This window comes from Lactobacillus paragasseri, from assembly GCF_003584685.1.
Lineage (GTDB): Bacteria > Bacillota > Bacilli > Lactobacillales > Lactobacillaceae > Lactobacillus > Lactobacillus paragasseri.
Genome location: NZ_AP018549.1, coordinates 1,845,041 through 1,937,632 on the forward strand (window position 1 = coordinate 1,845,041; position 92,592 = coordinate 1,937,632).

Genomic DNA, 92,592 nt, shown 5'->3' on the forward strand with positions numbered 1-92,592 from the left:
ATTAGAAAGTTGATTTACTGTTTCTTGCATAGTGAAAAAGTGGGTTAATGATTGACTTCCCGGTCCTCCCAATAAGAAAGGTCGATAATTTCTCTTATATTTATAAGCTAAAACACTTGGGTGCAAAGCATCCATTCTTGATAATTCACTAGAGCCATAAAATGGAACATAGTTTTTTTCAAAAGCGGCTTGCTTAATTGATTGTCCCTTAAAAACAGTCTGAGATTGTGAAACTGAAGCTTTAAATAAAGCATTATCTGACTTTTCACCATTTTGCCATGGAATCAAAAATAAGATCACTAGCAAAATGAAAGCACAAAGAACTGGGCCAAAAATCTGCCACAGTTTGCGTTTATTACTCATTTCTTAAGCTTTCTACCTTTGCAATGATTTTATTTGGAGTGTCCCAATCTTCACGGTGAAATTCTGAAACTGGTGCAGTAACACCACATTTATCTTGTAATTCAAGTAACATTTGAACAGTTGCCATGGAATCTAACAAACCATTTTCAAAAATGTTTTCATCCATTTGATCACTTAAATCTTCACCAGTTAATTCATTTAAAATATCTAAAACAGCTTGCTTTGTATCCATAATTAAGAAAATCCTTTCAAAAATAATAAATTACTTCCAGCCAAACCATAATGTACTCAAGAAACCTGAGAAAATTAGGAAACTGAAACAAACAACATTAAATGTTAAGAAGATCGCAAACCACTTAGTAAACTTATTATGTGGAATCTGCTTACGGTGCTTGCGCTTAAATCTTAGCCAAATATCGTTGATGATAATTGCCAAAGCATGGTAAATACCATATACGATATAGTACCACGTTAAGCCATGCCAAAAGCCCATAATTAAGAAATCTACTAAATATGCGAGTTGCGATAATCTAATTCTATTCTTTACCAATTTATGCTTCATTGCAAAGAATGTAAAACGCATAAAGATAAAGTCACGGAACCAGAAAGATAGAGTCATATGCCATCTATTCCAGAAATCTTTAATATTTTGAGAAATAAATGGTTTATTAAAGTTCATCGGAGTTCTAATTCCCATGAAATATGAAGTACCTACAGCAAATAAAGAATATCCTGCAAAGTCAAAGAAGAGATACATACTGTAGCAATACATATAACCAAGAAGAGCCCAAGATAAACGTAGACCACCATTGGCTTGACCATAAAATAGTGCATCTCTAGCTAATTGCGGCAACCACAAAGTACCAAAGACATAACCAATAATAAATTTATACAAGAAACCTTGGAAAATATATCTTGTCCCAAATTTTAGGTTTTCAATATATTTGTCTCTCTCTGGCGCCTTATCATAGTCTTCCTTAAATCTCCGATAACGATCAATAGGACCTGAGGAAATAGTTGGGAAGAAGAGGAGGAATCTTGCATACGTAATTGGATCAACTTTTTTGATAGTTTTATCGCGAAGTTCCATAATAACTTGCACTGTCTTAAAAGTTAAATATGAAATTCCGAAGAATCCAATTAAATCAGCAGTCTTATTGTGTGCTAATGGTGCGATCTTTACCGCTGCTAAAGGCAAAATTGCTAAGATAACGGCTAAACAAAAAACAGAGGTCTTATTCTTTCCAGAATTAACATACTTTTGATAAGCAAAAGTAATTAAAAATTGGAAAATAATATATCCAATCAGTTGGACTCCCTGTATCCAGTCCTTACCATTAAACATCAAAAACAAGAATAGTAATGAAACGAAAGCTTCATAAGTCTTAAAGCGCCGACCATGATATAAACCAATAATTAATGGCAAAAGCGCAATAAAAAGAATGACGAAGTAACGCGGATTACTATATGGCTGAATGTTGATCACGCGTTATTTACCTCCTTAATTACTTGTTTAATATCTACCTTACCGTTTTGAGAAATTGGCATTTCATCACGATAGATAAAGCGTTGAGGAAGCATATATGGCATAATATCTTGACTTAAAGACTCACGTAGCTTTTTAGTCAATTCAGCATCATCGTACTTTTCTCGCACTCCATCAGCTAATTCAACTACAGCAACTAGTTGTTGAACCTTGTGGTCTTTATTGTACTTAGGAGCAACAACGCCATAACGCACTAATGGGTTCTTGGCAAGATAGAAGTTAATTTCTTCTAGTTCAATACGATAGCCATTGAACTTAACTTGGAAATCTATTCTTCCGCGATAAAAGAGCATATCGCCATCTAAAAATCCTAAATCTCCAGTACGGTAGCTTGAATGCTCTCCGTCTTTAAAGAAAGCAGCCTTAGTCTTTTCTGGGTTATTTAAATAGCCTTTTGAAACACTAGGTCCCTCAATAATAACTTCGCCTTGATCCTTTTCTTCACCTTTTGAAGTATCAATTGAGATTTTAGTATCTTCTTTAGAAACACCAATTGGTAAGCGATCATACTTGCTCAAAATATCATCAGTAATTTCTACTTGAGTAACAGCAACAGTTGTTTCTGTAGGGCCGTAAGTGTTGAAAATATGACTATCTGGGAATTTCATCTTAAGCATTTTTGCTGTTTTATGACTTAATTCTTCACCGCAGAATAAAAAATGAGTTAATTCTGGGTGGTGCTTCGCGTCAAAAGTTGGATCTAAAAAGCTCATCTCTACAAATGATGGTGTTGAAACCCAGACATTAAATTTTAATTGTGGCAAAGTCTTAAATAACTGACCTAAGTTCTCAGTTACATCATGAGGTAACACTACTAACTTGCCACCTGCAGTTAAAGCAGGATATAAGCTCATGACAGATAAGTCAAAAGAGTATGGAGCTTGTGCTAAGAAACTAGGTTGATCTGGAAGTGAAAAGTCATTTAACTCCCAATTTACAAAGCTCAGCAAGTTATCATGGCTAATTTGCACACCCTTAGGTTTACCGGTAGTACCTGAAGTAAAGATAATATAGAAGTTATCATCCCCACTTACAAATTTACTTTGCTCAATCTCTGCGTGATTGTCAGAAACTTCCTCAGGAGTTAAAACTTTGATATTATCCATTTCAATTGGAAGCTTATCAATTGCAATTACCAAAGGTGATTCAGAAACTTCCTGAATCATTAATAAACGTTCACTATTAGAATAACTAGCAATTGGAATATAAGCATGTCCCGCTTTTACAGCACCAAGAAAACTGGCGATCATTTCAAAGGTTTGACCACCCCAAATCATTACTGGGGCTTTTTCGGGAAGATCTAATTCGCTAATCTTAGCTGCATATGCATCTGAGCGAGCTTTCAAGTCTCCATAAGTATTAGTTTCGCCAAGATAATCATAGGCGATCCGCTTTGGATCTTCAGTAGCAATTTGATCGATTGTCTTGATTACATCTTTAATCATTTAATGCGACCCTTTCAGTTCTAGAAATCTTTATAAATAAATTTTGCAGCCCCAATGCCGCTATATGAGTACAAGTAAACTAGCACTACAAGCACTGCAAAGTAAAAGAGAGTTTTGGCAATGAATAGGCCGATCTCTTTTTTCTTTGTATTATTTTGCTTATCTTTATTTTCTGCCATGCTTACACCTCGTAATCTTTTTTCTAAATTTTACAACATTGTTATAAAACAGGTTAACATTTTTACTATTTCTTAGAAAAATAGCATGAACAGAAGTAATTATACCAAAAATAGCCTTAGTTATGGATAGTTCACTATTATTGATTACGTTTTCTTTCAATAAAATAACCAATTCCTAAGAAAATAGTCGGTAAAATCGAAACAAACACTAACACTACTAAGATTACCTTTAAAAGCCAATCAGGATTTTCCCACTTTTTATCATTGGCAGTTGCTAAAGCATAGGCCGAGAATAAAACAATTGTAATAAGGTTTATTAAAAACAAGCTGCTATGCGAATATTGATACAGCATTAAAACACTACTTCCTGATATCAAGCCACTCCAGCCTGCTAATCGTACCCAAAAAGCTATCTTCTTAACCATTTTAACCCCCTAATAAGGCATTAATATTTGCTGATAAAATTCGATCGACAATCATAATTTGATCACGTGCATAAGCCTTTGCACCAGATTCAAATAACATTAATAGCTGACCATTTTGAACATAAATTTGTTCTAAATATGGCGGCATAACTACAACTTTTTCTGCATTTCCTTCATCTAGATAGTTTAAAGCTGAAATTGGGAAAAAGTATAACTTAGAATCCTTGCTTCCATAAGACTGACTCAAAATAATCCAATTTTGATAAAAGGCAATTCCTTGAATCTGTCGATCCATTGAGGCACTTCCAGAACCTAAGGCCCAAGATACTTGACCAGTTACTGCCTTAATTTGGTCACTAGTGATTGTTCCCTTAAAGTTCCCTGAACGCGCAATCGGATAACTAGCAATTTGTCCTTGACCATCTGTATTAAAAAAGCCAACAAACAATTGATTATCATAATAAGTTACACAAGATGCTCTTTCAATCGTTGGCAAAGCAATGACATTGTCATATTGAATAGGTTGCTTTTTCTTATTATAACTGTATTTCTCTAGTTTCTTTAATGAAAAAGACATTAGGGCCGAAGAATCATCTTGACTACCTGTTACCCAAATATTTTTAGCAGTTGGATCATAAGCAATACCACCTAAATGCGGAGATCCAGAAACCTGAATAGTCTTCAAATATTTACCAGTTTTTTTATCTAAACAGTAAATAACTGAGCGATGATTATGTGTTGAATCGTAAGCTGTAATTAATAAGTACTTCCCCGCTACAGTTAGTCCTTGAGGAGTCATCGAATCTGTATCTGTAATTTTCTTTTTATTGAAATCATAGCTTGGCGTTACAACTTGTCCTGGGATTACGACACTGTTACCAATTTTACTAGCACGTGGCGTTTCATATGCTGCACTATAGACATCAGGATACTTTTCATTCAATAACTTCTTAAAGTAAGCCAAATTATGATGACCTGGGCTAATGCTTGTGCCATCCTTTGCCTTTTCTACATCAGGTCTAGAAGTAAACGTTGCTTTTGCCTGTTCTCGCTTTTGATATTGCTGATAGCCATAGTAACCGCCATAACTAGCCCCAGCAATAATTGCCAAAATTAAGATTAGTTTAAACAGAATCTTTAAAAATCTTTTCATTAGCTTTCCCTACCTAGTAAACAACTTCCTTAATTCGATATTATACCTGAACAGTCCATTTACTATATGAAAATAAAAAATTAAGCAAGTATATTATATTTGGTTCTAGTTTGTACTATAATATATTAATTGTAGTAGTGGATTAATAATAATTCACTGCTATTAGCATTAACATCCAACTTTTTATTTTCATTCTTACTCCTCCAAGTAGATTGAATAATAACAAGATCAGCTTAAAGGCTGATTATCTATCTTTGAAACGACTTATGCACTTCCCAGCATAGGTCGTTTTCTTTTTAGCGCATTAAAAAAGAGAATCCTGATTATGGATTCTCTTTTCTTGTACTGATGATTATTAAGGAAATGGAATGAAATTAAGTAAGTTACCGTCTTTAGTATATCTTTGATAGGTGGCATCTCTTAACTTATTCCAAACCTTACTTTGAAAAGTATTCAAATTTAAGTCATTAAACGCCATTAAATTTTCAACTAAACTAACAACATCAAATAATTGCGATGTTAAAGCGACAGCGTGATATTTCCCTGTTTTCAAATTAGCAATTGTTTCATTTATCTGATCAACTATTTGAACAACGTTAGGATCATTTTCAGTCGTCAAACTTAATCTGAACGCTTCAAGCAAGCTGATATATTCTTGATACTCCATTTTGACAATACCAACTTTCTAGCCTAGTAAAAAATATTATGTTTTGATCATGATAAAAGCGATTTCATTTATATATAAATTATATCATACCAATTTTTAGAATAATGATTTTCCACTGGCAATATTATGCCAAAATACATAGCATATTTAGCAATGAATCGACTTAAGCTTTCTTCTTAATAAGAAGCATACCAATCCCATTTTTTATTAAAAATAATTGCATAAAGTTTCCTTCAGATGAAAAAAATGATTTATAAAGCACAATTATTACTATAGCTGGGGCGCAAGTTTATAATTTATCCCAACTTTTTTAACAAATTTAACTTTTTTAATAAAAAACGTCACAATTTGTTCACATTTTCCCTCTAATATATAAACCATAGCAACGGGGGAAAACAAAAACCCCATCGCTATTAGCATTAACATCCAACTTTTTATTTTCATTCTTACTCCTCCAAGTAGATTGAATACATTTATCAGTCTTTGACTGATCCTATACTTATATATCTGAAATCCGCGTCTTTCCCAGCGCGGATTTTTTTGTGGGCTTATTTCCAAGACTTTCCTATAATAGAAGTGAAAGGGAATACAAATTTTAAAAATTAGTTATTTAAGCATAGGAAGGATTAATATGTTCTCACCATCAATTCGATCCTTGATTGAAGAAAAAGCAGGCTCATTTATCATCCCTGCCTCTAGAATTGCATTCGTAGAAGATGAAAATCCACTCTACCATGCATTTTTAATTCTTACTAAAATGAAATACTCAAAAATTCCAGTTTTAGATAAGAATCAAAAAGTAGTTGGTTTAATCAGCTTATCAATGATTACAGATAAGATGCTAACGCCTGATAATATCGTTATCGAACCTTTATCAGACTTGAAAGTCAAAGACGTAATGCAAACAGACTTTGAAACGATCAACTTTGCCCATACTAATCTTGAAACGCAGCTGCATCTTTTAGTCGATAATCCTTTTATTCCAGTTGTAAATGACAACAATATTTTTCAAGGATTACTTACAAGAAGAGAATGGATTAAGGCGTTTAATTACGTAACTCATTCAATTGATGATAAATATGACATTACTAAAAAGAGCGATCCGAGCGAAGCAAGCTAAATTGCTTAAATTTAATCTATTAAGTGGTATAGTAATAATGTTTTAGTATTATTGTTAATTTAGTTGGAGGTAAAGCTAATGAGACATCAATGGAAATTTTTCACAATTCTCGGAATTGGTGTCATTGCAGCGATTTTAGACTTTCTGTGTGGAGCTCCTAAAATTGGTACATGGCCAATCTCAGGTATCTTAATTGATATCTTCGGAATTTTTATGGCAATTACAATGCTCCGTGAAATGATTCATACGCTTGAATCAGGACGCTGGGGTGTAGATATCTTAGCAATTATTGCCGTGGTTTCAACAATGATTGTTGGCGACTATTGGGCAGCTTGGATGATTTTAATCATGCTTACCGGTGGTGACTCACTTGAAGATTACGCTACCAGTCAAGCAGACAAGGAACTACGTTCTTTATTACAAAACTCACCAAGAATTGCTGATAAGTTAGTCAATGGCAAGATTGAAGAAGTTAAAGTTGACGATTTAAAGATTGGCGACATTGTCTTAATTAAGCCAGGTAGTCAAGTTCCTGTTGATGGAGAAATCATTAAAGGTAATTCTAGTTTTGACCAATCTTCATTAACTGGTGAATCAGTTCCAGTAGATAAAAAAGTCGGCGATGACTTAATGTCAGGATCAATTAATGGGGATGCAGCAGTAGAAATGAAAGTTACTAAAGCTGCTAAAGATTCTGAATATCAATCAATCGTTGCCTTAGTTAAGTCTTCAGAAGCAAAACCTGCTAAATTCGTTAAAATGGCTGACCGCTACGCTGTACCATTTACCATTATTTCTTTAATTATTGGTATTGCAGCTATGATTACTTCTGCTGTAACTAATCCAGCACTAGGTTGGCAAGGTCACTTCTTACGTTTTGCGCAAGTTATGGTTGTTGCTTCGCCTTGTCCATTGTTAATTGCTGCGCCAGTTGCAATGGTTTCAGGCATGAGTTCAATGTCGCGTAGCCACATTATTGTAAAGTCTGGTACTACGCTTGAAAAGTTATCTCGTACCCTAACTTTTGCTTTTGATAAAACCGGTACTTTAACCGAAAACCAACTAGTTATTGACCAAGTCGTTTTAGCAAAAGATAGCTCAATTTCAAAAGAAGAATTACAAGGTTTGGCAGCTAGCGTTGAACAACAATCAAGTCACGTTATCGCAACTTCATTAGTAAAAAGCACAGATAAAAACTTAATTAAACCAGTTACCAACTTAAAAGAGGCTACTGCTAAGGGTGTTAGCGGTGAAGTAGACGGTAAACTAGTAAAAGTTGGTAAACTTGCCTACGTTGATCCTGATCAAGAAAAAATCACAGTTCAATCAACAGCTGTCTTTGTTTCAATTGACAATAAATTTGCTGGATATATTACTTTCCAAGACCAAATCAGAAAAAACACCCCAGAAACAATCGCTCGTCTTCGCCGTCAAGGTATCAAGCAAATTATGATGCTGACTGGTGACCGTAGATCTGTAGCCGACAAAGTTGCTACAGAAGCCGGAATTAGAGAAAGCGAAGTTCACGCTGATTTGCTTCCTGCTCAAAAGATTCAGGCTATTAGAGATGTTAAACCTAATCTCAGACCAGTTGCCATGGTTGGAGATGGTGTTAATGACGCACCTAGTTTAATGGCTGCTGATGTTGGTATCGCTATGGGTGCTAAAGGTGCAACCGCTGCTAGCGAAAGTGCCGATGCAGTTATTATGGTTAATGATATTTCTAAAGTTAACGATGCTGTCGCAATTTCTAAACATACGATGAAAGTTGCCCACGTTGATATTATTACCGCAATTTGTATCGTTATCTTAATTGAATTGATTGCCTTTACCGGTATCATTCCAGCATTCTGGGGTGCAATTTTACAAGAAGTAGTCGACTTAATTACTATCTTGCTTGCTCTTCTTGCTAAAACTAAGCCAACCAATCCTAAACAAACAGGATTAGAGAAATAAAAAAACTAGTTTGCAACCAAGAAATTTTTTAGCTAAACTAAAATTTAGTTAAATATTTTTCATTAGTGGTTGGGTTTTATTTAAAACTTTCAAGATTTGCTTATTTGGGTCAATAAGCGCTTGAAAGTTTTTTATTTTGCCACAAAGTTATAGAAAGTTGAAAGAAATGCACTTTTTAGGAGAATTAATTTTAATTCTGCTGGCTACTACATTATTAGGACAACTTTTTTCTCGTCTTAATATGCCAGCAGTTATTGGTCAATTATTATCAGGAATCTTATTAGGACCAGCCATTTTAGGTCTAGTTAAGCCAAACGAAATCATTTCGCTCTTTTCAGAGTTTGGTGTAATTCTGTTGATGTTCTTAGCTGGGCTAGAAAGTAACTTAGAATTATTGAAGAAATATTTCAATCTAAGTTTCACTGTTGCTGGAATTGGCGTTATCCTACCAGTTTTCTTCATGGGAATTGCAAGCTACTTATTTGGAATGAACTTCCTTGAAGCCCTATTTATCGGAATTGTATTTGCGGCTACTAGTGTTTCAATTTCAGTTGTCGTGTTGCAAGAAGCTAATCAAATTCATACCCGAGCTGGTACAGCTATTCTAGGAGCAGCTGTGGTTGATGATATCTTAGCAGTAATTGTGCTTAGTTTATTTACTACCTTTAGTCATGAAGGCGGTAAAAGTGGTTTAACTAATAATTTCTTTCTTAATTTATTAATTGAAGTAATCTATTTTGTTGTAGTCTGGATTATCTTCAAATTCATCGCACCATATTTTATGAAATTAGCAGAAAAAATTGAAGTCGATTATGCTGTAGTTATTGGATCACTTGTACTTGCCTTATCAATGGCTTGGGCAGCTGACTTTGTAGGTTTAAGTGCGGTTGTAGGGGCCTTTTTTGGCGGTCTTGCAATCAGACAAACTCCGCAATATAAAGAAGTTCAATCTTCAGTTAGTGCAATTGGATATTCAATTTTTATCCCAGTATTTTTTGTAAATATTGGTCTTTCAATGACATTTGCTAGTTTTATTAAAGATATTTGGTTCATTATTGTAATGACAATTTTAGCTGTCGTATCTAAGTTCTGGGCTGGTAAATATTCAAGTGAATTATTTGGCTTTACCAAAAATGAGGGAAACATCGTTGGTGCTGGGATGGTATCACGTGGTGAAGTAGCCTTGATTGTTGCTCAAATCGGAATTACGCACCACCTCTTCCCAGAGGATATTTATTCAAGTTTAATCCTGGTAATTATTATCACCACTGTCCTCTCACCATTTATCTTGAACTACTACATTAAACGTGGCATAAAAAATCACTAAAATAAAAACGAATTAGCCGTTGATTTAATCAACAAATAGCTAATTCGTTTTTTTATATTCTAATTTACTGAAATACTACCCAAAGAAGTGTCTGCTTCTAAAACATTCCTAGAGTCACTATTCTTTTCAAAGGAATCACCATGTTTTTTACCACTAATTGTAATTTTCCCAAGAGAAGTATCTAGATCATAACCAGTCGCATTACTGCTCTCAACTCTAATATTTCCTCTTGAAGTATCAAAACTAATTCCATCTTTAGTCTTCAAATCTTTAATATCGATATTGCCGTTTGATAAATCAATATCGCCTATTTTCACTGCTAAATAATCAGCACTAAAATTACCATTTGAATTATCAACATTTAAACTTTCTAATTGTTCTTTCGGCATTTCAATGACGATTTTAGAATTTAATTGCTTAAAGTTAAATAAACGAATGTGGGTAATTTGATTCTTAAAACTAATTTTTAATTTACTATCTTTAACCTCAACTTTAGGGACATTTTTTTCTAATCCAGAGTAACTAACATGATATTTATTTCCTGCTTTTAAAACTACATCTCCTGTTGGAATATCTATCTCTACTTTAGTAAATTTAGAAAGTGAATAATCCTGATTAACAACTTTTTGATTAGCTACATTAAACATTGTCAATCCTCCAACTAATATAATTACAATAATGCCAATACTAAATAATGTTTTCTTCCAATTCATCTAAATATGTTCCTTCAAGTCAAGTATTTCGTCATATTGCTTCAATTCATCTTTCTCATAGTGGTGAATCACTTCAATAAAAGTTAACTTTGAAGCTAATAAATATTTATGAATTATATCAGAAGTTTTCTTATCAAGGGAAGCATTAATTTCATCAAGTAATAACACTGGGCGCTTCATTAAAATTGCTCTTGCTAACTCAATCCGTGCTAGTTGTCCACCTGATAATTTATCGGCTGCTTCTCCTAATTGATAGTCAAAGCCTTTTTCTTTAACTAATTCGCTCAAGTCCAAGTTATCGCAAACTTCCTCTACCTTTTCCCGGGAAATGTTTTTTCCTAAAGTCAAATTAAACAATAGACTATCCGCAAAAATAACCGGTGCTTGGCTTGCATATGAGAATAAGTCTGGAAATGTACCAGCTTTTACTCTTTTATCATTTAATCTAATCGCCTCTGCTTTTCCATATTTTCCATATAGTAAGAACTGCAATAAAGTCGATTTTCCTGCTCCAGATGGTCCAATGACAGCAATTTTCTTACCTAGGTTGACATTTAAGTCAATCCCAGTAGCTAATTGCTTACCATCTCTCTTTAAGATCAAATCTTCTACTTGTAAATCCTGTAAACTTACAACTTTTCTATTTTCTGCATCTTTTTCTTTATCTAAAAAGTCATTAACCTTCTCAACAATCTTCTTAGTAGTAGACAATTTACTTCTATCATCTAAGATAAATAAAATTGGATTTATAAATGAATTGGCTAATTGCACAATTGCAAATAAAGCTCCTAAACTTGTTTGTCCTTTTACAACTAAATAAATTCCAAATAGAAATGGCATCAAAAATGTAACAATATTTCCAACAAAATTAATCCATGAGTTCGTATCAAGGTTTAAGAGATTCATATTACTCAATGCTTGTTCTAGCTTAGAAATTGTTTGTTTATTTTTAGCAACCGCCTGATTTTGACCATCATATAAATGTAGCGTTTCAACACCTGCTAAGAAGTTTTTAGTCTGATTAACATACTTACTATTAGCACTAGTCCACTTTTCAGAAGATTCTTGAATAGGCTTTTGAAAAACATTAGAAACAACCATTGGAATAAAAGATCCAACTAGGAATAGTAATGTAAGTAGCCAATTAACTGCTAAAGCATAGCCTAGTGCTAATACTAACGAAAAAATCTGCATAATAATTTCAATTTGAGCATTAAAACGATTAGTTTCAAGTAGTTTAAAATCATTAGTTAAAAATCCTAAACTATCATTATTTTCGTCTTTTGACTCTTCTAGCATTCCACCCAAAATATGTGTTCTTAAATAAGTGTTAGTTTCCTTAATTGTATTAGTTTTCAATCTGTTAAATACTAGGCTTGCAATTAAGGTAACAACTAATGCTGCAATGATAATAATCAAAAATTGTGTAATTTTGCCCCAGTTCTTATTAGTAGCAATATTAGTTAGTGTTTGCACAACATTGGCCATAATAATATTTTGAAAACTAGCAATTAAACCAAAGATAATCATCAATATGAATCTAAATTTATTTGAATACTTAAACAGCATCTTCTTCATCCCCTCATCGATTTAAACTTGTTGATAAGAGTATATGATGAGATTATACTTAAAAATAAATCTCTTGCAGATCTGCAAGTTAGTTTTTGGAGAATGAAAAAATGTATGGTCATGAATTCAAAGAATTACGCTTAGAACAAGGTATTACGCAAAAAGAGGCTTGCAGCGGAATCTGTTCTGAATCAAAACTATCACGCTGGGAAAATGATCAAGTCGAGGTTGAATTTAGTACGGCAATGAAATTACTAAATAGAATTCACATTACTAGTCATGAATTTATGGGTTGGTCCAAATTTTCACCACGACCCGAAATAGATCCTGAGCTTTCTGAAGCTACTGAAAAAGAAAATATTCCGTTTCTCAAACGAGTTACACAAAAACAACTAACTAAGTATCATAAAAATCATAATAAGTTTGACTTATTTATGGCTGCTAATCTATGTAATCAACTTTTTATCATCGAACATAAAAATTACTTGCCTCCTATTGACCAAAAAAAGCTTTTTGCAATTTTTTCAAAAGTCAATTTATGGAGTCAATACTATATTTCAGCGTTTGGTGCATCAATTTTTCTATTCAATCCTAAGCAAATTTATGGTAGTTCAATGCAAATCATTCGTAATATTGACCGTCTTAAAGAAGCTGAAACTAGTTTTAACTTAGAAATCATTATGGGAAGTTTATCAGATGGCATTTTACGGCTGATTTCACTTAATGAATTGTCTTATGCTCAGAAATTAGTCAAAGAACTTAAAAAAATCGAATTACCACAATATTTAATGTTTTTTACTCTAACCTTGACTTATTTGCAAAAGGCAATTGATTACATGAAAAATGGTGATGACAAACCAATACTTACATTAATTTCAGAAGTTTTAGATTTAGGGTGCAGTGTGCAAGCCACCACCTACCTAGATATGTTTAAGTATTTAAAAGCTCAGCGAAAAAAATACAATTTTTAACATAGCGTCTACATTCATTTTTTAAACAATCCCAATATATAGTCACGATCACTTAACAGGCATAATAAAAAACGCAGTTTAAAACTGCGTTCTTTGTACGATCAAATCATAGCGGCAACAATCCAGACTATATTCGTAGCTCTTCCCCATACTCAGGCATACCTACAAGACAAAAACTTTTTATTATAGCATCGCAATATTGCAACGCAGACTTATCTTGATTCTTTTTATATTGAATGAAATAAGTAAAAAAGGTCATCGCACTTTTATAAAAGAAAAGATCAGGATTAGTTGGAACCTTATTAGCAAAATCACTATAAAAATCAATATTCTCAAATTTATTTTCTTCGATAGAAAGGACTAAAACATTAATAGCTAAAGAAAGTAGAGATTTTTTAACAAGCATAGATTCACGCACTTGATACTTTTCAATTATCTTTCTAACAATTGCTTCGTTATCAGCCAAACTATAGAAACGCATAGAATTGCAATACAGCATAAACTTAGTACTATTGAAATTTGGAATTTCAAAAATTTTCTTCTTAATCTCATCTCTAATTTTTTGATTAGGTTTATCCGGATTTAGTAATTCTAAAAGTCCATCAGCAATCAAATTTTGAATTTCTTTATCTTTTTCAGATAATTTACTTTCTGTAATCATTAATTTAACCTTTTTTAGTTTATCTTTATCTACTTGATAATATGCTTCTTCCATTATCTTTTTTTGAATTTGAATCTGACTTTGATAGTTTTCATAATTTGGGTCTAAAGTTTCAATAAATTCTATAGCATCAATTTGATTATATCTAAGCAGATTAATTAAGTTTTCCGCTGAAATTTGATGTATATTTCTTTCTACTTTTCCGTAGTAAGATCGATCAATTATATTACCCGCAAATTCTTGCAAAGTTTTATTTTGGTTAATACGGTATTGCCTAAGCAGATCTCCTATTGTCATTTTTACCTTCACCCCTAATCAAAAATTTTTATCACTATTTTAATGAGATGGACAGAACCAAACAAGTACAAAATTTTGGATTCCGATTAAAACGTATGTCGTTAATAACGTAGTCATCACTGATGCAGTACCATAAGGATCGTATTAATCAAGCCAATTCCTGAGGCTAAAATTTTCTGAGCAATTGCATTAACTAACCATTGCTGCATTTTAAGTGAAGCAGTACTTACAACTGCAGCCAATAAAAAGTAAAACGATAAGATTATAAAAACAACAAAGAAAAAGGCCAAACACCTTACGTGCTTGACCTTACTTAAAAGAGGCTACCTTAGCCTCTTTTCATGATCTTAATAAAAAGTAATGATATAAATACCAAGTTTCAACTATAAACACAATTACTAGATAACCATACCAATCGAAATTTGTATCATGATTACCAAATTGTGTTAAACATACAAAACTAGAAACAATAATTCCAATTAAGCAATAAGCAAATGGAAAACCATATTTAATAATATGCTGCCTAACTAGTAAGCATAGAATGAATCCAATAATCGCTAAACTTAGAAACATCCAAAACATACAATAAATCACCTACGCTTTAGTGATTTGCGCCTTCAATTGCTTCAATATCGCCCTTACCATCACGTTCAACAATAGCGCTAAGAGCTGCAGTTAATCCTTTAACAATGTCATCAAGCGCCATGGATGGAGTATTAGGACGGTTTACAACTTGCTCAGGTAAGAATGGAATATGAATAAATCCTGCCTTAATGTTAGGAAATTCTTTATCTCTCATATATTGAACTTGATACATAATATGATTACATACATAAGTACCAGCAGTATTTGAAACGCTAGCTGGTAAGCCTGCATCCCTAATTGCCTTCGCCTCTGCCTTAATTGGCAATTGTGTAAAGTAGGCAGTTTCTCCATCTTTATGAATTGGTTCACCAAGTGGTTGGTAGCCTTCATTATCTGGAATTCGTCCATCATTGATATTAATTGCTACTCGCTCTGGTGTTAAGCCGAAGCGTCCGCCAGCTTGACCAACATTTAAGACATAATCAGGATTTTCTTTTTTTATTGCTTCTTTTACAACTTCAGCTGACTTATTAAAGACAGTTGGAATTTCTAACTTAACAACTTCTGCACCTTTAATTTCATCAGGCAGTCTTTTAACTGCTTCAATTGCTGGATTAATTTTATCTCCCCCAAAGGGATCAAAACCTGTTACTAAAATTTTCATAATATTATCCTTTCAAGACTAAAATGCCAAAAAGTACATCAAACCAATTTGAACAATCAATAATATAACTGCGATTGGGGCCTGTTGTTTAATAACGCCCATCTGATCTTTCATTTCTAACAGGGCAACGGGTAAGGTGTTAAAGTTAGCAGCCATTGGCGTTACCAACGTTCCGCAGTATCCTGATGTCATTCCAATTGCCGCAACAACTACTGGATTGGCTCCTTGAGCAATTACAAATGGAATACCAATTGCTGCTGTAATTACAGCAAAGGCAGCAAAGGCATTACCCATGATATAAGTAAAGAGCGCCATCGCAATACAGTATAACGCCACTCCTAAGAAATGATTTCCAGCTGGAAAAACATGACTAATCATATTAGCAGTTAGCTTACCAACACCGCAAGTGGTAAAGACTACTCCAAGCATAGCTAATAGTTGCGGTAAAACGCCAGGTGCACCAACGCTTCGTACCATTCTTTGTGAGTCTTTAAAGACTTGCTTAGTCGGAGCCTTAGTTAAAATAATTGCTAAGATCAATGAAACAACAGCACCAATACCGATTCCAACTTGACCACCCAGCGGTGTAAACTGCGCAATCAAAATAGAAGTTAATGCTAAAACTATACTTGGTAAAAATACTTTAGCTCCTAAACGCTTCGCACCCTCTTGCGCGGTTTTGGGATCTAGCTTAGGCAAGCTACCAACTTGAATTTGCTTAAACAAAGCTAAAATTCCAATTACTAAAACCATCGCACCCGATACAACAGCTGGAATCCAATCTCCAAAGGCAAAAATAATTGCCAAGAAGAACCAAAAAACGGCAGTTCCAATTCTCGCCTTATTTGCCTTATCTCTTAAAGTTTCAATTCCAGCAACCGCCATACATAAACCAATCAGGGCATAAAGGATGGCGAGTAAAAAGTTAATCGTATTTTGCATTTTATTGACCCTCCCATTTCTTCATCTGACGGTCAAAGTAAAGATTATAAGCAAAGACTAAAACAAAAGTAATAATCGCAATTGGAATCGTATTAAGCACAATTCCAACCGGATCAACCTTATAGCCAAGCGACTTCATTGTTGAAGAAATTAAAAGCACACCACCTGAAGCCACAAACAAGTTTTGAGCAAAGAAGTTACCAAAGTTATCAACTGCTGCACTACGACCCTTAATTAAGTCAATCTCTGACTCAGTTAATTTCTTCTTATCTTGGTCTTCAGCAGCAGCAATTACCATTGGCGCAATTAATGGACGAACGAATTGAACTTGTCCTTGAAGAGAAATTCCAAAGACACCAGCTAATTCACGAATTAAAAGATAGATATTTAAAATCTTTCCAGCAGTTAATTTCTTCAACTTTTTAATCGCATTAACTGCATAATCTCTTAACCCATGAGATTCAACTAGTCCAATCATTGGTAAAGTTAAGAAGAACAAACTTACCATTCGGTTGTCTACAAAACTCTTTCCAATTACTTCCAGCAACTTAACAAAATCCATTCCTGAGAATAGTCCCGTTACAATTGCTGCGATAACTACAACTGCGGTTGTGTCCCACTTTAGGACAAAGCCGACCACAATTATTAATATTCCTAACAGCTTTAAATATTCCATACTACCCCTTCCTTAAATAAAAAATAGAAAAATACTATAAAAGTATTATACAAAATATAATAAAAAAATACGAAGATTAACCTGCTCTTAGCATTAAGTAACTTGCTTGACCCCCCCATCTGGATATACTTATGTTATTAGTTACAAGGGATGATCACCATTGATGAATACTATTAATTTTTTCTTTAATTCTTTTGGTACAACGATAGTTATACCAACAACAATTTTTATCATCGCTTTATTCGTAGGGTATGATCCTAAGAAAAGCTTGCTTTATGGTCTTTATGCAGGAATTGGTTTGACTGGTTTTTCATGGATTATCAATCAATTTACTCCAATAGTTATCAAAATTGTTTATAAAATGGTCAACAACACTGGAATTAAAAGCCCCATCGTTGACATAGGCTGGGAGGCTGGAGCAGTTGCCAGTTTTGGATCAGCTATTGGTTTAACATTTTTTATATTTGGACTATTGGTAGAAATAATCTTATTTGCTACAAGAATTACAAAAGTCTTCATGCCATCCAACTTATGGAATAACTTTGTTTTTATGCTCTGGGGAAGTCTGGCATTCTACGTTACTCATGATTGGTGGCTTTCCTTAGGGCTTTCATTCTTCATGCTTCTCTACACGCTACTTTTTGCCGAAATTCAAGCAGACCGTTGGTCAACTTACTATAAAAGCAAAAACATTACTGTTTGCTCCGCACAAAATATAGTTCAAACAATTCCCGCTATTTTACTTGATCCGCTTTGGAATCGACTAGGTTTTAATCGAACTACTCTCACACCAACCACCTTAAAGCATAAGCTAGGAATATTTGGTGAATCTCCAATTCTAGGAGCTGCTTTAGGACTATTTATCAGCCTAATTGCAAATATCAAAGAGCTCAACCAAGTCAGTGCTTGGGAGCAAATCTTTCAATTTACTATTCAATTATCAGCTGTAATTACCATTTTTCCTCTGATTGCAACAGTCTTTAATATGGCCTTTACTCCTTTGGCTGAACAAATAGATAAAAGTCGTAAGCAAAAGCAAAAATCCAATTCTGGCATTGAAATAAATCCAATTCATGATAAAAAAAGATGGTTTCTGGCAGTTGACGATAGCGTAGGATATGGTGAATCGGCTACTATAATTTCAGGAATAGTTTTAATTCCAATTATGCTTATCTTAGCTTTCCTTTTGCCTGGCAACAAAACTTTGCCAATCGTTGATTTGGTTTTACTTCCATTTATGGTGGAATCAATCGTGGCAATAACAAATGGTAATATTCTAAAAGTTATCGCAACTAGTATAGTCTGGTTTAGTTTAGGACTTTATACAGCTAGCTGGTTAGGGCCAATCTATACTCATGCTATTGCTCATTATGGCGTAACAATTCCCTCTGGCATTATTCTAGTCACTAGCTTTAGTTTGATGGCTCAACCTTTTAATGCATTGATCTTTACTGCCTTTATTTCTCGCAATCCTTTTTGGATTAGCTTATGTATTATCATTTATTTAATTTTATTATTTATTCTTAGACGATATCGTTCACAAATTTGGATTTACTTAAACAAGATGGCTGCTAAAAATATCCAGATAAAGCATAAGTCATCTTTTCAAAAATAAAATAATTTAAACTTACTAGCACACTGATATACATAATTCTAATTATTAGCCTTCTTTTTTCTTCTTTTCTATACTAAGATTGGATGCTTGAGATGGAAAGAAAAGAGGCAAACTAATGCTAAACAATATTCATACTTTTTTTAATGCCTTCGGTGCCACAGTGATTGTTCCTGTTATGATCTTTATCATTGCCTTATTTTTAAAAGTAAAACCTAAAAAAGCAATGATGTGCGCACTCTATGCAGGAGTTGGCTTAACTGGATTTTCTTGGATCATTAATGAGTTTACTCCTGTAGTGACAAAGATTGTCCGGCAAATGGTTGATAATACTGGAATTAAATTGCCTATTGTCGATATTGGCTGGCAGGCTGGTTCTCTTGCAAGTTTTGGATCTCCAGTTGGTTTAACCTTTTTTGTCTTTGGACTAATTGCAGAATTTATTTTGTTTGCTGTTGGCGTTACTAAAGTTTTTATGCCCTCAAATCTTTGGAACAATTTTGGTTTCATGATTTGGGGTACATTAGCTTTTTATGTAACTCATAATTGGTGGATCTCCCTTGGATTATCCTTTTTCATGCTGCTTTATACCTTATTGTTAGCTGAAATCCAAGCGGACCGTTGGTCAAGATACTACAAGATTGAAAATACTACTGTTTGTGCTGCTCAAAATATCGTCCAAACAGTTCCAGCTATTCTGCTTGATCCGCTTTGGAATATGCTTGGCTTCAATAAGGCAAATCTAACCCCAGCAGCCTTTAAAAACAAATTTGGCGTCTTCGGTGAGCCAACCACATTAGGAGCTATCCTAGGAATAGTAATTGGTATCTTAGGCAATCTTAAAGATTTAGCTACCATCAAAGCTTGGGGGCAAATTTTCCAATTTGCCATTCAATTATCAGCTGTGATGACCATCTTTCCTTTAGTTACTAATGTCTTCAGTAAAGCTTTTACTCCGCTAGCCAAGCAGATTGATCAAACAAGAAAGCAAAATGCTAATCAGCAGCCAGAAGTAGATCCAGTTCATGATAAAAAGCGCTGGTTCTTAGCAGTTGATGACGGTGTAGGATATGGTGAATCAGCTACGATTATTTCTGGCATAATCTTAATCCCAATCATGGTTGTTATTGCTTTTCTTTTACCTGGAAACAAAACGCTTCCTGTAGTTGATTTAATCTCACTACCGTTTATGGTTGAATCAATTGTTGCTATTACTGACGGCAATATCTTAAAAGTTATTGCAAACGGCGTTATCTGGTTTAGCTTAGGTTTATATGCTGCTAGTTGGCTTGGTTCAATTTATACGGGTGCTATTTCTCAGTATGGCGCTGCTATCCCAGCCGGAATTGTCTTAGTAACTAGTTTTAATTTGATGGCTCGGCCTCTTAACGCTTTAGTCTTTGCCGCCTTTATTTCACAAAATCCGCTCTGGATCAGTTTATGCATCATTGTTTATTTAGTCCTGTTATATATTTTAAGAAAATATCGTTCACAAATTTGGATCTACTTAAACAAGATGGCTGCTAAAAATGTTCATGCAAAGGAAGACCTTAAATCATCCCCTAAGGACTGAATTTGTTACAATAAGAACAAAGGACCTACAAAAGGACGTGAAGATAATGTCAAAATTTAGTTGGAAAAATGTATTAATTGCAGGTACTGCTGCTGGTGTTATTTCTGGATTAGTTAAGTTAGGCTGGGAAAATATTCTCCCTCCAAGAACACCAGAGAGAAATAAAACCAATCCACCACAAAAATTACTTGAACAAATGGGTGTACCCGCTAAATTAACTCACGCAACTTACACTTATTCTGGTGAAAAATTACCATGGGTAAGCTATCTAGTTCACTTTGGATTTTCTATTTCCTTTGCAACAACCTATGCTGCCTTGCTCGAAAAGAAGGTTAAGTGGCTAACTGTTGATCAAGGAGTTCCATTTGGTTTAGCAGTTTGGATTGCTTTTCACTTAGTAATCATGCCATTAATGAAGACTGTTCCTTCTCCTAAAGACCAGCCACTAGAAGAACATGTCTCAGAAGCACTAGGCCATATTGCTTGGATGTGGACTAATAATGAAATTGCAGAAGTTGTCTTAGAACAATTAAGACATAATAAAAAGGAGCATTAGTGCTCCTTTTCTTTTACTATAAAATTGAGAGGATATTATTTAGCATATGCGTTAAGATCGAATATCTAATATCCTTTGTTTCCACATATGTCCATGCAAGGATCATTCCCATTACCCAGTAGAGATAAATAAATTTACTAAACATTGGATCATGACCATAAGCAAAAACAAAACCACTTGCTACAACGCCAACCCACTTATTAAGGTTGTTATCTGCTGGGAAGAAAGTATTAAAGAATAGCGCTCTAAAAATGAATTCTTCACAAATTGGAGCTACTACAACAAGCAAAATATTAAACATCGGCGATGCTACTTTCCTAACCTCGTCAAGTTCTGCTTGGTTCTGAGAAACAGTATTTCCGCCAATCAATCTAATATAAGCTACTTGAAAAATTACCAGAGCAAAAAAGGCAGCTACTGCGATAATAATTCTCTTCACATCCCAGTGCGGTTTAGCATTAAAGAACCAATCATTTTCCTGCTTAAGCTCTCTTTTATAAATCCAATACATCCAGTAAATCACCGCTACCGTTAAAACGGCTAGAATAATTGCAAATAATAAGTTCACCTTTTTTTGTGCGTATCCTAATTGCAAAACTGTATAAAACACAAAGGCAATAATAATTACTGCTAAATTACCTAAAAAGCGTAAAAAAGTCTTCATTCGAACACTTCCCCTAATTGAAATTACCTACTTTTTTTTCTTTATAATTATTTATCAAAAAGACATAAGGACATTTAATCATGCAATCACAACTCATGCAATCTTTACATCAATTTCTTAATTTTACCATGCATCATAGAGTAACAATTACTACTTTATTGATGTTTATGTTTTTATTACTATTTTTATTTTCCTGGCTAATTGAGCCGCGTCGCTTAATTAATGGATTAATCTTTACAGCATTTGGGCTTACATTTTTGACTTGGGCAGCAATATTGATCTTTTCACAGCATAATGTTATCTTCACCTCTTCATTTTCATTTATAGCCTTGGCTTTCTTGTTTGGGATTTTTTTCCTAGTTACATTCTCATGGATTTTCTTTCTATGGAATGCTTATTTTGTCTGGAAATATGAAAGTCACTCGCTTCCAAACCTTTTAACTCTCATCATTGGATTGTTCTTAGTAGGATTATGGACGTTATATCGTTTAGGCGTCTTTCATAAGCTACCAAGCTGGCTTCACTCTTTAGTTGCCGGCGCAGCTTTAATTGCTTTTTATTTATTGTTTGTAATGTACAATTTCTTACTTAACCTAGTCTTATATCAGATTGTTCCGCGACGCTACAAACAAGACTACTTAATCGTTTTAGGCGCAGGTCTTATTAATGGTAAAAAAGTTTCACGACTTCTTGGCTCAAGAATTGACCGTGCAATTGCCTTTTCTAATAAACAATATGATAAAGGCCACAAGCGCCCTAAATTGATCATGTCTGGTGGACAAGGTAAAGACGAAGATTTGTCAGAAGCAGAAGCAATGAAAGATTATGCAGTTAAACGCGGTTATGACCCTGATTTAATCTTACTTGAAGACAAATCAACCAATACTTATCAAAATATGGTCTACTCTAAAGCTGTTGCTATCAAAGATTATGGCAATGAAAAGTTCAAGGTAAAATTTTTTACTAATAACTATCATCTTTTTAGAGCCGGATTGTATGCGAAAATGGCGCATTTAAAGGCTAACGGTATCGGCGCAACAACTAGATTTTATTTCTTGCCTAATGCTACTATCCGTGAATTCGCTGGTGTCTTTATCATGCATAAGAAGCGCCACTTTGTTATTATTGGGTTAATTGCAATTCTATTTATAATTCAAGCAATATTCGCTCTATTAGGTTGGAGCAAATACATAATTGCTTAGAAGGGAATAAACATGCTACAGCTTTTACATTTAAAAAAGACATATCATGTCGGAGACACTGTTACACATGCTCTTAATGACGTTACAATCAACTTTCGTAACAGCGAATTTGTAGCCATTCTAGGTCCAAGTGGCTCTGGAAAAACAACACTTTTAAACGTAATCGGTGGCTTAGACCATTACGATTCTGGTGACATCATCATTAACGGTAAGTCTACCAAGAACTTTTCTCAAACTGACTGGGATGCTTACCGTAACAATTCTGTTGGCTTTATCTTTCAAAGCTACAATTTAATTTCTCATCTTTCAATCATTGAAAATGTTGAACTTGGGATGACGCTTTCTGGCGTAAGTAGCAATGAACGCCATGAAAAAGCGGTTGCTGCTTTAAAGCGTGTTGGCCTTGGCGATCATTTAAAAAAGCGTCCTAACCAATTATCGGGTGGACAAATGCAACGTGTCGCTATTGCCCGGGCAATAGCTAATGATCCGGATATTCTTTTGTGTGACGAACCAACTGGTGCTTTAGATACTAAGACTAGCGAAAGTATCATGAAGTTAATTAAAGAATTGAGCCATGATAAGTTAGTCATCATGGTAACTCACAACCCAGAATTAGCCGAAGAATATGCTAGCCGAATTGTTCATTTTCAAGATGGTAAAATTCTCAGCGATTCAAATCCTTTTGAACCAAAGAAAAAAGTAGCAGACACCTTTAAACTCAAAAAAACGAAGATGTCTTACTGGAATGCACTAAAGTTAAGTTTTACTAACATTATGACTAAAAAAGGCAGGACCTTTTTAACTGCCTTTGCTTCCAGTATCGGAATCATTGGAATTGCAATTGTCTTAGCCTTGTCTCATGGTTTTCAAAAGCAAATTAACGACACAAAGAGCAAAACGTTAGCCAAGTTTCCGATTTCTATTTCACAAACAGCAACCGATATGAATGCTGCTACAAGTCGAAACGAATCAGATAAAAACGTCAAAAATAAGGGCTATTTAGTTGCGTCTAAGCCTGACAATGAAAAGAATACGCACGAAAACAAAATCACCCAGTCTTACATTAATTACGTCAAAAAGATTGATCCTGATTATGCTAACAATATTTCCTTCATCCGTGGCACTCAGCTTAATCTTTTAACTAATGATAATGGAAAAATTAAACACGTAGAGTTTTCTAATGTTAATAATTCCGGTTCAGCTATTGCAAGTGCACAGCTACAGGGAATGAACAGCGTTGGGATTAATACCAGCGTCTTTCCAAAAACACTCGATTCAAAGCAAGGAACATTTTTAAAAGATAATTACCAAATCCTTGCTGGATCATGGCCTAAGTCAAACAATGATGTAGTTCTCGTTTTAAATAATAAAAATCAAGCCAACATTAACGCACTTAAGAATTTAGGTATTTCAATTAAAGATGGTCAAAAGTTAGAACTTAATAAAATTGTTGGTCGAACTTTTAAAGTGATCAATAATAACGATTACTACCAAGAACTACCTACTGGCAACTTTGTTCCGCAAAAAGCTTCTAAGTCAATGTATGATTCAAGCAATTTAACTCTAAAGTTAACTGCTGTCATTCGCGGTAAAAATAATAGTCAAATGGCTCTTTTAGATAACGGAATTGCTTACAGCGATGGTTTGACGCAAGAAATCATTAAACAAAATGAAAATTCAAACATTGTTAAAGCTCAAAAAAATAGCTCAACTAACGTCATGACTAATCAGCCAATGAACAAAAATCAAAAAGAGCAATTCATTGCTTCTCTAGGTGGCTCTAGCATCCCTAGCGGTATTCTTATTTATCCAAATTCCTTTAAGTCAAAAGATAAAGTACTTGATTACTTAGACAAATACAATAAAGGAAAGGCGAAAAAGAACCAGATTATTTATACTGATATGTCAGGTACAGTAACTAAATTAACTGGTGGTTTGCTTGATGGTATCACCGATGTTTTAGTTGCCTTTGCTGGAATTTCATTAGTAACCTCTATGATTATGATCGGTATTTTAACCTACACTTCTGTCTTAGAACGAACTAAGGAAATCGGTGTGTTAAAGGCTCTTGGAGCTAGAAAGCGCGACATTACTCGTGTCTTTGATGCAGAAACATTTATTTTAGGACTCTTTTCTGGTATTTTAGGTATTTTCATTGCTTACCTATGTACCTTCCCAATTAATGCTGTTTTATACGCAATTACTAATATGAGCAACGTGGCTCAGCTTGATCCAACGCAAGCTTTAATCTTAGTAATTATCAGTACTATTTTAACTATGCTTGGTGGACACATTCCTGCTAGAATGGCAGCTAAGAAAGATGCCGCAATTGCATTAAGAAGTGAATAAAAAAACAGGACTTCAACTTTGAAGCCCTGTTTTTTTATTCTATTTTTAAGCAAGCTAAAATTTATAAACTTATTCTTATATATTATTGAAAACGTCATCAAGAAAGTATATGCTTAAGGTAACAGATGTTATATATGTGGATATAGAAATAGGTGAATGAAAATGTTATCGGGTGTAACAATGTTAGATCTTGCCCGCTTCCAATTCGCAATGACTACAGTATTCCACTTCTTCTTTGTTCCCTTCTCTATCGGGATGGGATTCATTGTATCAATCATGGAAACACTCTATGTCGTTAAAAAGGACGAAGTATATAAAAAGATGGCTCAGTTCTGGGGAAAAATTTATCTCTTGAGCTTTGCTGTCGGGGTAGTTACAGGTATTATTCAGGAATTCCAGTTTGGAATGAACTGGTCTGACTACTCTCGTTTTATGGGAGATATTTTTGGTGCTCCATTAGCTATTGAAGCCTTACTTGCTTTCTTTATGGAATCTACTTTCATTGGCTTATGGATGTTTACTTGGGATAAGTTTAAGCCAGGTCTTCACTGTGCTTTAGTTTGGATTTCCTTTATTGGTTCTATGTTAAGTGCAATTTGGATTTTAACGGCTAATGCCTTTATGCAGCACCCTGTTGGTTATGTCATTAAAAATGGTAAAGCACAGATGGCTAGTTTCTGGGCTTTAATTGCAAACGAACAACTTTGGGCTAGTTTTCCACACGTAGTAATCGGTGCGATCGTTACTGCCTCATTTGTAGTAATTGGTATGGCTGCCTTTGGTTTACTTAGAAAACGCGATGTCAACTTCCACAAGAAGTCAATGCGTGTTGCCTTGTGGATTGCTTTATTTGCCTCAATTGCTGAAATTGGTGCTGGTGACTACCAAACTCAAGTTGAAATTCATGAACAACCAATGAAGTTTGCTGCAACTGAAGGTGTTTACGAAACTACTGGTGATCATGCACCTTGGGATATCGTAGCTAACTTAAATACTAAAGAACATAAAAATGAAGGTGCAATTTCTATTCCTGATGTTTTAACTATTCTTACTTACCATAAGACTAGCGGTTCTATTAAAGGAATGAACCAAATTAATAAGGAATTACATGCTAAATATGACAAGAAATTTGGCAAGGACATGAGCTATTATGTTCCTGTTAAGACCTTGTTCTACAGCTTCAGAATTATGGCAGGCTTTGGTGCCTTATTCGCATTACTTTCAATCCTAGGTTTAATTTGGACTCGTCCAAAGAAGAACACAATTGAAAATAAGCGTTGGTTCTTATGGATTTTAGGTATTTCTACCTTCCTTCCATTTGTTGCGAATACTTGTGGTTGGTTCATTACAGAACTTGGTCGTTTCCCATGGACTGTTTATGGACTCTTCACAATTGCAGACTCAATTTCTGCAAGTACAACAACCGGCGAGCTTTGGTTCACGAATATTATGTACTTCCTAATCTTCTCAACTCTTGGCGGAGTAATGATCTATTACTGCAAACGTCAACTTGACATGGGTGTAGCTGGTGCACTTGAAAGGGGTGCATACTAATGATCGACGGAATTGATTTTTTACAGTTGCTTTGGTTCTTATTAATCGGCCTCTTATTCATGATCTTCTACTTCACTGAAGGTTTTGATTATGGTGTAGGAATGGCAACTAAGTTTTTAGCAAGAAATGATCAAGAAAAGCATCTCATGATGGAAACCATCGGACCTCACTGGGATGGAAATGAAGTATGGTTAATCACTGCTGGTGGTGCTATGTTTGCTTCATTTTCTGACTGGTACGCAAGTCTATTTAGTGGCTATTACATTTTGCTATTCTTTACTTTATTTGCTCTAATCATCAGAGGTGTGTCATTTGAATTCTCTGCTCATGCAGAAACTGAACATGGTTTTAGAATTTGGACTGGCGCTCTATTTTGGGGCAGCTTATTAGCACCATTTTTCCTAACAATGATGTTTGGTAGCTTGGTTCAAGGTGTGCCAATTGATGCTCAAGGAAATATGAGCTTAAGTTTCTGGAATATTGTTAACCCACTATCAATTGTTGCTGGTGTCGCTGGCGTACTTCTTTGCTTAATTCATGGAATTAACTTCTTAAGACTACGAATTGATGATCCAGAATTGAGCGAGCGAGCTGCTAGTTTAAATGAAAAGCTTTACCTTATAGCCTACTTAGGTGAAGTTGTCTTTGCCTTGCTAGTCTTCTTCCAAACTGATTTCTTTAAGCTAAGACCAGTTTCTTCAACAATCATTACTTTAATTATTGTTGCCCTAACTGCTTGGTCAGATATTTCTTTGATTAAGAACAAACAGGTAGCAGCTTTTGTAACAAGTGGTTTAACTTTAGTGGCTGTCGTTGGACTCTTGTTCAATGGACTTTTCCCACGCGTTTTAATCGCAACTGATTCAGCACACTCACTCTTGATTAAGACTGCTGCTAACTCTAAATTGACACTTGAGGTAATGACAATTGTTGCTCTTATTCTCTTGCCAATTGCCTTGGTTTACATCATCTGGTCATATGTAGTCTTTAGACGGCGGATTAAGGTAAATCAAAACGCTTAATCTAGAACAGGAATAAAAATGATTGATAAACGACTTTTCAAATTACCAAAAGCCAAAATCATGCTCGCAATGCTTGCAGGACTAATGTTCTTGCAAGCATTTGCTATTTTAGGACAAGGTATTTTTCTTGCCCGAGCAATTGTTGGCTCTTGGAAACAGCAACCTTTTACTGAAATAGCACAAGATGTGTTACTTTTTTTGATCTTCTATTTATTACGGCAAGGTATCAACTGGTTTCAAAAATGGTACATGAACCGTTATGCAAATCAAACAACTACACTTTTGCGCCAGCAACTACTTAATAAAACCTATGATGGCGGAATTGCACTAGTATCAAGAATTGGAACTGGTAACTTAGTTTCTACTTTACTAGATGGAATGGATGAGATTTCTAACTATCTATCTTTGATTTTTCCAAAATTAATTGCACTTGCAATTGTTCCTTGGGTTATTTTGATCTATATCTTTACCTTAAATGCCCTATCTGGCTGGATTTTATTGCTAGTCTTTCCTCTACTAATCTTATTTATGATTATTTTAGGGACAGCAGCACAAAGTAAAGCTAGTAAGCAATACGCAGGCTATGTTAAGTTGCAAAATCATTTTGTCGACGCCTTGCGTGGCTTAAGTACTTTAAAAGTTTTAGGACTTGCTAGAAGATATGGCAATATTGTTTACAAGAACAGCGAAAACTATCGTAAAAAAACAATGGGAGTTTTAAGAGTGGCTATCTTGTCTACTTTTACACTTGATTTCTTTACAACTTTGTCAATTGCGATGATTGCCATGTTTCTTGGAATTGGCTTAATCAACGGCAATTTGGTTCTCTATCCTTCGCTAGTTATTTTGATCTTATCACCCGAATATTTTTTACCTATTCGTGATTTTGGTAATGACTTTCATGCAACATTAAACGGTAAAAACGCGCTTGGACAAATTTTTGATATTTTAGCTTTTCCTACTACACCGCAAGAGGATCAGTTATCCAGTTTCACGTGGAACAACGATAGCACTTTAGTAGCTAAGAATCTTTCTTTTAACTACAGTCATGTTGATCAAAGTAAGTTCACTGTTAATAAAAATGCTAAAATGAGCGGCGTCGTAAAAAAGAAAACGATGCATAAAACAAGCCAACATACCGCTGATGAATTACGTAATATCAATTTGAACCTTACTGGTTTTCAAAAAGTCGGCATTATTGGGCCAACTGGAGCTGGCAAGACAACTTTAATGCGAATCCTAGCTGGTTTCCTTACCCCGCACCTTAAAGACGATAACTTCACTATCAATGGACAAACTCTTACTCAACTCAATCAAAAGAATTGGCAAAATCAAATTACTTATATTCCGCAAGATCCTTACATGTTCGCTACTAGTATCAAAGACAATCTAACTTTCTATAACCCAAATGCCAGCCAGGAAGAGATTGATGCAGCTTTAAAGGCAACTGACTTAGACAACTTCGTGGCCAGCTTAAAAGATGGTTTGAATACTAAAATTGGCGAAAATGGACGTGGCATTTCTGGTGGTCAAAAACAGCGAATTGCCTTGGCACGCGCATTTTTAGCAAAAGACCGCAAGATTTTATTCTTCGATGAACCAACTGCTCACCTTGATATTGAAACTGAATACGAATTAAAGCAACCAATGAAAAAACTAATGGAAAATCACCTAGTTTTCTTTACAACTCACCGTCTGCATTGGTTAAATGACATGGATTGGTGCTTAGTTATTGAAAATGGAGAAATCGTCGAACAAGGTACTCCTGCAGATTTAGCAAAAAATGGAACTGCCTTTAAGAAACTCACTAAGCCACTGAAAGAAGACCAACTATGATGAATAAAAAATTTTCTTGGAAAAATGATCACTGGATTAAACCATACCTAGCCCAATATAAATGGAACTTTCTCTTAGCAATTTTTCTAGGCGTAATCATGTTCTTTTGCGGTGGTGCCCTTATGTTTTATGCTGGCTATACCATCGATAAAGCCGCTACACGCCCAGAAAACATTCTAATGATTTATGTACCAATAGTTTTAATGCGGGCTGTTGGTATTGGTCGTCCTTTATTTAGATATTTAGAACGTTTAGTATCCCACAACTGGATTTTACGTGTTACTAGTTCTTTAAGACGAAGACTGTTTTACATTGCCGAAAGAAATACTTCAGCTGTTGGTTCAAGCTTTCAAACAGGAAGTATTTTATCGCTTTTAACTGATGACATTGGTCACTTGCAAAATCTTTATCTAAGAACTATTTTCCCTGCAATCTTGAGTTACTTAGTTGGTTTCTTTGTAGTAATTTTGCTGGGGCTCTTCTCCTGGCCTTTAGCTGGAGCAATCGCAATTTTATTAGTTGCGGAATTAGTATTGGTTCCCTTATTCTCCCTCTTAAAACAAGCTGCTGTTCGCACTAAAGAGAAAGAAGAAAAAGCACAACTTTACACTGAATTTACTGACCAAGTTTTAGGAGCTGGGGACTGGAAAATTTCTGGTAGACGGGATGCCTTTTTTAATCAAACTAAAGAGACTTTAAAATCTTTAGGCCAACATGAAAAGAAGTCTGGAAAGTTTGATTGGGCTAGAGACTTCGGTCTTGAGTTCATCTTTGGCTTGATGGCAGTTGCGCTTCTTTATTTCACGAACCAAACTCTTACCAATAATCAAGAAGCAGCAAACTATGTTGGAGCAGTTGTCTTAGCTCTCTTTCCTTTATCAGATGCCTTTATTCCAGTTGGTCAAGGAATTGAAGAATGGCATACATATAGCGATTCTGTAAAACACTTAAATGAATTAAAGGTACCAGAGAATCGTTTGCCTGCTCAGCAATATCTCGATCCTGCTTTTGCAGGTACTTTAAGAGTATCGGATATTTCATTCACTTATCCTAAAGAAGACTATCCAATTATTCAAAATTTCTCTCTTACTCTAAAAAGAGGACAAAAAGCTGCTTTAATCGGCCCATCAGGTGCTGGTAAAAGTACTATTTTGCAATTAATCTTAGGTGATTTAAAACCTAACCAAGGGACTGTGACACTCGATCATTTAAACGTTCTTAAACTTCAAAGGGAACGCTCAAAGTTATTCTCTGTTCTAAATCAAGAACCATTTTTGTTTAATACAACTATTTATGAAAATCTCAAAATGGCTAACTCAGATGCTACTACAGATCAAATGATGGAAATTTTAGAAAAGGTCCAGCTAGCTGATTTTGTTAATTCACTTCCTAAGAAGTTAGACACAGAAGTAGCTGAAGCTGGAGCGCGTTTTTCAGGTGGTCAGAAAGAGCGTTTAGCATTAGCACGTGTACTTTTACAAGACACACCAATCGTCCTCTTAGACGAGCCCACTGTTGGTTTAGATCCTCTTACAGAACAAAAACTTTTAAATTTAGTGTTTGAAGTTTTAAAAAATAAGACAGTAGTTTGGGTAACGCACCATCTACAAGGTGTAAAATATATGAACGAAGTTCTCTTCTTTAAAGATGGCAAAGTCACAATGCAAGGAAATCCACATGATCTCTTTAAACATAATGAACATTTCCACCAACTTTATTTAATGGATCAAGGACTAATCTAAAAAATAGAAAGAAGTTTACTATGTCTGCTGAAGCTAAGCAAGGCTACTATGAATTAATTGAACCACGTACCCTATTTAATTCAATTATTCCCGTATTATTAGGGATGATGTATACAGAATATAATTTTCAGTTTTTCAGAATTTTTCCTACAATTGAAATGTGTATTGCCACGATTGTTCTACAAATTTTTATGAACGTGAATGATGGCTATTGGGATTATAAACGTGAAAAAGCTGCCAAAACTGGCGATCATAAGAAGAATCCCATTGGTAAGTATCACCTTAATCCTAAACACGTTTTAGCTTTTGTTTGGGTATTATTCATCGTTTCAGCTGTTTGCGCTATTCTGATTGGACTTCAAACTAATATCTATATTTGGATTGTTGGAATTATTTGTTATGCTATTGCTATTTCTTATTCAACGGGTTCACACACAATTTCTGCTGGACCGTTTGGAGAGATTGCAGCTTGTTTTGCAATGGGCTTTGGTATTTTCTTGGTAATGGTTTACATCAATGTTTGTTCTAAGGTCTCTTTTAATTGGAACTTTATTTATCCAATTATTCTGGCTGCTGGAATACCTGAAATTTGTAACTTTACTTTAATGCTAGGTAACAATTTATGTGATCATGACGCCGATATTGCAAATGGTCGCCACACACTAGTTTCATACATTGGAATCAAAGGCGGATTATATTTATTTGTATTCAATTATTTACTTGGTTTCTTTTTAACAGGTTGGGCAATTTGGATTGGTGTCCTTCCTTGGAGTGTAGCTTTAATTTTAATTTGCATTCCAACCATCTATAAGAACATGCGCTTTCTTTGGAAAATTCAGACGAAGCCAAAATCATTTCCTAAAGTTGTTCAAAATACGCAAGTATTGTTTATTACTGAAGCGGTTGGTTTCTTTATCGGTTTGATTTTAAATCTTAGAATTAGATAATTAAAAAAGGTCGAAACTTCATCTTAGTATGAAGTTTCGACCCTTTTTAGTTATATTTTAAGCTAAATTAGTCACTTTTCCTCTTAAGATTTATTTTTTTAGTAAACTATAAAAAAATATAAAGAAAAGGATATAAACAAACATGAAAGTATTAAACGAGTGTCAACTACAAACCGTCGTTGGTGGAAAAAATTGGTCAGTTGCAAAGTGCGGAGGAACAATTGGTACTAATATAGCTATTGGTGCATGGAGAGGTGCACGGGCTGGATCCTTTTTTGGTCAGCCAGTTTCTGTAGGAGCAGGTGCACTAATCGGTGCAAGTGCTGGTGCAATTGGCGGATCAGTACAATGTGTGGGCTGGTTAGCTGGAGGTGGAAGATAATGATCGAAAAAGTTTCTAAAAATGAACTAAGCCGGATATATGGTGGAAACAACGTAAATTGGGGTAGTGTTGCAGGATCATGTGGTAAAGGTGCAGTAATGGGAATATATTTCGGGAATCCCATATTAGGGTGCGCTAACGGAGCTGCAACATCATTGGTTCTACAAACTGCTAGTGGAATATATAAAAATTATCAAAAAAAGAGATAGTATATGACGGGAATATGGATAGTAATTATTAGTATTATTGTGCTTTCAATAATTATCACCAATATAGTAGCTCTAATACAGACACTATTACATAAGAAAAATGAAAAATATTATTTTGATAAATCTTTTGGAGCCTATGGCGATAAAAATAATCCAAAATATCTGTTTAATAATGTTGAACATCATGATTTTTTCCATGTATTTTATCAGTATTTTATTTGCTCATATATTCCATTTATAGATGTCATTTTTTGGTTCTTAGGTTCAATTTGGTAATAATCAAAAAAGGTCGAAACTTCATCTTAGTACGAAGTTTCGACCTTATTTTATTTCAAATTATTTTTATTGCTTCCACGCTGCATCAAATTTTGCTTTACCTGCTTTAATTTGATTATCAACATTTTGACCATTCTTAGCTGCATACAAAATCTTAGCCATAATTGGATCTAATTGACTGTAGGCAGCGTTTGAGTTCTTAGCTACTGGAATACTGTACAAGTGTTTCATAGCCCCTTCTAACTTAGCTGGAAGCTTAGTCTTGGTGTTTTCTTTGTATTCTTTAGATTTCACAACAGAATTATTAACTGGAATATAGCCAGTTGCATTTGCCCATTTAAGTTGAGTAGATTTAGAAGTTAAAAATTGCATATATTTAAATGCGGCAGTTCTTTGCATTGCTGTTGCTTTTTTAAACATGTAAATATCAGTACCTTGCTGCATAGTATATTTACCAGGGCGTGCAGCTACATCATAAGTAAACTTATCACCAACTGCCTTTTTAACGTAGCCTTCACCTGCTGATGTTCCAATATACATTGCTACCTTTTCATTAGCAAATGGACCTGATAAATAGTGTGCTGAACCAGCAGTTGTAAAGTAGCCCTTCTTCATACCTTGAGCATAGTAATCAATAACTTTCTTGGAATCTTTGCCAGTAAAGTTAACTTTATCAGTTAAATTAATTCCTTCATTTTTCATACCCAAGGTATAGTAATTAGCTAAAGAATCAAAGCCTGCACCAACAACTTGATGGTTACTCTTCTTATAAATGGTTTCTGAAACTTGTGCTAATTCCTTCATAGTTGTAGGAACTTTTTTAATACCATATTTTTCAAACATGGACTTGTTATAGGTTAAAACTTCAATAGATTTATTAAATGGAATACCGTATTGTTTTCCTTGAATTTTAGCTCCATCCAATAATTCAGTTCTAATATTTGACTTAGCAGCACTTCCCCAACCGAGCTTACTGTTATTAATGTATGGGGAAAGATCAACCAACATATTACTCTTAACAGCATTATAGAGCCAACCAGGATATGCTTGCGTAATTGTTGGTAAATTATTTGGTGATTGTAATGTTGAATTTACCTTAGCTTGTAAATCAATATAAGAACCTTGATTTTCAAGTTTGATTTTAATATTAGGATTTTTCTTTTCAAATTCTGCAGTTAATTTTTCTAATTCTGCACGCTGACCACCATTCATTCCATGCCAAAAGGTTACCGTAGTTTTCTTGGTAATTTTAGTTGGAATATTTGCTGCTGAACTATCTTCTTTATTTCCTTTTGAACATCCAGTAGCAATTAATGCCAACCCTGCAACTAAACCTAAAGCAATCTTTTTATATAAATTCATCAAAATCCTCCAGTAATTTCAAAATTGAAGCACTATTTATTGTATCAAAGTAAAAATCATATACAAGATGTTGTAGTATAAAAATAAGATTTTTTATTTTGAAATTTTTCATATTTTAAATTCTGCGTCAAACGCGCATTATATATAGCTTTTGCATATATAAAATACGTATATATCCGTACATTATAAAGAATAATGTTTATAATTATTCATATTTTGCCTTGAATTACGATTAATAGTCTGCTATCTTTAAATCGTCAACTTCATTAAATAGTTCTGGAGGAAAAAATGAAGATAAAGAAATTTTTGATTGGCGCCGCTATGGTTTTACTTGCTGCAACAAGTGCAGCTTGCTCGAACAGTAAATCTGCTTCTAAATCAAGCGATGGTTATACTCCTAAGGAGTTAAACGTTCAATTCGTTCCTAGTGTCCAAGCTTCTAAACTTGAAGCTAAGGCTAAACCATTACAAGGTTTACTTGAAAAGCAATTACACATGCCCGTTCACGTAACTGTTTCAACTGATAATTCCGCTTTGGTTGAAGCAATGGCATCTAAGAAAGTTGATGTTGGTTTCTTACCACCTGATGCTTATGTTTTAGCTCACAAGCGTGGTGTAGCTGACGTTTTACTTCAAGCACAACGCTATGGCTACGATGAACCAAGTGGTAAGCAAAATCATAAATTAATGGACAGCTTCCGTTCAATGATCGTTGTTAAAAAAGGTTCTAAGATTAAATCTTGGAAAGATCTTAAAGGTAAGACGATTGCCGTTCAAGACCCAACCTCTACTTCTGGTTACGTTCTTCCAATCGCCGAACTTCACAAGAAGGGCTTAAACGTACCAAAGGATTGTAAGTTAGTTCAAGTTAAGGGACACGATCAAGCTGTTTTATCAGTTTATAACGGAGACGCTGATGCTGCCTTTGTCTTCTCAGATGCTCGCCCACTTGCTGCAAAAGATGCACCAGCCGTAATGAAAGATGTTGTTCCAATCTACTTTACCAAGTACATTCCAAACGATACTGTTTCAGTTAGAAGTGGTATGTCCAAGTCATTTAAGAAGAAACTTGCTAAAGCATTCAAAGATATTGCCAAGACTAAGAAAGGCAAGAAGATCCTTGAAAACATCTACCAACACTATGATTATGTAGATTCTAAAGATTCTAACTTCAACATTGTTCGTGAATACGAAGCTGAAGCTAAAAAAGCTCAAAAATAAGTTTAATATTTTTAAAGGCCACCCTACTTTGACTTGTAGGATGGCCTTTTTCTCGTTTAAAATTAGAATAGATTTTTAATCGAGGTTTTTAAATGAAACTAAATAAAAAATTTTCTCTACTACTAATAGCAAGTACTGTTTTTTTGAGCCTAAGTGCTTGCAGCAAACCAACTCATGAAGGGCAAACAAATAAAAAGCTAGCCAATCACATTGCTTTAATCTCAGATACCAATGGAATTAAAGATAATTCTTTAAATCAATCTGCCTGGCAAGGCGTTAAGAATTACGGTACTAAGAATAACCTTGTTGAAGGAAATAAAGGCTACAATTATTTCGTTCCTAAAGATCCCCAAGATTATCAAGCAACTATCAACAAAGTTCTAGATAATGATTTTTCAACAATCATTGGCGTTGGTTATACACTTAAGCCTAATATTGTTAAAGCCGCGAAGAGTAATCCTAAAAAGAACTTCGTTCTTATTGATACTCATGCTGCTAAGATTAAAAACCTAGCTAGCATCTCCTTTAAAAATCAAGAAGGAGCTTATTTAGCAGGCGTTGCAGCTGCCTACACCACTAAAAGCCACACAGTGGGACTTATTTTAGGGCAAAACAGTAAAGAGATGGATTCCTTTAAAGCCGGTTTTACTCAAGGAGTTACAGCCAGCAGTCGTAAGCTTCATAAGCATATTAAAGTGATGAGCAAAACTGTAGGTAATTTTTCAGATATTAATAAAGCGCATGATATTGCCCAGGAAATGTACAATCAGAAAGCTGATATAATCTTCCAAGCTGCGGGCAAAAGCGGTCAAGGCGTCTTTAAAGCTGCCAAAGAAGTCAATCAAACCAATCCCGTAGGACAAAAGGTCTGGGTTATTGGTTCAGATGAAGATCAAACCAAACTTGGAAATTACCAAGCAAAAGGCGGTCAACCTTCTAACTTTACCCTTACCTCTGTAATCAAAAGCGCAGATGTAGCTGTTGAAGATCTTGCTAATCAAACTGCTAAGGGTAATTTCCCTGGTGGAAAGAACTTAAACTATGGTCTTAAAAACAAAGGTATTTCTCTAGTACAAGGTAATTTATCTTATCATACCTGGATCAAAGTTCAGAAAGCCAAGCAGAAAATTATTGATGGTAAAATCAAGATCATGGCTAATCGTTAAAAGATCGGTAGCATCAAAATTAATACAAACTAAAAAGTCACATTAACTTATGCCAAAAAGTTACTTGTGGCTTTTTTCTTTGCTTTATTTTTTACATTACTATCTACATTACAAAACACACTATAATATAGTTGTATAGATACAAAGAAAGTGTGTTTAAGATGGCTAATGAAAGTAAAATAGTGACTCTTAAAAATGGTTATCATGTATGGACTCGTAAAGAAGGACACGGTCCTATTAAGATTTTGCTTCTGCACGGCGGTCCTGGCATGGATCATGAATATCTTGAGCCTTTTTCTAATTACATTAAAATGCATCCCAATATAGAGATTATCTACTATGATCAATTGGGATCATATTTCTCAGATCAACCTAATGATCCAAAGTTATGGACAATTCCGCGTTTTATAGAAGAAATAGAAGAAGTCCGTAAAGCATGGGATTTAGATCAGTTTTATTTATACGGTCAATCATTTGGTGGTTTATTTGCTTTAGAATATGCCGCTTCTAAATACGGCAAACATGTGAAAGCCCTAATTGATTCAAACATGGTTGATTCATATCAAGATTACGCAAAATATATTAACAAGTACCGTGAATCGATGGATCCTGCTGATGTTTCATATATGAAAAAACAAGAAGAACGACACAACTATGATGATCCACATTATCAAGAACTATTGATGAAATTATATCACCGCTGCATTTGCAGAATATCTCCATGGCCCGATGCCGTGCAAAGAACTTTTGATCATATGAATGAGCAAGTTTATGTCACCCTACAAGGACCAACGGAATTTAACATTACTGGTTCATGTAAAAATTGGACAATTCGGGATCGTTTATCCAAAATTACGATGCCTACTCTTGTATTAGGAGGAAAGTATGACAGCATGAATCCAGCTGATATTAAAGCTTTAGCCGATAGATTACCTAATGGTACAGCTCATATATGTCCTAATGGAAGCCACTTTTCAATTTTTGATGACCAAAAAGATTACTTTAATGCTATTACCAACTTTATTACATCAGTAGAAAATGAATAATAAAAAAACTAGAGCTTACAAATGACAGCTCTAGTTTTTTATTTATGCTATGGCATTATTAGGGTAATTGCTCTGGACTATTGAAAAACAGACTTACCGCTAATCTTCTCACGTTTATCCATTTTTGGTTTTTTCTAGTAGGGTTTACTCGATTAGTTAAACAAATAAAGAAAGTAGAATGATCTAAATCAAGCGCAATTGATGTTCCAGTAAATCCTGTATGCCACAAAGTCTTGCTATTCTTATTCCACCTTTGCCATCCTAAGGTTCTACCCATAAAGTTATAGTTAAATAGCGTATCAATCATATCAGATGGGATTATTGTTTTGCCTTTGTACTTTCCTTTTTGAAGATACATTATGCAGAAATTCTTTAGATCTCCAATTGTAGAAAATAATCCCGCATTACCTGAAACACCATTTAACATATAAGCCGTTTCATCATGCACTTCTCCCTGAATCAGTCCTCTTTTATCAGTCTTTTCTGTTGGTACAAAATTTCGTTTATTTTCATTTAAACAATATCCTGTATTATTCATCTCTAAAGGTTCAAAGACATGTGTCTTTAAGCTTTTATCAAGAGACTCTTCATCTACTTTTTCAATGATCATCCCTAGTAAAATAAAATTAAGATCAGAATATACCATATCTGTTCCAGTCGGATAAACAAGCTTCTGTTTAAAAATAGCAGCTATCACCTCATCTTTATTCGCATATGAATATACATTGCATAAATCAGCAGCTAATCCAGAATTATGAAGCAAAAGATTCTTAACGGTAATATCTGGATAACTAATTTTTGGAAAATATTTACTTACTTTGTCATCTAAATCAATAATTTTCTTCCCTAATAATTGAAGTATACGACTTGTTACACCTACAACTTTAGTCAACGATGCTAAGTCATAAATATCGTCATCTTTTAACGGTATTTTTTTGTCATAAGTTTTGTACCCTAAAAAACTTGTTTCCATTGTTTTATTTTTTATATCTTCTAAGGCATAGCTTATTCCCGGCGTAGCACAATCATTTATTGCTTGTTTCATTAACATAGATATTTCATTAGTATTTCTCATTTATATTTCTCCAAAATTAAAGCCCACTATAACTTTTGTAGCTATAGTGGGCTTCCTAATTAAACACTAAACATTTTCTTTTGCTAATCTCTTAAACTTACTTAGCGTATCAAAAAGAGCAATTATTTTTGTGCTTATAGTTGTTTTTAAAGAAGTAGGCTCAACTGATAGATCATTATCAGTTAAATTAATTGCTTCAACATTATTACCCTTTGAAGCTTCTGTGTTAGTAGATTTACTTGCACTGTCTTTAGCTTCCTTTTCTAGTTGTTTCTTATCCCAAACTTTAAAGAATGGATAGTAAATAACAACAGAAATAATGACGTTAATAATAGATAAAACAGCAGCACGCCAATCAAAACCAGTTGCCATGTAAGCTCCAATTGGTCCTGGTAACGTCCATGGAACCAAAGCGATAGTACGTGATACTAAGTGAAGAGCCATTGCAAAGTATGTCAAAGCACCAGTTACCATAGGTGTTACAACAAATGGAATTGCAAAGTATGGGTTTAAAACAATTGGTAAACCAAAAATAATAGGTTCATTAATGTTGAAAATACTTGGGATAATAACCGCCTTACCTAAAGTCTTACCAAATGAAGACTTAGACATAAAGGCTAACAAAATACATAGACCTAAGATAGTACCTGAACCACCAATATAAACAAACCATTGGAAGAATTGTTCAGTCATAAATCTTGGAGCATTAGCAGCACCCACGCCATGTGCAATTGCTGCCATATTTGCATCTAGGTTCTTGTACCAGTATGGATAAATTGGAGTCGATGTAATAGCACCATGAATACCAAATAACCAAAATAGTGAGTTAAAGAATGGTGGAATAACTGATGAAATAAAGTTATCTTTACCAAAGTTAGATAATGGTGACAATAAAGCTAAAAGTCCTGCATTCAAGTCAAAATGCAATACTTCTTTAATTACCCAAGCTAAAATAATAATTACTGAAGCTGGTACTAAAGAAACAAATGAATTAGAAACTGCAGGTGGAACACCATCTGGCATTTTAATAACTAAATTTTTCTCTTTAAACCAACGAATAATTTCAACTGATATCATTGAAACTAACATTGCAGTAAACAAACCCTGCGCACCAAAGTTAGTTGAAGGAAGAACTGTTCCAGCTAACATGCCAGACAATTTAGCTGCTTTAGCAGTTAAAGTACCTGGACTTACAGCCAATATAAAGAATGCCATCGTTGCAACAGTGGCTGAAGAATTTCTATCTAATTGATAGTGCTCAGCCAAAGCAGCTGCCATTGCATAGCATGAATACAAGGCCATCATACCAATAGAAAAAGTAACTGGTACTTGTAATGCAGGTAAATATGGGGTAATAAACTTTTTCCAACTATCTATTGGAAATTGAGAAATAATTGTAAAGAATGAACCGACAATAGCTACGGGAATAATAACTGCCATTCCATCTCTAATTGCCACAAAATAGCGATTACCCGCTAGTTTCGACATTTTAGAGGTGATTTTTGCGGCATTAAACTTAGCCATATTAATACCTCCCGATATATGAAACCAAAGTTAATATAACGCATAAATGAATACGCTATCACTTCTGGCTTTAATATAGCACTATTTTTCAGAAAATGAAATATTTTTTCTTAATTATGTTTAAATTATGCATTTTTAGATATTTTATGAAATATTTTTTCAAGTTTTATTGAATAGTTACATAAAAAAAGTTACTATGAAATCGCATACAGTATTAGTTGAAAATGCTTAGGAGGTTTCTCATGAGCTATGTAATCGGAATTGATAGTGGCGGTACCCATATAACGGCTACCGCTTATAAAGATAATATTGAAATTGCCACTGCTACTGCTGGTCCAGGAAATATATTTCTTGATCCACAGCAAACCATTAAGAATCTAATTAAAGTTATTACTGAAATTTCAGAAAAATTATCATCAAATACCTGTACCTTAATTTTGATTGGAATTGCAGGACTAGAAAGTGCCGATAATCCACAGCCTTATTTAGACAAAGTAAAGGATTATTTTAAGTCATTAACTGAAAATATTATTTTTACAAGTGACGCTAAACTAGCTTTAATAAATGGTCTTGAGGGAAAAGACGGATTTTTAGCAATTGCCGGTACCGGATCAATTGTATATGGAAGACAAAAGAATAAATATTTACGTGCTGGCGGTTGGGGATATTTATTAGATGATATTGGTTCTGGCTATCGCATCTCCCAAGAAGCCGTTGCCACCGCATTAGAAAAAATGGATCGAGGAGAAAATTCTTCTTTAATACCTGCTATTCTTGAATACTTTAAGGCCGATAATTTAAAAAATGTAGTTAGCCAATATTACAAACTTAATCGTACAGAAATAGCAGCTTTTTCATTAAAGCTTGCTCAAGAAGCTGATCGGCAAAATGATGAAGCAATTATGATCTTACAGCATCAGGCCGACTTATTAGCTGATGAAATTATTCATTTAATAAAACGTTATTCTCAAGAAAGTATTTCTCTAAATCTTGCCTTATCAGGATCTGTTTTAGTCAATAACCTTATTATTCAGAAAGAAATTTCATCAAAAGTAAAACATGCTTACCCTACTATAAAAATTATGGTTTCTGACAGAAGTAATACAGCAGCAGTCAATTATATTTAGTAAAGGAAGTAGTTAAATATGACAATGAGAAATTTAGGTCTGTCAATCTATCCAGACCATAGCAATTACGATGACAATGTTCAGTACCTTGAGCTTGGACATAAATATGGCTTTAAGCGTATTTTTATGAGCATGCTCGAAGTACAAGGAAGCGTCGAAGAAACTAAAGAAAAATACAAAAAGATAATCTCAATGGGAAACAGATTGGGATACCAAACGTTTCTAGATGTTTCACCACGTATTTTTAAAGATTTAAAAATTGATTATCATGATCTATCCTTTTTCCATGATATTGGTGCAACTGGCTTACGACTAGATCAAGCATTTGATGGAGCAACTGAAGCTTTAATGTCTTACAATCCCTATAATTTAATTATTGAATTAAATATGAGTAATAATGTGGACTACTTAAATAACATTATTTCTTACCAAGCAAATACTCCATATATTTACGGTTGTCATAATTTTTATCCACAAAAAGGCACAGCTCTTCCTTATGATTTCTTTGTAGAATGTTCAAAACGCTTCAAGAAATTCAATATTCACACAGCTGCATTTGTTACCAGCCAAGTTGGAAAAATGGGACCTTGGAATGTCACAGATGGCTTACCAACACTTGAAGAAGATCGTTATCTTCCAATACAAGTTCAAGCAAAGCAGCTGTGGGCAACTGGCTTAATTGACGACGTTATCATCGGTAACGCCTATGCATCTGAGGAAGAACTAAAATTATTATCTGAGGTTAATCCATACCAATTAGTTTTACATGTAAACTATGTTCCAAAGATAAACGACATTGAAAAGACAATTGTTGAAAAGCCACAACATTTCCGCAGGGGCGACATGAATAGTATCGTTATTCGGTCAACAATGCCACGTGTAACTTATAAAGACATCCCTAACCCAGCCCATGATAATGAACAAGAATTTAAACGCGGAGATGTTTTAATCGGAAATGATGGCTTTGGAATATATAAAAATGAGCTACAAATTGTATTAAAGCCACACATGGAGTCAAGAAAAAATAAAGTTGGTGAAATTTCTAAAAATGAATTATTCTTATTAGACTTTATCAAGCCTTGGACTAAGTTTAAGCTGTCATCAAATTAAAATGAGTACCATAATAACCTCCACACTTTACTCTCCGCATTTAAAATTAGATTGGAATTATGATATCTATCTTCCAGATCAAGTTAATTCCCAGCAAAAGTATCCCTTGCTTTTAATGCTCCACGGATTATATGGAAATCATACTAATTTTTTAGATACGAATCGTATTGACTCAAAAAGTATTCTAGATAACTTGATGCGTAATGCCAAAAAGAAAATTATTGTAGCTTTTATAGATGGTTTTAATAGTTTCTACATCAACTCTCTATATGGTTTCAAAATGGAAACGGCAATTATGCAGGACTTATTACCCTATTTAATTCAGCAGTACCCTATTTCAACTAACATTGGTATCGGCGGCATTTCAATGGGCGGATATGGTGCATCGAGACTTGTTTTAAAATATCCTCAAATATTTTCGGCAGCATTCTTAATTTCACCCGCTGTTTGGAATATTAAACATATTCCTCAATTTATTCACAATTCTATTCATACATTTCAAGATGAACAAAATAGTTGGTCAGAAAATTTCTACAATAAAATCTATCCAACTACTTATTTATCACCTATTTCAAATAAAGTTAATTTTTATATTGAGAGTAGTAAAACAGATGACGTTGTTCCTATCAAGGATGTAATATATTTTGCTCAAAAAGTTTCAAGCAACCATAATCACGTTCAATTAACAACTGATTCATTTGGCGCCCACGAATGGAACTATTGGCAAAAGGCAATAGTTCCAGCTTATACATGGATGATCGAACAATTAGAGCAAAAGAAGGGAGTGATAAATTAATGAATTTAAAAATTAAAAATATTACATGTTCCATTAAAAAAGTTCCATTAAAGAGACCGTTTATTACTGCCTTACATAAAGTCACCGAAATTGAAGGACTGAAAATCGTTGTTGAATTAAGTGATGGTCAAACAGGTACTGGAACAGCTACTCCTAATGAGAAAGTTACCGGTGACACATTACAAAGCTCACTAGACATTGTTAATCAAGTTATTAAACCTGCATTAATAAACCAAAACTTCAAAAATTGGAACAAAATTTTAACCACACTTCAAACCTGTATCGTTCATAATTCTGCCGCAAAGGCGGCAATGGATATTGCCTTACATCAATTAAAGGCTAAAGAAAACAATGAATCTCTAGTTAACCTACTTGGTAGTGAAAAAGGCAAATTAACAACCGACTATACAATTAGTATCGGTTCAGATGACCATATGGTTTCTGAAGCCAAAGCCTTAGTTAAAGATGGCTTTACTGCAATCAAAATCAAGTTAGGCAACAATTCTGTAAGTCATGATATTAAAATCATTCAAAAAATTAGTAAAGCTGTTGGTCCTGACATTTCCTTACGTATTGATTGCAATCAAGCCTGGAATTACAAAGACACTTTAAAAGCTAGTCGAACTTGGGCACAGGATAATTTAAACATTGATTTTATCGAACAGCCTGTTCTAAAAGATGCAATCTCAGATTTAACTTTATTAAGTGAAAATTCGCCTTATCCAATTATGGCTGACGAAAGTGTCGCTTCATATCAGGATGCCATTAACTTAATCCAGCATCACGCTTGTGACTACATCAACATTAAGTTAATGAAAACTGGTGGCTTATCAGAGGCAATCAAAATTAATGATTTAGCCCAAGCTTGTGGTATTAAAACTATGATTGGTTGCATGATTGAGCCAGTTGAAAGTATTGCGGCAGCTGCTGCATTCGCTGTTGCAAATAAAAATGTTAAATTTATTGATCTCGATTCAATTTTTATGGCTACACAAGATCCTGATCTTAGTAAGTATTTAGAAATTAAAAATAATGAAATTATTCTAAAGGACTAAGACAATGCAACTGACCCAGATTCAAGAACAAATAGAAAATAATCCTTGGAAAACAGCAATTACTATTCGTAAAAATAATCATACGATCTTTGAAAATTCAAACGCTAATGTGATTTTTAAGTCAGCCTCATTAATAAAACTAGGGATTGCTCTTTATATTCAGGAAAAAAAGCCTGGCACAATCGCCAATACTCTTACCCTATCTAGTAATGATATTGTTGGAGGAGCCGGCATTATCAATAGACTAAGCATTAAGTCATGGAAGATTAGTGATTTATTAGATCTAATGTTATCTGTATCTGATAATACAGCTACTAACGCTTTATTGAATTATTACAACATCAATACAATTAATGATTATTTACAGCAAAATTTTCAAAATATTTCTTTAAGTCGATTTTTAATGAAAAAAAGTGATAAAGAAAATACTTGTACATCAAATTCTATGATGGACGTTTTTGAAAAACTACTTGCAGGCGATAACGAAGTTAATCATGTGGTTCTCGATGCCTTAAAGCACCAAGAAGTAAGAAATAAATTAGTAGCTTATAGCAATCCTAAGTATGAAGTCTTTAATAAAACTGGCGAACTATTGCATGAACAGCATGATATAGCACGATTTAGAGCAAACACTGATGTGATTGACTGCTGCGTATTAACCAATTATCAAAGTCAAAAAGATTATGAGAATATTTTAAGTATGATGCAAAAGATCGGGAAAATACTTACACACTAGAAAGAAGTATTTACAATGGAAATTAAAAACTTAACTACGGAGCAACGAAACCCCGCGACTATGCACATTGATTCCATGTCAACTATCGACATGGTCAAAACTATTAATCAAGAAGACAAAAAAGTCGCTGTAGCAGTGGGAACTCAAGATGATAAAATTGCCCGGGCAATAGATGAAGCAGCTAAGCGCTATAGCAAAGGTGGACGTTTAATCTATATCGGTGCTGGAACAAGCGGCCGTCTTGGCGTTTTAGATGCTGCTGAATTAGTTCCTACCTACGGTATTAAACCAGAACGCGCAATCGGATTAATTGCTGGCGGTAAAGATGCGATGTATGTTGCTGTCGAAGGTGCTGAAGATTCACAAGATCTAGCAAAAAGAGATTTAAAAGATCTTAAACTAAATAAAAACGATATCGTTTTAGGGCTTGCCGCCAGTGGTCGCACTCCATATGTAATTGGCGGTCTTGACTATGCTAAAGCCATAGGTGCTCTAACTATTTCCATTGCCTGTGTTAAAGACTCTAAGATAGGCGATCACGCCGATATAGCTATCGAAGCTGTTGTTGGACCTGAAGCGATTACCGGTTCAACTAGAATGAAAGCCGGAACTGCTCAAAAGATGATTCTGAACATGATTTCTACTGGTGTCATGATAAAACAAGGAAAAATCTACGAAAACGTCATGATTGATGTTAAACCTACTAATTCTAAGCTAATTGATCGTGCCTGTCGCATTATTCACACTACTACTGGTGCATCTACCCAGAAAGCTAAAGATACTCTTAAAGAGGCTAATAATGATGTTGGCTTAGCAATCGTAATGCTTAAAACTAACTGCAGTCTCAATCAAGCAAAAAGTTTGTTAGAAACAAAAAATGGAAATGTCGCAGAAGTTTTAAATAAGTAGCTTGCTAGCTAAACAGAAGGGGCTTATAATACCTACCATTGCAATATATCAATTTACAATGTGAGGTGAAATTATGAGTCCTTTTTTCTTATTCATTTATCTGATTTTTGGTGGGATTTTAGGTGGCCTTCTCTCAACAATTGCAAGTATGGCATCCCTTGCCACTTATCCAGTCCTCCTTTCAGTTGGTATTCCCCCAGTTTATGCAAATACTACTAATGATGCAGCCTTAATCTGGACTGGCGTTGGATCAACTGCATCTTCGCTTAAAGAACTAAAGGGGCACTGGAAACAAGTTAGTTTCTATTCAATTTTTACAATTATTGGATCAGCTTTAGGCTGCATGCTTTTAATTCAATTTCCCGGGAAAATATTTGAGAAGATCGTTCCCTTCTGTATCGCTTTTTCCGGCTTAATGATTTTATTCAGTGGAGAAATTCATCTTGGAAATGAAAGTGATCATCCTAATCGCTTAGTTCAAGCTCTATCACTTTTATGCTTATTGATTGCTGGAGCTTATGCTGGGTACTTCGGCGCTGCGAGCGGCGTTTTAATGTTAGTTATCTTGAACGCAATTAGTGATGATGCCTTTTTAACTGTTAATGCTATGAAAAATATTATTGGCGCACTCTCCAATTTAGTTGCGCTAATTATCTATATGTTTACCGAAAAAATTTACTGGAGCGCTGCTATTCCTTTGGCAATCGGAGCGTTGATCGGTAGTTACTTTGGACCACGTATCATGCGCCATATTCCAGTTAAGATCATTCGTTTGGGCATTGCCGTTTTAGCCCTCATTCAAGCTGCTTACTTCGCTTATACTGCGTATAAATAAAAACAAATTTTATCTAGGAAAAATAAATTTAGTTTGCGTAATAAACATATGGGATTACTTCCTCAAATATTTTTAGAGAGGATTTACTCATATGGTAAAAAAGATTGAACCCTGGTTTGGGTTCACGGAAGATAAAGTGTTTGGGATGGTGATGGAAAACAAGGACTTCTGCAAGTATTTGCTTGAAATTATTATTCCAGATCTGAAAATTGAAAAGATAGACTGGTTAGATAAGCAAGTTGAGATTAATAATTTTGAGCGCAAGAATGAAGCTAAAGAAGTTAGACTTGATGTTTTGGTTACAGACCATGAGGGACGCGTGTTTAACATCGAAATGCAAACAACGGATCAAGATGATATCGGTAGACGCATGCGTTACTATCTTTCAAGACTTGATTTACGCTATACTTTAAATAAGGGTAAGACTTATCGAAATTTGAAAGACGCCTTTATTATTTTTCTCTGTAACTTTAAACCAAAGAAAGATGATAAATTTTATGAGTCGTACCATACTTATTCTGATCAAGATAGGTCAAAACAATTACAGGATGGCGTGACAAAGATTATCATTAATTCACAAGTTTCAGCTGAAGGTCAGAGCGAAGATTTAAAAGCCTTGGCTAAATTAATGAACAATGAACCTGTGAATTTAAATAAACATTTTGATTACGCGCAAAGAAGAATTAAAGAAATTAACGAAGATCCAGAAACGAGGGAAAAGATCATGCTTTACGAAACAAGAATGCTAGAACGAGAACAAGCTGCAGGAAAAGCAGGATATGAGCAAGGAATGAGACATGGCGTTGAACAAGGAAAAGTCGATTCTGCCAAAATTATTCTCGAAAATCAAATGGATAATGGTAGTACTTTAGAGCAAGCAGCGGATTTTGTTAAGAATTTAAAATTAATTTCCAACAAAGATCTTGAAAAATTGATCAAGATATATAAATAAAACCGTAAAAAAATAATTCTTAAAGCAAAAAGATTGATTAGCCACGTTACTAAAACGCTGGCTAATCAATCTTTTTTATTTTACAAATATTTCCAAACTATATCATCGCAAGTGGCGTCTTTTCAGTCGGCTGCGGGAAGTCATTATCTATTAATTTTATTTCGTCTGATGTTAATTTGATATCTTGAGCAGCAATATTCTCCTTCATATGCTTAACCGTTCCCGCTTTAGGAATCGATAAAACATTACCATGTCTTAAAGTCCAAGCTAACATAATTTGGTGCGGAGTTACATTGTGCGCACGAGCTACTATTTTAAGATTATTAGTAATCCTAATCGAATCGCCCTTACCTGAGTTAAATGGAGAATACCCAATAAAACCAACGCCATGCTTTTTTTGCCAAGGTAAAACATCATATTCTACCCCGCGTTCAGAAAGGTTATACAAATCTTCATTGGCAAAACAATCCTTGCCGCCTGGGACACTAAACAATTCTTCTAGGTCAGCTACATCAAAGTTAGATACACCCCAGTGGCGAATTAAGCCTTCATTTTGTAATTCTTTTAGTCCGCGTACTGTTTCAGATAAACGCTTATCGCCACGCCAATGAAGCAAATACAAGTCTAAATAATCAGTTTTTAGTCGTTTTAAGCTATTTTCTAAGCTCTGACGTTCTAATTCTGGAGAAGCATGATACGGATAAAATTTTGAGATCAAAAAGATTTGACTGCGATCATAACCTTGAATTGCTTCGCCAATTAATTTTTCACTTTTTCCTTCACCATACATTTCTGCAGTATCAATTACTTTAATTCCATTATCTAAACCATAGCGAAGTGCAGCTATTTCGTCTTTTTTCTTAGAAGCGTCTTCGCCAATTCCCCAAGTTCCCATGCCTAAGCCTGACAAGTTATTTTCTTGAAAACTCTTCTCCATCTCTTCTCACCTCACCTAAATTTTACCGCAGAAAAAAACAAATTTAAAAATGTTAGCGGTTTAAGTTGACTAGACCAATTTTATATTTTATAATGGACTAGACCAATGAATGAGGAGGTACACATAATTATGAAAATCATCGTAACTAAAGATAATATTGAAGGCGGCACTAAGGCATTTGAAATTATTAAAAAGGGAATGGAAAATGGCGACAAAGTTTTAGGCCTTGCAACTGGCTCTTCCCCAATTCCAATGTATGACGATATGTGCGACAGCGACTTAGACTTCTCTGACATGACAAGTATTAACTTAGATGAATACTACGGCTTAAAACCAGATAATGATCAAAGCTACCACTACTTCATGCAAAAACACTTATTCGATAAGAAGCCTTTCAAGCATTCATATATTCCAAATGGAATGGCAAAAGATATTGACAAAGAAGTTGACCGTTATAACGACATTATTGCTGCTAACCCAATTGACATCCAAATTTTAGGTATTGGTAGAAACGGACACATTGCCTTTAACGAACCAGGTACTCCATTTGGCAGCTTAACTCACAAGGTTCAATTAACTGAAAGTACTATTAAGGCAAATTCACGCTTCTTTGACAATGAAGACGAAGTTCCTCGCCAAGCTATTTGTATGGGAATTAAGTCAATTATGCAAAGTAAGAAGATTGTTTTACTAGCCTTTGGCGAATCAAAGCAAGATGCAGTTAAAGCATTAGTTGAAGGTCCAGTTACTGAAGAAGTTCCTGCATCCATTTTGCAAGATCACCCAGATGTAACAGTTATTTGTGATGAAGTAGCTGCAGCAAAGCTTGATCCAAAATACAGAAAATAATCCTCATTTAAGACTGTTTACTTTGGCGAATTAATCTTTTTAGATTAGTTCGTCTTTTCTTTTTGTATTTTTTTGATGTGTTCTCTTGACTTTTTTCTTTTATAGCAAATTAAAAAACCACTTGTTTTCATACCAGATATTGAATTACACTATTAAAGCAAACTATATCTTGTAGAAAGAACGTGATGACAGTTATTGTATTGAGCGGGCCTATTGGAGCCGGAAAATCCAGTTTAACCAGTCTTCTTGCAGAGCATTTAGGCACCCAAGCATTTTATGAAGGTGTAGATAATAATCCAATTTTGCCACTTTATTATAAAGACATGGCACATTACACTTTTCTCTTAAATACCTATCTTCTAAACCATCGTTTGGCTCAAATTAACCAAGCTATTCGCGATCATAACAGTGTGTCTGATCGTTCAATTTATGAAGATGCCTTATTTTTCAAAATGAATGTCGATAGTGGAATCGCAGACCCTACTGAATTCAAGATCTACGATAGTTTACTTGAGAATATGATGGAACAAGCCCCAGGCAACCCAAGTAAGAAACCTGATTTGTTAATTTATATTCATGTATCTCTTGATACCATGCTTCACCGCATTCAAAAGCGCGGTCGTACATTTGAACAATTATCAACTGATCCAGGCTTAAAAGACTACTATGCTCGACTTTTGTCTTATTACGAGCCTTGGTATGAAAAATATAATGCATCCCCTAAGATGATGATTGATGGCGATAAATATGACTTTGTTGCAGATGAAGATGCACGAAAAGAAGTTATCAACACAATTGATCAAAAGCTTACTGATCTAGGTAATCTAAACTAGCTAACGAATAGAAGGAACGTGATGACAGTTATTGTATTAAGTGGGCCCATTGGAGCCGGAAAATCCAGTCTAACAGGTATTCTATCTAAGTATTTGGGCACTAATCCCTTTTATGAAAGTGTAGATGACAATCCTGTTTTGCCATTATTCTACGAAAACCCTAAGAAGTACGCATTTTTATTGCAAGTTTATTTCTTGAATACTCGCTTCCAAAGTATCAAGTCAGCATTAACTGATGATAATAACGTACTCGACCGTTCTATCTACGAAGATGCACTTTTCTTCCAAATGAATGCCGATATTGGCCGTGCTACTAAAGAAGAAGTAGATACTTATTACGAACTTCTACACAATATGATGAGTGAGTTAGATCGGATGCCTAAGAAGAATCCAGATCTCCTTGTTCATATTGATGTATCATATGACACAATGCTTAAACGTATTCAAAAACGTGGTCGTAACTACGAGCAATTAAGTTATGACCCAACTCTAGAAGACTACTACAAGCGTTTGCTTCGCTATTACAAACCTTGGTATGAGAAGTATGATTATTCACCAAAGATGACTATTGATGGTGATAAATTTGACTTCATGGCAAGTGAAGAGGATCGTCAAGAAGTCTTAAATCAAATCGTTGCTAAGCTTAAAGAAATGGGCAAACTTGACGAAAATTGGAAACCAAATTTAGTTAAATAAAGTAAAAACATGTTAGAATACTTTATAGGAACAGTGTTACTATCTGCTTTATAATTTAATGCGCAGAATAGTGCTTAGGCGGTCGTTAGGCCGCTTTTTTCATATACTCACATCATTAAACTAATGTCTTGAAGCGCCACTTACTGCATCTGCAGCTTCACCAGTTAATTGATTTTCTTTAGTAACAGGATATGGCTTCATAACGCTCTTACTCGTTGAAGAAATTCCCCAATCAGCAGTATAGTCAAGATGATCAATTTTAGCATGTTTAATATCGTCAATCGTCTTACAACCAGTCAATTGCATATCAATCAACAATTCCTTATTCAATTGCTCAATAACTGACTGAACACCTTGAGCACCACCAAGTGCTAAGCCATATAAGAATGGACGACCAATACCAACTAAGTCAGCACCTAATGCCAATGCCTTAAAGACGTGTGAACCACGACGAACGCCGCCATCAAGGATAATTGGAACGGGGCGATCGCAACTCTTCACAGCCTTCGCGATTTCAGGCAAAACATCAATTGTAGCAGGAGCCCCATCAACTTCACGGCCTCCGTGATTAGAAACTACAATTCCATCTGCACCAGCACCAATTGCAAGCATCGCATCTTCAGCACATTCAACGCCCTTAACAATTACAGGCACATCAGCAATGTCCTTAATCTTACGAATATCATCTGGCCCAATATTTTGAGCAGATGAAGCGTACATTTCAGCAACGCTTTGTCCCTCTCCTTTTCCACCAGTCCATTCATTAAAGAAAGCAAGTGGAACAGGATATGTAAAGTTAGTCCGTAAATTTGCTTCACGATAGCCACTAACTAGCGCATCTACAGTTAAGAAGAAACCGGTAAAGCCGGCTTTAACTGATTCTTCAATTACCATTTTATTAAAGTCCCAGTTCTTGCTTAGATATAATTGCATAAACCGTGGGGAGTCGCCTACTGCGTTTTGCACATCTTGAACACTCTTATTTGCATAGGTACTCATTCCAAACAAAGCACCGGCAGCTTTTGCACCCTTAGCAGTATCAATTTCGGCTTCGGCATTTGCAATACCATGGCAGGCAATTGGACAGATCATAACTGGTGTCTTTAACTTCATCCCTAAAAATTCAGTATTCAATTCTGGATCCTGCATCCCAGTTAAAGCACGAGGCACAATTTGAAAATGGTTAAAAGCTTGTGTATTATTCCGCCAAGTCCATTCATTTTCTGCACCACTAGCAATGTAGTAATAAGCAGCTTCTGGTATTACATATTTTGCTTCGTTTTCCAGTTCATCCAAGTTAACCATGTGTAGTTTTTCTTCTCTAGTACTTTGTGGGAACCCCTTATAGTAAGTTGTCATCGATATTTCCTCCAATCATTAAGTAGGTTTCTATACACCTTAATTTTAGGACGATTTCATTAATTTATTAAATAAAAGCTATTATGAAATAATTCACTAAGTCCGATATGCTCACTATCCATGTTCTTTGTAGCGCTTTCTTTAGTTAAAATTCGTGTTTACATTTATTTATCAGAATGCTACACTGTAAAAGTTGCTTATTTAAAGCTAAAAAGCGAACATTATGTCTGGAGGACAAAATGAATTTTATCAAAAACTACTTTCATTTAGAAAAGTTGGGAACTAATGTTAGAACTGAATTTATTGCAGGTCTAACAACCTTTATTAGTATGTCTTATATTCTCTTCGTTAACCCAAGTGTTCTTGGTGCTAGCGGCATGAATACTGGCGCTGTATTTACTGCAACTGCTTTAGCTGCGGCTCTTGGTACAGCAATCATGGGTATTGTAGCTAACTATCCGATTGGTGAAGCACCTGCCTTAGGTATTAACGCCTTCTTTGCCTATACCGTATGTATTGGCATGAAGGTATCTTGGGAAACTGCCTTAGCCAGTGTTTTTGTTGCATCAATTATCTTTATTTTAATTACTTTATTTAAATTAAGAGAAAAGATCATTGACTCTATCCCTTCAGACCTTAAATTTGCCATTTCATCAGGTATTGGTCTTTTTATTGCCTTCCTAGGTTTACAAAATGGTGGTTTAATTGTTGCTAACAAATCTACTTTAGTTGGTTTAGGATCACTTCATAACCCGCTTGTTTGGATTACGATTTTTGGTTTAATTGTTACTGTAATCTTAATGATTTTAGGCGTTCCAGGTGCGATTTTCATCGGAATGATTGCTGCCTCAATCTTTGGCATTTGTACTGGTCAAATTGCCGTACCACACAAGTTTATTTCTTTAGCACCAAGTCTTGCACCTACTTTTGGTCAAGCAGTTTTCCACGTTAAAGACATTAATTCTCTGCAAATGTGGGTTGTTGTTTTAACTTTCTTACTTGTTACATTCTTTGATACTGCTGGTACTTTAATTGGTCTTGCTCAACAAGCTGGCTTTATGAAGAACAACAAAATGCCACGTGTTGGTAAAGCATTAGCCGCAGATTCAACTGCTATGATGTTTGGTTCTATCTTTGGTACTTCACCTGTTGGAGCCTTTGTTGAATCAAGTGCTGGTATTGCAGTTGGTGGACGTTCAGGTTTAACTGCAGTCTTTGTTGCCATCTTCTTCCTGATTTCAATGATCTTTAGTCCATTACTTGGGGTGTTCACTACTCAAGTGACTGCTCCAGCCCTAATTATTGTTGGAGTTTTAATGGCACAAAATACTGCTCACATTCACTGGAACAAGTTAGAAATTGCCGTTCCTGCATTTTTGATTTTACTTGGTATGCCACTTACCTACTCAATTTCTGATGGTTTAGCATTAGGGATGATTACTTACCCAATTTGTATGGTTTCTGCAAAGCGTGGTAAAGAAGTCAGCCCAATGATGTGGGTACTGTTTGTCGTATTCATCATCTTCTTGTGGGTTTTGAATTTTAAGTAAGCTAAAATTCACTAACAAAAATACCGATTATCATCCATCTTGATAATCGGTATTTTTTTATTGCTTTTATTATCTGTAAAGTATACTTAACAAAAAGTGCGATTTTTATAAAGTATACTTTACAACATCTATAATTAAGTCGTTCAGAGTATAATATAAGTATAAAAGAAATCTTTATTTTCCCCACTCAACTGTTTGACAATTATTATAACAACGACAGGAGGAATAAAAATGATCATTACTGGTAAGACTATTTTTAAGATAGTCTATATACTTAGCATAATATTTAGCATTACTTATATCGTCTGGAACACTCTCCAGCATAATCCATTAGATCCAACTTACCTTTTAGTTGCCGTCATCAGTATCGTAGCGATGACTTTAGTTTTTATAAAAATTAACAAAGAAGAATAAATTCCTTCCATAACAAAGCCCGTGCATCGCACGAGCTTTTTAAGTACCACTTCTCATCCAGCCGCAAAATACTCAATATTCATACTTTAAATACAAAATTCACTAGTTTAGTTAGTCTTTTTTGCCTGTTCGTCTTCTTTTACAAAAAAGCTTTCGCTATAATTATTTTCACAGCAAGTTTTATGAGCGGCGGTTATTTTTCCTCTCGGAGGTGAGGCCTATGGTCAATATACTACAGAAAGGGTTCAACCATGTCGGTTTACGAAAGCATCTCTTTGATGCTTTTGTTTGGTACATTTGTGTTAGCTTTGCTAACCTATATAGACCACCACAAAAAAATAAAAACGCCGCTCTACCTATAACTTTGGCGAGTTATAGAGCGTCGTTTTCGTCATCTTAACATTAAAAGCCACCGCTCTTAAAGCGGGCTGTATAAGGAGATCCGCGGATCTCCTTTTTTCATACTTGATTATATCATAGTATTTATTAATAAATATCATTTTTAGATTTGTACATTTTACCCTAATCTCTACAAATCTCTAGGCAATATGATCTCTTTTCACATTTTGGACAAGTTAATTTTCTAAACTTAGGTGTATGCGGGGCTAAGTTAAAAATTAAAAATGACGGAATAAAGACATCCCCGCAATTAGGACAAACATATTCAACTCGGTCGTAATAGTATTTTGAAAACATTATTGCCCCCAGCACAGCAATCACAATTGCTATACTTGCATTTAATCGCAACGCATACATGAGACTAATGCCTATCAGTTCAACTACTATCCACATAATTATATAAAGCCACATTTTTCTTCTTAAAACTGTCATTTTGTTTTCTTTTCTCATAATACTTGTAATGTCAGAAAAATTGGTTAATGCGGCAGATAAAACACCTATTTTTTGTAAATGTTCTATCTGTTTTTGCTTTGCAGTCAATTCGTTGATTTTTTGTTTGTTTTCTTGATACTGCTGCTTTAAAAGCAACTCAAGCGATTTACTTCCGCGCTCATCTTGAATGAGCGTTTTTATTTGTTTCAACGAAAAGCCAAGATCTTTTAGAAACAAAATTAATTCTATCTGCCTTATCTGTTCTTTTTCATAAAAACGATAGCCATTCTCTTCCGTATAAGCCGGCTTAACAAGCCCTTTTTCATCATAGAATCTTAGAGTACGCGTACTTACTTCCAGCATCGCAGCTACTTCACCAATTGAATATTTTTCTTGCATTACTTTCACCTCCTAGCTTCAAGATATCAATTAACGCAAGGTCAAAGTCAATATTTAAATTATAAAATATTATATTTCCCGGGCCATAATGTTCGGATTCTACAAAAAATATATCATTTCTTAATTCATTAGTATCTTTTATTGTAATTTAATCGAATAATTTTGACTGTTATTCTTGAAATAGTTAATATTTTAGATATAATTTTAGTTGAAGATTCGCTTTTAGATGACTAAGAACACAAGTAAATCATTTTAAAGCTTCTTTTTCTTTAAAATCCGAACATTACCACATCTGGAGGGTTACATGAATTCAATTGGTAAATTTTTCCATTTAAATGAAAACCACACTTCATTTAAAACAGAGTTTTTAGCTGGACTAACTACGTTTGTGAGTATGTCTTACATTCTGTTTGTTAACCCAGCTGTTTTAGGAGCAAGTGGCATGAACAAGGGAGCGTTGTTTACTGCAACGGCCTTATCTGCTGCTTTCACGTGTATTGTAATGGGACTAGTTGCCAATTACCCTATTGCTTCTGCACCAACCTTGGGACTTAACGCATTCTTTACTTACACTGTCTGCTTAGGAATGCACGTTAAATGGCAAACTGCTTTAGCTGCTGTTTTTGTTGCTTCAATTCTTTTCATCTTACTAACTGTATTTAAAGTACGTGAGATGATTATCGATGCTATTCCTAGTGATATTAAATATGCAATCTCAGCTGGTATTGGTTTATTTATTGCCTTTATCGGTCTTCAAGGCGGTAAATTAATTAGCAAGAGTGATTCCACTTTAGTTACTGTTGGTGCTTTGAACAATCCACTTGTTTGGATTACAATTTTTGGTTTAGTTGTTACTATTTTCTTAATGATCGCCAGAGTTCCTGGCGCTATCTTTATTGGAATGATCGTGGCCGCTATTTTCGGTATCGCCATCGGTCAAATTCCAATGCCTAAGGCCTTTATTTCAGGAGTTCCAAGTCTTTCACCAATTTTTGGTCAAGCTGTTTTCCATATTAGTGATATTAATACTGTCCAAATGTGGATCGTTGTCTTCACTTTCTTACTGGTTACTTTCTTTGATACTACTGGTACTTTAATCGGACTTGTTCAACAAGCAGGCCTCATGAAAGACAACAAAATGCCACGCGCCGGTGAAGCTCTAGCAGCTGACTCATCTGGTATGTTAGTTGGTTCTGTTCTTGGTACTTCACCAGTTGGTGCCTTTGTTGAATCAAGTGCCGGTATCGCAGTTGGTGGTAGAACTGGTTTAACTGCTGTCTGGGTTGGTATTTTCTTCTTAATTTCAACTATCTTCAGCCCAATCTTAAGTGTCTTTACTACTCAAGTAACTGCTCCTGCTTTAATTATTGTTGGGGTATTAATGGCTGAAAACTTAGCACACGTTCACTGGACTGATCTTGAAATTGCAATTCCATGTTTCTTAATCGCACTTGGCATGCCTCTTACCTACTCGATTTCAGATGGTCTTGGCTGGGGCTTAATTATTTACCCAGTATCAATGCTTGCTGCTAAGAGATTCAAAGAAATCACGCCAATGATGTGGATTTTATTCTTTGTCTTCGTCATTTACTTCGTAGTTCTAAATGTGAAATAGGATTAGGATAATGAAAAAGCTAGTTAGAGACAAAATACCTGAATTCGCTACCTATGCATCTTATCGTCAACTAAAACCTGATGAAAGAGAAGATGCCTTGAAAAATAAAATCGTCGAAGAAGCTAATGAAGTTAAAGCTGCACCTGACGATCAAAATCTCCTTGAAGAATTAGCTGATGTTTACACAGTATTAGAAGCATTTTTAGATTTTAAAAATATTAGTAAAGAAGACTTACTAAAGCAAGTAGAAGCAAAGAAAGCTGAAAAAGGTGGCTTTACCAAATTCCTTTTGATGAATACTGATAAATAATATCTCCTTAAACAAGTAGTTCACATGACTACTTGTTTTTTATTTATCTCCATTTGCGTATACGATAAATTTCTGCTAGAATACTTAACAATCAAGTTATCTATATATCGTCGAAATAAGGTCGACAGTATCTACCCTGAGCCATAAATTCAGGACTATAGGTATCAGACGTCATAAATTTGCTTTAAAGGACATCTTTTACCCATGGCTTTTTGGGTAAACTGTGTCCTTTTTTCATTTTTATTTTATGTTGGAGAAATGATGCAATTTTTAGATAAAGTCTTTCATTTGGAGGATGCACATACTAATGTCAAACGCGAATTAATCGCTGCTCTTACCACGTTTGTTTCATTGTCATACATCCTTTTTGTTAACCCTAATATTTTAAGTGCAGCTGGTATTAATAAAGGCGCTGCTTTCACTGTTACTGCAATCGCAACTGCAATTGGTTGTTTCTTAATGGGATTCATTGCTAACTACCCGATTGCCTTAGCACCAACTCTTGGTAGTGCTGCCTTTTTCTCATATAACGTAGTTATTGGAATGCATATCAATTGGCAAACCGCTTTAGCTAGTGTGTTAGTTGCTTCAATTTTGTTTATTTTAATCACCGTTTTAAAATTACGTGAAAAAGTTGTTGATGCTATTCCTCAGGACTTAAAATATGCAATCTCTGCTGGTATTGGCCTATTCATTGCTTTTATCGGCTTACAAAATGGTAAATTAATCGTTGATAATAAATCTTCTCTAGTTGGTTTAGGATCATTCAATAATCCCGCTGTTTGGATTACTTTATTTGGCTTAATTTTAACTGTCATCTTAATGGCTGCTAAAGTTCCTGGTTCAATTTTCATCGGTATGATCGTGACTGCCATTTTTGGAATGGTAATTGGTCAAATTCCAATGCCACATGGTATTGTTTCAGGTGCTCCAAGTATTGCGCCTACTTTTGGTCAAGCAGTCTTTCATTTAAAGGACATTAACACGCCACAACTATTTATGATTGTTTTGACATTCTTATTAGTTACTTTCTTTGATACTGCTGGTACTTTAATTGGGATGACGCAACAAGCCGGGATGGTTGACAAAAACGGCAAAATTCCACGTATTGGTAAAGCCTTCTTGTCAGATTCACTTGCTATGGTTGAAGGTTCTGTTCTTGGTACTGCTCCACTTGGTACTTCTGTTGAATCAAGTGCAGGTATCGCAATGGGTGGTAGAACTGGCTTAACTGCTATTTTTGTTGGTATTTTATTCTTAATTTCAATGATTTTCAGTCCTCTTCTAGCAGTAATCCCAACTACTGTGACTGCCCCAGCTTTAATTATCGTTGGGGTACTAATGGCAGGAAACCTTAAGTATATTCACTGGGATAACTTCGAAATTGCCTTTCCATCATTCTTGGTTGTTGTTGGTATGCCATTAACTTACTCAATTTCTGATGGTTTAGCCTTAGGGATGATTGCTTACCCAATTACGATGATTGCTTCTAAGCGCTACAAAGAAGTATCACCAATGATGTACATTCTATTTGTAATATTCGTTATCTTCTTCCTTATTACAAATATGGGATAAAAAGAAAAATGAGATCGTACGCGATCTCATTTTTTATTACCTTGGAAATAATTCACTAGCTTTACCGTAATATTTATTTCATAATGTTAGATATATTTACTAGTACGACACGCTAGCTAATCAAGGAGTATTTGGAATAATGGCAGTTAAACCTATCATTCATGATGAACTTTCTTTAAAATTCAAATCTATACCAGCTACCAAGCAAGATTTAGCAGCAGCTAATGATTTGAAGGATACTTTACTTGCTAATAACGGCAAAGCTGCTGGACTTGCCGCGAATATGATCGGTGTACAAAAGCGAATTATTACCTTATTTGTTGGTCCACTTCCAATTGTGATGCTTAATCCAATTATTGTTTCTAAGTCCGACAAGTATCTAGCTTATGAGGGATGTCTTTCTTTAGAGGGAGAGCGTCCGACAGAAAGATATAAGAAAATTACAGTAAAATATCAAAATGAAAACTTTGAAACTAGACAACAAGAATTCTCTGATTTTGTCGCTGAAGTAATTCAACATGAAGTTGATCATTGTAATGGAATTTTGATTTAAACTATGTATTTTCAAAAAAGGTAGCACCTCGACTAAAAATCGAAGATGCTACCTTTTTCTTCTATAATTCACGATTTGTTGGTCCACGTTCAATCTTAATTCTAACAATTAAATGAACTAAGTTATATAGCAGAGTAAATGCTAGTAAAATCAACCAAAAATACCAAAATGCATAAATAATTAACAAAATAGCTGGAAAAACACTTAAAATAACTGCAATTAGACTATCAGCTAGTTTCAATTTTTTATTAAAAATTCCACTTCTCACTAATTGATATGACTTAAAACCTAAATATCCTGCACCAGTTAGTCCAAATATTCTTAATAGCACGTCAACATTCACAAAGACACATACCATGCTTAATCCCATATACAAAACGCCAATGACAATCAATATAATTCGTACTGATCTAGTAATAGCATGGCTTTCTTCTAATCCTTGCTCTATATCAACAAGATAATAAATAATCGCGCATAAACCGACTAATCGATACAACCAGCCAATATTCCAAAATGCCAAAAAGAACATAACGCAACTTAAAATAACTCCGGCCACACCAAGAAGACGGTTTAGTTTTCTGTTCTTAACAATTAAGTCTGGCCGCATACAATCATTCCCATCTGATCCTATAATTCACGATTTGTCCCATCGTGTTCAACCTTAATTCTGACAATTAAGTGTAATAAGTTATATGCCAACGCAAAGATCAAAAGAAATAGCCAGAGAATATCTCTTGGAGCTAATGCAACTACTAATGACGCCACTACTATTCCCAAAAAAGTTGCTATCATGCTATCGGCAAACTTCAGATTCTTATTCTTCAAGTCTTTACGTAAGACCGCATTAGTTTTAAAGCCCAAATATCCAGCACTGACAATTCCAAATGCCACTAATAAAAAATCTAAATTAACAAAGGCAAAAATAATACTCATAAGCTCGTAAATTGTACCAAGAACAATAAAAATAATTTTTTGCGTGCGACTAATTACCTTACTATCTTCTAGCATTTGTTCCACATCAATCCAGAAATAAAGAATAACCGCCACCACAATAAAAGTGAGTAGCCAGCCGATGTTTTTTACAGTAAAAAAGACCATCATAACTACAATCAGCAAACTGATAAATCCAAAATACTTATCTTGCTTTTTTCTTTTTGCTAATTCAATCCATCTTTTATCATCCATCCTACTCACCTCTCATTATTTGTTTAGATTTTACTATGAAATATTTATTTTAACAATATTTTAATCATATTTTTATATAAATTGTGCAGTTTTCATTGTTGACAAATGTAAACATAAAGATGTATGATTACAAATGTAAACGAAAGGGAATATAAAAAAATGAGCGAAAAAAATTTATCTCCTATCTCAGACAGTGAATGGGAAGTAATGCGTATTGTCTGGACACTAGGTGAAACCCATACAAATCAAATTTTAAAAGAGCTTCAAGCAAAAAAGATTGGTCTGATTCAACCATCAAGACATTAATTAGAAGACTCGTTCAAAAAGGTTGGTTAACTGCCAAACATGAAGGACGGCGCTACATCTATACTGCTACTGTTAATCAGACAGAAATGATGTATATCGAAACAAAAAATTTGTTAAACAGAATGTGCGACATGCATAAGGGAGAAGTAATCTTAAAGCTTCTCAAAGATTCGCCTGTTTCTAAAGGTGATTTAATGAAGATGCAAGAAGAAATTAGTCAAAAAGAAAAAACAGCACCTGACAAGGTTCCCTGCAATTGCTTAAAAGCAGGATCTACTATCTGCTAGGAGGGTATAAAAATGAGTATTAGTCAAATTATCACATTAATTATCGGCATTATTCTAATTGGCTTTATTATCTGGTGGTTCTTTGGGAAACACAAGGAAGCTACAGGAACTGGAACTATTGTTAACGATGAACAAACTGCAACAATTGTTGTGAACGGTGGCTATTCACCTTCAACAGTAGTGCTAAAAAAGGGCGTTCCAGCACAAGTTAACTTTGACATGCGTGATTCTACTGCCTGCTTATCACATGTTGTCTTTGAACAATTAGGCGTTAATAAAGATCTAACTAAGCAAAAAATTACTACTATTGATATTCCAACTGACAAAGCTGGTACTTATAACTTTGCCTGCGGAATGGACATGTTTCATGGAAAAGTAATTGTTAAATAAAGAGAGGAACTACTAAAATGAGTATTTTTTCAAAAAATCAAACTAAAAAAGTTGTTGTTAATGCAGAAAATCATGGCTACAAGCCAGATGTAATTACTTTTAAAGCAGGCAAGCCTGCACAAATTAAGTTCATTCCTTCTGATAACATGGGCTGTATGAACGAGATTGTCTTCAAAGATCTTGGCGTTGATAAGACTCTTGACGATAAAAAAGAAATAACTGTTGATATTCCAACTGATAAGCCAGGTACTTATAACTTTGCCTGCGGAATGGATATGTTCCATGGAAAGGTCGTCGTTAAATAATGAAACTATCAAATATTAAACGCTTTTGGATCTCATTCATCCTGTCTATTCCAATGCTCATTCAGATGTTTGCAATGCCTTTTCATTGGATGATGCCAGGATATAACTGGATTGCGCTTATTACAACAACAATCATTATGGCGATTTCTGCTCTCCCTTATTGGAAAAGTGCCATTGCTGCTTTCAAAAAACATAGTGCTAATATGAATACCTTAGTTGCTACAGGTACAGCAGTTGCTTACTTCTACAGTATCTTTGCGATGATTACCAACCGCCCTGTTTACTTTGAAAGTGCCGCCTTTGTTACTGTCTTCGTTCTTCTTGGAGACGCTATGGAAGAAAAAATGCACGACAACGCATCAAATGCCTTAGGAAAATTAATGGGCTTACAGGCAAAAGATGCTGAAGTTCAAAGAGATGGCAAGTTCGTTAAAATTCCACTTGATCAAGTTAAAGTTGGCGACATTATCCGCGTTAAGCCGGGCGAAAAGATTCCAGTTGATGGTGAAATCTTAGAAGGTGTTACAACGCTTGACGAATCAATGGTTACTGGTGAAAGTATGCCAGTTGTCAAAAAAGTTGGTGACACCGTTGTAGGTTCAACTATTAACAGTAACGGCACTATTACTTTCAAAGCCACTAAAGTTGGCTCCGATACAATGCTCGCCCAAATTGTCGACTTAGTTAAAAAAGCTCAAACTAGTCACGCTCCAATTCAAAACTTAACAGATAAGATATCCAATATCTTTGTTCCAGCGGTAATGATTATTGCTATTTTAACTTTCATTATCTGGTACTCATTTTTAGGTGCGACTGCTGTAGAAGCCATGCTTTTTGCCGTTAGCGTTATCGTCATTGCTTGCCCATGTGCTTTAGGTTTAGCTACTCCAACCGCATTAATGGTCGGAACTGCTCGCAGTGCTAAAATGGGTGTTTTAATTAAAAATGGTGAAGTTTTACAAGAAGTCAGCGACTTAGATACAGTTGTCTTTGATAAAACTGGCACTATTACAGTTGGTAAACCTGAAGTTACAGACGTTATAGGTAATAAAAAACAAGTTTTAACTATTGCTGCTAGTCTTGAAGAATCTTCTGAACACCCTCTTGCTACAGCAATTGTCAAAAAAGCGAAAGCGGAAAAATTAACAATTGAAAAAGTTGACGACTTCGAAGCAATTGAAGGTAAAGGCGTTAAGGCTAACTACAAAGGAAAAACAGCTTTTGTTGGTAGTGATCGCTTACTAGCAGACGTTAATATTTCCCAGGAAATGACACAAGAAGCAACAGATTTACAAAATGAAGCTAAAACGGTTGTCTATATTGGTTTAGATGGAGAAATTATTGGCTTAGTGGCCATTCAAGATGTACCAAAGCCAAGTTCACGTGAAGCTATCAAAGAATTAAGAGAACGTGGCTTAAAGACCATTATGCTTACAGGAGACAATAAAAATGTAGCTGAAGCTATTGCTAAACAAGTAGGTATTGACCAAGTGATTGCTGGAGTTTTACCTAATGAAAAAGCAATGCACATTAAGAAATTACAAGATCAAGGTAAAAAAGTTGCCTTTGTAGGGGACGGAATTAATGATGCTCCAGCACTCTCGACTGCTGATGTTGGAATTGCTATGGGATCAGGAACTGATATTGCCATTGATTCTGGTGGTATTGTCTTAGTTCAAAACGACTTACGTGGTGTTGTTCGCGCCCTTGATATTTCTAAGAAGACATTTAACAGAATTAAGTTGAACCTCTTCTGGGCTTTAATTTACAACACAATTGGTATTCCAATTGCAGCTGGATTATTTGTTGGCTTAGGATTTACTCTTAGTCCTGAATTAGCCGGTTTAGCTATGGCATTTTCGTCTGTTTCTGTAGTTGGTAGCTCATTAATGCTTAATAAAACAAAAATTGCTGGTGAAACAGCTAAAGCATAATTACATAATCAAAAAGACCTAGTATCAATTTATAAATACTAGGTCTTTTTTTGTCTATTGTTCTTTATATTTATCAAAAAATTTTATCATCTCTTTGCCAAAAGCTGACATTCCACCCCATTCAAAACTTTCTAAAATCAAATTACACTGTTCTAAATGTGTTTCCTTTCTATCAGTATGATAAGCAATCAATTCTTCATAAAAAGTAAGCATTTCACGATAAAGAAAAAATTCAGGAATAACTTTAATTTGATGGCCTAGACTGATAAGTTCATTTGTTTCATTATATTTCTGCTCTTCAATTCCCTGCTTTAATACATTCAGTATAATCGCAAATAAAATTTCATCTTGTCTTTCGACTTTCTTCTTTTTTAATGCTTTAACAATCTGCTTAATTATTTGCCGATTACTGTCAAAATCATACAAATCCACAAAATTCGCATAGACTGATAATTTATAGGTATCATATTCTGGCATCAGGAATATCTTTTCCTTTAGCTTATTTCTTAAATTAAAGTCAAAAGTATTAGGATCATCTTTTTCTGATTCTAAAACACCATCAATTATCAGCATCATGTTTTTCTTCATATCAGCTTCGACATCTAATTTAGCAGCTTTTTCCTTAATTTTTTTAATTTGTGCTAACGAATTATCCGAATAATTCGCTTTGGTTATTTCTTCAAAAATGGCATTCACTTGATTTAATTGTTGCTGATGTGGATCAATTTCTAGTTTTTCAAAAAAATTTTTAACTGGGATTGCATTATGCGTCAGGAGCAACAATAAATCATCAGCAGTAATTCGGTGGACATTCTTTTCAACTTTAGAATAGTAAGACTGACTAACAATCTCAGCTGCAAACTCTTTCTGACTTTTATTTTGTTTTACGCGATATTCTTTAAGTAATTCACCAACAGTCATTTTTTCACCTCAAAGTAATTCGAATACGACTATTCTAGAAATGATTTTACTTTCTTGATATTATTAAATCAACATTAAATTTAAAGGAGTAATCAGTTATGAAAAGCTTTAAAATTCGTGGCGGACTTGGCGACTCAGCCGTAGTAAACCCTGACGTTAAATTACAAGACAACTTATACTTAGCTATTAATTCAAAATGGCTTGAACATGCAGAAATTCCAGCTGACCGTCCCATGATTGGTGGCTTCACAGAGTTAGATATCAAGATTAAAAAGCAACTGTTACAAGATTTTGATAACTTTGCTTCTAACGACAAAGTACTTCCTAAGATTGCAAATCTAGATAAAGCTGTTCAATTATACCAGCTAGCATTGGACTTTAAACAAAGAGATGCGGACGGCGCTAAGCCTATCCAAACAGACTTACAAAAGCTTACTTCTCTAAAGAACTTTTCAGATTTTGACAAACATACTGTTGACCTAGTCAAGTCTGTACTTGCTTTCCCTTTTAAACTTAGCGTTGATGTTGATATGAAAAATACAACTAAAAACGCTTTTTACTTTAGTTCACCAGAATCATTCTTACCTGATGCTGGCAACTACAAAGATTCTTCTGCTGATCAATTGCTAGCTATTTTTGAAAAACAATCAGTGCATCTTTTAAAGCTTGCTGGCTTTAACGAAAACGACAGTAAAAAATATGCTGCTAATGCAATTAAATTTGATAAACTCTTAGCTCAATATAAAAAATCACAAGAAGAATTAAACGATATAGCTGCTTGTTATAATCCTTACTCGCTTTCTGACTTTAAAGCAGCATTTACTAACTTAAATATTGATCAATTACTTAATGAGCTACTTCCTAATTCACCTGAAAAAGTCATTGTACTTGAGCCTAAATTCTTAGAGCGCATTAATGAACTATTAAGTCCTGATAACTTCGACGAACTGAAGAGTTGGCTTCTAGTTAGTTTTATTAATCGCTACGCTAGCTACCTATCTCAGGAATTTCGTGAAGCGGCCTTTGCTTACGACCATGCAGTATATGGAGCAAAAGAATTACAAAGCCAAGCAAAGCAGGCTTATGGAATTGTTAATGACGTACTAGGCGAAGTCATTGGTCTCTACTATGGTCAAACTTACTTTGGACCAAAAGCTAAAGCAGACGTGGAACAAATGATTAAAAAAATTCTTGCAACTTATAAAGCAAGACTCCAGACTAACACCTGGCTTACATCTTCTACACAAAAGCAAGCTTTAAAGAAGCTCAATGCGATTACGTTAAAAATTGGTTATCCCGATAAACTTAGCGACCTATATGATCAAATTCAAGTATTAGCAGACAAATCTTTATATGAAAATATTATCGCTGCTAATCAAACCAAACTCGTCCATAATTTTAGCCAATTAAATGAACCCGTTGATCGGACTCTTTGGGGCGCTGATCTTCCAGCAAATGAGATTAATGCAGGTTATAATCCAACAAATAATGATATTACTTTCCCTGCAGGAATCTTACAAAAGCCTTTTTACAGTCTAGATAATACACTAAGTGAAAATTTAGGTGGTATCGGTGCCGTTATCGGTCATGAAATTACGCATGCTTTCGATCCAAATGGTTCTAAATTTGATGAAGTCGGCAATATTCGTAATTGGTGGAGTGAAGAAGACTATGCTAAGTTTAATGAATTAGCACAAGCTGAAATAACTTTATTTGATGGTATTGTCTGTGGCGGGATTAAAACAAATGGTAATCTAACTGTTGGTGAAAATGTAGCTGATTTAGGTGGCCTCACAGCTGCAGTAGAAACTGCAAAAAAGGAAAATGGTAATTTGCAAGAAGTATTTCAAACTTGGGCTAAAATCTGGCGTGGTAAAATGACACCTCAAATTAGAAAAACGCTCATTGCCTATGACCCACATGCACCACGAGAACTCAGAGTAAATGTTGCCGCTCAATCCATCGACGATTTTTATACAACTTTTGACATTAAGCCTGACGATGGCATGTGGCTTGATCCTGAAAAACGAGTACATATTTGGTAATTTAAAGTTTTCATCATAAAGTGAATTTTTAACAAGAATTCGAGAAATTTACTTTATGAGGTAAAAATATGAACCCTGATTTAATTAAGCATAAAAAAAGACTGAATCTAGAGATATCAAAATCTCGATCCAGTCTTTTTTAGTTAGTCTAATTTTTCACCCATTGCTTGTTCACGCTTAGCTTCACGTTTTCTAAGCCATGGTAAAACGAATCCTAAACCAAACAATACTACAACCGTAATAATGTTCATCCATAATTGGTGAGTAAATGCCTTAGTACCTACTGCAACGTTTTGAGGAATAAATCCTAAAGTTGCACAGACAAAGGTAAATAGTAAGCACCAACCACCAACGGTTAAAGCACCAGCCTTATTTTTAATAAAGACATAATCTGAGTGATACTTATCTTGGTGCATTCTCATTGCAACAAAGGCAAAGAATACCCAACAAGTCTTATATGGTGAAATAATTCCGTTAACATTCAAAAGCCAGTTATAAATGGTATTAATGTTAGGTAAAGTTCCAGTTAATAATAGCAAGAATAAACTAAGTCCAACGGTAAATGTGTATGAGTGAATTGGACGGCCGTTCTTATTTTTCTTAGTAAGCCACTTAGGCATGAACTTGGAGCCAACATCTCCAGCAAAGACACGACTTGAAGCGTCTAATAATACAGCGAGTTGAGCCATCATGAAGATTGCTTGTACAACTGCAAAGATATACATTAACACCTTACCTACACCTAAACTTTCACCAAGCAATTGGAAAGCGTAGTAAGGACCGTTCATTTTGAAGTCATGTGGAATGTGGTGGGCATTAAAGAACATTGCTAAAGCTAATGTTCCAAAAATCGTTAAGAATCCGGTCATAATGGCAAGCATCCACATTGCCTTAGGAAAGTCTCTCTTCGGATTCTTCATTTGCTGTACATAAGGCGCAGCAAGTTCAGCACCCGACATCGCAAAGATCAAAAGACCAGTAGTTGAGAAGTAATTCAAACTAAATGAAGGCTTAAATGCACCCCAGTTAAATGGTTGAGTTGCAATATGGTGTCCATGCATTACTGACCATGCGGCAAGCAATACAAAGAGCATTGACATAATAAACATTGCTCCCCCACCAATTAAAGAAAGAATTTCTAGTGAATTACGAAGCTTATTTTCTAGCAAAATAAAGATCAAAATGATCACAAAAGTTAAAATTCCGAACCAAAAAGTCGACATCTTCTTGTCCAAGCTATTGTTACCAAAGATCATCCAGCTAAAAGAAACAATAACTGAGTTTGAGACGTCAACGATATAAGGCACACTTTGAACCCAGTACATCCAAGAGGTCCAGTAACCTAAAGTGTCGTTTGTACTTCTTCTGACCCAAGAAGCAAGCCCACCATCTTGATTATCAAAAGTCAAACTCATCTGACTACTAATCAATGCGTAAGGAATAACATAAGTAAATAAAAGAAAGATCCAAGAAATTACAACTGAAAGGCCTTGGTTTTGAAATGGATAGAAGATATTTTCAAAACTAATAATCGTTACAAAGTCAATCAGTGCAATAACAGGCCAACTCATATAGTGCTTTTTATTCGGTTCTAAATCATTTAAGACATCTGGTTTATCCAATTTTCAATTTCCTCCAAAATTAAAATATTTATCTAAATCCAAGGTCTTAAATTTGGAGGCTTCAAAACTATCATTAAAGTATTCAAAATCACTTGTAGAAATCCTCTATAAATCGTTATAATTTATGCCGTAGTCTTCTTGCAAATAAAATTGCGTACAAAAACGTTCGCACAAAATTATAAGGATTTATAAAAATTTTGCAAGTCTATTTTAGAAAATATAGTAGGAAAACAAGGTGATTAAATGAATTTTCTAAAAATTGCATTAAGCAATAAACTTAAAAATAATGATTTTAATTCATGGCAAACTACTAATTTGAATAATAATCCTCAAGCTAGTGAACTTGCCGCTATTGTTTTAGCAGAGGGCGACCAAAATAGCCTTAAAGCTGCTCAAGATCTACAAAAAACTTCTGGCCTTGGAATTCCTATTATTAAAGTTTCACATGAAACAATTTCTAATAATGAAAAAGAAAAAATAATTGATGCAGCAAATAAATATACGAAAAAAATGGTGCCAGGCTTTTTAACTGACCTAGTTAATTTTGCCGAAGATCATCCAGTAAGCTTCACTACGCCTGGCCACCACAACGGCCTCTATTATGAAAAGCATCCCGCTGGTGTTGTCTTCAACCGCTTCTTCGGTAAGAACCTAATGTTTGCGGATACTAGTGACACTGTGCCCGAACTAGGCGACACTATGACGCACGAGGGAACACCCTTAACTGCTGAACAAAAAGCTGCTGAAACTTATCACGCTGATAAAGTTTATTTTTGTACTAATGGTACAACTAGTGCTAACTCAATCTGTGCTAGCGCACTTCTTACAAAAGATGACCTAGTTCTTTTTGACCGCAACAACCATAAATCACTTTATAACAGTGCCCTAGTTATGAGTGGAGCTAAACCAGTATACATTCCAACTGACCGAAATGCACTTGGTCTAATTGGAGAAATGGATCCTAACTTTTTAAGTGAAGAAAAAATTAGAGCAGAAGTCGCTAAAGTTGATCCTGAAAAGGCTAAAGCTAAACGTCCATTTAGATTAGCAATTATTCAATCAGAAACTTATGATGGACTTTTCTACGATGCTAAATGGATGATTGACAAGATTGGCAAGCTTTGCGACTACATTTTATTCGATTGTGCTTGGGGTGGCTTTGAACAATTCGTGCCAATTATGAATCACTTATCTCCCCTCAATTTGGATTTTGGGCCAGACGATCCAGGGATCTTAGTAACGCAATCACTCCATAAGCAACAAGCAGGAATGGGACAAGCTTCCCAAATTTTGAAAAAAGATGCTCACATAAAAGGTCAAAAACGCTATGTTGATCATAAGCACTTTAATCATGCTTATCTTAAATTCGTCACTTCCAGCTATTCATATCCCCTCTATGCTTCCTTAACAGTTAACTCATACTTAACAAGTGGTGAAGGCAATAAAAAATGGTGGGATAAAATATTGCGGCTAGGAATTGAATGGCGTAAAGAACTAATTAGAAAGTCCAAATTATTTAGACCACTCGTAATTGATAATTTTGAAAATATCAGTACTGATGACTTAGCCACAAATGAAAAATACTGGAACTTAGAACCAAATAATCTTTGGCATGGCTTTAGTAAAATTGCGACCGGTCAAGCAATGATTGATCCGTTAAAGATCACAGTTGTCACTCCTGGCATTGATGTTAAAAACGCAAAATATGAAGCTGTAGGAATTCCTGGTCCAGTAGTAGCAGAGTTTTTGATGGAGAAGCGAATTATTCGCGCAAAAGATGATTTATATTCACTTCTCTTCTTACTTACCCCAGGTGATACAAAAGCTGAATTAGATACATTGCTGAATGCATTTTTAGAATTTGAACAATACTATAATGAAGATGCACCATTAGAAAAAGTATTACCAAAATTGACTAAAGTATACGGCGATCGCTACAAGGGTTATACTCTAAAGCAACTTTGCCAAGAAATGCATAATTATTACCGGGGAAATAAAACTTTCACTTTGCAACAAGAACTATTTGCTAAGCCAAATATGCAAAATTACCCAATGACGCCAGAACATGCTGACTATCTTTTTATGAAAAATGAAAGTGAGCTAGTTAACCTAGATGATGTTAAGGGCAGAATTGCGGCCGAAGGTGCACTTCCTTATCCACCCGGCGTCTTTATTGTTGCACCAGGGGAAAAATGGAGCGATATTGATCAAAAGTACTTTGAAGTTTTAGTAGGAGCAATTGAGCGCTTCCCTGGCTTTGTACCTGAAATTCAAGGCGTCTACTGGGATCAAAAAGCAGATGGTAAAATAAGAGTACAAGCAGAAGTATTAAAGGAGAATTAACTAATGGTTTTATCTTGGAAAGAAAACTTACCAACAGAATTAAAAGAAAAAGTCGATAAAGTCGACAAAATGATTGAACCTCGTTTAGAAGAAATTGACGAGCAAGTCTTTTACAACCAACAACGTGTTTTAGGCCTATTTAGAAAACACCGCGTAGGAGAAGAAGATCTAGTTCCTTCAACTGGCTATGGTTACGATGATGTTGGTCGTGATAAACTTGAAGCAATGTATGCTGATTACTTTAAAACAGACGACGCTTTGGTCCGCCCACAATTTTCTTCAGCAACACATGCGATTGCCGTTGGTCTTTTCAGTATGCTTCGCCCTGGTGATACTCTTTACTACTTAACTGGTATGCCATATGACACAATTCAAGAAGTTATTGGCTTAGCAGGCAACAAACCAGGAAATATGAAAGAATGGGGCATTGACTTCAAGCATACTGACTTACTTGATAATGGCGAAGTAGACTATGAACAAGCCAGAAAAGATTTACAAGATCCAAAGATTAAAGTCGTAACTATCCAGCGTTCTCTTGGTTACGCTGTACGTGCAAGTTTCACCATGGAAAAAATCAAGAAAATGCTTAAGTTTATCAAAGAAGTTCGTCCAGACGTAAAGATCTTCGTTGATAATTGCTATGGTGAATTTTCTGAAACTGAAGAACCAACTTTCTACGGTGCCGATATGATGGCGGGATCTCTATTTAAAAATGCTGGTGCTGGTATTGTTAAAGCAGGTGCTTTCTTAGTTGGTAAAAAAGATCTAATTGAAGGAGCAGGATCTCGCCTTAATGTTCCAGGTGCTGGTAAAGGTGAAGGCGCTACTTGGGGTTATTTAAGAGATATGTATCAAGGCTTCTTTATGGCACCCCACACTACTGGTGAAGCCTTAAAAGGTATGATTTATACCGCTGCACTTTGCGAAGAAATGGGGATGAAAGTTGCTCCTAAGTGGAATGATCCAAGAACTGATATTGTCCAAACCGTAACTTTTGGTGAACCAGATTCAATGGTTAAATTCTGTGCCGCAATTCAACATTATTCACCAATGAACTCATTTGTTGATCCTATTCCATACCACCAAGATGGTTATGAAGATGATGTTGTTATGGCTTCTGGTAGCTTTACTGAAGGTTCTACAATCGAATTATCTTCAGACGGTCCTCTTCGTGCCCCTTATCGCCTTTACATTCAAGGTGGTTTATCCTATGCTCATGATAAGATTGCGATCACTCATGCAGTAGAAGAAACTTTCTACAAAAATAATTAATCTTAATCAACATATCTAAAACGGTCAGTGAAAAATCACTGACCGTTTTTTATTTTCCCGACAAAATTAATATAAAATCATTTTCTCTTTGGTTTCTTCTACAAATCCGCGACTACCGTATAGTCTTTTTGCTCTGATATTTGTAGAAAAAACTTCTAAAAATGCTGGACGTTTTAGGTAAGGAATTGCAGTATCTAAAAGTTTACCTCCTATACCCTTTCCTTGATATTCCCTTAACACGTAAATATAGCCTAGTTCATTCTTCCTAAAAGCAACAAATCCTACTACATGACTGTCGACTTCCGCTACATAAATTGTTTCTGAAAATAGTTCTTCTTTGTATACTGCCCTTTCAAGTGGAGCATATAAATCAACTGCATTACCCACAATTAATTCTTGCATTCTCGCTTCATCATGTACTTTACATAATTGAACATAGTTTGTATTTTTATATTTTCTGATAATTACTTCTTCTGACATAACTAACCTAATTTCTATTTGAAACATCAGGAGAAATAAACTCCTGATTAACGACTAAATTGGCTAGCTTTTCTACGTAATCTCATTTTTTTACCCGCTTTCTGAATTTTTAGCAATATTAGCAGATAATTAAATTAGTGTCAATATTTAAGTAAAGATTAATCTATCTTTGCATCAATTAAAAATCTTTGTTAGGGTGGAATGTATACTTTAAATTTTTAAGGAGGATTTTTTCGAGTTAATCTAAATGATTTAACTCATGTTATGAAAAAAGAAAATCAGAATAATACAAATAATATTAAAGAAAAAAAGAATTATAAAAAAGCACCTATCATGCCTATTCATTTACGAGTATTTATGGCTGTCTTATTAGGTCAAATCGCCTGTGGCTTTGCCTTAGGTATTTCTGGTACAGCTCTTTCTAACGCTAGTAAATATATCCAAATTAATGATCTTTGGACTGGATTAATTGGTGCTGGATCTTTAATTGGACTAGCTGGCAGTATTCTAATTGGGCGTTTATCAGATAAGATTGGTAGACGGAAATTATTAATGCTCAATATGTATATTTTGGGTACTTTATCTCTACTGCAATTACTAACTAATAATCTTCCCACTCTTTTTATCATTAGAATTTTAATTGGATTAATGATTGCCGTTGATTATACCGTTGGGAACGCTCTTTTAACTGAGTGGCTTCCTAAAGGAGAAGACAGCAAAAGGCAAAGCCACTTGCTTATCTACTGGACAATTGGATTTATTGCTTCATATATAACAGGTACTTTTATTAGCGGCTTTGGCTCACATACTTGGCAAATAATCTTAGCAACTGGGGCCATACCAGCTTTTATTGCCGCTATTTTCAGATCTATTTTTCCTCTACCTGCCTCCCCAAGCTGGCTTGCAAGCCGTGGTAAAGTCAAAACAGCTAATAAAGTTATTAAAAAGCATATGGGACGTAAATGGGGCATCCCTAAGAAACTCAAAAAGGCTAAGCCAGTCAAGGAAGTTTCCTGGTCAATATTATTTTCCGGGAAATATTTACGTCGTACTCTAGTTGGTGGACTCTTTTATGCTTGCCAAGCTTTTGCATTCTTTGGTATCAGTATTTTTCTTCCAATTCTTTTACAAAGTATGCATGTCACTGACCAAAAGGTTTCTGGGATTATCTACAATGGTGGTATGTTTATCGGCGTCATTTTAGGAATCCTACTTTTTAACAGAATTAGTCGTCGCGCATTTCTCATCAGCAATTTTTTACTTTCAGGTATTCTAATCGGCTTTTTAGCTATTGACAAAAACCTTAATTCAAATATTCAACTTACTATCTTTTGTATTTTTGCAATTATCTTATCTTCTGGTTTAGTACTTGATTACCCATATCCAACTGAACTATTCGATATTAAGATTCGTGGAACCGGCGTTGGAACTTGTATTACTATAAGCAGATTTGGTGCCGCAGCAGGTACCTTTTTATTGCCAATTTTGACTAATCAAGGCGGTGCAAGCTTATCAATGCTAATCTGCGCAATTGTTCTTTTGGCTGCCTTTATCATCTGCTTAATTTGGGCACCTGAAACCTCACCAAAATTTAAGCAAAATAATTGATTCTGTTCTACTTTTTTCTAAAATAAAAATAGAAAGAGTCAGGAGGGATTACTATGGTAAAAATGACAATAAGCCAAGACGCAATTAACTTTCTTAAAAATCGTGGTTATGATAAACATGAAATAATTTTGATTGTTGATGGTGGTGGCGGTGATTATTCAATTGAAGGTGGATCTTGCAATATTGGCATGGATTACTCTCTAATTTCACTAGATACAATGAAACATGATTCACGCTATTCAGTAAAAATAGAAAATAATGCTGACTTTGAAATTTATACCTCCGATTATGATTTAGCTTTTTTAGGCGATAACTTGGTTCTAGATATCCACGATACTACCTTACGCCTTCGTAACGATTCTGGCATTTTAACTGGTGCTGTTAAGATTGCTAAGGCAAGCTTTCTTGCCGAGCAAGCTAAAAAAGGTATTATAAGTCAAAAAAATTGTTAATTAATAGTTTTACTCTCAAATATAAATTTGAGAGTTTTTATTTACCCTAATTTATAATGATTTTTTAGTAAAAATGTTATATCATTAAAATCAATAATTTAGAAAAGGACATATTGCTATATGATGCTAATTGTATTTTAGTCTCAAGGGACTAATTTACTTTCCCTTGAGAAAAAAATTAAAATCTATTTTCTTAAGGAGAAAAAACAAAATTGAATAATACTGACGAAATCGAATTTTCACGTGTACGTAAACTTGTCTCTCACTATGCTGTTTCACCCGAAGCAAAAGACAAAATTCTAGTTCAGCCACTTGCCACTAAATTAGTTAAAGCAACTGCTTTACTTGATGAGACTGCAGAAATGGTCTGGATTTTAAATCATGGATTACACATACCCTTTATTAGTTCAGATGCCTTGACTCCTATTTTAAATAAGGTAAAAAAAGGTTTTATCTTAAATCCAGCAGAATTAGAACAAGTAGCAGACTTCATTAGAGTTACGCGTCTATTAGTGCGCTTTTTTAACAAGCAAAGAAATAATACTCCAATTATTGCAAGTTATTGTGATACTTTAACTATTCTAGACACACTAGAAAGCGAAATTTATAATGCTATCGAACGCGGACAAGTTGCAGACAAAGCTGATAAAGATCTTGCTAAATTGAGACAAAGACGTGCTAAATTAAGTACGACTATTCAGGATACGCTACAAAAATATTTACAAAACAAAAAATATCAAACGATGCTGCAAGATTATCAGATAATTCAAAAAGATAATCATTATACCCTCCCGATTAAAGCAAGTTTTAAACATACTTTTGGTGGAAGTATTATCGATCATTCTAATAATGGGAATACAGTTTTTATAGAACCCACTAAAATCGTGCATCTTACCCAAGAAAAAGCAACTGTTGAAAATCAGATTTATTTAATTGAATCTCAAATTTTAGGTGATTTATCAGCAAAAATTTATCAAGAATTATCTCAACTAGAGGCAAATCTTAATATTATTATCGACCTAGATTGTATCTTAGCTCGTGCAAAATACTCTCAAAGTATTAATGGTAAACGACCATTGTTAAATGAACAAAATCAACTCCAATTAAATGAAATGAGACACCCTCTTTTATCTAATCCTGTTCCTCTTTCACTTAATTTAGATTCTTCTAAGCGTGGCTTGATAATCACAGGTCCTAATGCAGGTGGAAAGACTGTCACTCTAAAAACAGCTGGTTTGGCCATTGCAATGGCAGAATTTGGACTATTCTTACCAAGTTCAGGGATTTGCTCAATTCCAGTAATGACCGCTATTTATACTTCAATCGGCGATCATCAGGACTTAGATAACTCTCTGTCTACATTCTCTGCCGAAATGAAGCAAATGTCTTATATTGTCCAACATGCAACAAAATACAGTCTAATTTTATTAGATGAATTAGGCAGCGGTACAGATCCAAATGAAGGTGCTGCCCTTGCTATTGCTCTGCTGCAGACATTACAGCTAAAAGGCAGTCTAATCTTAGCAACCACTCACTATAGTGCAATAAAAGACTATTCTACTAAGCATCCCACTTTCATCACTGCAGCTATGGACTTTGATCTAAAGACACTTGAGCCAACATATAAGTTACTGTTACATCAAATAGGAACCAGCCGTGCTCTATGGATAGCTGAAAAGAATGGGATGCCTCAAGAGGTTTTAACGCAAGCCAATAATTTCTTAAATACTGGTAAATTTCCTTTAAATCAAAGCAAAATTAAATTTGCAAATAATCAGAAAAAAATCAAATCGACAGTTTCTTTTAAAAAAGGTGATCGTCTTAAAGTCCCGGAGTACGAACAAGATGTTTTATTCTATCAAAACTCGGATCTTGCAAATCAAATCATTATCTTTGTTAATAAAACTTTTAAGACAATACCAATTAAGGGAGCTAAGCTAGTTAGAAAGGCAAAAGATCTTTATCCAGAAGGTTACAATCTTGACCTATTATTCATACAAGATTGGAAAGAATATAAATTAAACAGAGATTTAAATCGTGGCTCTAAAAAAGCCTGGAAAAAATTGAAAAAAATAGACAAACTTAGATAATAATATGAACCCAGAAATTCGGACAAGAATTTCTGGGTTTTATTTACCGGCTCCTTTTACTTTGCAATTGTGATAATTTTTTTATCGACTTGAATTTTATTTTCCTTAGCCAATTCTTTTAACTTACGACTTAAAGTTTCTGGCGTAATGCCCAAATAACCAGCTAGGTCTTTTTTCTTAAGATCTAGCTTTACTTTATTTGTACCTTGTTTTTTTGACAAATCATTCAAATACGCCATAATTCTTTGCTTAGCATCCATTGAATTGCGACGCACTGTATTTTTCTCCGCAGTGACTAATTTTTGACCAAAATCATTGAGTAGACTTAAGGCTAGATCTGGCGTTTGACGAACTAATTTTTGAAAATCATTCCGTGTCATCGAACACACCCAAGCATCAGTAGTTGCCTGAATAAAATTCTCACGAGCGCTAGTCGAAAATAAATGTTCTTGGCCTTCAGAATCACCCTTATTCAGCAAGCCTAAAATCGTCTCTTTACCATCTTCATTAAGACTATAAACTTTAGCCTTTCCCTTATCCATGACAAGCAGCCCGTCTTTTCCATCAAAGGGTTGGCGAATCAAACTGCCTTTAGGAAAATATTCTTGATGCGTCGAAATGGTAACTAGCTTTTTTCTAAGTGATTCTGGTAAATCCTTAAATAAAGTGGCATTACTCAAACAAGCAAGTGGCGAATGTTTTGTCATTTTACATACTTCTTTCTTGATATAAATCAATTTTATTATATCCTATCTTTTTATAATTAACTTGTAAGCACTGATAAATGAATTTTCAAGCTTTTCGATTTATGATAGAGCTGAAGTGTTACTTAAAAGAAAGGATCGTTATTATGACAAAATATATTGCTCACATTAACCCATTAAATGCAGAAAAAATTGGTTGTCAGCCCCATGGGACAGCTGAATTTACCGAAAATGGCGATCAACTTCACATTAAAGTAGAAATGTTTGATACACCAAAGAATATCGAACACTGGGAACATTTCCATGGCTTTCCTGATGGTAAAGTCGCTCAGGCTGCAACTATGGCTCAAGATGTCAACCACGACGGCTTTGTCGATTTACCTGAAACTGAACCAGTATCAGGAACTACGATGGTGCCACTTGATGCGGATCCTGCCAAAATGAATATTCCTAACAATACTTACCCTGTCGCTGACAGCAATGGTTATTACGAATATGAAATTGATGTGCCTTTGACCGAATTACAAGAAAACTTCAAAAAAGCTTTCGGCAGCACCGATCTTCAATTAGATAAACGCGTAGTTTATGTCCACGGAGTTCCTGAGAGCATTAAATTGCCGGACACTGTTAAGGGCTGTGTAATGGATTATGATACTCACACTACCTTGCCAATTGCCGCAGGAAAGATTGAAAAAGAAGATTAATTAGATAATTAAAATTAATTGAATATTTATTCTAAAAAGCTGTTACTAATAATAGCTTTTTATTTTTATGTGTTTCATTGAGAGAGTATTAATTTTGTCGATACATTCAAGTACGTAGTTGTGATCTGATACTAATAAGACTATCGAACAGATGCAAGTTTGCACGATCCTAATGTATCGTCACCATCTGTTTAATAAGCATATAAAAACGGGTCATTTTTACTAATGACCCGTTTTCTGGTTGTATTTTAAAGTTGATTAACCCTTGATAACAATAATTACTACATCTTCTGGCTTCATGATTTGGTCCTCCTTTTGTTTAATCTTTATGCTACTAATCATATTTAGCTACCAGAATCAGATCACAATTAGTCATATTTAACTCAAAAATTATCTTTAATAAATTTTCTGAGTTCATTGCTGTATTCTTCCATGCCTGCATCTTGTAGAGTTTTAATAAAATTCTTGCACTTATTTATTTTTCCCGCATCATTACTATTTTTAATTTCAATTATATTTTTGAAAAACTCAATATCTATTTTATAAAAAAGCAATTGTGGCGTAGTTTTTATATTTTGAATCTTATTAAGAAAGTAAGAGACGTTTTCAAATTTATCATTTTCAATAGAAAAAATAAGAATATTGCATACTATGGCTAAAATAAGTTCCTGAATATTAGAGTCATTGGTGGATTGATACTGTTTTAAAATGTTCCGCGTAATTATTTCATTATCTGATAAGCTATAAAATCGCATAAAGTCGCAGTAAAGCATTAGCTTGTCTTAAGTATAAGATGGAATGTCAAAAATTTTATTTTTAATAGTCGATGTGAGCTTTTCACTATTTAGTTTTGGATTCATTAATGCTAAAAATCCATTAGTCATTAATGTTTGATAGTTTTTATCATATTCGCTTAAAGTACTTTCGTGAATAATTTTCTTAATATTATGCATCTGCTCTATATTATTAGTGTAATAAGCTTCAATCATCATATTTTCCAATTCTTTTGTTTGGCGGTATGAATCATCGCTTTTTTGACTAAAGTTATTAAAAAATTCCTGTACAGAAATATTGTTATATTGAAGCAAGCCTATTAAATTGTCCGCTGTAATTTGACTTATATTCTTTTCTACTTTTGAATAATAAGACTGCGTAACAATTGAACCAATAAATTTTCTTTGGCTCTTGTTTTGTTTTAAACGATATTCTTTCAAAAGACTGCCAATCATCATATTTATCTCTCTTTGCAATGAGTCATATATGACTTATTTTACTATATATATCGCTAATTTGCTAAGCTCAACCTAATTAAACGAGGTGAATATGAATGAATATATTTTTAACTAATAAAAATTATCGTAGATTTTCAATTGCTAGTTTTCTTTCTAGCGCAGGTGATATTCTTTTCTACTTGGCATTTATGACTTATGCAAGTAAATTAAAAAACTATTCTTTAGCACTTTCATTAATTGCCATTTCAGAGTCTTCACCTAAATTATTTACAATTTTTGGCGGCTACTTTGCAGACAAAACGCGACATAAATTTAAAAATATATTTTTAAGCGCCATTATTCGTTGTGTTTTATATGGCATCGTTGGACTGCTATTTATCAGTAATGTCAATCAATGGAGTTTAGTAATTATTGTTGTAATAATTAATTTGATTTCAGATACATTTGGAGCTTATTCCAGCGGATTAGTTTCACCATTAGTCGTTGATCTAGTAGGAAAAGATCATTTCGGAGAAGCAGAGGGTTTTACTAATGGGGTTAATGAAGTTATTAATATAGCAGCACAGTTTATAGGCTCAGCATTGCTGCTAATTATGTCATACTCATCCCTTGCGTTTTTGAATGCTATTTCATTTTTACTTGCTGGAATTTTGTTTGCGAGTGTGGGACTGAGGCAAAAATCTATTGAGTCGCTTAAAAGCCATGAAATTAATACTCAATCGTTTTTGGTAACAATGAAGACGTCTTTCAAGCAAGTTAAAAAGCAGGCTGGTCTTTTAGAGGTTGTCTTGATTGTTGCAGTTTTGAATGGATTGCTAAGTTCAATGGGATCATTAATTCCAATTATGATAGCAGCTCATAAAACAGCAATGGTAATTTCAAGATATAGTTTTACGATTGCTTTGATGGGTGTGGTTGTAGCTTGCGGAGCTGCTTTGGGAAGTATGTTTGGTACGCAATTGTTTAAAAAATTCACAATTTTTTCTATGACAATTCTAGCCACTTTAATCGCTTTAATGACCACTTTTGCGATTTTTGCAACTAGTATCTATCTTGTTTTAGGATTGTATTTTTTATTAGCATTAACAGCCAGCGCAACTTCAATCAAATTGACACAATGGCTAGTAACGTCTGTCGAGCATAAGATTTTAGCTTCTACTGTCGGTCTATTAAACACTATTTTGATTGCGTCTGCTCCTTTGATGACTACTATTTTAACAACTGTTTCAGGTGCAACCAATATAAGATATGCCCTTATTTTGCTTGTAGTTTTAGAAGTAATTACTTTTTTGATAGAACTTAAAGTAAGTCATAAGGTAAAAGCAGCCTCAATCATATCTTCTATAAAGGAGTGAAATATTTATTTATACCACTTTTTTATGTCTCAACAGTTCAAGAGATTAGAACAGTCACTTTGCATGATTTTTCATAATTTGTTGCGGTGGTGCAAGTTTAGCCATGCTGGTCTGCAGCATTGTATTACTCGCAAGTTTCATTATCTGCTTAATTTGGGCACCAGAAACTTCACCCAAATTCAAAAAAGAATAACTAATTTTAAAGTCTCACTTGAGGCTTTTTCTTTTGTGGCTCATAATAGCCATAATTATATTTATAAAGGAGAATACTATGACTCAAGAAGCACTCTTAATCATCGATTACACTAATGATTTTGTTTCAGACAAAGGCAGCTTAACTTGTGGCAAACCTGCTCAAGAACTTGAAAATGAAATTGTCAATTTAGCAGATTCATTTTTAAAGCAAAATAAATGGGTAATTATTCCCACTGACCTACATTTCCCAGGAAATAAATATCATCCCGAAACTAAGTTGTTTCCACCGCATAATTTACCCAACACTTGGGGTCGGCAATTATATGGCAAGCTGCAAACTTGGTATGATGCCAACAAAACAAATGATCATGTCATCTTCATGGATAAAACGCGCTATTCTGCTTTTGCAGGCACTAACTTAGATCTTATTTTAAGAGAAAGAAAAATCGATACTCTGCATCTGACTGGTGTCTGCACCGATATCTGCGTCCTTCATACAGCAATGGATGCATATAATCGTTGCTATAATTTAGTAATTCACCAAGATGGTGTTGCAAGTTTTGATGAAAATGGACATAAATGGGCCTTAAATCATTTTAAAACTTGCCTAGGTGCGACTATACTTTAATTACAAAAAATAAGCCCTCTAGCTTAAATTTGAGCTAGAGGGCTATTTTGTATATTTAAGCTATCCATCTAATTCGACACCTTGCAATTTTTTAATTGCATCATAGACTTGTCCCCGTCGATTTTGATCAACAGCTAGCACTAATAAATCGCCAGCTGCAATCACAGTGTCTCCGTGAGGAATAATATCTTGACTGCCGCGATGAATAACTTTAATTAAGGTATCATCCGGCCATTTAACATCTTCTATCTTTTCATCGACTAATTTACTGCTTTCATAGACTGGGATTGAAATTTGATCTTCTTCGCCGCACAATCCCTTTTCACTAGATTTTGGCTCCATAGCAGCCGCTAAGCTATCATAAATTGGACGGCCGCCAAGTAATTGGTCAACTAACAAAGCAATAAATGCTACAACAGCTAACGGCATTAAATGTAACAGCGATCCGACCATTTCAGTAATTAAAATAATCGCTGTAAATGGTGCTCGAATAATTGCTGCAAAATAACCAGCCATGGCAAAAATAATTAAATTAATAACTAATTTTTGTGGCAATAATCCCAGCTGCACCATAAATAGACCGTAAGTTGCGCCAATTAAAGCACCCATTGTTAAAATTGGTAAAAAGATGCCGCTCGGCAGACCCGAATCATAAGAAACAATTGAAAATGCAATTCTAATTACATAAAAAATCGCCAGCATCCCTACTAAATTCCAACTGCTATAAGCAATTGACTTAGGCAAAGACAAAATCAAATGATTACCTGGTCCAGTAATTAGCGGCAAATAATACATAATCGGCATTAAGATCACTAGTGGAATCAATCCGTGTAGCCAGCGCGGAATAAAAGTGATTTTTGCATAAAGCTTTTTAAAATTAAACAAGCCCAATTTATATAAGTGTCCTAAAAGTCCTAAAATAAGTCCTAATAACACTAAATGCCAATAAAGTGGCATTGGGAAGGAATGATTGTAAGCTAAAGCTAAAGCTGGTTTTTGACCAAATAAGTTAGATACAACAAAGTTCGAGGCAATCGCACCCACCAAGGCATTCATCCACACACGTGGCGAAAAATTATGAAAAATTTCCTCTAAAACAAACAACGCACCACTTAAAGGGGCACCAAAAGCAGCTGATAAACCACTGGCAGCACCTGTTGCTAGCAAAACTCGTGAATTTGTTTTAGTTTGCTTAAAGCCTTGGCCGACTCCTTGACCAATTGTGGAACCTAATTGAAGCGATGGTCCTTCTGGTCCTAAAAACAAGCCTGTTCCAATAACCATAATGCCGCCGATTAACTTTCGCCACAAAATCGGCCACCATTGCAAAGTTAATTTTCCTTGCATTTGTAATTTAACTTCCGGAATACCAGACCCACCAACGTGCGGATATTGTTTAACAAAATATCCTGCAATTATGCCAGTTAATGCCAGTCCTGCTACGATTACAATAAACCATAATGGATTTTGGTGCGACTTTTTAAATAAATCGAGCCAAAAAGCTTCGGTTTTACCAATTCCATATCTAAAAAATCCCACTACAACTCCAGCAATTAATCCCACGCATAATGCTTGCAGCATTAATTTGAGATTGCTTTTTTCCCCGTATCTCATACTTTCCCGCTTTCTGATTGATATAAATATTATTTTAACGCAAAAAGCCACTACTAATGTAGTGACTTTTTAGTTTCATGTGAAACATTATTATTTTTCTTCGTACCATTCAGTATGGAAAGTACCTGGACGATCATTTCTTTGGTAAGTGTGAGCACCAAAGTAATCACGTTGACCTTGAATCATATTTTGAGGCAAACGTGGGTTAAAGATAGATTCTAAGTAGTTCAAAGCTGCGCTAAGAGTTGGAGTTGGTACACCTGCATCAGCAGCAATTTTAACAACTTCTCTTAAAGCACTAATATTTTCTTTCTTTACCTTATCGAAAAATGGAGCCTTGAATAAGTTTGGTAAGTCTTTATCAGCATTATAGGCAAACTTAATATCATGAAGCATTTGTGAACGAATAATGCATCCAGCTTCCCAATTTTGAGCGATAGTTGAGTAGTGCAAGCGCCAATTATAAGCCTTTGCAGCCATTGTTAGTTGCTCAAATCCTTGTCCATATGAAACAGCCATTGCTAAATATAAAGCTTTCGCAAGTTGATCAACTAAATCTTTTGGAGCCTTTTCTGGATCAATCTTTGGTTCAGGATCATCTCTCAAAGTTGCTTTCGACATAAAGCGTGCAAGAACAGCTTCCGCAATTACAGTAATTGGAGCGCCAAGACGAATTGCATCTTCAAGCATCCAGTTACCAGTTCCCTTGTAAGAGGCTTCATTTAAAATATGATCAATAATGTGGTCATCAGTTAAATTATCTTTTTGCTTTAATACTTTCGCAGTAATTTCAATTAAGTAAGCTTGTAGAGCTCCCTTATCCCAATTCTTGAAAATTTCACTCATTTCATCATTTGAGTAATGACCAACAGTACGTAAAACATCGTATACTTCAGAAATAATTTGCATAATACCATATTCAATACCGTTGTGAACCATCTTTACATAGTGTCCACTTCCTGCTGGCCCAATGTAGCCAACACATGGTTGACCAGTTGGAGTCTTAGCAGCCATTGCTTCAAGAATTGGTGATACTTCTTCATAAGCCTTTTCATCGCCACCTGGCATTAAAGCTGGGCCATTTAAGGCACCTTCTTCACCACCAGATACACCCATTCCGATAAAGTGAATGCCATGTTTTTCCATTTCTTCATAACGACGATTAGTATCATGGAAATTAGAGTTACCACCATCAATTAAAATATCGCCCTTATCTAAAAGAGGCAATAATTTTTGTAAAGTCTCATCAACTGGTTTACCAGCCATGATTTGAATTAAGATCTTACGTGGCTTTTCTAATGAATTTACAAACTCTTCCCAAGTATAAGTAGGCTTTAAATCTTTATCTTCATATTTTGCTAAAGCATCAACCTCTGGTTTATCAATTGAAAATCCAGAGACAGAGTAGCCATGATTCTTAACGTTTAAGGCAAGGTTTTTACCCATAACGGACAAGCCAATAACCCCAAATTGTTGCATATTTTTGCCTCCACATATTTAATAAAATTCTTCATCTACTAGTATACTTTTTTATTGCAAATTTCGCACAATTTTGCTTACTTTTTATCAAAAAAATAAAGAGTTCAACTATGTGAACTCTTTATTTAATTATTTCCTAGGAAATTAATGACGTGATGCGCCTGATGAAGCATCTTCCTCTGCTTCGACTGGTTCTGCCTCAGTGTGTTCAGAAGCACCTGATGCGGCATCTGCTTCAACACCATACTTGCCAGCAAAGTAACTAAATGGTTTCAAAGCTTGGGCATCATACTTAGCAACGAATGCTGGATCATCCAAAGTATTCAACTCAGTTGAATATGGCATATCATGAGTAATCTTACAGTCAATTAGAACTGGGCCTTCCATTTGTTGAGCAGCTGTTACTGCATCTTCAAATTCTCTCTTATTGCGAACAGTAAAGCCCTTTACATTCATACCTTCAGCACTCATTGCCCAATCGTTATCAGGAAGCTTTACACCTGATAATGGTTGATGTGATTCATCAACTTGTTCAGCTTCAATGTAGCCTAAAGTTTCATTAGTGAAGACTACGTTAATTACATGCATGTTGTAACGTGCTTGGGTCAAAAGCTCTTGGTTCATCATAGCAAAGCCACCATCACCAGCTAGGTTCCAAACTTCACGGTTTGGATAAATAGTTGATGCAGCAAGAGAAGCTGGAGCACCATAACCCATAGTTGCATAGAGTCCTGAAGTAGTCCATTTTTGATCACCGTGCAAGTGCATTAGACGATCAAAGTTAATGTTTACGTTACCAACATCTACTGCAAATACTGCATCGTCAGCTGCTTTTTTGTTGATGACATCAAAAATTGGTTCAACTCGCATTGGAATTTCATCTGAATCATTAAAGCTTTCAAGCCAAGCTTCCCAGTTTTCACGGTCAGCAAGAGCTGCCTTATACAATGGAGATTCTGGACGACTTTCACCTGCTTCAATTAAAGCACGTAAAGTCTTCTTAGCATCAGCTAACATTGGAACAGTTACTGCATGGCGTTTACCTAATCTCTCAGAATTAATATCAATTTGAATTACTTTTGCATTAGGGTTAAAGAAGAAGACTGAGAATGGTGAATTATTACCAACCCAAACAACTAAATCAGCATGAGTTTGAATATCGTTACTTGGCTTAGCACCAACACGACCAATTGAACCCATATATGCTGGAAATTCATCTTCAACAATTCCTTTTCCTAGAACTGATGAAACTAGTGGCATCTTGAATTTATCAGAAAATTCTTTCAGTTCCGCACTAGCATCTTCAGCACCATGACCAAAGTAAACAATTGGATTTTCAGCATTTTTAATTAATTCAAGCGCCTTATCAACCTGTTCCTTACGAGGTGCTGGGAAGTTAGGTACAACTTTATGCGCTGCAGCATTGTTGCGGAAATTATCCTCGATTTTATCCCAACCAAAGTCCTTAGGTAAGATTAAAACTGCTGGACCTTTTCTTTGATAAGCTTGACGAATTGCTTCATCCATCAAAACTGGAATTGATTCAGCTGTTTTTGCTTGGTGATTCCAAACAGCAACAGGATCAAACCATGGCTTTTCATCAAAAGCTTGGAAGAAGTCAATATCTTGACGGCTTGTTGGAACGTTAGCAACAATAGCAACCATTGGAGTCTTATCATATTTTGCATCATAAAGTCCATTCATTAGGTGAACTGCACCAGGACCAGCAGAACCAAAGCAAACTCCAACTTTGCCACTAATCTTATATTCAGCAGAAGCTGCTAAAGCACCAGCTTCTTCATGTCTTACTTCAATAAATTTTATCTTATCTCTCCAGTTATGAATTGCGTTCATTGTTGAGTCAAATGAACCACCTGGGAAACCGTATATATGGTCAATTCCCCAGTCATACAAAACTTGGAACATTGCATCTGAACCACTAATTTTCGTCATAGTCTATAAGCATCTCCTTAATGATTTTTCTTACACCTTGATTAAAGCACATTTATTAACTAATTGAAAGCGTTTGCCATAACTGATATATCAATATTTAGAGCATACTCAAAAATAATTATTTCACAAACTATTTACCTTTTTGCTTAACTTATCGGTAAAACACAATTTTAAAGTGTGATTAAGTGATCATACTCAACAAAAAAAGCAAAAAAACTTTTAAAAATTTTTTTGCTTTGATTCAATTATTATTTATTTCTTTATTTTAGCAATTCTTCCTTGTTGAATATAAGCAGTTAAAATTGCTAAATCAGCTGGATTAACCCCAGAAATTCTTTCAGCTTGAGCAATAGATTCAGGACGAATTTTTTCGAATTTCTGACGTGCTTCAGTAGCCAAGCTTGGAATTGCATTATAGTCAATATCTACTGGTATTTTCTTTGACTCTAATCGATGTAACCGATCAACCAAAGTCTTTTCTTTTTTAATATAGCCTTCATATTTCAATGCTATTTCCACTTGTTCTTTGACATAACGATCAGTAGCTAAAGTTTGACCACTTAATTTTTCAACGGCATCAAAAGTGACGCGGGGACGCTTCAAAAAGTCTGCTCCGCTAACTCCTGCATTCAAACGGTCCTGCTTGACGCTAGCCAAATATTCTTGTACTTCATCAGTTGGATGAATTGTAACTTTTTTAATAGCTGCCATTGCCCGGGAAATAGCCTGCTTTTTTGCTTCAAATTTTGCATAGCGCTCTTCTGAAATCAAGCCTAACTTATGCCCCTTTTCAGTCAAACGTAAGTCGGCATTATCATGACGAAGAAGAAGACGATACTCTGCCCTACTTGTAAGTAGACGATATGGCTCATTAGTTCCCTTAGTTACTAAATCATCGATCAAGACACCAATATAAGCTTCGTCTCTTTGTAAAGTAAAGCCAGGCTTATTTTGAGCACTCAAAGCAGCATTGATTCCAGCAATTAAACCTTGTCCAGCAGCTTCTTCATAGCCTGAAGTTCCATTCATTTGGCCAGCAGTAAAGAGATGCTCAATATTCTTAGTTTCTAACGTGTGCTTTAATTGCCAAGGCTCAATGACATCATATTCAATAGCATATCCTGGACGCATTAATTCTGCTTTTTCTAACCCAGCAACACTATGAAGCATCTGTAATTGTACTTCTTCAGGCATTGATGTAGAAAAGTCTCCTACGTAGATTTCTTTAGTATTGCGTCCCTCTGGTTCTAAGAAAATTTGGTGACGATCTTTATCTGCAAAGCGGACTACTTTGTCTTCAATTGAAGGACAGTAACGTGGGCCTACGCCTTTAATAACTCCAGAAAACATTGGTGCTCGGTCAAGGTTAGCTCTAATAATATCGTGAGTGACAGTATTGGTATATGTCATATAGCAAGACATTTGACCTTTTAAGTAGTCACTATCTTTACTTGTGTAAGAAAAATGTCTCGGTTCCTTATCGCCAGGCTCTTCCTGAGTCTTTGAATAATCAACTGTATTACCATCAACACGTGGAGGAGTACCAGTCTTAAAACGACGTAATTTAAAGCCTAATTTTTCAAGATTTTCAGGCAATTTAATTGATGGCAAAGAGTTGTTAGGTCCTGAAGAATAAGTTAATTCTCCAATAATAATTTTCCCTCTTGCAGCTGTTCCAGTGGTTAAAACTACGCTTTTAGCATGATATTTTGCACCAGTATTAGTTATTAACCCTTTGCATACTCCGTCCTCAACGATTAATTCATCTGCAACAGCTTGCCGCAAAGTTAAATTAGGTTCATTTTCAATGGTATCTTTCATATGTTCATGATATTGCCACTTATCTGCCTGTGCACGCAAAGCTCTAACTGCAGGCCCTTTTCCCGTATTAAGCATTCTCATCTGAATGTAAGTCGCATCAATATTCTTACCCATTTCTCCGCCAAGTGCATCAATTTCACGCACAACGGTTCCCTTTGCTGGGCCACCAACTGATGGATTACATGGCATAAATGCCACCATATCTAAATTAATAGTTAAAAGAAGGGTTTTTTCTCCCATACGAGCTGCCGCTAAAGCCGCTTCAACCCCAGCATGTCCAGCTCCCACAACAATAACGTCATACTCGTTTGATTCGTACGTTTTCATTTTCATCCTACTTTCCAAGACAGAATTGACTAAATAACTGTGTAATTAATTCGTCAGGTGCACTTTCACCAGTAATTTCACCTAAAGTATCCCAAGCATTTTTTAGATCAATTTGAACCAAATCTAAAGGCATAGCATCATTAATTCCGCTAATTACATCCTCTAAAGACTGTTTTGCCTTAGCTAATAATCCAGCTTGTCGTTGATTCGTTACCAAAATTTGATTTTGAGAATTTTCTATTCCGCTAAAGAATAATTTCTCAATAGCATTCTCAAGTGCATCCATATTCTTTTGTTTTAAGATCGACGTTACAATAATAGGATTATCGGTAAGGTTTTTGATCATTTCCTGGGAAATTTTCGTACCTAAGTCCTGTTTATTCAAAATAATGATCCGCTTTTTATTTGCAGTCAAATCTAATAATCTCTTATCTTCAGCTGTTAAATCTTGACTTGCGTCAAGGAGCAAAAGAACTAGGTCAGCTTCCTTAATAGCCTTCTTAGAACGTTCAACGCCAATTTTCTCAACTTTATCTTCTGTGTGGTGAATTCCAGCGGTATCAATCAGCTTAAGTGGAACACCCTTAACAGAAACATACTCTTCAAGCGTATCTCTAGTAGTTCCAGCAATATCGGTTACAATCGCTTTATCATCTTGAGTTAAATAGTTCAAGAGCGATGATTTTCCAACGTTTGGTCTACCGACAATTGCAGTTGCTAAGCCATTACGGATAATTTTGCCTTCTTGAGCTGTTTGAAGTAACTGCTCAATTTGTTTTGAAACTTCTTGTGCTTTCTTTTTCATTTCCTGAGAAGTTAAATCGTCCATATCATATTCTGGGTAATCAATATTAACTTCTTCATGAGCCATTGTATCGAGCAGCTCTTGGCGCATCGTCTTGATTTTTTCTAGCAAGCCACCAGCTAGTTGAGTCATCGCAACTTGGCGAGATTTATCAGTTTTAGCTCTAACAATGTCCATTACTGATTCAGCTTGAGTTAAATCAATTCGGCCATTCATAAACGCACGTTTAGTGAATTCACCTGGGTCTGCCATCCTGGCTCCATTGGCCAAAAGCAATTGCAAAATATCGTTGGTAACAATCATTCCCCCATGACAATTTATTTCTACCATGTCTTCTCTAGTAAAAGTTTTCGGCGCACGCAACACACTGACCATCGTCTCATCGACAACTTCCTGCGTTTTTGGATCAACAATATGTCCATAGTGAATTGTATGCGTAGGAACTTTAGTTAAATCTGCTCCCTTAAAAAGCTTATTCGCAATCGCTACTGCATCTTCACCAGATAGACGAACAATTGAAATTCCTCCTTCGCCAATAGGAGTAGAAATTGCAGCGATTGTATCAAATTGCGTTAATACTTGTGCCATTTTTCACCTACATAAATAATTAAATAAAAAAAGTGCCCACTCCACCACTATAAAAACAATGATGGATAAAGCACTTTGACTACTTTATCTTAACAATTTAAAGATAATTTATTTTTGTTTTTTACGTCCTAAACGTTTGTATACACGACGAACTTTACGTTCACGTTCACGTTCTACCTTCTTTTGCTCTTCCAATTCACGTTGATACTTGAATGGATTTTGCAAAATGAAGGTTTGAACTACTTGGAATAAGTTTGAAATCACCCAGTAAAGTGAGATCGCAGATTGGATACCAATTGCTGAAACCCCAATGATAAGAGGCATTAAGTATGTCATTCCCTTAGTCATTCCATTTTGTGAGGATTGAGGCGTTGACATTTGACTAATATACGTACTTATAAAAGTAAATGCAGCTGCCAAAACAGGCATGATGTAATATGGATCGGGACGCCCCAAATCCATCCACAAAAACCGACCATTTTGCAACTGTGGAGTCCGCCAAATTGCTTGATACAAGGCATACATAACTGGTAACTGAATTAGCATCGGCAAACATCCAGTATACGGATTAATACCGGCTTCTTTATACAACTTACTAGTTTCTTCTTGCAGCTTTTGACGTGACTCAACATCCTTACCAGGATACTTTTTACGCAATGCATCCATCTGTGGTTGCACTTTTTGTTGCTTAGCCATGCTCTTAATAGAAATGGCATTCAATGGTAATAAGATTATTCTTACTATAATAGTAAAGATAATGATTGCCCAACCATAGGAATCACGAACTAAACTTGCAATCCAAAGAATAAATTGGGAAATATAGTAAACAATATACCGATCCCACCAATTGCCACTAGTATGAGAAATAGGAGCAACACTTGATCCATTAGTAGATGCACAACCTGTAACTACTAAAGCTAAGGTTAGCATTCCTAGACCTAATAGAATCAGTTTCCAATTTTTCTTAGATAAATGATTTCTCACTCTACTTTTCCTCAGTTTCCGTCTCTTCGTTTGATAAGACTTTAGCTAGCCTTAAGACATGAATAAGATTCTTTTTGGTTCGTTCCATGTCAAAATCTCTTGCATAAGGCCTAGCGATTACTAAAAAGTCTAAATCAGACCTTATCTCTGGCTTAAGTTCTGTCAGTGTAGCACGAATGAACCGTTTGAGGCGATTACGTGCTACCGCCGTATGACCCACTTTTTTCCCAACAGAAATTCCAACGCGAAAATGCTTTTGTTTTTCTTTGGGCAAAGTATAGACAACAAAGCCTCTATTAGCCATTGACTGTCCTTCTTTAAAAACTTTTTGAAAGTCTCTCTCAGTTTTTACACGGTAGCTTTTTCTCAATCTAGTTCATCCTTACTTAAATTAAAAAAACCACTGAGCTTCAGTGGCTTAAGCAGATAAGACTTTTCTACCCTTTTTACGGCGTCTTGCTAAAACCTTACGGCCGTTTGCTGTAGCCATACGCTTCATAAAACCATGAACGCGTGAACGGTGACGCTTCTTAGGTTGGTAAGTTCTCTTAGTTGACATTAATGTTGCACCTCCGTTTTTCAATGCTTAATAAGCACAATTTCTAAGATAGAATAGCATATTTACGCCTAAAAACCAAGTCTTTATCAAAATTTTCCTAAAAAGAAAAGCTTTTTTAAAGTTATTTTTAAATTATATTTTGTGGATATCTTGGATATATATTTTTGCGTGCTTTTTTATCAACAAGATAATTCTCAGAGTTATGCACAATTCACACCCTGTTCAGAATATAATAAACACCCTGTGCATAAGTGAATACTCCTCGGCAGAAATACTGATGTATCGCTAAGTTTGAACCCACATGAATTTGTGGATAATGCAAAAGTGAAATTTTATTTCAAAGATCAGTGGATTTTTATTCTCTCTTTTCCACATACTTGTGA

At 34.9% G+C, this 92,592-nt stretch carries 89 protein-coding genes, 2 pseudogenes, 1 riboswitch and 1 other annotated feature (1 of these 93 running past the window's edge); of the genes and pseudogenes, 51 read left to right on the plus strand and 40 right to left on the minus strand.

The features are described from left to right. The 9 genes from dltD to LpgJCM5343_RS09455 all read right to left on the minus strand — a co-directional run. A protein-coding gene (gene dltD / locus LpgJCM5343_RS08985) for a D-alanyl-lipoteichoic acid biosynthesis protein DltD (protein ID WP_003650905.1) crosses the window boundary here: on the minus strand, window positions 1–363 show its 5' end (the start). Its footprint begins 939 nt before the window's first position; 363 of the gene's 1,302 nt are visible here — the first part of the coding sequence; its start codon is at window positions 361–363; its stop codon lies beyond the left edge, outside the window. Further along, window positions 356–595 (minus strand): D-alanine--poly(phosphoribitol) ligase subunit DltC, encoded by a 240-nt coding sequence (gene dltC, locus LpgJCM5343_RS08990; protein WP_003648200.1) that lies wholly within the window; start codon window positions 593–595, stop codon window positions 356–358. The genes dltD and dltC overlap by 8 nt, the downstream gene beginning before the upstream one ends. 30 nt (window positions 596–625) lie before the next feature. Further along, the gene (dltB, locus tag LpgJCM5343_RS08995; RefSeq protein WP_003649826.1) at window positions 626–1,849 is read right to left on the minus strand and encodes a D-alanyl-lipoteichoic acid biosynthesis protein DltB; all 1,224 of its coding nucleotides are present in this window, start codon (window positions 1,847–1,849) and stop codon (window positions 626–628) included. Continuing rightward, entirely contained in the window at window positions 1,846–3,354 is a 1,509-nt protein-coding gene (gene dltA, locus LpgJCM5343_RS09000) for a D-alanine--poly(phosphoribitol) ligase subunit DltA (RefSeq protein WP_003649825.1), read from the minus strand. Before dltA ends, dltB begins: the two co-directional genes overlap by 4 nt. Window positions 3,355–3,374: 20 nt before the next feature. Continuing rightward, complete coding sequence (locus LpgJCM5343_RS09005; protein ID WP_003649824.1) at window positions 3,375–3,533, minus strand: teichoic acid D-Ala incorporation-associated protein DltX; 159 nt, start codon at window positions 3,531–3,533, stop codon at window positions 3,375–3,377. Window positions 3,534–3,670: 137 nt separating this feature from the next. Then, window positions 3,671–3,958, minus strand: coding sequence for a hypothetical protein (locus LpgJCM5343_RS09010; protein ID WP_020807624.1), 288 nt, complete (start codon window positions 3,956–3,958; stop codon window positions 3,671–3,673). Window position 3,959: 1 nt separating this feature from the next. Next, entirely contained in the window at window positions 3,960–5,111 is a 1,152-nt protein-coding gene (locus LpgJCM5343_RS09015) for a YncE family protein (protein ID WP_077959231.1), read from the minus strand. A 355-nt stretch (window positions 5,112–5,466) separates the two neighbouring features. After that, window positions 5,467–5,778: a hypothetical protein gene (locus LpgJCM5343_RS09020; protein WP_101891043.1), complete on the minus strand. Its 312-nt coding sequence runs from the start codon at window positions 5,776–5,778 to the stop codon at window positions 5,467–5,469. Window positions 5,779–6,048: 270 nt separating this feature from the next. After that, window positions 6,049–6,222, minus strand: coding sequence for a hypothetical protein (locus LpgJCM5343_RS09455; RefSeq protein ID WP_157955017.1), 174 nt, complete (start codon window positions 6,220–6,222; stop codon window positions 6,049–6,051). A 187-nt stretch (window positions 6,223–6,409) separates the two neighbouring features. Here LpgJCM5343_RS09455 and cbpB point away from each other — a divergent pair, with 187 nt between their 5' ends. From cbpB to LpgJCM5343_RS09035, 3 genes are all read left to right on the plus strand, one after another. Further along, window positions 6,410–6,898 carry a cyclic-di-AMP-binding protein CbpB gene (gene cbpB / locus LpgJCM5343_RS09025; protein WP_101891042.1) on the plus strand — a complete coding sequence of 163 codons (489 nt, stop codon included), beginning with the start codon at window positions 6,410–6,412 and terminating at the stop codon, window positions 6,896–6,898. Window positions 6,899–6,976: 78 nt separating this feature from the next. Next, the gene (locus LpgJCM5343_RS09030) at window positions 6,977–8,854 is read left to right on the plus strand and encodes a heavy metal translocating P-type ATPase (protein WP_003649818.1); all 1,878 of its coding nucleotides are present in this window, start codon (window positions 6,977–6,979) and stop codon (window positions 8,852–8,854) included. Window positions 8,855–8,921: 67 nt separating this feature from the next. Beyond that, window positions 8,922–8,972 (plus strand) — a sequence feature (sodium ion sensor (DUF1646 type); this cis-regulatory element may regulate processes involved in with the transportation of sodium ions). 48 nt (window positions 8,973–9,020) lie between these two features. After that, a complete protein-coding gene (locus LpgJCM5343_RS09035; protein WP_039158111.1) occupies window positions 9,021–10,181 on the plus strand; it encodes a cation:proton antiporter in 1,161 nt (386 codons plus the stop codon). A gap of 59 nt (window positions 10,182–10,240) precedes the next feature. Here the strand turns inward: LpgJCM5343_RS09035 and LpgJCM5343_RS09040 are convergent, their stop codons facing one another. Together LpgJCM5343_RS09040 and LpgJCM5343_RS09045 are read right to left on the minus strand one after the other, a co-directional pair. Then, complete coding sequence (locus LpgJCM5343_RS09040) at window positions 10,241–10,894, minus strand: DUF4097 family beta strand repeat-containing protein (RefSeq protein ID WP_101891041.1); 654 nt, start codon at window positions 10,892–10,894, stop codon at window positions 10,241–10,243. Beyond that, window positions 10,895–12,472, minus strand: coding sequence for an ATP-binding cassette domain-containing protein (locus LpgJCM5343_RS09045; protein WP_101891040.1), 1,578 nt, complete (start codon window positions 12,470–12,472; stop codon window positions 10,895–10,897). Window positions 12,473–12,573: 101 nt separating this feature from the next. Here LpgJCM5343_RS09045 and LpgJCM5343_RS09050 point away from each other — a divergent pair, with 101 nt between their 5' ends. Beyond that, a complete protein-coding gene (locus LpgJCM5343_RS09050) occupies window positions 12,574–13,434 on the plus strand; it encodes a helix-turn-helix domain-containing protein (protein ID WP_003649814.1) in 861 nt (286 codons plus the stop codon). A 127-nt stretch (window positions 13,435–13,561) separates the two neighbouring features. On the opposite strand, the gene LpgJCM5343_RS09055 is transcribed toward LpgJCM5343_RS09050, so the two are convergent. From LpgJCM5343_RS09055 to LpgJCM5343_RS09080, 6 genes and pseudogenes are all read right to left on the minus strand, one after another. Continuing rightward, the gene (locus tag LpgJCM5343_RS09055) at window positions 13,562–14,392 is read right to left on the minus strand and encodes a helix-turn-helix domain-containing protein (protein ID WP_101891039.1); all 831 of its coding nucleotides are present in this window, start codon (window positions 14,390–14,392) and stop codon (window positions 13,562–13,564) included. 96 nt (window positions 14,393–14,488) lie between these two features. After that, window positions 14,489–14,655: pseudogene (locus LpgJCM5343_RS09645) on the minus strand (MFS transporter); the annotation flags it as partial. A 76-nt stretch (window positions 14,656–14,731) separates the two neighbouring features. Further along, on the minus strand, window positions 14,732–14,974 hold the full coding sequence (locus tag LpgJCM5343_RS09065) for a hypothetical protein (protein WP_077959238.1): 243 nt from the start codon (window positions 14,972–14,974) through the stop codon (window positions 14,732–14,734). A gap of 19 nt (window positions 14,975–14,993) precedes the next feature. Then, on the minus strand, window positions 14,994–15,641 hold the full coding sequence (gene pcp, locus LpgJCM5343_RS09070) for a pyroglutamyl-peptidase I (RefSeq protein WP_003650640.1): 648 nt from the start codon (window positions 15,639–15,641) through the stop codon (window positions 14,994–14,996). 18 nt (window positions 15,642–15,659) lie between these two features. Beyond that, complete coding sequence (locus LpgJCM5343_RS09075; protein WP_077959239.1) at window positions 15,660–16,583, minus strand: DUF979 domain-containing protein; 924 nt, start codon at window positions 16,581–16,583, stop codon at window positions 15,660–15,662. A gap of 1 nt (window position 16,584) precedes the next feature. Next, window positions 16,585–17,259 (minus strand): DUF969 domain-containing protein, encoded by a 675-nt coding sequence (locus tag LpgJCM5343_RS09080; protein ID WP_003649806.1) that lies wholly within the window; start codon window positions 17,257–17,259, stop codon window positions 16,585–16,587. A gap of 163 nt (window positions 17,260–17,422) precedes the next feature. Between LpgJCM5343_RS09080 and LpgJCM5343_RS09085 the strand changes: the two genes are divergently transcribed. From LpgJCM5343_RS09085 to LpgJCM5343_RS09095, 3 genes are all read left to right on the plus strand, one after another. Next, the gene (locus tag LpgJCM5343_RS09085; RefSeq protein WP_039157851.1) at window positions 17,423–18,874 is read left to right on the plus strand and encodes a PTS transporter subunit IIC; all 1,452 of its coding nucleotides are present in this window, start codon (window positions 17,423–17,425) and stop codon (window positions 18,872–18,874) included. A gap of 115 nt (window positions 18,875–18,989) precedes the next feature. After that, the gene (locus LpgJCM5343_RS09090) at window positions 18,990–20,444 is read left to right on the plus strand and encodes a PTS galactitol transporter subunit IIC (protein ID WP_003650634.1); all 1,455 of its coding nucleotides are present in this window, start codon (window positions 18,990–18,992) and stop codon (window positions 20,442–20,444) included. A 46-nt stretch (window positions 20,445–20,490) separates the two neighbouring features. After that, complete coding sequence (locus LpgJCM5343_RS09095) at window positions 20,491–21,000, plus strand: DUF1440 domain-containing protein (protein WP_101891038.1); 510 nt, start codon at window positions 20,491–20,493, stop codon at window positions 20,998–21,000. Between the two features lie 16 nt (window positions 21,001–21,016). Here LpgJCM5343_RS09095 and LpgJCM5343_RS09100 read toward each other — a convergent pair whose 3' ends face one another. Continuing rightward, window positions 21,017–21,664 carry a CPBP family intramembrane glutamic endopeptidase gene (locus LpgJCM5343_RS09100; protein WP_049161027.1) on the minus strand — a complete coding sequence of 216 codons (648 nt, stop codon included), beginning with the start codon at window positions 21,662–21,664 and terminating at the stop codon, window positions 21,017–21,019. Between the two features lie 80 nt (window positions 21,665–21,744). Between LpgJCM5343_RS09100 and LpgJCM5343_RS09105 the strand changes: the two genes are divergently transcribed. From LpgJCM5343_RS09105 to LpgJCM5343_RS09150, 10 genes are all read left to right on the plus strand, one after another. Next, window positions 21,745–22,866 carry a YdcF family protein gene (locus tag LpgJCM5343_RS09105; protein ID WP_101891037.1) on the plus strand — a complete coding sequence of 374 codons (1,122 nt, stop codon included), beginning with the start codon at window positions 21,745–21,747 and terminating at the stop codon, window positions 22,864–22,866. Window positions 22,867–22,878: 12 nt separating this feature from the next. Beyond that, on the plus strand, window positions 22,879–25,218 hold the full coding sequence (locus LpgJCM5343_RS09110; protein WP_113576211.1) for an ABC transporter ATP-binding protein/permease: 2,340 nt from the start codon (window positions 22,879–22,881) through the stop codon (window positions 25,216–25,218). Between the two features lie 162 nt (window positions 25,219–25,380). Beyond that, window positions 25,381–26,772, plus strand: coding sequence for a cytochrome ubiquinol oxidase subunit I (locus LpgJCM5343_RS09115; RefSeq protein WP_077959244.1), 1,392 nt, complete (start codon window positions 25,381–25,383; stop codon window positions 26,770–26,772). After that, complete coding sequence (cydB, locus tag LpgJCM5343_RS09120; protein ID WP_077959245.1) at window positions 26,772–27,794, plus strand: cytochrome d ubiquinol oxidase subunit II; 1,023 nt, start codon at window positions 26,772–26,774, stop codon at window positions 27,792–27,794. Before LpgJCM5343_RS09115 ends, cydB begins: the two co-directional genes overlap by 1 nt. Before the next feature lie 18 nt (window positions 27,795–27,812). Beyond that, entirely contained in the window at window positions 27,813–29,630 is a 1,818-nt protein-coding gene (cydD, locus tag LpgJCM5343_RS09125) for a thiol reductant ABC exporter subunit CydD (RefSeq protein ID WP_101891035.1), read from the plus strand. Then, a complete protein-coding gene (gene cydC, locus LpgJCM5343_RS09130; RefSeq protein ID WP_113576210.1) occupies window positions 29,627–31,372 on the plus strand; it encodes a thiol reductant ABC exporter subunit CydC in 1,746 nt (581 codons plus the stop codon). The genes cydD and cydC overlap by 4 nt, the downstream gene beginning before the upstream one ends. A gap of 20 nt (window positions 31,373–31,392) precedes the next feature. Continuing rightward, entirely contained in the window at window positions 31,393–32,319 is a 927-nt protein-coding gene (locus LpgJCM5343_RS09135) for a prenyltransferase (protein WP_101891033.1), read from the plus strand. Window positions 32,320–32,461: 142 nt separating this feature from the next. Continuing rightward, a complete protein-coding gene (locus LpgJCM5343_RS09140; protein WP_049160225.1) occupies window positions 32,462–32,701 on the plus strand; it encodes a bacteriocin in 240 nt (79 codons plus the stop codon). After that, a complete protein-coding gene (locus LpgJCM5343_RS09145) occupies window positions 32,701–32,910 on the plus strand; it encodes a hypothetical protein (protein WP_077959249.1) in 210 nt (69 codons plus the stop codon). The genes LpgJCM5343_RS09140 and LpgJCM5343_RS09145 overlap by 1 nt, the downstream gene beginning before the upstream one ends. A 3-nt stretch (window positions 32,911–32,913) precedes the next feature. Further along, complete coding sequence (locus LpgJCM5343_RS09150) at window positions 32,914–33,186, plus strand: hypothetical protein (protein ID WP_020807650.1); 273 nt, start codon at window positions 32,914–32,916, stop codon at window positions 33,184–33,186. A 66-nt stretch (window positions 33,187–33,252) separates the two neighbouring features. On the opposite strand, the gene LpgJCM5343_RS09155 is transcribed toward LpgJCM5343_RS09150, so the two are convergent. Further along, window positions 33,253–34,548 carry an extracellular solute-binding protein gene (locus tag LpgJCM5343_RS09155; RefSeq protein WP_020807492.1) on the minus strand — a complete coding sequence of 432 codons (1,296 nt, stop codon included), beginning with the start codon at window positions 34,546–34,548 and terminating at the stop codon, window positions 33,253–33,255. A gap of 288 nt (window positions 34,549–34,836) precedes the next feature. Between LpgJCM5343_RS09155 and phnD the strand changes: the two genes are divergently transcribed. The 3 genes from phnD (at window position 34,837) to LpgJCM5343_RS09170 (ending at window position 37,981) form a co-directional block, all read left to right on the plus strand. Then, window positions 34,837–35,769 (plus strand): phosphate/phosphite/phosphonate ABC transporter substrate-binding protein, encoded by a 933-nt coding sequence (gene phnD / locus LpgJCM5343_RS09160; protein WP_113576209.1) that lies wholly within the window; start codon window positions 34,837–34,839, stop codon window positions 35,767–35,769. Between the two features lie 92 nt (window positions 35,770–35,861). After that, entirely contained in the window at window positions 35,862–36,935 is a 1,074-nt protein-coding gene (locus tag LpgJCM5343_RS09165) for a BMP family ABC transporter substrate-binding protein (protein ID WP_101891032.1), read from the plus strand. Window positions 36,936–37,096: 161 nt separating this feature from the next. Next, window positions 37,097–37,981 carry a proline iminopeptidase-family hydrolase gene (locus tag LpgJCM5343_RS09170; RefSeq protein WP_020807490.1) on the plus strand — a complete coding sequence of 295 codons (885 nt, stop codon included), beginning with the start codon at window positions 37,097–37,099 and terminating at the stop codon, window positions 37,979–37,981. A gap of 58 nt (window positions 37,982–38,039) precedes the next feature. On the opposite strand, the gene LpgJCM5343_RS09175 is transcribed toward LpgJCM5343_RS09170, so the two are convergent. Together LpgJCM5343_RS09175 and LpgJCM5343_RS09180 are read right to left on the minus strand one after the other, a co-directional pair. Then, on the minus strand, window positions 38,040–39,056 hold the full coding sequence (locus tag LpgJCM5343_RS09175; RefSeq protein ID WP_101891031.1) for a serine hydrolase domain-containing protein: 1,017 nt from the start codon (window positions 39,054–39,056) through the stop codon (window positions 38,040–38,042). 66 nt (window positions 39,057–39,122) lie between these two features. Beyond that, window positions 39,123–40,580, minus strand: coding sequence for a PTS sugar transporter subunit IIC (locus LpgJCM5343_RS09180; RefSeq protein WP_020807488.1), 1,458 nt, complete (start codon window positions 40,578–40,580; stop codon window positions 39,123–39,125). Window positions 40,581–40,822: 242 nt separating this feature from the next. Between LpgJCM5343_RS09180 and LpgJCM5343_RS09185 the strand changes: the two genes are divergently transcribed. From LpgJCM5343_RS09185 to LpgJCM5343_RS09220, 8 genes are all read left to right on the plus strand, one after another. Then, window positions 40,823–41,707: a BadF/BadG/BcrA/BcrD ATPase family protein gene (locus LpgJCM5343_RS09185; RefSeq protein WP_250881786.1), complete on the plus strand. Its 885-nt coding sequence runs from the start codon at window positions 40,823–40,825 to the stop codon at window positions 41,705–41,707. An 18-nt stretch (window positions 41,708–41,725) separates the two neighbouring features. Further along, the gene (locus LpgJCM5343_RS09190) at window positions 41,726–42,817 is read left to right on the plus strand and encodes a DUF871 domain-containing protein (RefSeq protein WP_101891029.1); all 1,092 of its coding nucleotides are present in this window, start codon (window positions 41,726–41,728) and stop codon (window positions 42,815–42,817) included. 1 nt (window position 42,818) lies between these two features. Beyond that, on the plus strand, window positions 42,819–43,613 hold the full coding sequence (locus LpgJCM5343_RS09195; RefSeq protein ID WP_113576208.1) for an alpha/beta hydrolase: 795 nt from the start codon (window positions 42,819–42,821) through the stop codon (window positions 43,611–43,613). Beyond that, complete coding sequence (locus LpgJCM5343_RS09200) at window positions 43,613–44,668, plus strand: dipeptide epimerase (protein ID WP_101891048.1); 1,056 nt, start codon at window positions 43,613–43,615, stop codon at window positions 44,666–44,668. Before LpgJCM5343_RS09195 ends, LpgJCM5343_RS09200 begins: the two co-directional genes overlap by 1 nt. Before the next feature lie 4 nt (window positions 44,669–44,672). Further along, window positions 44,673–45,404 (plus strand): serine hydrolase, encoded by a 732-nt coding sequence (locus LpgJCM5343_RS09205; protein ID WP_003656946.1) that lies wholly within the window; start codon window positions 44,673–44,675, stop codon window positions 45,402–45,404. Window positions 45,405–45,419: 15 nt separating this feature from the next. After that, window positions 45,420–46,313, plus strand: coding sequence for an N-acetylmuramic acid 6-phosphate etherase (gene murQ, locus LpgJCM5343_RS09210; protein ID WP_113576207.1), 894 nt, complete (start codon window positions 45,420–45,422; stop codon window positions 46,311–46,313). Between the two features lie 73 nt (window positions 46,314–46,386). Further along, complete coding sequence (locus LpgJCM5343_RS09215) at window positions 46,387–47,148, plus strand: sulfite exporter TauE/SafE family protein (protein WP_003649781.1); 762 nt, start codon at window positions 46,387–46,389, stop codon at window positions 47,146–47,148. A 91-nt stretch (window positions 47,149–47,239) separates the two neighbouring features. Further along, window positions 47,240–48,100, plus strand: a complete 861-nt coding sequence (locus LpgJCM5343_RS09220; protein WP_113576206.1) for an Rpn family recombination-promoting nuclease/putative transposase — start codon at window positions 47,240–47,242, stop codon at window positions 48,098–48,100. 97 nt (window positions 48,101–48,197) lie between these two features. On the opposite strand, the gene LpgJCM5343_RS09225 is transcribed toward LpgJCM5343_RS09220, so the two are convergent. After that, window positions 48,198–49,037: an aldo/keto reductase gene (locus LpgJCM5343_RS09225; RefSeq protein ID WP_049161155.1), complete on the minus strand. Its 840-nt coding sequence runs from the start codon at window positions 49,035–49,037 to the stop codon at window positions 48,198–48,200. 129 nt (window positions 49,038–49,166) lie between these two features. Here LpgJCM5343_RS09225 and nagB point away from each other — a divergent pair, with 129 nt between their 5' ends. From nagB to LpgJCM5343_RS09240, 3 genes are all read left to right on the plus strand, one after another. Beyond that, window positions 49,167–49,886, plus strand: a complete 720-nt coding sequence (nagB, locus tag LpgJCM5343_RS09230; RefSeq protein WP_113576205.1) for a glucosamine-6-phosphate deaminase — start codon at window positions 49,167–49,169, stop codon at window positions 49,884–49,886. A 182-nt stretch (window positions 49,887–50,068) separates the two neighbouring features. Beyond that, on the plus strand, window positions 50,069–50,719 hold the full coding sequence (locus tag LpgJCM5343_RS09235; protein ID WP_020807477.1) for a deoxynucleoside kinase: 651 nt from the start codon (window positions 50,069–50,071) through the stop codon (window positions 50,717–50,719). Window positions 50,720–50,740: 21 nt separating this feature from the next. Next, window positions 50,741–51,415 carry a deoxynucleoside kinase gene (locus LpgJCM5343_RS09240; protein ID WP_003649772.1) on the plus strand — a complete coding sequence of 225 codons (675 nt, stop codon included), beginning with the start codon at window positions 50,741–50,743 and terminating at the stop codon, window positions 51,413–51,415. 120 nt (window positions 51,416–51,535) lie between these two features. On the opposite strand, the gene LpgJCM5343_RS09245 is transcribed toward LpgJCM5343_RS09240, so the two are convergent. After that, window positions 51,536–52,774: an alpha-hydroxy-acid oxidizing protein gene (locus LpgJCM5343_RS09245; protein ID WP_077959258.1), complete on the minus strand. Its 1,239-nt coding sequence runs from the start codon at window positions 52,772–52,774 to the stop codon at window positions 51,536–51,538. Window positions 52,775–53,013: 239 nt separating this feature from the next. On the opposite strand from LpgJCM5343_RS09245, the gene LpgJCM5343_RS09250 reads away from it, so the two are divergent. From LpgJCM5343_RS09250 to LpgJCM5343_RS09260, 3 genes are all read left to right on the plus strand, one after another. After that, complete coding sequence (locus tag LpgJCM5343_RS09250; protein ID WP_003650577.1) at window positions 53,014–54,324, plus strand: NCS2 family permease; 1,311 nt, start codon at window positions 53,014–53,016, stop codon at window positions 54,322–54,324. A gap of 231 nt (window positions 54,325–54,555) precedes the next feature. Beyond that, window positions 54,556–54,738 (plus strand): hypothetical protein, encoded by a 183-nt coding sequence (locus tag LpgJCM5343_RS09255; RefSeq protein ID WP_035422997.1) that lies wholly within the window; start codon window positions 54,556–54,558, stop codon window positions 54,736–54,738. Window positions 54,739–55,016: 278 nt separating this feature from the next. Further along, window positions 55,017–55,100: a putative holin-like toxin gene (locus tag LpgJCM5343_RS09260; protein ID WP_240307266.1), complete on the plus strand. Its 84-nt coding sequence runs from the start codon at window positions 55,017–55,019 to the stop codon at window positions 55,098–55,100. Between the two features lie 160 nt (window positions 55,101–55,260). On the opposite strand, the gene LpgJCM5343_RS09265 is transcribed toward LpgJCM5343_RS09260, so the two are convergent. Continuing rightward, entirely contained in the window at window positions 55,261–55,968 is a 708-nt protein-coding gene (locus tag LpgJCM5343_RS09265) for a MerR family transcriptional regulator (protein WP_003649769.1), read from the minus strand. Between the two features lie 304 nt (window positions 55,969–56,272). On the opposite strand from LpgJCM5343_RS09265, the gene LpgJCM5343_RS09270 reads away from it, so the two are divergent. The 4 genes from LpgJCM5343_RS09270 (at window position 56,273) to LpgJCM5343_RS09285 (ending at window position 60,021) form a co-directional block, all read left to right on the plus strand. Then, the gene (locus LpgJCM5343_RS09270) at window positions 56,273–57,583 is read left to right on the plus strand and encodes an NCS2 family permease (protein ID WP_003649768.1); all 1,311 of its coding nucleotides are present in this window, start codon (window positions 56,273–56,275) and stop codon (window positions 57,581–57,583) included. Window positions 57,584–57,593: 10 nt separating this feature from the next. Continuing rightward, complete coding sequence (locus LpgJCM5343_RS09275; RefSeq protein WP_048685896.1) at window positions 57,594–57,893, plus strand: nucleoside triphosphate pyrophosphohydrolase; 300 nt, start codon at window positions 57,594–57,596, stop codon at window positions 57,891–57,893. An 80-nt stretch (window positions 57,894–57,973) separates the two neighbouring features. Then, window positions 57,974–58,071, plus strand: a riboswitch (purine riboswitch). A gap of 83 nt (window positions 58,072–58,154) precedes the next feature. Then, a complete protein-coding gene (locus LpgJCM5343_RS09280; RefSeq protein ID WP_101891046.1) occupies window positions 58,155–59,468 on the plus strand; it encodes an NCS2 family permease in 1,314 nt (437 codons plus the stop codon). A 139-nt stretch (window positions 59,469–59,607) separates the two neighbouring features. Beyond that, entirely contained in the window at window positions 59,608–60,021 is a 414-nt protein-coding gene (locus LpgJCM5343_RS09285; RefSeq protein ID WP_101891020.1) for a peptide deformylase, read from the plus strand. 61 nt (window positions 60,022–60,082) lie between these two features. Here LpgJCM5343_RS09285 and LpgJCM5343_RS09290 read toward each other — a convergent pair whose 3' ends face one another. Together LpgJCM5343_RS09290 and LpgJCM5343_RS09295 are read right to left on the minus strand one after the other, a co-directional pair. Continuing rightward, window positions 60,083–60,628, minus strand: a complete 546-nt coding sequence (locus tag LpgJCM5343_RS09290) for a hypothetical protein (RefSeq protein WP_101891019.1) — start codon at window positions 60,626–60,628, stop codon at window positions 60,083–60,085. A 20-nt stretch (window positions 60,629–60,648) separates the two neighbouring features. Next, a complete protein-coding gene (locus tag LpgJCM5343_RS09295; protein WP_101891018.1) occupies window positions 60,649–61,206 on the minus strand; it encodes a beta-carotene 15,15'-monooxygenase in 558 nt (185 codons plus the stop codon). Between the two features lie 159 nt (window positions 61,207–61,365). Between LpgJCM5343_RS09295 and LpgJCM5343_RS09300 the strand changes: the two are divergent. From LpgJCM5343_RS09300 to LpgJCM5343_RS09315, 4 genes and pseudogenes are all read left to right on the plus strand, one after another. Further along, window positions 61,366–61,799 (plus strand): annotated as a pseudogene (locus LpgJCM5343_RS09300) (CopY/TcrY family copper transport repressor). A gap of 12 nt (window positions 61,800–61,811) precedes the next feature. Next, a complete protein-coding gene (locus LpgJCM5343_RS09305; protein WP_003649758.1) occupies window positions 61,812–62,189 on the plus strand; it encodes a cupredoxin domain-containing protein in 378 nt (125 codons plus the stop codon). 17 nt (window positions 62,190–62,206) lie between these two features. Continuing rightward, on the plus strand, window positions 62,207–62,494 hold the full coding sequence (locus LpgJCM5343_RS09310; RefSeq protein ID WP_003649757.1) for a cupredoxin domain-containing protein: 288 nt from the start codon (window positions 62,207–62,209) through the stop codon (window positions 62,492–62,494). Further along, on the plus strand, window positions 62,494–64,428 hold the full coding sequence (locus tag LpgJCM5343_RS09315; protein WP_101891017.1) for a copper-translocating P-type ATPase: 1,935 nt from the start codon (window positions 62,494–62,496) through the stop codon (window positions 64,426–64,428). The genes LpgJCM5343_RS09310 and LpgJCM5343_RS09315 overlap by 1 nt, the downstream gene beginning before the upstream one ends. 54 nt (window positions 64,429–64,482) lie before the next feature. Here the strand turns inward: LpgJCM5343_RS09315 and LpgJCM5343_RS09320 are convergent, their stop codons facing one another. Further along, a complete protein-coding gene (locus tag LpgJCM5343_RS09320; RefSeq protein ID WP_101891016.1) occupies window positions 64,483–65,349 on the minus strand; it encodes a helix-turn-helix domain-containing protein in 867 nt (288 codons plus the stop codon). A 98-nt stretch (window positions 65,350–65,447) separates the two neighbouring features. Between LpgJCM5343_RS09320 and LpgJCM5343_RS09325 the strand changes: the two genes are divergently transcribed. After that, window positions 65,448–67,394, plus strand: coding sequence for a M13 family metallopeptidase (locus LpgJCM5343_RS09325; protein ID WP_101891015.1), 1,947 nt, complete (start codon window positions 65,448–65,450; stop codon window positions 67,392–67,394). A 143-nt stretch (window positions 67,395–67,537) separates the two neighbouring features. Here LpgJCM5343_RS09325 and LpgJCM5343_RS09330 read toward each other — a convergent pair whose 3' ends face one another. Beyond that, window positions 67,538–69,016: an APC family permease gene (locus LpgJCM5343_RS09330; RefSeq protein ID WP_003648151.1), complete on the minus strand. Its 1,479-nt coding sequence runs from the start codon at window positions 69,014–69,016 to the stop codon at window positions 67,538–67,540. A 243-nt stretch (window positions 69,017–69,259) separates the two neighbouring features. On the opposite strand from LpgJCM5343_RS09330, the gene LpgJCM5343_RS09335 reads away from it, so the two are divergent. Next, complete coding sequence (locus LpgJCM5343_RS09335; RefSeq protein WP_101891014.1) at window positions 69,260–71,359, plus strand: putative ornithine decarboxylase; 2,100 nt, start codon at window positions 69,260–69,262, stop codon at window positions 71,357–71,359. A gap of 3 nt (window positions 71,360–71,362) precedes the next feature. Then, window positions 71,363–72,631, plus strand: a complete 1,269-nt coding sequence (locus LpgJCM5343_RS09340; RefSeq protein WP_101891013.1) for a methionine gamma-lyase family protein — start codon at window positions 71,363–71,365, stop codon at window positions 72,629–72,631. 66 nt (window positions 72,632–72,697) lie between these two features. Here LpgJCM5343_RS09340 and LpgJCM5343_RS09345 read toward each other — a convergent pair whose 3' ends face one another. After that, window positions 72,698–73,138 carry a GNAT family N-acetyltransferase gene (locus LpgJCM5343_RS09345; RefSeq protein ID WP_077959275.1) on the minus strand — a complete coding sequence of 147 codons (441 nt, stop codon included), beginning with the start codon at window positions 73,136–73,138 and terminating at the stop codon, window positions 72,698–72,700. Between the two features lie 237 nt (window positions 73,139–73,375). Between LpgJCM5343_RS09345 and LpgJCM5343_RS09350 the strand changes: the two genes are divergently transcribed. From LpgJCM5343_RS09350 to LpgJCM5343_RS09360, 3 genes are all read left to right on the plus strand, one after another. Then, on the plus strand, window positions 73,376–74,719 hold the full coding sequence (locus LpgJCM5343_RS09350; RefSeq protein ID WP_113576204.1) for an MFS transporter: 1,344 nt from the start codon (window positions 73,376–73,378) through the stop codon (window positions 74,717–74,719). A 53-nt stretch (window positions 74,720–74,772) separates the two neighbouring features. Beyond that, window positions 74,773–75,171, plus strand: a complete 399-nt coding sequence (locus LpgJCM5343_RS09355; RefSeq protein WP_020807450.1) for an iron-sulfur cluster biosynthesis family protein — start codon at window positions 74,773–74,775, stop codon at window positions 75,169–75,171. A gap of 212 nt (window positions 75,172–75,383) precedes the next feature. Continuing rightward, window positions 75,384–77,261, plus strand: coding sequence for an endonuclease MutS2 (locus LpgJCM5343_RS09360; RefSeq protein ID WP_077959276.1), 1,878 nt, complete (start codon window positions 75,384–75,386; stop codon window positions 77,259–77,261). Window positions 77,262–77,317: 56 nt separating this feature from the next. Here LpgJCM5343_RS09360 and LpgJCM5343_RS09365 read toward each other — a convergent pair whose 3' ends face one another. Then, window positions 77,318–77,968, minus strand: a complete 651-nt coding sequence (locus LpgJCM5343_RS09365) for a Crp/Fnr family transcriptional regulator (protein ID WP_003656904.1) — start codon at window positions 77,966–77,968, stop codon at window positions 77,318–77,320. Between the two features lie 143 nt (window positions 77,969–78,111). On the opposite strand from LpgJCM5343_RS09365, the gene LpgJCM5343_RS09370 reads away from it, so the two are divergent. Further along, entirely contained in the window at window positions 78,112–78,669 is a 558-nt protein-coding gene (locus LpgJCM5343_RS09370; RefSeq protein ID WP_039157918.1) for a hypothetical protein, read from the plus strand. Window positions 78,670–79,052: 383 nt separating this feature from the next. Here the strand turns inward: LpgJCM5343_RS09370 and LpgJCM5343_RS09650 are convergent, their stop codons facing one another. Continuing rightward, window positions 79,053–79,442, minus strand: coding sequence for an Rgg family transcriptional regulator (locus LpgJCM5343_RS09650; protein WP_250881785.1), 390 nt, complete (start codon window positions 79,440–79,442; stop codon window positions 79,053–79,055). 9 nt (window positions 79,443–79,451) lie between these two features. After that, on the minus strand, window positions 79,452–79,901 hold the full coding sequence (locus LpgJCM5343_RS09655) for a helix-turn-helix domain-containing protein (protein WP_250881784.1): 450 nt from the start codon (window positions 79,899–79,901) through the stop codon (window positions 79,452–79,454). A 95-nt stretch (window positions 79,902–79,996) separates the two neighbouring features. Here LpgJCM5343_RS09655 and LpgJCM5343_RS09380 point away from each other — a divergent pair, with 95 nt between their 5' ends. After that, window positions 79,997–81,256, plus strand: a complete 1,260-nt coding sequence (locus LpgJCM5343_RS09380; RefSeq protein WP_077959278.1) for an MFS transporter — start codon at window positions 79,997–79,999, stop codon at window positions 81,254–81,256. 271 nt (window positions 81,257–81,527) lie between these two features. After that, window positions 81,528–82,079 carry a cysteine hydrolase family protein gene (locus tag LpgJCM5343_RS09385; protein WP_003649742.1) on the plus strand — a complete coding sequence of 184 codons (552 nt, stop codon included), beginning with the start codon at window positions 81,528–81,530 and terminating at the stop codon, window positions 82,077–82,079. 60 nt (window positions 82,080–82,139) lie between these two features. On the opposite strand, the gene LpgJCM5343_RS09390 is transcribed toward LpgJCM5343_RS09385, so the two are convergent. The 8 genes from LpgJCM5343_RS09390 to rpmH form a co-directional block, all read right to left on the minus strand. Next, window positions 82,140–83,693, minus strand: a complete 1,554-nt coding sequence (locus tag LpgJCM5343_RS09390; protein ID WP_003649741.1) for a ClC family H(+)/Cl(-) exchange transporter — start codon at window positions 83,691–83,693, stop codon at window positions 82,140–82,142. 90 nt (window positions 83,694–83,783) lie between these two features. Then, the gene (gene gndA / locus LpgJCM5343_RS09395; protein WP_035422985.1) at window positions 83,784–85,172 is read right to left on the minus strand and encodes an NADP-dependent phosphogluconate dehydrogenase; all 1,389 of its coding nucleotides are present in this window, start codon (window positions 85,170–85,172) and stop codon (window positions 83,784–83,786) included. A 144-nt stretch (window positions 85,173–85,316) separates the two neighbouring features. After that, window positions 85,317–87,125 carry a pyruvate oxidase gene (spxB, locus tag LpgJCM5343_RS09400; RefSeq protein ID WP_113532474.1) on the minus strand — a complete coding sequence of 603 codons (1,809 nt, stop codon included), beginning with the start codon at window positions 87,123–87,125 and terminating at the stop codon, window positions 85,317–85,319. A gap of 252 nt (window positions 87,126–87,377) precedes the next feature. Continuing rightward, a complete protein-coding gene (mnmG, locus tag LpgJCM5343_RS09405; RefSeq protein ID WP_101891011.1) occupies window positions 87,378–89,273 on the minus strand; it encodes a tRNA uridine-5-carboxymethylaminomethyl(34) synthesis enzyme MnmG in 1,896 nt (631 codons plus the stop codon). A 7-nt stretch (window positions 89,274–89,280) separates the two neighbouring features. After that, on the minus strand, window positions 89,281–90,666 hold the full coding sequence (gene mnmE, locus LpgJCM5343_RS09410; RefSeq protein WP_003656895.1) for a tRNA uridine-5-carboxymethylaminomethyl(34) synthesis GTPase MnmE: 1,386 nt from the start codon (window positions 90,664–90,666) through the stop codon (window positions 89,281–89,283). Window positions 90,667–90,774: 108 nt separating this feature from the next. After that, window positions 90,775–91,650, minus strand: coding sequence for a YidC/Oxa1 family membrane protein insertase (locus LpgJCM5343_RS09415; protein ID WP_003649735.1), 876 nt, complete (start codon window positions 91,648–91,650; stop codon window positions 90,775–90,777). A gap of 1 nt (window position 91,651) precedes the next feature. Beyond that, on the minus strand, window positions 91,652–92,020 hold the full coding sequence (gene rnpA / locus LpgJCM5343_RS09420; RefSeq protein WP_003648142.1) for a ribonuclease P protein component: 369 nt from the start codon (window positions 92,018–92,020) through the stop codon (window positions 91,652–91,654). A 48-nt stretch (window positions 92,021–92,068) separates the two neighbouring features. Next, on the minus strand, window positions 92,069–92,209 hold the full coding sequence (gene rpmH / locus LpgJCM5343_RS09425) for a 50S ribosomal protein L34 (RefSeq protein ID WP_003648141.1): 141 nt from the start codon (window positions 92,207–92,209) through the stop codon (window positions 92,069–92,071). Window positions 92,210–92,592 lie beyond the last annotated feature (383 nt).

Bases quoted from the DNA above. Each gene is read 5' to 3' on its own strand.
- LpgJCM5343_RS09030 (WP_003649818.1), top strand. From the start codon at position 6,977: ATGAGACATCAATGGAAATTTTTCACAATTCTCGGAATTGGTGTCATT.
- mnmE (WP_003656895.1), bottom strand. From the start codon at position 90,666: ATGGCACAAGTATTAACGCAATTTGATACAATCGCTGCAATTTCTACT.
- LpgJCM5343_RS09390 (WP_003649741.1), bottom strand. From the start codon at position 83,693: ATGAGATACGGGGAAAAAAGCAATCTCAAATTAATGCTGCAAGCATTA.
- gndA (WP_035422985.1), bottom strand. From the start codon at position 85,172: ATGCAACAATTTGGGGTTATTGGCTTGTCCGTTATGGGTAAAAACCTT.
- LpgJCM5343_RS09365 (WP_003656904.1), bottom strand. From the start codon at position 77,968: ATGACAAAACATTCGCCACTTGCTTGTTTGAGTAATGCCACTTTATTT.
- LpgJCM5343_RS09295 (WP_101891018.1), bottom strand. From the start codon at position 61,206: ATGGATGATAAAAGATGGATTGAATTAGCAAAAAGAAAAAAGCAAGAT.
- LpgJCM5343_RS09035 (WP_039158111.1), top strand. From the start codon at position 9,021: ATGCACTTTTTAGGAGAATTAATTTTAATTCTGCTGGCTACTACATTA.
- LpgJCM5343_RS09320 (WP_101891016.1), bottom strand. From the start codon at position 65,349: ATGACTGTTGGTGAATTACTTAAAGAATATCGCGTAAAACAAAATAAA.
- LpgJCM5343_RS09355 (WP_020807450.1), top strand. From the start codon at position 74,773: ATGGTAAAAATGACAATAAGCCAAGACGCAATTAACTTTCTTAAAAAT.
- LpgJCM5343_RS09095 (WP_101891038.1), top strand. From the start codon at position 20,491: ATGTCAAAATTTAGTTGGAAAAATGTATTAATTGCAGGTACTGCTGCT.
- LpgJCM5343_RS09010 (WP_020807624.1), bottom strand. From the start codon at position 3,958: ATGGTTAAGAAGATAGCTTTTTGGGTACGATTAGCAGGCTGGAGTGGC.
- LpgJCM5343_RS09245 (WP_077959258.1), bottom strand. From the start codon at position 52,774: ATGACAACTTACTATAAGGGGTTCCCACAAAGTACTAGAGAAGAAAAA.
- LpgJCM5343_RS09085 (WP_039157851.1), top strand. From the start codon at position 17,423: ATGAATACTATTAATTTTTTCTTTAATTCTTTTGGTACAACGATAGTT.
- LpgJCM5343_RS09655 (WP_250881784.1), bottom strand. From the start codon at position 79,901: ATGATGATTGGCAGTCTTTTGAAAGAATATCGTTTAAAACAAAACAAG.
- LpgJCM5343_RS09280 (WP_101891046.1), top strand. From the start codon at position 58,155: ATGCAATTTTTAGATAAAGTCTTTCATTTGGAGGATGCACATACTAAT.
- LpgJCM5343_RS09220 (WP_113576206.1), top strand. From the start codon at position 47,240: ATGGTAAAAAAGATTGAACCCTGGTTTGGGTTCACGGAAGATAAAGTG.
- LpgJCM5343_RS09185 (WP_250881786.1), top strand. From the start codon at position 40,823: ATGAGCTATGTAATCGGAATTGATAGTGGCGGTACCCATATAACGGCT.
- LpgJCM5343_RS09385 (WP_003649742.1), top strand. From the start codon at position 81,528: ATGACTCAAGAAGCACTCTTAATCATCGATTACACTAATGATTTTGTT.
- LpgJCM5343_RS09180 (WP_020807488.1), bottom strand. From the start codon at position 40,580: ATGGCTAAGTTTAATGCCGCAAAAATCACCTCTAAAATGTCGAAACTA.
- LpgJCM5343_RS09100 (WP_049161027.1), bottom strand. From the start codon at position 21,664: ATGAAGACTTTTTTACGCTTTTTAGGTAATTTAGCAGTAATTATTATT.
- LpgJCM5343_RS09345 (WP_077959275.1), bottom strand. From the start codon at position 73,138: ATGTTTCAAATAGAAATTAGGTTAGTTATGTCAGAAGAAGTAATTATC.
- LpgJCM5343_RS09205 (WP_003656946.1), top strand. From the start codon at position 44,673: ATGCAACTGACCCAGATTCAAGAACAAATAGAAAATAATCCTTGGAAA.
- LpgJCM5343_RS09250 (WP_003650577.1), top strand. From the start codon at position 53,014: ATGAATTTTATCAAAAACTACTTTCATTTAGAAAAGTTGGGAACTAAT.
- LpgJCM5343_RS09080 (WP_003649806.1), bottom strand. From the start codon at position 17,259: ATGGAATATTTAAAGCTGTTAGGAATATTAATAATTGTGGTCGGCTTT.
- LpgJCM5343_RS09275 (WP_048685896.1), top strand. From the start codon at position 57,594: ATGAAAAAGCTAGTTAGAGACAAAATACCTGAATTCGCTACCTATGCA.
- LpgJCM5343_RS09335 (WP_101891014.1), top strand. From the start codon at position 69,260: ATGAATTTTCTAAAAATTGCATTAAGCAATAAACTTAAAAATAATGAT.
- LpgJCM5343_RS09195 (WP_113576208.1), top strand. From the start codon at position 42,819: ATGAGTACCATAATAACCTCCACACTTTACTCTCCGCATTTAAAATTA.
- LpgJCM5343_RS09040 (WP_101891041.1), bottom strand. From the start codon at position 10,894: ATGAATTGGAAGAAAACATTATTTAGTATTGGCATTATTGTAATTATA.
- LpgJCM5343_RS09455 (WP_157955017.1), bottom strand. From the start codon at position 6,222: ATGAAAATAAAAAGTTGGATGTTAATGCTAATAGCGATGGGGTTTTTG.
- LpgJCM5343_RS09350 (WP_113576204.1), top strand. From the start codon at position 73,376: ATGAAAAAAGAAAATCAGAATAATACAAATAATATTAAAGAAAAAAAG.
- pcp (WP_003650640.1), bottom strand. From the start codon at position 15,641: ATGAAAATTTTAGTAACAGGTTTTGATCCCTTTGGGGGAGATAAAATT.
- LpgJCM5343_RS09075 (WP_077959239.1), bottom strand. From the start codon at position 16,583: ATGCAAAATACGATTAACTTTTTACTCGCCATCCTTTATGCCCTGATT.
- LpgJCM5343_RS09340 (WP_101891013.1), top strand. From the start codon at position 71,363: ATGGTTTTATCTTGGAAAGAAAACTTACCAACAGAATTAAAAGAAAAA.
- LpgJCM5343_RS09315 (WP_101891017.1), top strand. From the start codon at position 62,494: ATGAAACTATCAAATATTAAACGCTTTTGGATCTCATTCATCCTGTCT.
- murQ (WP_113576207.1), top strand. From the start codon at position 45,420: ATGGAAATTAAAAACTTAACTACGGAGCAACGAAACCCCGCGACTATG.
- LpgJCM5343_RS09225 (WP_049161155.1), bottom strand. From the start codon at position 49,037: ATGGAGAAGAGTTTTCAAGAAAATAACTTGTCAGGCTTAGGCATGGGA.
- dltC (WP_003648200.1), bottom strand. From the start codon at position 595: ATGGATACAAAGCAAGCTGTTTTAGATATTTTAAATGAATTAACTGGT.
- LpgJCM5343_RS09285 (WP_101891020.1), top strand. From the start codon at position 59,608: ATGGCAGTTAAACCTATCATTCATGATGAACTTTCTTTAAAATTCAAA.
- LpgJCM5343_RS09240 (WP_003649772.1), top strand. From the start codon at position 50,741: ATGACAGTTATTGTATTAAGTGGGCCCATTGGAGCCGGAAAATCCAGT.
- LpgJCM5343_RS09650 (WP_250881785.1), bottom strand. From the start codon at position 79,442: ATGCTTTACTGCGACTTTATGCGATTTTATAGCTTATCAGATAATGAA.
- LpgJCM5343_RS09015 (WP_077959231.1), bottom strand. From the start codon at position 5,111: ATGAAAAGATTTTTAAAGATTCTGTTTAAACTAATCTTAATTTTGGCA.
- LpgJCM5343_RS09290 (WP_101891019.1), bottom strand. From the start codon at position 60,628: ATGCGGCCAGACTTAATTGTTAAGAACAGAAAACTAAACCGTCTTCTT.
- LpgJCM5343_RS09175 (WP_101891031.1), bottom strand. From the start codon at position 39,056: ATGAGAAATACTAATGAAATATCTATGTTAATGAAACAAGCAATAAAT.
- LpgJCM5343_RS09065 (WP_077959238.1), bottom strand. From the start codon at position 14,974: ATGTTTTGGATGTTTCTAAGTTTAGCGATTATTGGATTCATTCTATGC.
- LpgJCM5343_RS09170 (WP_020807490.1), top strand. From the start codon at position 37,097: ATGGCTAATGAAAGTAAAATAGTGACTCTTAAAAATGGTTATCATGTA.
- LpgJCM5343_RS09045 (WP_101891040.1), bottom strand. From the start codon at position 12,472: ATGAAGAAGATGCTGTTTAAGTATTCAAATAAATTTAGATTCATATTG.
- LpgJCM5343_RS09150 (WP_020807650.1), top strand. From the start codon at position 32,914: ATGACGGGAATATGGATAGTAATTATTAGTATTATTGTGCTTTCAATA.
- LpgJCM5343_RS09325 (WP_101891015.1), top strand. From the start codon at position 65,448: ATGAAAAGCTTTAAAATTCGTGGCGGACTTGGCGACTCAGCCGTAGTA.
- LpgJCM5343_RS09105 (WP_101891037.1), top strand. From the start codon at position 21,745: ATGCAATCACAACTCATGCAATCTTTACATCAATTTCTTAATTTTACC.
- LpgJCM5343_RS09380 (WP_077959278.1), top strand. From the start codon at position 79,997: ATGAATATATTTTTAACTAATAAAAATTATCGTAGATTTTCAATTGCT.
- dltA (WP_003649825.1), bottom strand. From the start codon at position 3,354: ATGATTAAAGATGTAATCAAGACAATCGATCAAATTGCTACTGAAGAT.
- LpgJCM5343_RS09255 (WP_035422997.1), top strand. From the start codon at position 54,556: ATGATCATTACTGGTAAGACTATTTTTAAGATAGTCTATATACTTAGC.
- mnmG (WP_101891011.1), bottom strand. From the start codon at position 89,273: ATGAAAACGTACGAATCAAACGAGTATGACGTTATTGTTGTGGGAGCT.
- LpgJCM5343_RS09110 (WP_113576211.1), top strand. From the start codon at position 22,879: ATGCTACAGCTTTTACATTTAAAAAAGACATATCATGTCGGAGACACT.
- LpgJCM5343_RS09005 (WP_003649824.1), bottom strand. From the start codon at position 3,533: ATGGCAGAAAATAAAGATAAGCAAAATAATACAAAGAAAAAAGAGATC.
- LpgJCM5343_RS09115 (WP_077959244.1), top strand. From the start codon at position 25,381: ATGTTATCGGGTGTAACAATGTTAGATCTTGCCCGCTTCCAATTCGCA.
- LpgJCM5343_RS09265 (WP_003649769.1), bottom strand. From the start codon at position 55,968: ATGCAAGAAAAATATTCAATTGGTGAAGTAGCTGCGATGCTGGAAGTA.
- LpgJCM5343_RS09165 (WP_101891032.1), top strand. From the start codon at position 35,862: ATGAAACTAAATAAAAAATTTTCTCTACTACTAATAGCAAGTACTGTT.
- nagB (WP_113576205.1), top strand. From the start codon at position 49,167: ATGAAAATCATCGTAACTAAAGATAATATTGAAGGCGGCACTAAGGCA.
- LpgJCM5343_RS09260 (WP_240307266.1), top strand. From the start codon at position 55,017: ATGCTTTTGTTTGGTACATTTGTGTTAGCTTTGCTAACCTATATAGAC.
- LpgJCM5343_RS09370 (WP_039157918.1), top strand. From the start codon at position 78,112: ATGACAAAATATATTGCTCACATTAACCCATTAAATGCAGAAAAAATT.
- LpgJCM5343_RS09135 (WP_101891033.1), top strand. From the start codon at position 31,393: ATGTCTGCTGAAGCTAAGCAAGGCTACTATGAATTAATTGAACCACGT.
- LpgJCM5343_RS09190 (WP_101891029.1), top strand. From the start codon at position 41,726: ATGACAATGAGAAATTTAGGTCTGTCAATCTATCCAGACCATAGCAAT.
- LpgJCM5343_RS09055 (WP_101891039.1), bottom strand. From the start codon at position 14,392: ATGACAATAGGAGATCTGCTTAGGCAATACCGTATTAACCAAAATAAA.
- LpgJCM5343_RS09155 (WP_020807492.1), bottom strand. From the start codon at position 34,548: ATGAATTTATATAAAAAGATTGCTTTAGGTTTAGTTGCAGGGTTGGCA.
- phnD (WP_113576209.1), top strand. From the start codon at position 34,837: ATGAAGATAAAGAAATTTTTGATTGGCGCCGCTATGGTTTTACTTGCT.
- LpgJCM5343_RS09310 (WP_003649757.1), top strand. From the start codon at position 62,207: ATGAGTATTTTTTCAAAAAATCAAACTAAAAAAGTTGTTGTTAATGCA.
- LpgJCM5343_RS09270 (WP_003649768.1), top strand. From the start codon at position 56,273: ATGAATTCAATTGGTAAATTTTTCCATTTAAATGAAAACCACACTTCA.
- LpgJCM5343_RS09140 (WP_049160225.1), top strand. From the start codon at position 32,462: ATGAAAGTATTAAACGAGTGTCAACTACAAACCGTCGTTGGTGGAAAA.
- cydB (WP_077959245.1), top strand. From the start codon at position 26,772: ATGATCGACGGAATTGATTTTTTACAGTTGCTTTGGTTCTTATTAATC.
- LpgJCM5343_RS09305 (WP_003649758.1), top strand. From the start codon at position 61,812: ATGAGTATTAGTCAAATTATCACATTAATTATCGGCATTATTCTAATT.
- rpmH (WP_003648141.1), bottom strand. From the start codon at position 92,209: ATGTCAACTAAGAGAACTTACCAACCTAAGAAGCGTCACCGTTCACGC.
- cbpB (WP_101891042.1), top strand. From the start codon at position 6,410: ATGTTCTCACCATCAATTCGATCCTTGATTGAAGAAAAAGCAGGCTCA.
- LpgJCM5343_RS09215 (WP_003649781.1), top strand. From the start codon at position 46,387: ATGAGTCCTTTTTTCTTATTCATTTATCTGATTTTTGGTGGGATTTTA.
- LpgJCM5343_RS09090 (WP_003650634.1), top strand. From the start codon at position 18,990: ATGCTAAACAATATTCATACTTTTTTTAATGCCTTCGGTGCCACAGTG.
- cydD (WP_101891035.1), top strand. From the start codon at position 27,813: ATGATTGATAAACGACTTTTCAAATTACCAAAAGCCAAAATCATGCTC.
- LpgJCM5343_RS09200 (WP_101891048.1), top strand. From the start codon at position 43,613: ATGAATTTAAAAATTAAAAATATTACATGTTCCATTAAAAAAGTTCCA.
- cydC (WP_113576210.1), top strand. From the start codon at position 29,627: ATGATGAATAAAAAATTTTCTTGGAAAAATGATCACTGGATTAAACCA.
- LpgJCM5343_RS09020 (WP_101891043.1), bottom strand. From the start codon at position 5,778: ATGGAGTATCAAGAATATATCAGCTTGCTTGAAGCGTTCAGATTAAGT.
- LpgJCM5343_RS09050 (WP_003649814.1), top strand. From the start codon at position 12,574: ATGTATGGTCATGAATTCAAAGAATTACGCTTAGAACAAGGTATTACG.
- spxB (WP_113532474.1), bottom strand. From the start codon at position 87,125: ATGACGAAAATTAGTGGTTCAGATGCAATGTTCCAAGTTTTGTATGAC.
- LpgJCM5343_RS09145 (WP_077959249.1), top strand. From the start codon at position 32,701: ATGATCGAAAAAGTTTCTAAAAATGAACTAAGCCGGATATATGGTGGA.